Annotated in this window: 111 protein-coding genes, 4 tRNA genes, 3 pseudogenes and 1 other annotated feature (1 of these 119 running past the window's edge); of the genes and pseudogenes, 54 read left to right on the forward strand and 64 right to left on the reverse strand. The window is 54.9% G+C overall.

Translation table 11 applies throughout. The annotated features are described in order from the left end of the window. Positions 1–499: 499 nt before the first annotated feature. The 3 genes from clpB to rluD all read right to left on the reverse strand — a co-directional run bounded on the left by clpB (position 500) and on the right by rluD (position 4,913). The gene (clpB, locus tag OC597_RS11510) at positions 500–3,073 is read right to left on the reverse strand and encodes an ATP-dependent chaperone ClpB (RefSeq protein WP_085120345.1); all 2,574 of its coding nucleotides are present in this window, start codon (positions 3,071–3,073) and stop codon (positions 500–502) included. 131 nt (positions 3,074–3,204) lie between these two features. Continuing rightward, positions 3,205–3,936, reverse strand: a complete 732-nt coding sequence (yfiH, locus tag OC597_RS11515; protein ID WP_262208790.1) for a purine nucleoside phosphorylase YfiH — start codon at positions 3,934–3,936, stop codon at positions 3,205–3,207. Then, positions 3,936–4,913, reverse strand: coding sequence for a 23S rRNA pseudouridine(1911/1915/1917) synthase RluD (gene rluD, locus OC597_RS11520; protein WP_099062829.1), 978 nt, complete (start codon positions 4,911–4,913; stop codon positions 3,936–3,938). Before rluD ends, yfiH begins: the two co-directional genes overlap by 1 nt. A 131-nt stretch (positions 4,914–5,044) precedes the next feature. Between rluD and bamD the strand changes: the two genes are divergently transcribed. The 4 genes from bamD (at position 5,045) to pheA (ending at position 7,879) form a co-directional block, all read left to right on the forward strand. Next, positions 5,045–5,776 (forward strand): outer membrane protein assembly factor BamD, encoded by a 732-nt coding sequence (bamD, locus tag OC597_RS11525; RefSeq protein ID WP_099062828.1) that lies wholly within the window; start codon positions 5,045–5,047, stop codon positions 5,774–5,776. A 312-nt stretch (positions 5,777–6,088) separates the two neighbouring features. Beyond that, a complete protein-coding gene (gene raiA, locus OC597_RS11530; protein ID WP_013811573.1) occupies positions 6,089–6,430 on the forward strand; it encodes a ribosome-associated translation inhibitor RaiA in 342 nt (113 codons plus the stop codon). Positions 6,431–6,552: 122 nt separating this feature from the next. Beyond that, positions 6,553–6,679 (forward strand) — a sequence feature (Phe leader region). Then, positions 6,554–6,601, forward strand: coding sequence for a hypothetical protein (locus tag OC597_RS11535; RefSeq protein WP_197724615.1), 48 nt, complete (start codon positions 6,554–6,556; stop codon positions 6,599–6,601). (Overlaps the previous feature by 48 nt.) A gap of 42 nt (positions 6,680–6,721) precedes the next feature. Next, positions 6,722–7,879 carry a bifunctional chorismate mutase/prephenate dehydratase gene (pheA, locus tag OC597_RS11540; RefSeq protein WP_261424822.1) on the forward strand — a complete coding sequence of 386 codons (1,158 nt, stop codon included), beginning with the start codon at positions 6,722–6,724 and terminating at the stop codon, positions 7,877–7,879. Between the two features lie 43 nt (positions 7,880–7,922). Here the strand turns inward: pheA and tyrA are convergent, their stop codons facing one another. Together tyrA and OC597_RS11550 are read right to left on the reverse strand one after the other, a co-directional pair. Continuing rightward, positions 7,923–9,044 carry a bifunctional chorismate mutase/prephenate dehydrogenase gene (gene tyrA / locus OC597_RS11545; RefSeq protein WP_261424823.1) on the reverse strand — a complete coding sequence of 374 codons (1,122 nt, stop codon included), beginning with the start codon at positions 9,042–9,044 and terminating at the stop codon, positions 7,923–7,925. A 6-nt stretch (positions 9,045–9,050) separates the two neighbouring features. Next, positions 9,051–10,124 (reverse strand): 3-deoxy-7-phosphoheptulonate synthase, encoded by a 1,074-nt coding sequence (locus tag OC597_RS11550; RefSeq protein ID WP_261257482.1) that lies wholly within the window; start codon positions 10,122–10,124, stop codon positions 9,051–9,053. Between the two features lie 583 nt (positions 10,125–10,707). On the opposite strand from OC597_RS11550, the gene OC597_RS11555 reads away from it, so the two are divergent. Further along, a complete protein-coding gene (locus tag OC597_RS11555; RefSeq protein ID WP_261285648.1) occupies positions 10,708–11,472 on the forward strand; it encodes a DUF481 domain-containing protein in 765 nt (254 codons plus the stop codon). Positions 11,473–11,526: 54 nt separating this feature from the next. On the opposite strand, the gene OC597_RS11560 is transcribed toward OC597_RS11555, so the two are convergent. Further along, positions 11,527–12,423, reverse strand: coding sequence for a helix-turn-helix domain-containing protein (locus OC597_RS11560; protein WP_261285647.1), 897 nt, complete (start codon positions 12,421–12,423; stop codon positions 11,527–11,529). Between the two features lie 247 nt (positions 12,424–12,670). On the opposite strand from OC597_RS11560, the gene repB reads away from it, so the two are divergent. The 14 genes from repB (at position 12,671) to OC597_RS11630 (ending at position 21,944) form a co-directional block, all read left to right on the forward strand. Beyond that, positions 12,671–12,976 (forward strand): phage replication protein B, encoded by a 306-nt coding sequence (repB, locus tag OC597_RS11565; protein ID WP_085120336.1) that lies wholly within the window; start codon positions 12,671–12,673, stop codon positions 12,974–12,976. Positions 12,977–13,049: 73 nt separating this feature from the next. Beyond that, on the forward strand, positions 13,050–13,271 hold the full coding sequence (locus tag OC597_RS11570; RefSeq protein WP_085120335.1) for a TraR/DksA C4-type zinc finger protein: 222 nt from the start codon (positions 13,050–13,052) through the stop codon (positions 13,269–13,271). A 3-nt stretch (positions 13,272–13,274) separates the two neighbouring features. After that, entirely contained in the window at positions 13,275–15,338 is a 2,064-nt protein-coding gene (locus OC597_RS11575; protein WP_262208798.1) for a replication endonuclease, read from the forward strand. A 63-nt stretch (positions 15,339–15,401) separates the two neighbouring features. After that, entirely contained in the window at positions 15,402–15,596 is a 195-nt protein-coding gene (locus OC597_RS11580) for a hypothetical protein (RefSeq protein WP_085120333.1), read from the forward strand. A gap of 206 nt (positions 15,597–15,802) precedes the next feature. After that, positions 15,803–16,006 carry a tail protein X gene (locus OC597_RS11585; protein ID WP_085120332.1) on the forward strand — a complete coding sequence of 68 codons (204 nt, stop codon included), beginning with the start codon at positions 15,803–15,805 and terminating at the stop codon, positions 16,004–16,006. A 3-nt stretch (positions 16,007–16,009) separates the two neighbouring features. Then, positions 16,010–16,228, forward strand: coding sequence for an HP1 family phage holin (locus tag OC597_RS11590; protein WP_012005317.1), 219 nt, complete (start codon positions 16,010–16,012; stop codon positions 16,226–16,228). Continuing rightward, positions 16,212–16,724, forward strand: coding sequence for a lysozyme (locus OC597_RS11595; protein ID WP_261257473.1), 513 nt, complete (start codon positions 16,212–16,214; stop codon positions 16,722–16,724). The genes OC597_RS11590 and OC597_RS11595 overlap by 17 nt, the downstream gene beginning before the upstream one ends. A 39-nt stretch (positions 16,725–16,763) precedes the next feature. Beyond that, positions 16,764–17,228, forward strand: a complete 465-nt coding sequence (locus tag OC597_RS11600; RefSeq protein ID WP_262208801.1) for a phage tail protein — start codon at positions 16,764–16,766, stop codon at positions 17,226–17,228. Positions 17,229–17,316: 88 nt separating this feature from the next. Next, positions 17,317–17,952, forward strand: a complete 636-nt coding sequence (locus OC597_RS11605; protein WP_261285642.1) for a phage baseplate assembly protein V — start codon at positions 17,317–17,319, stop codon at positions 17,950–17,952. Then, positions 17,949–18,299, forward strand: a complete 351-nt coding sequence (locus OC597_RS11610) for a GPW/gp25 family protein (RefSeq protein ID WP_262208803.1) — start codon at positions 17,949–17,951, stop codon at positions 18,297–18,299. Before OC597_RS11605 ends, OC597_RS11610 begins: the two co-directional genes overlap by 4 nt. Before the next feature lie 4 nt (positions 18,300–18,303). After that, positions 18,304–19,212, forward strand: a complete 909-nt coding sequence (locus tag OC597_RS11615; protein WP_261285641.1) for a baseplate assembly protein — start codon at positions 18,304–18,306, stop codon at positions 19,210–19,212. After that, the gene (locus OC597_RS11620; RefSeq protein WP_262208805.1) at positions 19,205–19,813 is read left to right on the forward strand and encodes a phage tail protein I; all 609 of its coding nucleotides are present in this window, start codon (positions 19,205–19,207) and stop codon (positions 19,811–19,813) included. Before OC597_RS11615 ends, OC597_RS11620 begins: the two co-directional genes overlap by 8 nt. Beyond that, positions 19,810–21,324: a phage tail-collar fiber domain-containing protein gene (locus tag OC597_RS11625; RefSeq protein ID WP_262208807.1), complete on the forward strand. Its 1,515-nt coding sequence runs from the start codon at positions 19,810–19,812 to the stop codon at positions 21,322–21,324. The genes OC597_RS11620 and OC597_RS11625 overlap by 4 nt, the downstream gene beginning before the upstream one ends. Continuing rightward, positions 21,324–21,944: a tail fiber assembly protein gene (locus OC597_RS11630; RefSeq protein WP_262208809.1), complete on the forward strand. Its 621-nt coding sequence runs from the start codon at positions 21,324–21,326 to the stop codon at positions 21,942–21,944. The genes OC597_RS11625 and OC597_RS11630 overlap by 1 nt, the downstream gene beginning before the upstream one ends. Before the next feature lie 117 nt (positions 21,945–22,061). Here OC597_RS11630 and OC597_RS11635 read toward each other — a convergent pair. Further along, a pseudogene (locus OC597_RS11635) lies at positions 22,062–23,076 on the reverse strand (IS256 family transposase); the annotation flags it as partial. 202 nt (positions 23,077–23,278) lie between these two features. On the opposite strand from OC597_RS11635, the gene OC597_RS11640 reads away from it, so the two are divergent. From OC597_RS11640 to OC597_RS11675, 8 genes are all read left to right on the forward strand, one after another. Then, positions 23,279–24,448 (forward strand): phage tail sheath protein, encoded by a 1,170-nt coding sequence (locus OC597_RS11640; protein ID WP_262208811.1) that lies wholly within the window; start codon positions 23,279–23,281, stop codon positions 24,446–24,448. Positions 24,449–24,461: 13 nt separating this feature from the next. Next, positions 24,462–24,971 carry a phage major tail tube protein gene (locus tag OC597_RS11645; protein ID WP_085120322.1) on the forward strand — a complete coding sequence of 170 codons (510 nt, stop codon included), beginning with the start codon at positions 24,462–24,464 and terminating at the stop codon, positions 24,969–24,971. 63 nt (positions 24,972–25,034) lie between these two features. Continuing rightward, positions 25,035–25,322 carry a phage tail assembly protein gene (locus tag OC597_RS11650; RefSeq protein WP_085120321.1) on the forward strand — a complete coding sequence of 96 codons (288 nt, stop codon included), beginning with the start codon at positions 25,035–25,037 and terminating at the stop codon, positions 25,320–25,322. Between the two features lie 20 nt (positions 25,323–25,342). Further along, complete coding sequence (locus tag OC597_RS11655) at positions 25,343–25,477, forward strand: GpE family phage tail protein (protein ID WP_084797495.1); 135 nt, start codon at positions 25,343–25,345, stop codon at positions 25,475–25,477. Beyond that, positions 25,470–27,575: a phage tail tape measure protein gene (locus tag OC597_RS11660; protein WP_262208814.1), complete on the forward strand. Its 2,106-nt coding sequence runs from the start codon at positions 25,470–25,472 to the stop codon at positions 27,573–27,575. Before OC597_RS11655 ends, OC597_RS11660 begins: the two co-directional genes overlap by 8 nt. A gap of 16 nt (positions 27,576–27,591) precedes the next feature. Then, positions 27,592–28,065 carry a phage tail protein gene (locus OC597_RS11665; RefSeq protein ID WP_262208816.1) on the forward strand — a complete coding sequence of 158 codons (474 nt, stop codon included), beginning with the start codon at positions 27,592–27,594 and terminating at the stop codon, positions 28,063–28,065. Then, a complete protein-coding gene (locus OC597_RS11670; protein WP_262208818.1) occupies positions 28,062–29,153 on the forward strand; it encodes a phage late control D family tail protein in 1,092 nt (363 codons plus the stop codon). The genes OC597_RS11665 and OC597_RS11670 overlap by 4 nt, the downstream gene beginning before the upstream one ends. Positions 29,154–29,241: 88 nt before the next feature. Beyond that, positions 29,242–29,460 (forward strand): ogr/Delta-like zinc finger family protein, encoded by a 219-nt coding sequence (locus tag OC597_RS11675; RefSeq protein ID WP_112348060.1) that lies wholly within the window; start codon positions 29,242–29,244, stop codon positions 29,458–29,460. A 157-nt stretch (positions 29,461–29,617) separates the two neighbouring features. On the opposite strand, the gene rplS is transcribed toward OC597_RS11675, so the two are convergent. The 5 genes and pseudogenes from rplS to ffh form a co-directional block, all read right to left on the reverse strand. After that, entirely contained in the window at positions 29,618–29,974 is a 357-nt protein-coding gene (gene rplS / locus OC597_RS11680) for a 50S ribosomal protein L19 (RefSeq protein WP_012005300.1), read from the reverse strand. A gap of 78 nt (positions 29,975–30,052) precedes the next feature. Next, a pseudogene (gene trmD, locus OC597_RS11685) lies at positions 30,053–30,810 on the reverse strand (tRNA (guanosine(37)-N1)-methyltransferase TrmD). Between the two features lie 38 nt (positions 30,811–30,848). After that, positions 30,849–31,397 carry a ribosome maturation factor RimM gene (rimM, locus tag OC597_RS11690; protein ID WP_099062806.1) on the reverse strand — a complete coding sequence of 183 codons (549 nt, stop codon included), beginning with the start codon at positions 31,395–31,397 and terminating at the stop codon, positions 30,849–30,851. Positions 31,398–31,415: 18 nt separating this feature from the next. Next, entirely contained in the window at positions 31,416–31,664 is a 249-nt protein-coding gene (rpsP, locus tag OC597_RS11695; protein WP_004932501.1) for a 30S ribosomal protein S16, read from the reverse strand. Between the two features lie 216 nt (positions 31,665–31,880). Then, on the reverse strand, positions 31,881–33,242 hold the full coding sequence (ffh, locus tag OC597_RS11700; RefSeq protein WP_207979215.1) for a signal recognition particle protein: 1,362 nt from the start codon (positions 33,240–33,242) through the stop codon (positions 31,881–31,883). A 169-nt stretch (positions 33,243–33,411) separates the two neighbouring features. Between ffh and OC597_RS11705 the strand changes: the two genes are divergently transcribed. Together OC597_RS11705 and OC597_RS11710 are read left to right on the forward strand one after the other, a co-directional pair. After that, positions 33,412–34,203: a cytochrome C assembly family protein gene (locus tag OC597_RS11705; protein WP_017891659.1), complete on the forward strand. Its 792-nt coding sequence runs from the start codon at positions 33,412–33,414 to the stop codon at positions 34,201–34,203. Positions 34,204–34,243: 40 nt separating this feature from the next. Next, positions 34,244–35,533 carry an HlyC/CorC family transporter gene (locus OC597_RS11710; RefSeq protein WP_261257449.1) on the forward strand — a complete coding sequence of 430 codons (1,290 nt, stop codon included), beginning with the start codon at positions 34,244–34,246 and terminating at the stop codon, positions 35,531–35,533. A gap of 67 nt (positions 35,534–35,600) precedes the next feature. Here the strand turns inward: OC597_RS11710 and luxS are convergent, their stop codons facing one another. The 13 genes from luxS to pncC all read right to left on the reverse strand — a co-directional run bounded on the left by luxS (position 35,601) and on the right by pncC (position 45,273). Further along, positions 35,601–36,116 (reverse strand): S-ribosylhomocysteine lyase, encoded by a 516-nt coding sequence (gene luxS, locus OC597_RS11715; protein ID WP_004950350.1) that lies wholly within the window; start codon positions 36,114–36,116, stop codon positions 35,601–35,603. 166 nt (positions 36,117–36,282) lie between these two features. Then, complete coding sequence (gshA, locus tag OC597_RS11720) at positions 36,283–37,845, reverse strand: glutamate--cysteine ligase (protein ID WP_261257446.1); 1,563 nt, start codon at positions 37,843–37,845, stop codon at positions 36,283–36,285. Positions 37,846–37,927: 82 nt separating this feature from the next. After that, complete coding sequence (locus tag OC597_RS11725; RefSeq protein ID WP_012005293.1) at positions 37,928–38,356, reverse strand: YqaA family protein; 429 nt, start codon at positions 38,354–38,356, stop codon at positions 37,928–37,930. Next, entirely contained in the window at positions 38,353–38,919 is a 567-nt protein-coding gene (gene yqaB, locus OC597_RS11730; protein WP_099062803.1) for a fructose-1-phosphate/6-phosphogluconate phosphatase, read from the reverse strand. The genes OC597_RS11725 and yqaB overlap by 4 nt, the downstream gene beginning before the upstream one ends. A 174-nt stretch (positions 38,920–39,093) precedes the next feature. Then, positions 39,094–39,170, reverse strand: a tRNA-Arg gene (locus OC597_RS11735). A gap of 50 nt (positions 39,171–39,220) precedes the next feature. Next, positions 39,221–39,297 (reverse strand) — tRNA-Arg (locus OC597_RS11740). Between the two features lie 61 nt (positions 39,298–39,358). After that, positions 39,359–39,435 (reverse strand) — tRNA-Arg (locus OC597_RS11745). A 3-nt stretch (positions 39,436–39,438) separates the two neighbouring features. After that, positions 39,439–39,531, reverse strand: a tRNA-Ser gene (locus tag OC597_RS11750). A 310-nt stretch (positions 39,532–39,841) separates the two neighbouring features. Continuing rightward, the gene (gene csrA / locus OC597_RS11755; protein WP_004950328.1) at positions 39,842–40,027 is read right to left on the reverse strand and encodes a carbon storage regulator CsrA; all 186 of its coding nucleotides are present in this window, start codon (positions 40,025–40,027) and stop codon (positions 39,842–39,844) included. 252 nt (positions 40,028–40,279) lie between these two features. Further along, entirely contained in the window at positions 40,280–42,907 is a 2,628-nt protein-coding gene (gene alaS / locus OC597_RS11760; RefSeq protein ID WP_207979219.1) for an alanine--tRNA ligase, read from the reverse strand. 133 nt (positions 42,908–43,040) lie between these two features. Then, complete coding sequence (gene recX, locus OC597_RS11765; protein WP_261257442.1) at positions 43,041–43,547, reverse strand: recombination regulator RecX; 507 nt, start codon at positions 43,545–43,547, stop codon at positions 43,041–43,043. A 63-nt stretch (positions 43,548–43,610) separates the two neighbouring features. Continuing rightward, entirely contained in the window at positions 43,611–44,672 is a 1,062-nt protein-coding gene (recA, locus tag OC597_RS11770; protein ID WP_085120306.1) for a recombinase RecA, read from the reverse strand. A gap of 112 nt (positions 44,673–44,784) precedes the next feature. Continuing rightward, positions 44,785–45,273: a nicotinamide-nucleotide amidase gene (gene pncC / locus OC597_RS11775; RefSeq protein WP_262208826.1), complete on the reverse strand. Its 489-nt coding sequence runs from the start codon at positions 45,271–45,273 to the stop codon at positions 44,785–44,787. A gap of 250 nt (positions 45,274–45,523) precedes the next feature. Here pncC and OC597_RS11780 point away from each other — a divergent pair, with 250 nt between their 5' ends. After that, positions 45,524–46,918 (forward strand): MFS transporter, encoded by a 1,395-nt coding sequence (locus OC597_RS11780; RefSeq protein ID WP_262208827.1) that lies wholly within the window; start codon positions 45,524–45,526, stop codon positions 46,916–46,918. A gap of 33 nt (positions 46,919–46,951) precedes the next feature. On the opposite strand, the gene chbG is transcribed toward OC597_RS11780, so the two are convergent. The 6 genes from chbG to OC597_RS11810 all read right to left on the reverse strand — a co-directional run bounded on the left by chbG (position 46,952) and on the right by OC597_RS11810 (position 53,266). Next, positions 46,952–47,713 (reverse strand): chitin disaccharide deacetylase, encoded by a 762-nt coding sequence (gene chbG, locus OC597_RS11785; protein WP_261424836.1) that lies wholly within the window; start codon positions 47,711–47,713, stop codon positions 46,952–46,954. Positions 47,714–47,867: 154 nt separating this feature from the next. Further along, positions 47,868–48,731 carry a transcriptional regulator ChbR gene (gene chbR / locus OC597_RS11790; RefSeq protein ID WP_085120302.1) on the reverse strand — a complete coding sequence of 288 codons (864 nt, stop codon included), beginning with the start codon at positions 48,729–48,731 and terminating at the stop codon, positions 47,868–47,870. Then, the gene (gene gmuD, locus OC597_RS11795) at positions 48,731–50,116 is read right to left on the reverse strand and encodes a 6-phospho-beta-glucosidase GmuD (protein ID WP_262208828.1); all 1,386 of its coding nucleotides are present in this window, start codon (positions 50,114–50,116) and stop codon (positions 48,731–48,733) included. Before gmuD ends, chbR begins: the two co-directional genes overlap by 1 nt. A gap of 48 nt (positions 50,117–50,164) precedes the next feature. Beyond that, positions 50,165–51,526, reverse strand: a complete 1,362-nt coding sequence (gene chbC, locus OC597_RS11800; RefSeq protein ID WP_012005283.1) for a PTS N,N'-diacetylchitobiose transporter subunit IIC — start codon at positions 51,524–51,526, stop codon at positions 50,165–50,167. A gap of 11 nt (positions 51,527–51,537) precedes the next feature. Beyond that, on the reverse strand, positions 51,538–51,855 hold the full coding sequence (locus OC597_RS11805; RefSeq protein WP_020825274.1) for a PTS sugar transporter subunit IIB: 318 nt from the start codon (positions 51,853–51,855) through the stop codon (positions 51,538–51,540). A gap of 493 nt (positions 51,856–52,348) precedes the next feature. Continuing rightward, positions 52,349–53,266, reverse strand: a complete 918-nt coding sequence (locus tag OC597_RS11810; RefSeq protein ID WP_262208830.1) for a LysR family transcriptional regulator — start codon at positions 53,264–53,266, stop codon at positions 52,349–52,351. Between the two features lie 106 nt (positions 53,267–53,372). Between OC597_RS11810 and OC597_RS11815 the strand changes: the two genes are divergently transcribed. From OC597_RS11815 to OC597_RS11825, 3 genes are read left to right on the forward strand one after another with little or no spacing between them, the layout of a single operon-like run. Beyond that, positions 53,373–54,176 carry an SDR family NAD(P)-dependent oxidoreductase gene (locus tag OC597_RS11815; protein WP_262208831.1) on the forward strand — a complete coding sequence of 268 codons (804 nt, stop codon included), beginning with the start codon at positions 53,373–53,375 and terminating at the stop codon, positions 54,174–54,176. Positions 54,177–54,225: 49 nt separating this feature from the next. Then, positions 54,226–55,197: an aldo/keto reductase gene (locus tag OC597_RS11820; protein ID WP_262209075.1), complete on the forward strand. Its 972-nt coding sequence runs from the start codon at positions 54,226–54,228 to the stop codon at positions 55,195–55,197. A gap of 35 nt (positions 55,198–55,232) precedes the next feature. Then, positions 55,233–56,243 carry an NHL repeat-containing protein gene (locus OC597_RS11825; RefSeq protein WP_262208833.1) on the forward strand — a complete coding sequence of 337 codons (1,011 nt, stop codon included), beginning with the start codon at positions 55,233–55,235 and terminating at the stop codon, positions 56,241–56,243. A 156-nt stretch (positions 56,244–56,399) separates the two neighbouring features. Here OC597_RS11825 and OC597_RS11830 read toward each other — a convergent pair whose 3' ends face one another. Together OC597_RS11830 and OC597_RS11835 are read right to left on the reverse strand one after the other, a co-directional pair. Next, positions 56,400–57,317, reverse strand: a complete 918-nt coding sequence (locus OC597_RS11830) for a nucleotidyl transferase AbiEii/AbiGii toxin family protein (RefSeq protein WP_261463152.1) — start codon at positions 57,315–57,317, stop codon at positions 56,400–56,402. Beyond that, positions 57,310–58,083 carry a type IV toxin-antitoxin system AbiEi family antitoxin gene (locus tag OC597_RS11835; RefSeq protein WP_261257427.1) on the reverse strand — a complete coding sequence of 258 codons (774 nt, stop codon included), beginning with the start codon at positions 58,081–58,083 and terminating at the stop codon, positions 57,310–57,312. The genes OC597_RS11830 and OC597_RS11835 overlap by 8 nt, the downstream gene beginning before the upstream one ends. Before the next feature lie 439 nt (positions 58,084–58,522). Between OC597_RS11835 and mutS the strand changes: the two genes are divergently transcribed. Continuing rightward, the gene (mutS, locus tag OC597_RS11840) at positions 58,523–61,078 is read left to right on the forward strand and encodes a DNA mismatch repair protein MutS (RefSeq protein WP_099062790.1); all 2,556 of its coding nucleotides are present in this window, start codon (positions 58,523–58,525) and stop codon (positions 61,076–61,078) included. Positions 61,079–61,158: 80 nt separating this feature from the next. Here mutS and rpoS read toward each other — a convergent pair whose 3' ends face one another. The 8 genes from rpoS to ftsB all read right to left on the reverse strand — a co-directional run bounded on the left by rpoS (position 61,159) and on the right by ftsB (position 67,743). Beyond that, positions 61,159–62,157: an RNA polymerase sigma factor RpoS gene (gene rpoS, locus OC597_RS11845; RefSeq protein WP_012005280.1), complete on the reverse strand. Its 999-nt coding sequence runs from the start codon at positions 62,155–62,157 to the stop codon at positions 61,159–61,161. Positions 62,158–62,210: 53 nt separating this feature from the next. Continuing rightward, positions 62,211–63,197, reverse strand: a complete 987-nt coding sequence (gene nlpD / locus OC597_RS11850) for a murein hydrolase activator NlpD (protein ID WP_261285621.1) — start codon at positions 63,195–63,197, stop codon at positions 62,211–62,213. A gap of 325 nt (positions 63,198–63,522) precedes the next feature. Continuing rightward, positions 63,523–64,149 carry a protein-L-isoaspartate(D-aspartate) O-methyltransferase gene (locus OC597_RS11855; RefSeq protein WP_012005278.1) on the reverse strand — a complete coding sequence of 209 codons (627 nt, stop codon included), beginning with the start codon at positions 64,147–64,149 and terminating at the stop codon, positions 63,523–63,525. After that, positions 64,143–64,904 (reverse strand): 5'/3'-nucleotidase SurE, encoded by a 762-nt coding sequence (gene surE / locus OC597_RS11860; RefSeq protein WP_261257419.1) that lies wholly within the window; start codon positions 64,902–64,904, stop codon positions 64,143–64,145. Before surE ends, OC597_RS11855 begins: the two co-directional genes overlap by 7 nt. A 272-nt stretch (positions 64,905–65,176) precedes the next feature. Beyond that, complete coding sequence (gene truD, locus OC597_RS11865) at positions 65,177–66,223, reverse strand: tRNA pseudouridine(13) synthase TruD (protein ID WP_261257417.1); 1,047 nt, start codon at positions 66,221–66,223, stop codon at positions 65,177–65,179. A gap of 4 nt (positions 66,224–66,227) precedes the next feature. Further along, positions 66,228–66,701, reverse strand: coding sequence for a 2-C-methyl-D-erythritol 2,4-cyclodiphosphate synthase (ispF, locus tag OC597_RS11870; protein ID WP_012005275.1), 474 nt, complete (start codon positions 66,699–66,701; stop codon positions 66,228–66,230). A 10-nt stretch (positions 66,702–66,711) separates the two neighbouring features. Then, complete coding sequence (ispD, locus tag OC597_RS11875) at positions 66,712–67,419, reverse strand: 2-C-methyl-D-erythritol 4-phosphate cytidylyltransferase (protein ID WP_261257413.1); 708 nt, start codon at positions 67,417–67,419, stop codon at positions 66,712–66,714. Between the two features lie 3 nt (positions 67,420–67,422). After that, the gene (gene ftsB / locus OC597_RS11880; RefSeq protein ID WP_085120280.1) at positions 67,423–67,743 is read right to left on the reverse strand and encodes a cell division protein FtsB; all 321 of its coding nucleotides are present in this window, start codon (positions 67,741–67,743) and stop codon (positions 67,423–67,425) included. A 406-nt stretch (positions 67,744–68,149) separates the two neighbouring features. Here ftsB and OC597_RS11885 point away from each other — a divergent pair, with 406 nt between their 5' ends. The 3 genes from OC597_RS11885 to OC597_RS11895 all read left to right on the forward strand — a co-directional run bounded on the left by OC597_RS11885 (position 68,150) and on the right by OC597_RS11895 (position 70,463). After that, a complete protein-coding gene (locus OC597_RS11885; RefSeq protein ID WP_261424842.1) occupies positions 68,150–68,920 on the forward strand; it encodes a basic amino acid ABC transporter substrate-binding protein in 771 nt (256 codons plus the stop codon). 117 nt (positions 68,921–69,037) lie between these two features. Beyond that, on the forward strand, positions 69,038–69,757 hold the full coding sequence (locus OC597_RS11890; RefSeq protein WP_051922616.1) for an amino acid ABC transporter permease: 720 nt from the start codon (positions 69,038–69,040) through the stop codon (positions 69,755–69,757). Further along, positions 69,741–70,463, forward strand: a complete 723-nt coding sequence (locus OC597_RS11895) for an amino acid ABC transporter ATP-binding protein (protein WP_261257409.1) — start codon at positions 69,741–69,743, stop codon at positions 70,461–70,463. The genes OC597_RS11890 and OC597_RS11895 overlap by 17 nt, the downstream gene beginning before the upstream one ends. A 52-nt stretch (positions 70,464–70,515) precedes the next feature. Here the strand turns inward: OC597_RS11895 and OC597_RS11900 are convergent, their stop codons facing one another. The 6 genes from OC597_RS11900 to OC597_RS11925 all read right to left on the reverse strand — a co-directional run bounded on the left by OC597_RS11900 (position 70,516) and on the right by OC597_RS11925 (position 75,797). Beyond that, the gene (locus OC597_RS11900) at positions 70,516–70,833 is read right to left on the reverse strand and encodes a DUF3561 family protein (RefSeq protein WP_012005269.1); all 318 of its coding nucleotides are present in this window, start codon (positions 70,831–70,833) and stop codon (positions 70,516–70,518) included. Positions 70,834–70,918: 85 nt separating this feature from the next. Then, entirely contained in the window at positions 70,919–71,548 is a 630-nt protein-coding gene (gene cysC, locus OC597_RS11905; protein WP_314733052.1) for an adenylyl-sulfate kinase, read from the reverse strand. Position 71,549: 1 nt separating this feature from the next. Then, positions 71,550–72,977, reverse strand: a complete 1,428-nt coding sequence (gene cysN, locus OC597_RS11910) for a sulfate adenylyltransferase subunit CysN (protein WP_262208840.1) — start codon at positions 72,975–72,977, stop codon at positions 71,550–71,552. 11 nt (positions 72,978–72,988) lie between these two features. Then, positions 72,989–73,897 carry a sulfate adenylyltransferase subunit CysD gene (gene cysD, locus OC597_RS11915; RefSeq protein WP_037424720.1) on the reverse strand — a complete coding sequence of 303 codons (909 nt, stop codon included), beginning with the start codon at positions 73,895–73,897 and terminating at the stop codon, positions 72,989–72,991. Between the two features lie 9 nt (positions 73,898–73,906). After that, a complete protein-coding gene (cysG, locus tag OC597_RS11920; protein WP_262208842.1) occupies positions 73,907–75,337 on the reverse strand; it encodes a siroheme synthase CysG in 1,431 nt (476 codons plus the stop codon). 187 nt (positions 75,338–75,524) lie between these two features. Beyond that, a complete protein-coding gene (locus tag OC597_RS11925) occupies positions 75,525–75,797 on the reverse strand; it encodes a hypothetical protein (protein WP_261285617.1) in 273 nt (90 codons plus the stop codon). Between the two features lie 276 nt (positions 75,798–76,073). On the opposite strand from OC597_RS11925, the gene OC597_RS11930 reads away from it, so the two are divergent. From OC597_RS11930 to OC597_RS11940, 3 genes are all read left to right on the forward strand, one after another. Continuing rightward, complete coding sequence (locus OC597_RS11930; protein WP_261257400.1) at positions 76,074–77,147, forward strand: aminopeptidase; 1,074 nt, start codon at positions 76,074–76,076, stop codon at positions 77,145–77,147. A 91-nt stretch (positions 77,148–77,238) separates the two neighbouring features. Then, a complete protein-coding gene (locus tag OC597_RS11935) occupies positions 77,239–77,514 on the forward strand; it encodes a hypothetical protein (RefSeq protein WP_085120271.1) in 276 nt (91 codons plus the stop codon). Between the two features lie 11 nt (positions 77,515–77,525). Next, the gene (locus OC597_RS11940; protein ID WP_261463271.1) at positions 77,526–77,852 is read left to right on the forward strand and encodes a type II toxin-antitoxin system RelE/ParE family toxin; all 327 of its coding nucleotides are present in this window, start codon (positions 77,526–77,528) and stop codon (positions 77,850–77,852) included. 45 nt (positions 77,853–77,897) lie between these two features. On the opposite strand, the gene OC597_RS11945 is transcribed toward OC597_RS11940, so the two are convergent. The 3 genes from OC597_RS11945 to cysJ form a co-directional block, all read right to left on the reverse strand. Further along, on the reverse strand, positions 77,898–78,632 hold the full coding sequence (locus OC597_RS11945) for a phosphoadenylyl-sulfate reductase (RefSeq protein ID WP_017891640.1): 735 nt from the start codon (positions 78,630–78,632) through the stop codon (positions 77,898–77,900). 71 nt (positions 78,633–78,703) lie between these two features. Further along, the gene (cysI, locus tag OC597_RS11950) at positions 78,704–80,419 is read right to left on the reverse strand and encodes an assimilatory sulfite reductase (NADPH) hemoprotein subunit (RefSeq protein WP_262208846.1); all 1,716 of its coding nucleotides are present in this window, start codon (positions 80,417–80,419) and stop codon (positions 78,704–78,706) included. After that, on the reverse strand, positions 80,419–82,218 hold the full coding sequence (gene cysJ, locus OC597_RS11955) for an NADPH-dependent assimilatory sulfite reductase flavoprotein subunit (RefSeq protein WP_262208848.1): 1,800 nt from the start codon (positions 82,216–82,218) through the stop codon (positions 80,419–80,421). Before cysJ ends, cysI begins: the two co-directional genes overlap by 1 nt. A 437-nt stretch (positions 82,219–82,655) precedes the next feature. Here cysJ and queD point away from each other — a divergent pair, with 437 nt between their 5' ends. Further along, the gene (queD, locus tag OC597_RS11960; protein WP_012005257.1) at positions 82,656–83,015 is read left to right on the forward strand and encodes a 6-carboxytetrahydropterin synthase QueD; all 360 of its coding nucleotides are present in this window, start codon (positions 82,656–82,658) and stop codon (positions 83,013–83,015) included. A gap of 41 nt (positions 83,016–83,056) precedes the next feature. On the opposite strand, the gene OC597_RS11965 is transcribed toward queD, so the two are convergent. After that, on the reverse strand, positions 83,057–83,248 hold the full coding sequence (locus OC597_RS11965) for a hypothetical protein (protein ID WP_139815969.1): 192 nt from the start codon (positions 83,246–83,248) through the stop codon (positions 83,057–83,059). A 77-nt stretch (positions 83,249–83,325) separates the two neighbouring features. After that, the gene (gene queE / locus OC597_RS11970; RefSeq protein ID WP_207979235.1) at positions 83,326–83,997 is read right to left on the reverse strand and encodes a 7-carboxy-7-deazaguanine synthase QueE; all 672 of its coding nucleotides are present in this window, start codon (positions 83,995–83,997) and stop codon (positions 83,326–83,328) included. Between the two features lie 323 nt (positions 83,998–84,320). Between queE and OC597_RS11975 the strand changes: the two genes are divergently transcribed. From OC597_RS11975 to OC597_RS12010, 8 genes are all read left to right on the forward strand, one after another. Continuing rightward, positions 84,321–85,658, forward strand: a complete 1,338-nt coding sequence (locus OC597_RS11975) for an MFS transporter (protein ID WP_261285613.1) — start codon at positions 84,321–84,323, stop codon at positions 85,656–85,658. 374 nt (positions 85,659–86,032) lie between these two features. Beyond that, positions 86,033–87,724 (forward strand): urocanate hydratase, encoded by a 1,692-nt coding sequence (hutU, locus tag OC597_RS11980; protein WP_099063052.1) that lies wholly within the window; start codon positions 86,033–86,035, stop codon positions 87,722–87,724. Next, the gene (hutH, locus tag OC597_RS11985) at positions 87,721–89,256 is read left to right on the forward strand and encodes a histidine ammonia-lyase (protein ID WP_261285611.1); all 1,536 of its coding nucleotides are present in this window, start codon (positions 87,721–87,723) and stop codon (positions 89,254–89,256) included. The genes hutU and hutH overlap by 4 nt, the downstream gene beginning before the upstream one ends. 100 nt (positions 89,257–89,356) lie before the next feature. After that, positions 89,357–90,748: an L-histidine transporter HutT gene (gene hutT / locus OC597_RS11990; protein WP_262208851.1), complete on the forward strand. Its 1,392-nt coding sequence runs from the start codon at positions 89,357–89,359 to the stop codon at positions 90,746–90,748. Between the two features lie 52 nt (positions 90,749–90,800). Next, positions 90,801–91,766, forward strand: coding sequence for an ABC transporter substrate-binding protein (locus OC597_RS11995; protein ID WP_261257378.1), 966 nt, complete (start codon positions 90,801–90,803; stop codon positions 91,764–91,766). Between the two features lie 67 nt (positions 91,767–91,833). Beyond that, the gene (locus tag OC597_RS12000) at positions 91,834–92,679 is read left to right on the forward strand and encodes an ABC transporter permease (protein WP_261257375.1); all 846 of its coding nucleotides are present in this window, start codon (positions 91,834–91,836) and stop codon (positions 92,677–92,679) included. A 5-nt stretch (positions 92,680–92,684) separates the two neighbouring features. Then, on the forward strand, positions 92,685–93,542 hold the full coding sequence (locus OC597_RS12005; RefSeq protein ID WP_261257373.1) for a quaternary amine ABC transporter ATP-binding protein: 858 nt from the start codon (positions 92,685–92,687) through the stop codon (positions 93,540–93,542). A 10-nt stretch (positions 93,543–93,552) separates the two neighbouring features. Beyond that, the gene (locus tag OC597_RS12010; RefSeq protein WP_262208854.1) at positions 93,553–95,076 is read left to right on the forward strand and encodes an HAL/PAL/TAL family ammonia-lyase; all 1,524 of its coding nucleotides are present in this window, start codon (positions 93,553–93,555) and stop codon (positions 95,074–95,076) included. 36 nt (positions 95,077–95,112) lie between these two features. Here the strand turns inward: OC597_RS12010 and OC597_RS12015 are convergent, their stop codons facing one another. The 8 genes and pseudogenes from OC597_RS12015 to OC597_RS12050 form a co-directional block, all read right to left on the reverse strand. Next, positions 95,113–96,303: a methionine gamma-lyase gene (locus OC597_RS12015; protein WP_262208856.1), complete on the reverse strand. Its 1,191-nt coding sequence runs from the start codon at positions 96,301–96,303 to the stop codon at positions 95,113–95,115. A gap of 46 nt (positions 96,304–96,349) precedes the next feature. Continuing rightward, positions 96,350–96,730 (reverse strand): hypothetical protein, encoded by a 381-nt coding sequence (locus OC597_RS12020; protein WP_262208857.1) that lies wholly within the window; start codon positions 96,728–96,730, stop codon positions 96,350–96,352. A 10-nt stretch (positions 96,731–96,740) separates the two neighbouring features. Next, a complete protein-coding gene (locus OC597_RS12025) occupies positions 96,741–97,931 on the reverse strand; it encodes an NAD(P)/FAD-dependent oxidoreductase (RefSeq protein WP_262208858.1) in 1,191 nt (396 codons plus the stop codon). A 314-nt stretch (positions 97,932–98,245) separates the two neighbouring features. After that, entirely contained in the window at positions 98,246–99,541 is a 1,296-nt protein-coding gene (gene eno, locus OC597_RS12030) for a phosphopyruvate hydratase (RefSeq protein ID WP_261257366.1), read from the reverse strand. A gap of 81 nt (positions 99,542–99,622) precedes the next feature. Further along, complete coding sequence (gene pyrG, locus OC597_RS12035; protein ID WP_262208859.1) at positions 99,623–101,260, reverse strand: glutamine hydrolyzing CTP synthase; 1,638 nt, start codon at positions 101,258–101,260, stop codon at positions 99,623–99,625. Positions 101,261–101,627: 367 nt separating this feature from the next. Then, complete coding sequence (gene mazG / locus OC597_RS12040; protein WP_261463267.1) at positions 101,628–102,422, reverse strand: nucleoside triphosphate pyrophosphohydrolase; 795 nt, start codon at positions 102,420–102,422, stop codon at positions 101,628–101,630. A 57-nt stretch (positions 102,423–102,479) separates the two neighbouring features. Next, complete coding sequence (relA, locus tag OC597_RS12045) at positions 102,480–104,711, reverse strand: GTP diphosphokinase (protein WP_261257361.1); 2,232 nt, start codon at positions 104,709–104,711, stop codon at positions 102,480–102,482. Between the two features lie 9 nt (positions 104,712–104,720). Next, positions 104,721–105,154, reverse strand: a pseudogene (locus OC597_RS12050) (hypothetical protein); the annotation flags it as partial. Between the two features lie 80 nt (positions 105,155–105,234). On the opposite strand from OC597_RS12050, the gene barA reads away from it, so the two are divergent. Continuing rightward, positions 105,235–107,955 carry a two-component sensor histidine kinase BarA gene (gene barA / locus OC597_RS12055; protein ID WP_261257360.1) on the forward strand — a complete coding sequence of 907 codons (2,721 nt, stop codon included), beginning with the start codon at positions 105,235–105,237 and terminating at the stop codon, positions 107,953–107,955. A gap of 60 nt (positions 107,956–108,015) precedes the next feature. Here the strand turns inward: barA and degP are convergent, their stop codons facing one another. Continuing rightward, positions 108,016–109,446 carry a serine endoprotease DegP gene (gene degP, locus OC597_RS12060; RefSeq protein ID WP_261257358.1) on the reverse strand — a complete coding sequence of 477 codons (1,431 nt, stop codon included), beginning with the start codon at positions 109,444–109,446 and terminating at the stop codon, positions 108,016–108,018. A 191-nt stretch (positions 109,447–109,637) separates the two neighbouring features. Beyond that, the gene (gene dgt / locus OC597_RS12065; RefSeq protein WP_261285604.1) at positions 109,638–111,155 is read right to left on the reverse strand and encodes a dGTPase; all 1,518 of its coding nucleotides are present in this window, start codon (positions 111,153–111,155) and stop codon (positions 109,638–109,640) included. A 129-nt stretch (positions 111,156–111,284) separates the two neighbouring features. On the opposite strand from dgt, the gene mtnN reads away from it, so the two are divergent. From mtnN to OC597_RS12085, 4 genes are all read left to right on the forward strand, one after another. Beyond that, positions 111,285–111,986, forward strand: coding sequence for a 5'-methylthioadenosine/S-adenosylhomocysteine nucleosidase (gene mtnN / locus OC597_RS12070; RefSeq protein WP_099063063.1), 702 nt, complete (start codon positions 111,285–111,287; stop codon positions 111,984–111,986). Between the two features lie 46 nt (positions 111,987–112,032). Then, the gene (gene btuF / locus OC597_RS12075; RefSeq protein ID WP_410071713.1) at positions 112,033–112,794 is read left to right on the forward strand and encodes a vitamin B12 ABC transporter substrate-binding protein BtuF; all 762 of its coding nucleotides are present in this window, start codon (positions 112,033–112,035) and stop codon (positions 112,792–112,794) included. Continuing rightward, positions 112,794–113,408 (forward strand): TRIC cation channel family protein, encoded by a 615-nt coding sequence (locus tag OC597_RS12080; protein ID WP_085120248.1) that lies wholly within the window; start codon positions 112,794–112,796, stop codon positions 113,406–113,408. The genes btuF and OC597_RS12080 overlap by 1 nt, the downstream gene beginning before the upstream one ends. A gap of 230 nt (positions 113,409–113,638) precedes the next feature. Continuing rightward, the gene (locus tag OC597_RS12085; RefSeq protein WP_261257350.1) at positions 113,639–113,884 is read left to right on the forward strand and encodes a hypothetical protein; all 246 of its coding nucleotides are present in this window, start codon (positions 113,639–113,641) and stop codon (positions 113,882–113,884) included. A gap of 58 nt (positions 113,885–113,942) precedes the next feature. Here OC597_RS12085 and erpA read toward each other — a convergent pair whose 3' ends face one another. Beyond that, the gene (gene erpA, locus OC597_RS12090) at positions 113,943–114,287 is read right to left on the reverse strand and encodes an iron-sulfur cluster insertion protein ErpA (protein WP_062791309.1); all 345 of its coding nucleotides are present in this window, start codon (positions 114,285–114,287) and stop codon (positions 113,943–113,945) included. An 89-nt stretch (positions 114,288–114,376) separates the two neighbouring features. Further along, on the reverse strand, positions 114,377–115,343 hold the 3' portion of the coding sequence (gene clcA / locus OC597_RS12095) for a H(+)/Cl(-) exchange transporter ClcA (protein WP_099063066.1). The gene runs 473 nt beyond the window's last position; 967 of the gene's 1,440 nt are visible here — the last part of the coding sequence; the start codon falls outside the window, past its right edge; the stop codon is at positions 114,377–114,379.

Here is a 115,343-nt window from a genome sequence, read left to right on the forward strand (position 1 = left end):
TTCTGTTGGACAAGCCAACGAAACAACTTATTGCTTGGTCACTCTTCAAGACTTGATATTTTTTCGAACCCGAAGGTTCTGGATATCGTCTTGTGGAGTGCCCACACAGATTGTCTGATAAATTGTTAAAGAGCAGTGAGTTAGCCGCCGTAGCTTGCTATCTCGAGGTGGCGTATATTACGCTTTTCACCTGAAGAGTCAAGCGTTTATTTCGCTTTTCTCTTCCTGACCCGGCGACTTAGTTCTCGTTAGAGGAGTCGTTGTTCCCGGTCAGTGGAGGCGCATTATAGGGAGTTCTCAGAAGGCCGCAACCCCTAATTGCAAAAAACTTTTCAAGCGCTCAAATAACCACCAAAAAAGGCGTTTTAGGATATTTATTAGCCAGAAAAGTGGTGTTTTAAGGCCATTGACTCGGTAAATCCTATAAACCCAATGAAAGCAGATAAAGAAAAGGGAGCGGTTTCCCGCTCCCTTTTATCGTAATGACTATAGATAGTCGTTACTGTCTGGCAACGATATGCTCGTTTTCTACATCCAGCGTCACCGGTTTGCCCGGAATCAGCTTGCCGGAAAGAATTTGCTGCGCCAATGGGTTTTCGATCTCCTGCTGGATAGCACGTTTCAACGGACGCGCACCATATACAGGGTCGAAACCGGTTTTGCCCAGCAGCTCCAACGCCGGTTCGGTCATAGTGACTTCGTAACCGCGTTCTTCCAGGCGTTTGTACAGACGTGCCAACTGAATCTTGGCGATCTCGGCAATGTGTTTCTGGCCGAGTGGGTGGAACACCACCACCTCATCTATACGGTTGATGAATTCCGGACGGAAATGATGTGTGACCATTTCCATCACAGATTCTTTCATCTGCGCGTAGTTCATCTGACCAAAGTGTTCCTGGATAAGATCGGACCCCAGGTTAGAAGTCATGATCACCACGGTATTACGGAAATCAACGGTGCGGCCCTGACCATCGGTCAGACGCCCGTCATCCAATACCTGCAGCAGGATGTTGAACACATCCGGGTGCGCCTTCTCAACTTCATCCAGCAGGATGACTGAATAAGGCCGACGACGCACTGCCTCGGTCAGATAACCGCCCTCTTCATACCCGACATAGCCCGGAGGCGCACCCACCAGCCGCGATACCGAATGTTTCTCCATAAACTCGGACATGTCGATACGCACCATGGCGTCGTCACTGTCAAACAGGAACGAAGCCAGCGCCTTACAGAGTTCGGTTTTACCCACCCCGGTCGGGCCGAGGAACAGGAATGAACCGATAGGCCGGTTTGGATCTGAAAGACCGGCACGGCTACGACGAATCGCGTTAGATACCGCGCTCACTGCTTCATCCTGGCCAATGACCCGAGAATGCAGCTCCTGCTCCAGACGCAACAGCTTGTCACGCTCGCCTTCCAGCATTCTGGCAACAGGAATACCGGTGGCACGCGCCAGCACTTCGGCGATTTCTGCGTCAGTCACCCGGTTACGCAACAGCTTCATGGTTTTGCCTTCGGCCAGCGTGGCAGCGGCAAGCTGTTTTTCCAGCTCTGGGATCTTACCGTACTGCAGTTCCGACATCCGCCCCAGATCGCCGACGCGCCGCGCCTGCTCCAGGGTGATCTTGGCCTGCTCAAGATCCGCTTTAATATTCTGCGTGCCGGAGAGTGAAGCTTTTTCCGCTTTCCACTCTTCTTCCAGCTCTGAATATTCGCGTTCTTTCTGCTCCAACTCACCGCTAAGCATTTCCAGACGTTTCTTGCTGGCGTCGTCCGACTCTTTACTCAGCGCCTGCTGCTCCAGCTTGAGCTGAATAATGCGGCGCTCCAGTCGATCGAGCGATTCCGGCTTCGAGTCCATCTGCATACGGATGCTGGACGCCGCCTCATCGATCAGGTCAATAGCCTTATCCGGCAATTGACGATCGGAGATGTAACGGTGTGACAACGTCGCCGCCGCAACAATCGCCGGGTCAGTGATCTGCACATGGTGATGCAGTTCATAACGTTCTTTCAGGCCGCGCAGAATTGCAATGGTGTCTTCAACGCTGGGTTCAGCCACATAGACTTTCTGGAAACGACGTTCGAGCGCCGCGTCCTTCTCTATATACTGGCGGTATTCGTCCAGCGTAGTGGCACCAACGCAGTGCAGTTCCCCACGTGCCAGCGCCGGTTTCAACATATTACCGGCATCCATCGCGCCATCGGCTTTACCCGCGCCGACCATAGTGTGCAATTCATCAATAAACAGAATGACGCTGCCTTCCTGTTTAGACAAATCACTCAGCACCGCTTTCAGACGCTCTTCGAACTCACCGCGGTACTTGGCACCGGCGATCAGCGCGCCCATGTCGAGGGACAACACGCGTTTATGTTTCAGGCCTTCCGGCACTTCACCATTGATGATGCGCTGCGCCAAACCTTCGACGATGGCGGTTTTACCCACGCCAGGTTCACCGATTAATACCGGGTTGTTTTTGGTACGGCGTTGCAACACCTGAATGGTGCGACGGATCTCTTCGTCACGGCCGATAACCGGGTCAAGTTTGCCCTGCTCGGCACGCTCGGTCAGATCAATAGTGTATTTCTTCAATGCCTGACGTTGGTCTTCAGCACCCTGATCTTCCACGCTGTCTCCACCTCGCATTTGTTCGATAGCCTTGCTGATTTTATCGGTCGTTGCACCGGCCGCTTTCAACAGATCGGTCAATGTTCCGCGATCTTCAAGCACCGCCAACACAAAGAGTTCGGAAGAAATGAATTTGTCCGCCCGCTTTTGCGCCAGCTTGTCGCACAGGTTAAGGACTCGCACCAGTTCATGGGACGGTTGAACGTCGCCACCGGTGCCTTCGACTTGAGGCTGACGAGACAGTGCCTGTTCGATTTCAGTGCGCACGCGCCCTGCATCAATACCGGCAGAAGTTAAGAGTGGACGAACCGTGCCCCCTTCCTGATTGAGCAAGGCGCTCATCAGATGTAACGGTTCAATAAACTGGTTGTCGCGCCCAAGGGCTAAAGATTGGGCATCGGCGAGGGCAAGCTGGAATTTGTTAGTAAGACGATCCAGACGCATAACACCTCCAAGATTGGGTCGAAATTGCTACTGGAGATTAAATGAGGTCATCCCTCAAAAATTCAAGGTTATTTCGACTGTATATTTTCGGTACTACATCATGCGTCTTTGGACCGTCCTAATTCAATAGGTTATATCAGCCAGATTAAACTTGCCAGACGTCCGGTTATTCCATCGCGACGATAGGAGAAAAAATGACTGATTTCGCTCACCGTACAGCGATCGCCACCGTAGATAGTGTGAATGCCTGCACGTTGCAAGCGTTGGCGAGCTAATAAATAGATATCGGCCAGGAATTTATCACCCTGGGGGGTAAAAGCCGCCGCTGCGGCGGCATCTACAGCAATAAATGCCGCACGGACCTCAGGCCCGACTTCAAACTGCTGCGGGCCAATCGCCGGCCCCAGCCAGGCGCTGATGCACCCTGGCTGGGCGGTAAAAGCGGCCAGAGTCTGTTCCAGCACGCCATTGCACAACCCACGCCAACCGGCATGGGCTGCGGCAACTTCATCACCGGCCTGCGAGCAAAACAGCACCGGCAAGCAATCTGCCGTCATCACGGCACACACCTGCCCCGGCACATTGCTGTAAACCGCATCCGCTTGCAGATCAGTTGGCGTTCGCCCATCCAGCCGCACTACACGGGTACCATGTACCTGTTCCAGCCAAACTGGCATCTGCGGCAGGCTGGCCCACTCCACCAGCCGTTGGCGGTTATCTGCCACCGCCCGCTCTTCATCACCCACGTGGGTTCCGAGGTTGAGCGAGTCATACGGTGGCAGGCTAATGCCGCCGTGACGGGTGGTGCTGCAGGCCTTTACCCTTGCAGGTAACGGCCAATCGGGCAGGATGAGCGGATCCATTACCAGTTCATCTGATCTTTGAATTCTTCGGTATCAGCTTTCAGCGCGTTAATCAGATCGACCATATCCTGTGGCAGCGGCGCGTGCCACTCCATCTGAATACCGCTGATTGGATGATATAAACGCAGCATGGTGGCGTGCAGTGCCTGGCGATCGAAACCGCGCAGCGCAGCAATAAATGCATCCGACGCACCTTTTGGTGGACGTGGACGGCCACCGTACAACTGATCACCCACCAACGGATGGTTGATGTGTGACATATGCACGCGGATCTGGTGAGTACGCCCGGTTTCCAAGCGCAGACGCAGACGGGTATGCGCACGGAAATGCTCCATAATGCGGTAATGGGTCACCGCAGGTTTGCCCATCGGGTGCACTGCCATATGGGTGCGTTTGGTCGAATGCCGCGAAATCGGCTCTTCGACGGTGCCGCCGGCGGTCATGGTACCAATAGCAACCGCTTCGTATTCACGGGTGATATCACGCGCCTGCAGCGCTTCGACCAGCCGGGTCTGCGCCGGAACGGTTTTTGCCACGACCATCAGACCGGTAGTGTCCTTGTCCAAACGGTGTACGATGCCCGCACGCGGCACATCGGCAATTTCAGGGTAGTAGTGCAGTAACGCATTGAGCACCGTGCCATCCGGGTTACCGGCGCCAGGGTGCACGACCAGGTCGCGTGGCTTGTTGATGACCAGAATGTCACTGTCTTCGTAGACGATATTCAGCGCGATGTCCTGCGGTTCCCAACGGGCGTCTTCTTCTATCTGTGCATCAATGGCGACCGTCTCTCCCCCCAGTACCTTCTCTTTCGGTTTGTTTATCGTTTTGCCATTAACCTGTACCCGATTGTCCAGGATCCAATCTTTTATGCGAGATCGTGAATAATCAGGGAACAATTCGGCCAAAGCCTGATCTAAACGTTGTCCGAGTTGAGATTCGGCCACCGTTGCGGTGAGTTGTACTTGTTGTGCCATATGCAGCTTCTTCGTTAACGTTGGGTTTTCACGGCGATGCCGTTTAATATAATGTGCTATTGTAACTGGTCTTTGTCGGGAGCTTAACGGACAGTCTCCCGGAATAACACCCTGAGGATAATCAAAACGTCATGACGCGTATGAAATATCTGGTGGCGGCAGCCACGTTGAGCCTGGCGCTGGCAGGTTGCTCCACATCCAAGGATGCGGTTCCCGACAACCCACCTTCGGAAATCTATGCTACTGCCCAGCAAAAACTGCAGGACGGTAACTTTAAGGGCGCGATTACGCAACTCGAAGCGTTAGATAACCGCTATCCTTTCGGGCCGTACTCCCAGCAGGTTCAGTTAGACCTGATTTATGCCTACTACAAATCTGCCGATTTACCGCTGGCTCAGGCGTCTATCGATCGTTTCATGCGTCTGAACCCTACGCACCCGAACATCGACTACGTGATGTACATGCGTGGTCTGACCGATATGGCGTTGGATGACAGTGCATTGCAAGGCTTCTTCGGGGTCGATCGTTCAGACCGCGATCCACAGCATGCTCGCGCTGCGTTTCGCGATTTCAGCCAGCTGATTCAGCAATACCCGAACAGCCAGTATGTGACCGATGCCAACAAGCGTCTGGTGTATCTGAAAGACCGCCTGGCCAAGTATGAGCTTTCGGTGGTGGAATACTACACTAAACGCGGTGCCTACGTCGCGGTCGTTAATCGTGCCGAACAGATGCTACGTGAATATCCAGATACTCAAGCGACGCGCGACGCGCTGCCGCTGATGGAAAATGCATATAAGCAGTTGCAACTGAACGGTCAGGCCGACAAAGTGGCCAAAGTGATTACCGCCAACCCGGCATAACCGAATTGGCAACGACAGAAAAACAAAACGGCAGCTTCGGCTGCCGTTTTCATTTGCTGCGAACTTAACCAGAACAGGATAAATACACAAGCAAAAACACGATGTTAGCAAGATTGCGCCACCGCTTATCCTTTCAATAATGCGCGTTCCGCTCACAAGACTCAAGCGTTAGATAGCCATTTCAAATGCTGAATCACAGATTGAACTAACTTTGCAAAAAGTGACAAAAATACGTGATTTTCATCACGCATTTAAGCAAGAAGCGGGGTATGCTGGATCCATCCAAGACGGAAAGACAGAGAGGTAAGTTATATGACATTGAACATTACCAGCAAACAAATGGATATCACTCCCGCAATCCGCAGTCACGTCGAAGACCGTCTCACCAAACTGGAAAAATGGCAGGCCCAACTGATTAACCCGCATATCGTCTTATCCAAAGAGCCGAAAGGGTTTGTTGCCGATGCCACCATTACTACCCCTAACGGCCCGCTGGTCGCCAGCGCAAAACATGAAGACATGTACACCGCCGTTAACGATCTGATCGCCAAGCTGGAGCGCCAGTTAAACAAGGTGCAGCACAAAGGCGAAGCGCGCCGTGCCGCGACCAGCGTGAAGGACATCGTTCCGGAAGTCGAGCCGGAACAGGAATAACCGTTTAGCGGCTGTTTCACATCAAACGCGCCTGAGGGCGCGTTTTTTGTCTGGTTTTTTTATTGACGAGATAAAGGCCTGCGGTTACTTTAAAACCTGTCTCATGCATACTCTGGATAACCCATGTTCCGTAAACCGTTTTTCTTCGCATTCTTTTTTACCTTCCCCTGATTGGGAGGCGTTTCGTCGTGTGATAAAGAATGCGAAGACGAACAGCAAAGCCTCCTGAAACCAGGGGGCTTTTTTTATGGCTATTTTACGACGTATAAAAATACAAGGCAGAAGCTGATTATGACTGACAACCCGTTACTCGTGCTGCGCAAACGCATCAGCGCACTGGATCTGAAACTGCTGTCCTTGCTGGCAGAACGCCGTGAGCTCGCAGTGGAAGTAGGAAAGACCAAGCTGCACTCTCACCGGCCAATCCGTGATAAAGAGCGCGAACGCGACCTGCTGGACGCCCTGATCGCCGCCGCCAAACCCTACGACCTGGACGGTTTTTACGTTACCCGCCTGTTTCAACTGATTATCGAAGACTCGGTATTAACCCAACAGTCGCTACTGCAGAACCAGCTCAATCAAGTTAGCCAGCATTCCGCCCGCATCGCCTTCCTTGGCCCCAAGGGGTCTTATTCACACCTGGCCGCGCGCCAATATGCCGCTCGCCATTTCGATCAGTTGGTCGAGTGCGGTTGCCAGAAATTCCAGGACATTTTTACTCAGGTCGAAACCGGTCAGGCGGATTACGCCATCCTGCCGATCGAAAACACCAGCTCCGGTTCGATTAACGACGTTTACGACCTGCTGCAACACACCAGCCTGTCGATCGTCGGCGAGTTGACCAACCCTATCGATCACTGTGTCCTGGTCGCCAGCGAGACCGATCTCGCCCAGATTGAAACCGTATATAGCCACCCGCAGCCGTTCCAGCAATGCAGCCAATTCATTAACCGTTATCCACACTGGAAAATCGAATACTGTGAAAGCACGGCCGCCGCGATGGAAAAAGTGGCCAAATTGAACTCGCCAAAAGCCGCAGCGCTAGGCAGCGAAGCCGGTGGAGCCCTCTATGGGCTGCAGGTGCTGGAGCATAACCTGGCTAATCAGCAGCAAAATATCACTCGCTTCATCGTGCTGGCACGCAAGGCTATCGAAGTTTCCGAACAGGTACCAGCCAAAACCACGTTGATTATGGCGACCGGCCAGCAGTCAGGCGCATTGGTTGAAGCCCTGCTGGTGCTGCGTGAAAACGGCATCATCATGACCAAACTGGAATCTCGCCCGATTAACGGCAATCCGTGGGAGGAAATGTTTTATATCGATGTGCAGGCTAACCTGCGTTCTGAATCAATGCAGAAAGCATTGAAGGATCTGACACCCATCACCCGCTCGCTAAAAGTACTGGGTTGCTACCCAAGCGACAACGTGGTGCCGGTTAATCCGTCCTGAATGAGATAAAAAAAGGGTTCGGCCATTGCCGAACCCGGATATTTTATTGCCGACTGTCGTTCGCCTGACGTAGCAGCGAACGGCTTTCCACCAGGAAACGCTGTGCGTAGTCGCCAAACCAATGCTCGACCTTCTGGAAGCTCTGGATAAAGGCTTGTTTATCGCCCTGCTCCAGCAGCTTTATCGCTTCACCAAACCGCTGGTAGTAGCGTTTGATTAATGCAATGTTCTCTTCCGACGACATGATGATATCGGCGTACAACTGCGGATCCTGAGCAAACAGCCGCCCAACCATGGCCAGCTCCAGCCGGTAGATGGGCGAGGACAATGCCAGCAACTGTTCTAGCTGTACGTTCTCTTCCGCCAGATGCAGACCGTAGGCAAAGGTCGCAAAATGGCGTAATGCCTGGATGAACGCCATGTTCTGATCGTGCTCAACCGCGCTGATACGGTGCAAACGCGCGCCCCATACCTGCAACTGCTCCAGCAACCATTGATAGGCCTCCGGTTGGCGACCATCACAGTAGACCACCACCTGCTTGGCCACGCTGCCTACGTCCGGACCAAACATCGGATGCAGCCCTACCACAGGCCCTGTATGTGCCGCCAGCATGGCATTCAGTGGGCGATTTTTTACCGAAGCCAGATCGACCAGGATACAGTCCGCCGGCAGTGGCGGTAACCGCTCAATGACCTGTTCTGTCACGTGAATCGGCACGCTGACAATCACCATGCCGGCGTCAGCCAGCAAGGTGTCGGCCTGTGGCCAATCTTGCTGATCCAATACCTTGACCTGATAGCCGGACAGCGTCAGTAGGCGGTTAAACAGCCGCCCCATTTGACCGTTACCGCCGATAATGACAATCGGGCGCAGCTGTGGGTGCAGGGTTTTAAAGCCTTTGTCGTTCTCGCTGACATAAGACTCACGCATGACCCGGCGTAGTACATCCTCGATCAGGTCAGGTGGCACGCCAAGCTTCTCGGCTTCTTGACGCCGTGAGGCTAACATCGCCGCCTCACGTTCAGGAACATACACCGGTAAACCGTGGTGGCTTTTAACCTCACCCACTTCCGCCACCAGCTGCAAGCGTTTTGCCAGCAGCCCCAGCAGAGCCTTATCCACTTCGTCGATTTGATCGCGCAACGCGGTCAGTTCAGCCACCATAACTTACTACTCTCCAGTACGTGCCGTCAGCGCAGTGCCGAGTTCCTGGTGCATATGGCGCAGCAGCGTCTCTGTACTTTCCCAGTTAATGCAGGCGTCAGTAACAGAAACCCCGTAACGCATATCTGCACGAGGTTGTTCAGAAGACTGACTGCCTTCGTGCAGGTGGCTTTCCAGCATGATGCCGGTGATCGAACGGTTACCCGCTTTAATCTGCTCTACCACGGACTCGGCAACCGCCGGCTGACGACGATAATCTTTGTTCGAGTTGCCATGGCTGCAATCTATCATCAAGGACGGGTGGAGTCCCGCCTCCTGCATCTGTTTTTCGCAAGCCGCAACGTCTTCGGCGCTGTAGTTCGGCGTTTTGCCGCCGCGCAGGATCACGTGCCCATCCGGGTTACCCTGCGTTTGCAGCAGGCACACTTGCCCAGCCTGGTTGATGCCGACAAAGCGGTGTGGCATCGCCGCAGCACGCATGGCATTGATTGCCGTACCCAGGCTGCCGTCAGTACCATTTTTGAAGCCTACCGGCATCGACAACCCTGAAGCCATCTCACGGTGAGTTTGTGATTCCGTGGTGCGCGCACCAATCGCTGACCAGCTGAACAGGTCGCCCAGGTATTGCGGGCTGTTCGGATCCAGGGCTTCGGTGGCCAACGGCAGACCCATACCCACCAGATCCAGCAGCAGGCGACGCGCGATGTGCAAACCGGCTTCAACATCAAACGAACCATCCATGTACGGATCGTTAATCAGGCCTTTCCAGCCGACCGTGGTTCGTGGTTTTTCAAAATAGACACGCATAACGATATACAGCTGATCGCTCAATTCAGCCGACAGGGTTTTCAAATGACGGGCGTAATCCAGCGCGGCATCCGGATCATGAATAGAACAAGGTCCGCACACCACCAGCAGGCGATGATCGCGCCCCTGTAAAATATCGGCGATGGTTTTACGCGCGGTAGCGATTTCATTTTCATCGCTGGCGCTGAGCGGGAACTGGTTCTTCAGCTCTTCCGGAGTGATCAGAATTTGTTCTGCACTGATATGAACGTTATTGAGCGCGTCTTTTTGCATGATGCTATTCCTGTCGTTTGCCGTTATGCGTAAGCGTTAATACAACCTTGAGCGTTTCAGGTCCTTACCATATCACGGGATGTAAAGTTTTCAATCCGATATCTGTAAATAAAAAATTACCATCAGATAAAATCCCAGAAAAACAGTTTACACACAGACACGAAAAACAAATTAATCATATGATATATAAATAAAAATACCCATAAAAGCCAAGATGGTTCGTTTACTTTTTTTGACCTTTACTGATCGACGTCATCGCTACAAAATGTAAATATAAGTGTACAGTCACTTTATTCATCCGTATCCCCGACTGCGGTACGCCTCTCCGTTGAACCTGGATTATCCAGCATGCATCTTTGTCGACTGTTGCTACCAGGCGACAACCGCAGCTAAAGCCCAGTCAAACGCTAAGGACACTCAGCATGATATGCCACAGGAAGGGGTTAATTAAGTAGAAGAAAAGTGAATAAGTGATGATGAGAAATTAAAAACTTAAGCTAATCGTAGCTATTTTGGTCACCATGACGAACCGATATAATGTGACTGACATCACTTATAATCACTCTTAACAACTGGATCCAAAATGCTCTCTTTACGCGCTCGCCGCGCTATTCCGCTGTTCATTAGCTGCTTAACGACTTTCACCAGTGTTTCAGCCCTTGCCGACAATACGCTTTTCACCGCGATGGACGATCCGGCCACCGCTAAAAAGCCGTTTGAAGGCAATGTCCAGGCGGGTTACAACTCGCAGTCTGGCAACTCACAAAGCTCAACCCTGTTGGCCAACACCAGCATGACCTGGTTCAACAGCGATGCCGCCTACAGCCTGTGGGGAGCCGCCAACAACACCACGTCCTCCAACGTGCGCTCATCGGAAAAGTATCAGGCCGGCGGCCGTACCCGTTATAACCTGTCCGATCGCAACTACCTGTTCGGTCAGGCAAGCTGGCTGAGCGACCGCTTCAACGGTTATGACTCTCGCTCCACGCTGACCGGCGGTTATGGTCGCCAAATCCTCAACGGCCCACTCAGCGATCTGCGGGTCGAATTTGGTCCAGGTGTGCGTCACGATGAATATAAAGGCGGTGGCCGCTCAACCAAAGCCCTGGCTTACGGTGCAGCCAACTATTCGTACCAGCTGACCGATAATACCAAGTTCTCCGAAGGCGTTTCCGCCCTGGCGAACGAAGAAACCACGCTGAACTCCGAAACCGCGCTGAGCGTTGCGATAAACGACAGGTTCGCCCTGCGTCTGGCTTACACCGTGACTTACAACAGTAAACCGCCGGCGTCAGCGCCGAAGAACACCGACACGACTACTTCAATCAGTTTGGTGTACGGCCTGTAATCCTTCCGTCCCAATACCTATGACGCCGCTAAGCCCATCATCGATGGGCTTTTTTTATGCCTGAGGTGTCAGTGTCAACCAGACCATGCCCAAGGCTTTCAGCGCATCGGTAGAACACTGGAAGTCTGCATTCCCCCCGCTGACCTGTACCTGATTGCCCGGTAAACGCGCAATATCATAGACGTCGATATTGCCGTCAATATCGATCAGCCAACGGCCATTGGCAATGTGAGTCACGGCCAAATCCACCAGCCAGGATAGCCGGCCGCCATCAATGTAAGCTGGCTTCGCGACCCCTGCCGGGATCAGTGAACTGTCCGCCAGCCATTCTCCCGCATCTTTCAACTGTCCGGCGACGAGCCGGTGCTTCGGCAACGCACGTCCTCCCGCAGGTACAGCCTCCGGGCTGTTACCACTCCCCATCTCACCCTGCCCGGTTGCCAGCCACAACAGAGAAACGCCGGTATCCAGAGCACAGGTCACCACAATATCGCCTGGGAAATAGTTACGACGAACCCAGGTACTCATGGTGCCTGACGAAATGCCCAGCAAATCACCGAGTTCCTTCTGCAGACTGAAACCATAAGCATCGAGGATACGGCGTAGCACGCCTTTACCGCCGGAGGCCAGAACCCGATCGTAAAGCGCTTTGCCCTGTGCAGGTTGAATGGACTTGCGTTCATTTTTTGCTTTTGCAAGCTCACCGCTCATCAACCAGGCCAAATCAGCGCCCGTCGCCAGGGCACAGCTGATAATCACATAGCCGGGCACACTGCCGCGTTGTTGCCAACTGCTGATGTTATTAGGGGCTATCCCCAAGATTTCACTCAGCTCTTTTTGCGTGCTAACACCATAAGATGAAAGGATCCTTTCAATCACTGCGCCTACGGAGGCGCTATCGTTCACAGTCTCTTCACGCATATCATCACCGATTAAAATCAAAATTTGCATTTACAAGTCGCATTTTGCGATTTAAAGTACCATCACAACGTTGCACAAACGACTCATATGTCACTTTAGTTAAGATGATGCGACATGATTGATGAAAATGCAAATGCCACGGTAATCCAATAGCGAGTTACACCGACAGTAGCCTGACAGAAAGCAGGTATGCCAGCGATAAAGTGGCCGTGACACGACCAGGAACCCACCTCGCTTTTGCAAGCCTATTCATCAATCCGTCTCCAGGGAGGTTGTCATGCTGCTGGCGAGTGAAGAGCAACGGGCTATCGGCCTACGGCGCATTGGTGAAATCCGCCGCACGCTGTTCGCCCAAAATAAAAATCAGGCCGAGGAGATCTACAACACAGCTCCGCTGCATCTACGTCACACGCTCTGTTTTCATGCAGGCTTGACCGAACGTCACGTGATGCTGCGGTTCCACGAAATGAGCTATCCCCAGCGACAACAAATTGTCGCTGCGCTCAATGCATTCATTGAGTTGGGCAAGTCACTGCCGCGCTATATCAGCGAAGACGATTGCTTGCTGAATCATAAAAAATAGCCGTTCTGCAACTTCTGGCGTGCAACCCGCCGGATGTCGTTCGGCCCAAATTCCCCTAACAGGAAAACGCACCATGGCTGATACCATTGATATGGCGCAAGAGCGCCAGGCACTGATGCTCGAGAAACAAATCGCGCACGCCAGACCCGTCGTCACCCAGGCCTCTGAGCTGTTTTGCGTCGAGTGTGACGCGGCAATCCCAGAGGTACGGCGCCGCGCTATTCCCGGCGTAATCCGCTGCGTGGCCTGCCAAGAGATCGCAGAGGCTCAACAACGTCATTTCATCCGGCGTTAGACAATGTCTGCTCCCCCCGATCGTGTAGGCCGCCAACCCTCGCCCCTGTTTGAAGGCGCCTACTCCTGGAATATCCCGCGACCAGCTATTGGTCGCGAACCCACGCTAAACCGCGATCGGCTACGCCAGTGGCAGGCCGCACTGCAGCGCGTCAATACCCTGCCTTATTATTTGCGCATACAGTTTACCGAGCGCCACCAACATCTGTTGAGTCAGCAGGGCCAGAAAGCGGCCTGGCACTATCTGGTGTTGGTTTTCGAACGTCGTATATGGCCGCGTATTCAACAAGTGAACGACAAATTTGGCCTGAATCGGCAGGCCTCAATGCGCTTTGGCAACGAGGCAGACAGCTATCATGCTCTGCCAACGCTGGGTGACAAAGCGCTGGAACAGTTGGCAAAACGTATTGCCGGCCAGTTACTGGCGCTTTATCAAAGTGAGTGTGACACCCTACTGGTGAAACATGCGGGAGAGACTTCAGCACTGCTATGCAACGAATTTCAATCACGGCTGTATGGCCAAATTGCCGGCATGGCACGCGCTTGCAATATCCAGCCAATGCATTGGCAGTGCTACCGCAAGGGACTGCTGGACAGCCACCGCGCGGTAGCGGCACTGTCGAGACTGACCAGCGATCGCTGGTGGCTCCGACGCCTGAAAATGCAACGCATGCAGTGGCGTGAGGCGTTACTGATTGCCATCGGCAATGTCAGCCGCAACGCTTCACCCTATGCCAGTCGACAGGCCATCCGGGACGTGAAGGCTCGACGCCAGTCAAACCTGGATTATCTGCGCCGCTGCGATTTGGAGAATACCCTTACCGGGGAGCGTATCGATCTGATGGAGAAAGTGCTGGGCAGCATTGCCAACCCAGCCATTCGCCGTATGGAACTAATGAATACTCTGGCGGGGATTGAAGCCTACGCAGCAACCAGCAACCACATCGGTCTGTTTATCACCCTGACGACTCCCGCACGTTTTCATCCCACTCGTACCCTCGCCGGCCACGGCAAGACACGCTTTAATCACCGCTGGGATCGTGAGGATTTCACCCCAAAAGACGGCCAAGGCTACCTGGTGAAACAATGGAGTAAAATGCGCACCGCTTTCAAAGATCACCAGTTGCAAGTCTATGGTGTTCGAGTGGTAGAACCGCACCACGACGGCACACCGCATTGGCACCTGATGCTGTTTACCCCCCAACCCCACCGTCAGCAAGTGATCAATATTCTGCGCCGCTATGCGCTGCAGCAAGATGCAGGGGAACCCGGAGCGCAGGAGAATCGCCTCCACTGTAAGCACCTGAACAGGGGAGGCGCGACCGCTTACATGGCCAAATACATTGCCAAGAACCTCGATGGCTATGCGCTGGAAGGAGAACGGGATCACGAGACGGGCACCCCACTAAGCGAAACTGCCAATGCGGTCAGCGCCTGGGCCAGTACCTGGCGCATTCCGCAGTTTCACCCTTTTGGTCTACCCAGCATAGGCGCCTACCGTGAATGTCGTCGTATTCGTGGGCATAGCCTGTCGCAGCAGTTCGATGAGCGAACCGAAGCCGTACGTGCCGCGGCCGATGCTGGCGATTTTGCCGGTTATATCACCGCTCAGGGTGGTGCCAATGTACCGCGCAGCCAACAGTGGGTGCGTGTAGCTCGTGATGATGCTCCCACATTGAACAGCTATGACGAACGTGTGCAAAAGGTGGTCGGTATTTATGCCTCCCATCTGGGCCCTGATCGGATATACCGAACCCGTACGTTGCAATGGCGCATCGTGGCTAAAAACTCTGAGGCCGCGACACCTTGGAGTTCTGCCAATAACTGTGGATCACTGTCGGTAAACCGCCCAGAACCCGCTCCTTCTGCACGTCTGACGCCAGCACAACAACAGCGTTGTCTGACGATTGCCCGAGATCTTCGACAAATCGGCATCGATCCTCAACGCTGGCAGTTGGAAGTGTTAGTGAGGGGAGGGAAAATCAGCTTCGACGGACGCCTTGTACAATTTCCGCTAATCAATGACTGGGCAAATTTTTACTGCACAAATGATAAATCCAATCATTGACGCCTTTAGCGTTTTGCTTAATACTGTATAAATAAACAGTATACTTAAGAGAGGGCAAGAACAGTGGAAATTATGGATAAACAACAGCTAACACTGTCCCGCATCCAGTTCATCGCCGATGTTTCGCAGGCCGCACAGTGCAATGCCACCGAATTTCTGATCGCCATGTCGCTGATTTCAGATCTGGCCAGCCAGGTGCTGCCAGACAATGATTATCAAGAAATATTTTACCCGGCAGATCGACAGGACTCTCGCTAAATCAGCGTTTGCTTAAGCTACCCCCCCCTTTTCCAACACCCGCTACCGGCGGGTGTTTTCGTTTCTGCCAGCAGCATTTTCTCCCTTCCGTTGTGCCAGCGCATCCACAACCCCATCGCGTTGCCGACGCCTGCCTCGCACGGGAAACTGGGATATATCCAGGGCCTCCGCGCCCATATCACTTTCCCCCAAGCAGGAGCCTAATGATGAAAATTTATGCACAACAAGGTGACACCATCGACGCAATTTGCTGGCGCTATTACGGCAGCACTCAGCGTCTGGTAGAGCAGGTTTATCTCGCCAATCGCGGCCTGGCCGATGCAGGCCCAATCCTCCCCCACGGTCATCCGGTCGAACTGCCGGATCTGCCAGCGGCCGCTCAACGAGAAACCGTCAAACTGTGGGACTAAACGATGGAGAAACTCACCTCAACGCTTGCCTACCTTACGGCGGCCTGCCTGGCCTGGATGGGGCGGCACTCTACACAAGACATTGCCCTTTTGGTCGGTGCTGCGGTCGGTGTTGGTACTTTTGCGGTGAATTGGTACTACCGGCGTAAAAGCTACCAGCTGTTGAAATCGTTAAAAAAAAACGGTCTGAAACGCGGAGTCTACGATGAGCTCACTCGCTAAACGCTGCAGCGTGGCGGCTATTTTGGCCCTCGCCGCCCTGCTGCCACAGTTCAATACCCTGCACACCTCTGAGCAGGGATTGCGTCTGATTGCCGATTTCGAAGGCTGCCGGCTTTCACCTTATCAGTGCAGTGCCGGCGTCTGGACCAACGGTATCGGCCATACCGCTGGGGTGAAATCCGCCACCGTCATCAACGAACGACAGGCGGCCGCCAATCTGATCGACGATGTCCGCACCGTCGAACGCGGTATCGCCCGCTGTATGGCGGTAGAGATGCCGCAGCCGGTTTATGACGCAGTCAGCGCCTTTGCTTTCAACGTAGGAGTTAGCGCGGCCTGCAATTCCACATTAGCCACCTTTATCAAGCGCCAACAATGGCAGGAAGCTTGCGATCAGCTACCCCGCTGGGTCTATGTCAACGGCGTTAAAAACCAAGGGCTTGAACGCCGCCGCACTGCCGAACAGGCGCTGTGCCTGCAGGGTGCCCAGCGCTGATCGCAGCTGCTTCGACTCAACCATCCAAGGAGAGACATCATGTTAAAACCCGAGCAGTTACGTACTGCACTGACCAACGCGCTACCAGACCTACAGACGCATCCCGATAAGCTACACATCAGCCTGGATAACGGTCGTGTGGTCTCTACATTGGGCCCTTCACTGTCTTTCGAATATCAATACCAACTCAACCTGACCCTGAGCGATCGGGCCACTGAAGAAGATCTGGTGATGGTCACCGTCTTGGCCTGGCTACGCAGTCACCAGCCCGACATTCTCGCCAACGCGGAAAAACGAAAAAATGGCTTTGCCTTCAAACGCGATATCAGTGCCGCCGGCCAGCTTGATCTGCAGTTGCAATTGACCGAACGCATTCAGGTGGAACAGTGCGACGGAGCGTTGCATATCACACCCTTGACCGAGCCACCGTTGCCGGAAAACGTCATTCGTTTCACCCAGGTTTATCTGCACGGCGAGCTGATCAGCCAATTTCAGCAACCCTAAACTGACCTGCGGGACGGCTTCGGTTGTGCTGGCGCCAGCTAAACGCCGCCGCGTTGTCGCCCCCCTAACACGGCGGCATTCTTAACAGATGAACACAGACAACTTCGATATTCAGCGCCTGGTGCGCAACCTGATACGCATTGGCACCATCAGCGAGGTCGACCTCGCTCGCGGACGCTGCCGCGTCGCCACCGGTGGCAACCTCACCGACTGGCTTAATTGGCTGACCGGCCGTGCCGGTGATGCTCGTTGCTGGTGGGCGCCCAGCGTAGGCGAACAGGTGCTGGTGCTGTCGCTGGGGGGAGAGCTCGATACCGCATTTGTGCTGCCCGGCATTTTTTCCGATGCCCATCCGGCGCCGTCAGCTTCGGCCCAGGCGGCACACATCACCTTCCCTGACGGCGCGGTGATCGAGTACGAGCCGGCAGAGGGCGCGCTGAAAGTCATGGGCATCAAAAGCGCCACCATTGAAGCCACAGAGCAGGTAAACGTCACCGCACCGGCCATCACCTGTCGTGCAACGAGCAAAATCACGCTGGATGCCCCTGAAGTGGAATGCACCCAGTTATTAACCACCGGCACCATTGCCATCCGACAAGGCGGCTCAATGACCGGCGATCTCAACCACTCCGGCGGTAGCATCAGTTCTAACGGCGTGGTGGTGCATACCCACACCCACGGCGGCGTGCAAAACGGCGGAGGCCAAACGGATAAACCAGCATGAATAACGCGAAATATTTCGGCATGAACCGCGGCTCCGGCCGCGCGATCACCGACCTTGATCATATCCGTCAATCGGTAAGTGACATTTTAATCACCCCGATCGGCTCACGCATCATGCGCCGCAATTACGGTTCGCTGCTGTCCGAGCTGCTGGATCAGCCGCAAAACGACGTACTGCGGCTGCAAATCATGGCCACCTGCTACAGCGCACTGCTGCAGTGGGAGCCACGTATTCAACTAAGCGGCATCACCTTTAACACCACCATCGACGGAAAAATGGTGGTCGACATTACCGGCAACCGTACCGATACGCCGGATACCTTTTCTCTTTCTGTTTCAGTGAGCTGACACCATGGCAACCATTGACCTGAGCTTATTACCCGCCCCCACGGTGGTCGATCCCCTCGACTACGAGTCGCTGCTGGCCGATCGCAAGGCCACGCTGATTTCCCTTTACCCGGAGGAGCAGCGTGAAGCGATTGCACGCACGCTGACGCTGGAATCGGAACCGATCGTCAAACTACTGCAGGAAAATGCTTACCGCGAACTGCTCCTGCGCCAGCGAATTAATGAGGCCGCCCAGGCGGTGATGCTCGGCTATGCCGGTGGCAGCGATCTCGATCAGCTTGGCGCTAACTTCCAGGTTGAACGCCTGGTGGTTCAGCAACCTGACACGACGGTCATTCCACCGGTAGCGGCAATTATGGAGTCCGACAGCGATTTCCGCGTACGCATCCAGCAGGCATTCGAAGGACTGAGCGTTGCCGGCTCCAGCGGCTCCTACGAATACCACGGTCGCTCCGCCGATGGTCGGGTGGCCGATGTTTCTGCCACCAGCCCCAGCCCGGCTAACGTACTGATCTCTGTACTATCCCGTGAGGGTGATGGCACCGCCAGCGCCGAGCTGGTGGCGATTGTCGATAAAGCATTGAACGATGAAGACGTACGCCCGGTGGCGGATCGGGTCATCGTTCGTTCCGCTACTATCGTCAATTACAGTATCGATGCGCTGCTCTATCTTTACCCGGGTCCGGAAGCCGAGCCAATCCGCCGTGCTGCCGAAGCCAAGCTGAAAAGCTACATCAGCGCACAACACCGCCTGGGCCGCGATATCCGTTTGTCGGCAATTTATGCCGCTCTGCATGCCGAAGGGGTACAGCGGGTGGAACTGAAAAGTCCACAGGCCGATATCGTGCTGGATAAAACCCAGGCGTCGTACTGCGCCAGTTATCTTCTGACCGTAGGAGGCTCCGATGAGTAACCGTCTGTTGCCGGTCGGCTCTTCGCCTCTGGAGGTCGCGGCAGCGGCCGCCTGCGCCGAGCTGGCTGCGATGCCGGTACCGCTGCGCGAGTTGTGGAACCCCGCTACCTGCCCGGTCAACCTGCTGCCGTATCTGGCCTGGGCGTTTTCAGTCGATCACTGGGATGAGGGCTGGACAGAAGAAACCAAACGCAGCGTCGTCTCCTCTGCCTTCTTCGTACACCGCCATAAAGGCACCATCGGCGCCATCCGCCGTGTGGTGGAGCCATTGGGCTATCTGATCAAACTGCGTGAATGGTGGGAAACTAATGCCGAACCCGGCACCTTTTCCCTGGATATCGGTGTGCTGGAGAACGGCATCACCGAAGAAATGTACCTGGAAATGGAACGGATGATCGCCGACGCCAAGCCGGTCAGCCGCCACCTTGTAGGTCTTGCGATTAACCTGTCCAGCATTGGCACTGACTATGTGGGGGCAGGCAGTTACAGCGGCGATGCTTTGACCGTTTATCCCTATTTACCCGAAACCATATCTGTCGGCGGCACCGGTTATAGCTGTGCGGCAATTCATCTTATCGATAACCTGAGAGTAAACACATGACAGCAAAATTCTTTGCCATTCTGACTAATCAGGGTGCGGCAGCACTGGCAAATGCGACCGCACTCGGCACTCGAGTTGACCTGACTCATATCGCCGTCGGGGACGGCGGCGGCGTCTTGCCGACGCCTGACCCGGCTCAAACGGCCCTTAAGGGGGAAAAGCGTCGCGCGGCCATCAATATGCTGACCATTGACCCCGGCAACGACAGTCAGATTATCGCCGAGCAAATCATCCCGGAAAATGAGGGCGGTTGGTGGATCCGAGAGATTGGTCTGTTTTCTGCTGACGGCACGCTGATTGCGGTCGCTAACTGCCCGGAAACCTACAAACCGCAGTTGCAGGAAGGCAGCGGCCGCACGCAAACCATTCGCATGGTGCTGATTGTCTCCAGCACGGAGGCCGTAACGCTCAAAATTGACCCGGCGACGGTGCTTGCCACGCGGGACTATGTTGACGGTGAACTGAAGAAACATGCCGGGTCGCGTAACCACCCTGATGCCACCCTGACGGCAAAAGGCTTTGTTCAACTCAGCAGTGCCACCAACAGCACCAGCGAAACGCAGGCCGCGACCCCGAAGGCGGTGAAAGCTGTCAATGATGCCGCGTTAAAAATCGACAAGAATCTCTCAGACCTGACCAACAAGTCCGCCGCACGCGGCAACCTCGCGCTAGGGGCTGCCGCTACGCGTAATGTGGGTACCGACAGCAGTAATCTGATGGAGGTTGGCGCATTTGGCCTTGGGGGCAGTGGCCCTAGGTTGACTGGCGATGCCGTTAGCTCACCGGTCAAATTAATGCAGTATCTGAAAACAATCGGCAGCCAGGTGTTCCGGGTGGGAGGTGGCTATGCGGGTATTGGCTCCGATGTACCCGCAATTTATCTAAAATCGGGGGATGTGCACGCAGTAATCTCTGTTGATTATATTAACGGTATCGTCAAAACACTGGCCTGTAATGATGAGCGTTTGGCAAAAGGTAACGTAGCAACGAACACGCTCTATGGCACCGCTAACCCACCGAACGCGGCGGACATTAATGCACTGGACAGGACAGACTGCCCTGTCGGCATTCCTCAGCCATGGCCCACTGCCACCCCACCGGCTGGCTGGTTAAAATGCAATGGGGCCAATTTTGACAAGGATAAATACCCTTTGCTGGCTGTTGCTTACCCCTCCGGCAAGCTGCCTGACCTGCGCGGTGAGTTTATTCGCGGGGCTGATGATGGCCGTGGTGTAGACAGCAGTCGCGCCGTGCTGTCCGCTCAAGCTGACGCCGTGCAGAAATTTACCGGTAAAACCAATGGCATTCAGCACTTTATCCCCGGATTGTCAACCGAGGGGATTATCGCACAGGGGCAGGCCGTTGCCAGCACAAGTGGCCTGACAGAAACATCAGGCGGCACCGGAAATGGCGTGTTTAGGGTTGAAATTGATGCATCGCGACAAATCCGCACGGCAGCAGAAACCCGCCCACGCAACATCGCATTTAACTACATCGTGAGAGCCGCATAATGAGCAAACACAGCACAGATTTACCCACTGCAACCCTGAATGATGCCGGTCTGGCCGTGACGGCCGGTTGGCTGACGGTTTATAGCATTGAGCCGGTACAGCGTGAGTATCAGCAAACCGCATTAGAGTATCTGCCGGAAGGTGTTGGTCTGCCTGCATTGAGTTTCGTGGATAAGCCGACATTGCCTAAAACTGGACTGGCGCTGGTACGTAACGCTGACGGAACCGCGTGGGAGACACTATCTGATTACCGTGGGCAGACAGCTTACAGCACGGTTACCGGGGAACCGCAGACCGTGGCTGTCATCGGTGATTTACCGCAAGATGTGACGCTGCAAGTGCCATCAACGCCATTTGATAAGTGGAACGGTAAGAAATGGGTAACGGATGCCCGTGAGCAACAGCAAGCGGCAGTTGATGCCGCGCAGCAAGAACTGATGTTACGTCAGCAAAAAGCAGAAAGCGCAATCGCGCCACTGGAGGCGGCCATTAGACTGAATATGGCAACGGAGGCAGAAAAAGCGGCGCTGACGGCATGGGAAACCTACAGCGTACTGTTGAATCGTGTGGATGCGACAACCGCTCCTGATGTGGCGTGGCCGCAATCACCGGATGCCTAAAAATAAATATCCTCCGGCATAGCCGGAGGTTTTTCATACACGGCTCTCATAACCTCAACTTCACTAACCGCCCGGTGCGGCCCTGCATGCCGGGTGCTAATAAGATGGGCGCCCCCATTTAACTGGCATACTCCATTTTTTTGAAGCATCCTTGCTCGCCAGATAAATGGCCTTTCGCACTGAGTCGTCTATCTGGAACACTCTCCGCTTTTTGATGGCTACGCGGATCACGCTGTTCAGCGACCCGATGGCATTCGTCGTGTAGATAGCTTTACGGATATCGCTGGATAGTCGAAGAACATATTGAGATTTTCCAGTGAGCACGCCAACTTTTGCTGATTTGCGGGTATTTATCGTCCCTGACGCCCGCAAACTCATCCAGCGCCATCAGCGCCACGGCTTCGGAGCCTGATACACTCTTTTCGGCCCGCTGGTGACGGCTTTTAGTCCTTCTATGACACGGATTTAAAGCTGTTGCGCACCATGTGGATGATACACAGCTGGATGTGCGTCTGTGGGTAGACGCTGTTTATCGCATCCGGGAAGCCTTTCAGTCAGTCCACGCAGGCGATCAGGATGTCCTGAAGGCCGCGATTTTTCAGCTCTGTCAGCACACTGAGCCAGAACTTCGCACCTTCGTTTTCGGCCAACCACATCCACGCATCGAGAGGACAGTTTTGCCATTCTGCAACCTGCCATTTGACCGCATCGGTGACTTTAGATATCAGAGTGGGTGACACATCAGCATCGTACATCTCTTTGAATATAGAAACAATTCCCCGCGTAATCATGCCTTTGGCGTACAGGAGTAAAATCTGGCTGTCCATCTGTGTAATACGTATCTGATTTTTCTTTATGAGCTGCGGTTCGAAGGTGTTTTCGCGACCACGTGGCGTATTCAGCTCTATTTCACCGTCATCGCACAGCAGCGTTTTGCTGAATAGCCGTTGCGGGTATTCGAGCCTACTTTAGGGGCATTTTTCTCGTGCCCGAGGGGGGCAGTCAGCCCTGCATTGAGCGCTGTTTCGACGGTTAACTTCGTCAGCATACGGGAAAACGCATTGAGGTTGGCTTCGGTTTTAAGGCCTTTAGCCAGTTCAGCCGCAAGGGCCTTAAGTTTCTTCTCGTCCATAATTTGCCTGTCTCCGTTACTGGAGTGAACATATCAAAACAGGTAATTACACAATTTTAATCACAGTCTTCAGGACCTGGCCCCCCTATCCCGATATCTTGATTTTCCTGCTGTTGTACCAGTTCTCATACATACCCAATGAGATGCGCAGCCCCATCGCGAAGGGCATTCTGTTGTTACCAACCACAAACGGAGTAATGCTATGGGTGATTATCACCACGGCGTGCGTGTCCTCGAAATCAATGAAGGCACCCGCGTAATTTCCACCGTCTCGACGGCAATTATTGGCATGGTTTGTACTGCAGAAGATGCAGATGCAAGCCTGTTCCCTCTCAACACTCCGGTGTTGATCACTGACGTTCTGGCCGCCAGCGGCAAGGCCGGCAAAAATGGCACCCTGGCACGCTCGCTGCTGGCGATCGCTGAGCAGGCCAAACCGGTCACCGTCGTGGTACGTGTGGCAGAAGGCAAAGACGAGGCTGAAACCACCTCCAATATCATTGGCGGCGCCGATGAAAACGGTAAATACACCGGCATGAAAGCCTTGCTGGCGGCACAGGCCGAACTGGGCGTGAAGCCACGTATCCTGGGTGTACCGGGCCACGACAATCTGGAGGTGGCAACCGCACTGGCCGGTATCTGCCAACAACTGCGTGCCTTTGGTTATATCAGCGCTTACGGTTGCAAGACCGTCTCCGACGCCATCAAGTACCGCGCAGGCTTCAGCCAACGCGAACTGATGCTGATCTGGCCGGACTTTGTTAACTGGAACACCACCACCAACAGCAGCGACATCGCATACGCCACCGCTCGTGCACTCGGTCTGCGCGCCAAGATTGACCAGGAAACTGGCTGGCATAAGACCTTGTCCAACGTCGGCGTCAACGGCGTCAGCGGTATTTCAGCCAGCGTATTTTGGGATCTGCAAACCGTCGGTACCGATGCTGACCTGCTGAACCAAGCCTGCGTCACCACCCTGATCCGCAAAGATGGCTTCAAGTTCTGGGGCTCACGCACCTGTTCCGACGATCCATTATTCCAGTTCGAAAACTATACCCGCACCGCGCAGGTATTGGCTGACACCATGGCCGAAGCTCATCTGTGGGCAGTTGACCGCCCGGTTACGCCAACGCTGATCCGCGACATGATCGACGGCATTAAAGCCAAATTCCGCGAGCTGAAATCTGCCGGGCTGATCATTGATGGCGACTGCTGGTATGACGAGAGTGCTAACGATAAAGAGACCCTGAAGGCCGGTAAGCTGTTTATCGATTACGACTACACCCCAGTACCGCCGCTGGAAGATTTAACCCTGCGCCAGCGCATCACCGACCGTTACCTGGCGAACTTCGCCGCGTCCGTGAACAACTAAGGAGACCCGAACCATGGCACTGCCAAAAAAACTGAAATACCTGAACCTGTTTAATGACGGCTTCAATTATATGGGCGTGGTCTCGGCCATGACCCTGCCAAAACTGACTCGCAAACTGGAAAAATTCCGTGGCGGTGGCATGAACGGCGCAGCGTCGGTCGACTTCGGCCTGGACGACGATGCGCTGGTGGTCGAATGGACCATGGGCGGCATCGATGAACTGGTGCTGAAACAATGGGGCCGCGTCGATGCGGTACCCCTGCGCTTCACCGGCTCTTTCCAGCGCGATGACACCGGTGAAGTGTCGGCGCTCGAAGTGGTCATGCGCGGTCGCCACAAAGAAATCGACAGCGGCGACTTTAAGCAAGGCGAAGACACCGAGACCAAGGTTTCTACCGACTGTACCTACTTCAAGCTGAGCATCGACGGCAAAGAGCTGATCGAGATCGATACCGTCAACATGATCGAAAAAGTCGACGGCGTGGATCTGCTGGCGGCCCATCGCCGAGCTATCGGCCTGTAATTCATTACTCAATGGCCAGCCGCAGTGCTGGCCCTGTCTCCCCTGACAATCATTGGATATCCCATGGAACTGAATGCCTCCCCAGAAAATACCGTAACGCTGGAAACCCCGATCAAACGCGGCGACAGCGAGATCCGTGAAGTACAGGTTACCAAACCGAATGCCGGCAGCCTACGCGGTATCGGTCTGGCGGCGCTGGCCAACGCTGACGTCGACGCCCTGATCACCATCCTGCCGCGCGTGACCTATCCAAACCTGACCAAAGAAGAGTGCGCACGCCTGGAACTGCCGGACCTGATTGCGCTGGCTGGCCAGGTGATCGGTTTTTTGTCACCGAAATCGGCCGAGTAAACATCGACCCCGTTCTGACCGTGGACGACCTGATGGCGGACATCGCAGTGATTTTTCACTGGCCGCCATCGGAGATGAACGGCATGACGCTGACCGAGCTGATGGACTGGCGCTATAAGGCCCTTCAACGTAGTGGAGTAAATACAGATGAGTAGCAACGGGCAGGAGCTGGAGTCACAAAACGAGATAATCAAAGGGCTTGAAGCGATCGAGAAACAGAGTAACGAGCTGATGAAGCAGTTGCGCCAGCCCCTTGGTAATAAAAATCTATACAACATGCTGGGTAATGATATTCGACGTGCGGAGAAAAGCCTGAAAATCCTGCGTCAGCAGGAAAATGGCATCGAGTCATTCAGGAAAAATAATCAGGAGCTGGTTGAAACCAATAAATTATTGACGGCATCCCGAAAAAAATATTCCGTGCTTGAAATGATGGCAAAAGGTAGCGCACCGGGTCAACATTCCCAACAGATGAATAACGAAGTTGCGCTGGTGGCGGAAACCATCAGCGCTTTGGAGAAAAAGCACAGGCTGCTCAACACCATCGATCGCAACCAGCGCGATAGCCTGACCAGACAAGGCATTAATCTTAAGTCACTCAGCAACGAGCAACGACAGCTTCGCGACAAAAAAATCAATGCCAATACCGCTATTGTTTCGATGAAAAACCAACGGCAGATGATGACCGACCAGAGATTCAGCACTGCACATGCCGCCAATCAGACACGCCGTGAAAACCTCAGCAAAATAAACAACGCTAGCGCCGCAGGCTTCAACATAGCCAAAACGGCCACCGTCGGCGGAGCCAGGCTGCTGGCGCCAGGTGTTAATTTCGAAAAACAGCTTTCTCAATTACAGGCGCAACTAAAGCTGGATAAATCCGATCCGCAACTTGCCGCACTGAGTCAGCAGGCACGCAGTATGGGCCAATCTGGCACGTCACCGGATAAAACAATCCAGGCGCAAACGGCACTGGCTAAAACAGGGTTGGGTGCCAATGAAATCATGGGGGCATCACCTGCCGCGCTCAGGCTGTCGAATGCCACAGACAGCGGCGTCAATGAGACTGTGGAGGCGATGACCGCGGTACAGAGCGCTTTTAATCTGCCCGCCGACCAGTTTGATCGGATTGCCAATGTGCTGGCGCTAGCCAGCAACCAATATGGTATGACGGTACAGTCCGTTGGTGCAGCCTTGAAAAGCAAAGCTGGCTCAGGGGTCGACCTGTTCGCAGCGGCGCAAAAAATTGCCCCAGCAGGCAGGGAAAAACTGCAAGCCAACCAAGTTGGCGGTGCCGCGCAGCATTTGGTCACCGTCAAAGGCGACAATTTGGATGGAGATATCCAAAAGTTGTTTGCCTCCTGGGACAGCCTGCGGATCAATTTGTTCGCCGGTCAAAGCGCTGCCCTGCGGGAGTTGACCCAAACGGCAACGCAATGGGTGGTACAACTGAATGCCTGGGTGACCAGTAACCCCGCGCTGGCCAGCACCTTGTTGCAGGTCGCTGGCGGGCTCACGTTATTACTTGGTGGGCTTAGCGGCGTCAGTCTGGTCGCCACTCAGGTACTCCAGGGGTTCACCATCATTAACGGCGCAATCCTCAAAGCCGGGCAAGCCATGATTTGGCTGGGGCGCATGGCAATGGCCAACCCATTGCTGGCCATTGTCGGCTTGATTGCAATTGCGGCTTTTGCGGTGATCGAAAACTGGGACAAGCTGGCGCCATTCTTTAGCAACCTGTGGGAGAGTATCTCTGCTGGATGCAAAGCAATGGGCAAGTACATTACGGACACCATTGATAGCTGGATAAAAAAATTCATGTCGCTGACTGACTGGCTCCCCGATTGGATGTCATTTGGCAGTAAAAACAGCGCTACAGGCCATACCGAAAATCAAGATGACGACGATGGCTTTTCGTTCGCCGGCAAGTTTGATTCCGGTGGGAGTATTCCTGCCGGGCAATTTGGCCTTGTGGGTGAAAACGGCCCGGAACTGATCGGTGGCCCGGTGCAGGTGACCGGCCGTCGCCATACGGCAGCGATGTCGGCGGCATTGCTGTCGCTCAGTGCCCCGGTGATGGCGGCCTCGCAGGCACCGGTTTCACCCGTAACGCAGATCCAAATCCCGTCCGTCACTATCAATGTCACCGCCAGCCCCGGCCAGAGTGAGCAAGATATCGGTCATGAAGTCGCGCGGCAATTTGAGTTGCTGACGCGACGTCAGGCGGCAGATGCTCGCAGCCGAATGAGTTAATTTAGGAGAAAATACCATGATGCTTACCCTCGGCATGTTTGTTTTTATGCTGAAAACCGTGCCTTACCAAAGCATGCAACACAACACCGGTTTTCGCTGGCCAACCAACGCACGTATCGGCCAACGCCCGGCGGCACAGTTTTTAGGGGCTGACAGCGAAAAGATCACTCTGACGGGCGTATTGATGCCGGAAATCACCGGAGGATCGCTATCACTTATGGCTCTGCAACTGATGGCTGCCCAAGGACGAGCATGGCCACTGATTGAAGGCAGCGGCACCATTTATGGCATGTATGTCATTGAGAGCATCGCTGAAACCAAAACTCAGCTTTTCTCTAACGGCAGCGCCCGGCAGATTGAGTTCACAATCAACCTGATGCGCGTTGATGAATCACTGGTCAGTATGTTTGGCGATTTGCGCCAGCAGGCGCTGGATTTGGCCGACAAAGCGGGGAAAGGCGTGCAACACATTGGAGGGCTGCGGTCGTGATCACCCAAACGCCATTACCTACCGGGGCGCAGGTCTCCCCGGACTATGCCTTGTTTCTACAACAACAGGACGTGACGGAAACCTTCAGGCACCGGTTGCTATCCCTTACCCTGACCGATAACCGGGGTTTCACCGCCGACCAGTTGGTTCTTGAACTTGACGATACCGATGGCCAGGTGGTGATGCCGGCACGTAATCAGGTGATCACCCTAAAGCTAGGCTGGAAAGGCCAAGGGTTAGTCAATAAGGGCAAGTTCACCATTGATGAAGTAGAGCATCAGGGTGCGCCGGACAAACTCACCCTGCGCGCCCGCAGCGTCGACTTTAGAGGTTCGATGAATACCGCTCGCGATCGTTCTTACCATGACAAAACTCTGGGGGAGATCGTCAATGAGATAGCGAATCGCAACCGCATAGGCAATACGCTGGCGGCGGGACTGGCCGAAATAAAGATATCCCACATAGACCAGGCTCAAGAAACAGATGCCGCATTTATGACTCGACTAGCCACCATGAATGGCGCAGTGGCAGTCATCAAAGATGAGCGTCTGCTATTTCTCATCCCTGGCTCAGGGCAAACAGTTTCAGGCAAACCCATAGCACCGCTTATCCTGCAGCGTAACGACGGCGACCAGCACTATTTTAACCTGGCCGATCGCGGAAATTACACCGGCGTTCGCGCCAAATGGCAGGATACCGAGAACGCCCAACCGCAGCAGCTAACGGTACAACGTCAAAATGGTGCCGCCGACGGCGCAGAGAGCTCCAGCTATCTTGAGGGGGACAGCGACAACGTTTTCACCTTGCCCAGGGTCTATGCCAACAAAGAGAGCGCCATGCGGGCAGCCAAGGCAAAGTGGGAACGCATCCAGCAGGGAAGCGTGCAGTTTTCTATTAATCTGGCAATGGGGCGACCCGAACTTTATCCGGAGATGCCCATTCAGGTTCGTGGATTCAAAGAGGCCATCGACCAGCAAAGCTGGATAATCAATACGGTGGTTCACACGTTAAACGGCAGTGGTTATGTCACCAAAATCGCTCTTGATGTGCTGACTCAGCGGGTTGAATTCGCCATTATCGAATCCTGATTTTCATTTGAGTTTTAATCTTGCTTTTGCAAGCTATTGAGCTATTATAAGTCATATAACTTGATGCAGTCGAAAGAGGGATTCAACTATGATGCACTGTCCACTTTGCGGTAGCGTGGCCCATACTCGCTCCAGTCGTTACTTGAGTGAAGCGACCAAAGAGCGCTATCACCAATGCCAGAACATTAACTGTAGCTGCACTTTTGCCACGCATGAGTCCGTCGCACGAGTGATTGTGAAGCCTGGCGATATCATTCCGGCTCAGCCACACCCGGAAAAAAACAAGCCGCGTGCCGCCGCGCTGTAAAGTAAAGAGCCTGCCACCGCAGGCTTTTTTTATGCCCAATGGAACTTACTTTTCCAAAAACTGAATCTTGCAAATGCAATTGGCAGCTTTAAGGCATAAAAAAAGGGGTTGGCATATTGCCAACCCCCTTCATAGTTATTAACTTTTGGATGCAGCGTTAGCCGACGCGGTTCAGACGCTCTTTGATACGAGCAGACTTACCAGTACGCTCACGCAGATAGTACAGTTTGGCTTTACGAACGGCACCACGACGTTTAACAGCAATGCTGTCAATTACTGGTGAGTGAGTCTGGAATACACGCTCAACACCTTCGCCGTTGGAAATCTTACGAACAGTGAATGCAGAGTGCAGACCGCGGTTACGGATAGCGATAACCACGCCCTCGAATGCCTGCAGACGTTTTTTGCTACCTTCAACGACCCATACCTTCACTTCCACGGAATCACCCGGACGGAATGCAGGTACGTCTTGCTTCATCTGCTCTTGTTCAATTTGCTTAATAATGTTGCTCATAATATGTCTCTTACCCTAGGTAAACTGATATATCGGTCCCGTCGAGCCAATGGCTCAGACGTTCCCTTCATAGTCCTGCTACTTGGTCTGATGTTCCCGTTGGAACTCAGCCAGCAACACCGCTTGCTCGTCAGTCAGAGCTAGGCTTTCCAGAAGTTCAGGTCTTCTAAGCCAGGTACGGCCCAGCGACTGCTTTAAGCGCCAGCGACGTATCTCGGCATGGTTGCCCGACAGTAAAACTGGCGGAACCTCCATCCCTTCCAACACCTCAGGACGGGTATAGTGCGGGCAGTCCAGCAATCCATCGGCAAAAGAATCTTCTTCTGCTGAAGCCTGATGGCCCAGCACACCCGGTATAAAGCGGGCGACTGAATCTATCAGGGTCATTGCCGGCAGTTCCCCGCCGCTGAGGACGTAATCGCCGATTGACCATTCTTCATCAATTTCGGTTTGGATTACGCGCTCGTCTACCCCTTCATAACGACCGCACACCAGAATCATCTTCGGGTTGGCCGCCAGTTCGCACACGCCGGTTTGATCGAGCTTGCGCCCCTGAGGTGACAGATAAATCACCTTTGCTCCCTCGCCTGCCGCTGCTTTTGCTGCATGAATGGCTTCCCGCAAGGGTTGCACCATCATCAACATTCCCGGGCCGCCGCCATAAGGGCGATCGTCCACGGTACGATGCCGGTCGTAGGTGAAGTCACGTGGACTCCAACACTGCACGCTCAGCAGGCCATTTTTTACTGCCCGGCCAGTCACCCCGTAATCGGTGATCGCGCGGAACATCTCAGGAAACAGGCTTACAATACCAATGAACACAAGCCAATCCCCATACTGTCATTCCACTTGTTTCGACCGTTTAATTCGGAGGTCAAAAACCAGGATCCCAATCTGCTTCAATCACGCGAGCAGTGAGATCGACTTTCTTGATAACCTGCCCATGAAGAAACGGGACCAACCGCTCCTTCATGCCGAATGCATCTTTCAGGTTAGCTTTAACAACCAACACATCGTTCGAACCGGTTTCCATCATATCGATGACTTTACCCAGTTCGTAGCCGGTGGTTGTGACTACCTGGCAGCCCATAAGGTCTTTCCAGTAGTAATCATCACCCACCAACTCAGGAAGTTGTTCCGAATCCACCAGGATCTCGCGATTGGTCAGTAGATTCGCAGCATCCCGATCGTCAACGCCTTTGACTTTGATGATCAGGTCCTGACTGTGGCGCTTCCAGTCTTCCAACTCGACAAGCTGCCATTGACCCGCCTGCTGGATAAACCACGGCTGATAGTCAAAAATGCTTTCGGCGTTCTCGGTGGATGAAAATACTCTGAGCCAACCACGGATGCCGTAAGTAGACCCCATTTTACCGAGTACAATCGGCTGCTTAGGTGCTACCGGTTTGAGTTGCTTGCTCATTGCCACCACCGCGACAGATTAAGCTGCTTTCTTAGCGTCTTTGATCAGCGCGTGAACGCGATCAGAAACAGTTGCACCCAGACCGACCCAATGTTCGATGCGGTCCAGGTCCAGACGCAGTGCTTCAGCCTGACCAGATGCGATCGGGTTGAAGAAGCCTACACGCTCGATGAAACGACCATCACGAGCATTGCGGCTGTCGGTCACTACTACTTGATAGAACGGACGCTTTTTTGCGCCGCCACGTGCCAAACGAATTGTTACCATAACATCCTCTTTAGTTAATAAAACAGCCGGGCCCCATTGAGGGAACGGGGCCCGGTTGCAATATAAAAAGCCCGAAAATTTTACTCATTTTGGCGCAAAAAGCAATCGAAAGCGTAGATCGTCGTCAACTACTTTTTATAGCCAGTAATATTTCGGGCGGTTTTCACCGCGAACGGCAAATACTTAAACGCGCTCACCCCAGAGGGCAAGCGGCTGTCAGCGGCCTGGGAAGCCCGGCGGCATCATACCTTTCATGCCGCGCATCATCTTCGCCATTCCGCCTTTCTTCATCTTTTTCATCATGCGTTGCATGTCGTCGAACTGCTTTAACAAACGGTTAACATCCTGCACCTGCATGCCGGAACCTACCGCAATACGACGCTTACGCGAGCCTTTGATGATTTCCGGCTTGGCGCGCTCTTTCAGCGTCATCGAATTGATCATCGCCTCCATACGCACCAAAACCTTGTCGTCCATCTGCGATTTCACATTGTCCGGCAGTTGGCCAGCACCGGGCAGTTTGCTCAGCATGTTGGCCATGCCGCCCATGTTACGCATCTGCTTCAGCTGCTCCAGGAAGTCGGTCAGATCGAAACCGTCGCCCTTCTTCAGCTTGTTAGCCAGTTTTTCCGCCTGTTCACGGTCAACTTTGCTTTCGATATCTTCGATCAGCGACAGCACGTCGCCCATGCCGAGAATACGTGATGCCACGCGATCCGGATGGAATGGTTCCAGCGCTTCGGTTTTCTCGCCGACACCGAGGAACTTGATCGGCTTGCCGGTGATGTGACGGATGGACAACGCAGCACCGCCGCGCGCATCACCGTCAACTTTGGTCAGCACCACACCGGTCAGCGGCAGCGCTTCGTTAAAGGCCTTGGCAGTGTTGGCCGCATCCTGGCCGGTCATGGCGTCGACCACAAACAGGGTTTCCACTGGCTTAATCGCCGCGTGCACCTGCTTGATCTCGTCCATCATCGCTTCGTCAACGTGCAAACGGCCAGCGGTATCGACGATCAGAACATCGTAGAATTTCAGCTTGGCCTGTTGCAGCGCACGGTTAACGATATCGATCGGTTTTTCTTTAACATCGGACGGGAAAAAGTCGATGCCAACACTCTCCGCCAACGTTTCCAACTGTTTGATCGCCGCAGGGCGATAAACGTCGGCAGAAACCACCAACACTTTTTTCTTCTGCTTTTCTTTCAGAAACTTGCCGAGCTTGGCGACGCTGGTGGTTTTACCGGCGCCCTGCAGGCCCGCCATCAGCACCACTGCCGGTGGTTGTGCCGCCAGGTTCAGTTCGGTGTTCACTTCGCCCATCGCGGCAATCAGCTCGCCCTTGACGATTTTGACGAACTCTTGCCCCGGCGTCAGGCTTTTGTTGACTTCATGACCTACCGCGCTCTCTTTTACGCGGCTGATAAAGTCCCGCACCACCGGCAGCGCAACGTCCGCTTCCAGCAATGCCATACGCACTTCACGCAGGGTTTCTTTGATATTTTCTTCGGTCAGCCGCCCACGGCCGCTGATATTGCGCAGGGTGCGCGACAAACGATCGGTTAAATTTTCAAACATCGTCTCTTGCTCAACGTGTAATAACAGGCCGCTCTGGCGACATAATTACGGCGATGATAACACGAAGCGAAAAGGATCTCTGCCTCAGCGTTGGAGATCGGTTGGAGTGGGACGCGCTCGACGCTATACTGACAATCCCATTCACCACGCCGAAGCAAAATTAAACGCTATGCCAGTTTTCTCCATTGTGGCTTTGATCGCCTACCTGCTCAGCCTTGGACTGATTATTCCCAGCTTGTTGCGGAAGAATAGCGCATACCGTCGGCTTGCTCTCGTCTCGGCAGTGGTGGCGCTGGTTTGCCACGCCATCGCACTGCAGCAACGTATTTTTGATGTCAGCGCCGGGCAAAACCTCAGCTTGCTGAACATCGGCTCAATAGTCAGCCTGATCATCTGTTCGGTCATGACCTTCGTTGCTTCACGTGACCGCGGCTGGTTCCTGCTGCCCATTGTTTACAGCTTCGCGATGATCAATCTGGCCTTCGCCAGCTTTATGCCAGGTGAATTTATTACCCATCTGGAAGCCAGTCCGGAACTGATGGTGCACATTGGCCTGGCGTTGTTTTCCTACGCCACGCTGATTATTGCAGCGCTGTATGCGCTGCAACTGGCCTGGCTGGACTACCTGCTGAAAAACAAAAAGCTGTCGTTCAGCGCCGACATGCCGCCGCTGATGAGCATCGAACGTAAAATGTTCCACATCACCCAGATCGGTGTCGTGCTGCTCACGCTCACGTTGTGCACCGGCTTGCTGTATATGGATAACCTGTTCAGCAAAGAAAACGTGCACAAAGCCGTCCTGTCGATCATGGCATGGTTTGTCTATATCGTTCTGTTGTGGGGCCATTACCATGAAGGCTGGCGTGGCCGCCGTGTCGTGTGGTTCAGCTTTGCCGGCGCCTTTCTGCTGACGCTGGCCTACTTCGGCAGCCGTCTGATCCAGCAAGTGATGGTTCGCTAAGCCCTCAGGCTATCTTTCTCCATACATAAGGAATACCGCGTTGGAGCACGTTTCGACAGGAACCCTGATCATTGTCCTGGTGGTTATGATCGTGGTTTCCGCTTACTTTTCAGCATCCGAAACCGGCATGATGACGCTAAACCGCTATCGTCTCCGTCATCTCTCCAAGCAGGGCAACCGCTCTGCCCGCCGGGTCGAGAAGCTACTGAAAAAACCGGATCGTTTGATCGGCCTGGTGCTGATCGGCAATAACCTGGTCAACATTTTGGCCTCAGCGCTGGCAACCATCGTCGGTATGCGCCTGTATGGCGATTTCGGCGTAGCCATCGCCACCGGTATCCTGACGTTTGCCGTGCTGTTGTTCGCCGAAGTGCTGCCGAAAACCTTCGCCGCGCTTTATCCAGAGCGCATCGCATTCCCCAGCAGTGTTCTGCTGGCACCGCTGCAGAAGGTAATGTTCCCCTTGGTGTGGCTGCTCAACGGCATCACCACGCTGGTCTTGCGCCTGTTTGGCATCCATACCAACGTGCGCGTCAGCGACGCCGTCAGCAAAGACGAGTTACGCACTATCGTTAATGAATCCCACTCGCAGATTTCTCGTCGCAATCAGGACATGCTGATTTCAGTGCTGGATCTGGAGAAAGTGACGGTCGACGACATCATGGTACCCCGCAACGAGATCGTCGGCATCGATGTAAACGATGACTGGAAGTCGATCATGCGTCAGCTCACCCACTCACCGCACGGCCGCATCGTGCTGTACCGCGGGTCGCTGGATGATGCTATCGGCATGCTGCGGGTACGTGAAGCCTACCGCCTGATGACCGAGAAAAAAGAGTTCAACAAAGAAAACCTGTTGCGCGCCGCCGACGAGATTTACTACGTGCCGGAAGGTACGCCACTGAACGTCCAACTGGTGAAATTCCAGCGCAACAAAGAGAAAGTCAGCATCGTGGTGGACGAATACGGCGATATTCAGGGGCTGGTGACGGTCGAAGATATCCTGGAAGAGATCGTCGGTGACTTCACCACCTCCATGTCGCCAACGCTGGCGGAAGAGGTCAACCCACAGAGCGACGGCTCGGTCCTGATCGACGGTACCGCCAACGTGCGTGAGTTGAACAAGGCATTCAACTGGACACTGCCGGCTACCGATGCACGCACCATTAACGGCATGCTGTTAGAAGAGCTGGAAGAGATCCCTGAGATTGGCACCCGGGTTCGGGTAGGCCATTACGACGTTGATATTCTCGACGTGCAGGACAACATGATCAAACAGGTGCGGGTCACGCCAATAAAGTCGCTGCAATCCAGCGTACAGCAACACTGACCGCCTGCCAGAAAGGAAAAAGACGCGAACATCGCGTCTTTTTTTATCGCTGTAGCCAGATGACGAACTAGATGTGCAGTTCCTGCAACTTCTCTTTCGGCAGCGCCAGTTCTTCGTTGTGGTTCACTACCACGTCGTGATCAAGAATGTGCTTGGCGATTTCCTGTGCTTCTTCCAGTGAGTGCATGTGGTAAGTACCGCACTGGAACTCATTCAGCTCAGGAATTTTGCGTTGATCGGTCACTTTCAGCACGTCACTCATCGCGGCTTTCCAGGCATCGGCAACACGCTGCTCTTCCGGCACGCCAATCAGGCTCATGTAGAAGCCGGTACGGCATCCCATTGGGGAGATATCGATAATCTCAACGCCCTGGCCATTCAGATGGTCACGCATAAAGCCGGCAAACAGGTGTTCCAGCGTATGAATGCCGCGCTCAGGCATCACTTCCAGATTCGGACGGCAGAAGCGCAGATCGAATACGGTGATGGTATCGCCATGAGGAGTTTTCATGGTTTTCGCAACGCGGACAGCCGGGGCTGCCATGCGGGTATGGTCTACGGTGAAGCTATCCAGCAGTGGCATTTCGTTACCTCCTCGTAAAAGTGTATTTATTTCGAAACTTTTTTATCTATCCAGGAAACCTTTTCTAACTCAGCGAGTCTGAATATGTGAAAGACGCGCATTTGTTATCATCATCCCTGTCATCAGAGATGTATATTTGGCCACATTGATGTGGCCTTTTTCTTTTTCAGCTCCCGCCATGTTGCTTCAGGAACTCTTCAAAGCTTAGCGTATCACTGGCTTCTATGTTGCGTTGACGCTGCCATGAGGCTTCCTGCTCCTTCGCCAGTTCGGCTTCGGTCAGGATTTCCAACGGCTCTTCCATCAGCATCTGCCGGTATTGCTCAGCCAGTTGCAGGCCCACACGACCGGTCCCCTCTTCCTTCATCGCTTTCAGGATACGGGCAGAGAACGTCAGTTCCGGATCGTCAAACGCCGCGACCAGCTCGTCACACACCTGCTGATACTGGCGATCGCCGGCTTCGCTATCCAATACTTCCGCCACGCGGCGCAAATCGTCAAACAGCGCTTTACCTACTTTTGCCAACGGCTCACGGCTGTCATCACAACCGATGCCAATGGTCTGACCCGGTTTACGCCCTTCGAGGATCACCCGGTTCCAGTTCTTGCGCGTACACAGCAATTCATCGCTGCTCATCTCCGGCGCATCGGCCAGTACACACCACACCAGGAACAGGTCCAGGAAACGCGCCTGCACCGCATCTACGCCGATTGGCGAGAACGGGTTGATATCCAGCGAGCGAACTTCAATGTACTCGATACCGCCACGTAGCAGTGCATCTGACGGTGTCTCACCGCTTTTAGTTACACGCTTTGGTCGGATCGGTGCATAGAGTTCGTTTTCGATCTGCAGCACGTTACTGTTCAACTGCACGTAACGATCGCCGTCTTTCACGCCTAACTTGGCAAACTCTTCTGAAGGCGTGACAATCGCCCGTTTCAGGCCCTCAACATAGCTTTGAAGATCGTTGAAGGTGATGCCCAGATTGCTTTGCGATTTATTGGTGTAACCCAGATCGCTCAAGCGGAGCGAAGTGGCATACGGCAGATAGCACATACCTTGCTCGGTACGCTCGAACGGCAACGCAGTTTCACGCCCTTTCAGGAACGAGGAACAGATCGCCGGCGATGCGCCGAACAGATACGGGATCACCCAGCCAAAACGGTAATAGTTGCGGATCAGACGGAAATAGCCCGCTGAAATCTGCTCCTTACCGCTTTCGGCATCTTTAACGCCAGCCCATGCTTGCCAGAATTCCAGCGGCAGGGAGAAATTGTAGTGCACGCCGGAAATGGTCTGCATCAGCGCGCCGTAGCGGTTCTTCAACCCCTCACGGTACAACGTCTTCATGCGGCCAATATTCGACGAGCCGAACTGCGCCAGCTCGATGTCCTGCTCGGCTTCAATAAAGCACGGCATACTGAGCGGCCACATGCGCTCCTCACCCAGATTGCGCGCTACGTGACGATGAATATCACGCAAGAACGTCAGCAGGTGATCGAGGTTGTCGTCTACCGGCGTAATAAACTCTAACAGCGCCTCGGCAAAATCTGTGGTTATCCAGTGGTGCGTTAATGCCGCCCCCAACTTCTCCGGATGTCCGGTTGTCGCCAGCTTTCCGTCTTCGGTGACACGCAGCGTTTCACGCTCAATGCCGCGACGAATGCCTTTTAATGCATGGGGATGGGCTTCCAACCAAGAAAGCGCCTGGGATACGTCCGGGATCAAATTGACCTCCCGCTTCTAAAAACAAGAACTCGTAAGCATACTGAATCCGCACCCGAGAGAATATTGAGTTATATTCACGTCGTTAATGCCACCAGGCCATTCCCTGTAACGTTATCATAGTCAAAATGATGTAACGCAGCGCCTTTCCGATACACAGAAACAGCGCGACAGGGCCCCAGGGCATGCGCAGCCAGCCTGCCAACACGCACAACAAATCGCCCACCACCGGTACCCAACTGAGCAACAGCGCAGCCGGGCCAAAACGTTGCATCCACCCCAGTGCTGTATCCAGCCCCCGCTGTGGTTTCAACGCCGGTAACAGGCGCCCGATAATGACATTGGTCAGCCCACCAAGCGTATTGCCCAACGTCGCGGCCAGCACCAGTAATTCCGGTGAGACACGGCTGTTGGTCAGCAAGGCGACCAAAATAATTTCTGAATTTCCCGGCAACAACGTCGCACTGAGAAAGCTGCCGCCGAATAACGACATCACGGCCAGCGTACTACTCACAGCGTGCGGACATCTACCACGGCCATGTTGGCGCTTTTCGCCGCCTGGATGCCGAAATCTGCGTCTTCAAACACCACACATTTCTCCGGCGGTACACCAATCAGTTCGGCACAACGCAGGAAAGTGTCCGGCTCCGGCTTGTGACGCTGCACGTCGTCAGCACCCACGATCGCATCAAAGCAGTGGAACAGGCCCAGATGGCGCAACAGGGTTTCGGCCATACGATGCTCACTGCCGGTACCCACTGCCATCGGGCGGCGGCCATGGTAGGCTTTCACCACCTCGATCAACGGCAAGGGCTGTACGCTGTCCAGTAGCATTGCTTCTACCGCGCGGGTTTTCTCTGCAGCCAAATGGTGAGGATCAAGATCGGCCTGATGGCTGGCAATAATCGCCTGGGCAATGCGCCAGGTCGGAGAACCGCTCAACGCCATCACCGCGGGCTCATCAAACGTCATACCGTAACGGGACAACACTTCACGCCAAGCCTTACGGTGCGTCGGCTCGGTATCGAGAATGGTGCCGTCCATATCGAAAATAAGACCCTGATAGCGGTCGTACATCGTTACTCCATGATCGTTGAGGAAAGAAAACTACTTTAGCGTAAAGCCGGAAGGTTGTCGCTGATCGCGTAATAGCGGAATGTGCTGTGCGAACGAGTAAAGATGGTGGGATTACAGCGGCGTATCGCCGAATGCCAGAAAGCGAAAAACCCGCCAAGGCGGGTTTTTCTTAGATGGTGCATCCAGGAGGATTCGAACCTCCGACCGCTCGGTTCGTAGCCGAGTACTCTATCCAGCTGAGCTATGGATGCATTACTATTTTTGGTTTGTCTGCTTGAAGAAACAAGTTTGACAGAAAGAATGGTGCATCCAGGAGGATTCGAACCTCCGACCGCTCGGTTCGTAGCCGAGTACTCTATCCAGCTGAGCTATGGATGCACAGGAATTCTTTTTTGATACCGTATGGTACGTTGTTACTACCCCACCATACTGCAAAATATGGTGCATCCAGGAGGATTCGAACCTCCGACCGCTCGGTTCGTAGCCGAGTACTCTATCCAGCTGAGCTATGGATGCAAATGGCGGTGAGGCGGGGATTCGAACCCCGGATGCAGCTTTTGACCGCATACTCCCTTAGCAGGGGAGCGCCTTCAGCCTCTCGGCCACCTCACCATACGCTTCTTGCGAATTGTGCCTAACTTGCTTTGGAGAAGCTCATCGGCACTGCGTGGCGCACATATTACTTTCTCCGACTTTTAAGTCAAACAATTTTTCCCATCTCATGCGCGTTTGCACAATTCACGCTCAACATGGGCGTTTTCAAGTCAAAAAGAGTGTTTTATCAACAGGCAATAACAGGGAATTAGCAAACAAAGCAAAGGGAGCGGCAGAAAGGTTTTGCAGGAAAAGTCAGAGAAAGGTCTGTGGCGGGCACAAAAAAGCGCAGTAGCGTCTCGCTGAGCAACGAGACGCTGCTTCGAAATCAGAAAGTCGTCTGTTGAGACTTCTCGGCCTGAATGCGTTGATAGATTTCTTCGCGGTGAACTGACACCTCTTTAGGGGCATTCACACCAATACGAACCTGGTTGCCCTTGACCCCTAACACTGTGACAGTGACCTCATCGCCAATCATGAGGGTTTCACCAACTCGACGAGTCAGAATTAACATTCTTTGCTCCTTGAAAGATTAAAAGAGTCGGGTCTCTCAGTTTCCCCGTCATTATCCATCATATGCTGCGAAAACGTAAGTCATGTAACCCACAATAAATGTAAGCAGACTTGGTCTCACCTCAGATAATGATAAGTTTAGCCGACCTGAAAAACTTTGTTCCCGTAATTGTAACCAAATTGTGTTAGCACAGTTTAAAAACGCCATAATCAGTAATGAGTTATGGCGTTTGTAAGTGCTATTTATTTATATTCACAGTTTCGAGGCCACCCAGGCTTCTACGCTGTCTAATGCCGCTGGCAGGGCGCTGACATCTGTTCCCCCGGCCTGCGCCATATCAGGGCGTCCGCCCCCTTTGCCGCCAACCTGCTGCGCTACGTTACCGATCAGCTCGCCGGCTTTCACCCGGTCGGTCAAATCTTTGGTCACGCCGGCAATCAGGCTCACCTTATCATCGGCCGTGGTGGCCAGCACGATAATTGCAGAACCCAGCTGATTTTTCAGGTCATCAACCATGGTTCGCAGCATTTTGGCCTCAACGTTATCCAACTGGCTGACCAACAGCTGTACGCCGTTAACCATTTTCGCCTTGCTGGACAATGAAGCGCTTTCTTGCGCCGCCTGCTGGTCCTTCAACTGCTGCAGCTCTTTTTCCAATGCGCGTGTACGATCGAGCACTGCGCGCACTTTGTCCGTCAGGTTATTGCTGTCACCCTTAACCAGATGAGCAACGTCCTGTAACAGATCGTTTTGCTGATGCAAGGTAGCAATTGCCCCTTCACCGGTTACCGCTTCAATACGGCGGATGCCGGCGGCGGTGCCAGACTCGCTCAGAATGCGGAACAGACCGATATCGCCGGTACGGCTGGCATGGGTACCGCCACACAGCTCGGTCGAGAAGTCGCCCATGGTCAGTACGCGCACGTTGTCGTCGTACTTCTCACCAAACAGCGCCATAGCGCCCTTCTCTTTGGCATCATCCAACGCCATGACCTCGGTTTGCACCGGCAGGTTACGACGTATCTGTTGGTTGACCAAGTCTTCCACAATACGAATTTGCTCCGGCTTCATCGCTTCAAAATGCGAGAAGTCAAAACGCAGGTATTTATCGTTAACCAACGAGCCTTTCTGTGCCACGTGCTCGCCCAGCGTCTGACGCAGTGCAGCGTGCAGCAGGTGGGTCGCGGAGTGGTTCAGACGAATGCGGTTGCGGCGAACAGTGTCGATCTGCGCATCAACGCGGTCATTCACTTTCAGTGAACCCTGGGACAACTTGCCCTGATGGCCGATAGCCTGACCGTATTTCTGGGTATCGCTCACCACAAAATCAGCGCCGGCGGCTTTCAGCACGCCTTTATCGCCGACCTGGCCACCGGACTCACCGTAGAACGGGGTCTCGTCCAGTACCACCACGGCTTCTTCGCCGGCGTGGATCTCGTCTACAGCCTGGCCATCACGGAACAGAGCGGTCACGGTGGACTGCTGTTGTTCGTGGTCATAACCGCTGAATTGGCTGGCACCATCAACACGGATCATGCTGTTGTAGTCTGCGCCAAAACCGCTGGACTCACGCGCACGACGGCGCTGGGCTTCCATGGCCTGTTCGAAACCGGCTTCATCCACTTTCAGGCCACGTTCACGACACACGTCTGCCGTCAGATCGACCGGGAAACCGTAGGTATCGTACAGACGGAATGCGGTTTCACCATCCAGAGTATCGCCCTGCAAGTTGGCCAGCTCTTCGTCCAACAGCGTCAAACCACGCTCCAGGGTACGGGCAAACTGATCTTCTTCGGTTTTCAGCACTTGCTCAACCAGTGACTGCTGGCGCTTCAGCTCATCGGCTGCAGGCCCCATCACTTCGATCAGCGGAGCGACCAGCTTGTAGAAGAAGGTGTCTTTCGCGCCCAGCATATTGCCATGGCGAACCGCGCGGCGGATGATGCGACGCAGCACATAACCACGGCCTTCGTTTGACGGCGTCACACCGTCTGACACCAGGAAGGCGCAAGAACGGATATGGTCGGCAATAACGCGCAGGGATTTGTTATCCAAATCTGTGGCGCCGGTCACCTTGGCCACTGCGGCAATCAGCTTGCTGAACAGGTCGATTTCATAGTTGGAGTTCACATGCTGCAACACTGCGGCAATACGCTCCAGACCCATACCGGTATCTACCGAAGGTTTTGGCAGTGGCAGCATGGTACCGTCGGATTGACGGTTGAACTGCATGAATACGAGGTTCCAGATCTCAATGTAGCGATCGCCGTCTTCTTCCGGGCTGCCCGGTGGGCCACCCCAGATATGATCGCCGTGATCGTAGAAAATCTCGGTGCACGGGCCGCATGGACCGGTATCGCCCATCTGCCAGAAGTTGTCGGAAGCAAAGGCGCCGCCTTTATTGTCGCCAATGCGGATAATACGCTCTGCCGGTACGCCAATTTGCTTCTGCCAGATGTCGAAGGCTTCGTCATCGGTTTCATAGACGGTCACCCACAGCCGGTCTTTCGGCAGGTTAAACCAGTTTTCACCGGTCAACAGTTCCCACGCGTAGCTGATGGCATCGTGTTTGAAGTAGTCGCCGAAGCTGAAGTTACCCAGCATTTCGAAGAAGGTATGGTGACGTGCGGTATAACCGACGTTTTCCAGATCGTTATGCTTGCCGCCCGCACGTACGCAACGCTGTGAGGTGGTGGCTCGGGAATAGGCACGCTTGTCCAGCCCCAGGAAAACATCTTTAAATTGGTTCATGCCGGCATTGGTAAACAACAATGTCGGATCATTGTCAGGCACCAGGGAGCTGCTTGCTACAACCTGATGGCCCTTACTATGAAAGAAATCGAGAAACGCTTGACGGATCTCAGCGGTGCTCTTGCTCATAATTTTCCCGGAAAGGCTAGAATAACGACACGTGAGCAAGATACGCGACATCCTGACGATGGCATCTAACTCACGAACAAAAAGTGGGGATAAGATAAATTTTCTTCAGAGGGAAGTAAAACCCCGTGTGCGTTCATTGCGCAAAATCACGGAAAATTGACTGAATTTCTTCCTGGAAGAAGCCACGATAGAGCAGATAACGCTGCACTTTGGCTTTCTCTTTCCAGTCCGTAGGCAATGATTCGCCAAATTTACGCTGTGCTACCTGTTTGGCCTGTTCACACCAGTCAATCTCGCAGTCCGCCAACGCTGCCTGCGTCAGCTCTTTATCAACGCCTTTTTGCATCAGCTCAGAGCGGATGCGCTGCGCACCATAGCCTTTACGGCTGCGGCTACCGATGTAGCTGTGGGCAAAGCGCTCATCGTCCAGCCAGTTATGCTGGTAGCAATAGGCAATCACCTGCTCGATAACGGCAGGATCGACGGGTTCTTCAGGGGACGGCGCAGAGGACGAGGGGGTTTTGGTACCAAATCTGGCTTTCGCCATAAATGGCTGCGCCGCAAGTTTGCGGCGCAGTTCAGCTTCACTATGATCGCGTTGCGACAGCAGGCGCATGGCGCGGCTTAGCAAATCATTCATTATTCAAGCCTGATTAATTAACGTTCGTGAACCCTCAATGGTGCTCACGAACGTCAGCAGCGATTAAAACTCTTCGCTGGTTTCAGCTTCATCATCGAAGCCTTCGTTGGTGGCAGCGACCAGTTCGCCGTTGCTGTGCAACAGCAGTTCACGTAGTCGTTTATCCAACTCAGCAGCCACCGCCGGGTTTTCTTTCAGGAAGTTACAGGCGTTTGCCTTACCCTGACCGATTTTATCGCCGTTGTAGCTGTACCAGGCGCCGGCTTTCTCGATCATCTTGTGCTTAACGCCCAGATCGACCAGTTCACCGCGGCTGTTGATGCCTTCACCGTACAGGATTTGGAACTCGGCCTGCTTGAACGGCGCAGCGATTTTGTTTTTCACCACTTTTACGCGGGTTTCGCTGCCGACCACTTCATCGCCTTCTTTTACCGCGCCGATGCGGCGGATATCCAGACGGACAGAAGCGTAGAATTTCAGTGCGTTACCGCCAGTGGTGGTTTCCGGGTTACCGAACATCACACCAATTTTCATACGGATCTGGTTGATGAAGATCAGCAGCGTGTTGGCGTTTTTCAGGTTACCGGCCAGCTTACGCATCGCCTGGCTCATCATACGTGCCGCCAGGCCCATATGTGAGTCACCGATTTCACCTTCGATTTCCGCTTTTGGCGTCAGCGCCGCTACGGAGTCAACGATGATCACGTCAACCGCGCCAGAGCGGGTTAAGGCATCACAGATTTCCAGTGCTTGCTCACCGGTGTCCGGCTGAGAACACAGCAGGTTGTCGATATCAACACCCAGCTTTTTCGCATAAATCGGATCCAGCGCGTGTTCGGCATCGATGAACGCACAGGTTTTACCCTGGCGCTGTGCTGAAGCGATAACCTGCAGAGTCAGGGTAGTTTTACCTGAAGACTCCGGGCCATAAATCTCAACGATACGGCCCATTGGCAGACCGCCCGCACCCAGTGCGATATCCAGTGACAGTGAGCCGGTGGAGATCGTTTCTACGTCCATAGAACGGTCTTCACCCAGACGCATGATGGAGCCTTTGCCGAACTGTTTCTCAATCTGGCCCAGTGCCGCAGCTAGCGCCTTTTGCTTGTTCTCATCAATAGCCATTTTTGCTCCTTCGTTACGCAATGTCGGTGTTACCCCACACTGCCACTGATTGTATGTTGTGCAGGAAATGCCACTAATTATACTGTATGGTCATACAGTATCAAGCCTAATTTTACAAAAAATCATCAAGCGCGGTTTGCAGCGCAAAAATCGTCGCCTGAAGCCGCACTGCATCGCGATCGCCGCTAAATTGCTTCTTGTGCGCCACTACCCGTCCGGAGCCCTCGGCAAAACCAAACCAGACGGTGCCCACCGGTTTTTCCGCACTCCCGCCGTCCGGCCCGGCAATGCCGCTCACCGATAGCGCCAGGCTGGCCCGTGCGGCGTGTAACGCCCCCTGAGCCATTTCGCGCACCACTTCTTCGCTCACTGCACCATGGGCCGTCAGGGTGGCTTCCGCCACGCCCAGCAACTCATGTTTCGCCGTATTGCTGTAGGTGACAAAGCCACGGTCGAAATAGGCAGAACTCCCGGCAATGTCGGTGATGGCTTTGGCAATGCCGCCGCCAGTGCAGGACTCTGCGCAAGTGATCCACAGGCCTTTGGCCTTCAGTTTTTCGCCCACCGCAATGCTGAGTTTACGCAGTTGATTTTCACTCATAACCTCTCCTTAGCGAATCAGGTATATGCGCCCGATAGTAGCATTTATCAAGCTTGCCTGACGGCGTGATGACAGAAATGCGCGGCGCTTCGCAGGCGAGGCGGTGTTAAGCCGCAAACCAAACTGCTAGTATCGAATGTAGCGCTCGGGTTAACGGGCGGTGTTTTGCACGAGGGATCTCACCGGGTTGCCTTTGCCGCCGGCAGAGCCAGCCCCAAGGCAAACCAGGATAAAAGATTAGGATGATAGAGTGAAAAAAACGTTAGGCGTCTTCTTTCCGTTGTATACCACCACCCTGCTGATGCTGCTGGGTTCAGGGTTGCTCACCACCTACATCTCCCTGCGTTTAACCTCTATCCACGTGACTGGTGCGCTGATCGGCGCCATTATCGCCGCCAACTACATCGGCCTGGTGATCGGCGGCAAAGTCGGGCATTTTCTGATTGCCCGCGTCGGCCATATCCGCGCCTACGTTTCCTGCGCCGGCATTATCACTGCGGCGGTGCTGGGGCACGGCCTGACCGAATATATCCCCGTGTGGGTGGTACTGCGGCTGATTATCGGCATGTGCATGATGTGTCAATTCATGGTGCTGGAAAGCTGGCTGAACGATCAGGCGGAATCCAATCAGCGCGGCATGGTTTTCGGCTTTTATATGGCGGCCACCTATCTGGGTATGTCATTGGGTCAGGTGGTGTTAATGCTGCAGAGCAATCTCGGCATCACCACCCTGCTGGTGATCGCCCTGTGCTTTGCACTCTGCCTGGTACCTATCGCCCTCACCACCCGCACCAATGCACGCCATATGTCACCGGCTCCAATGGAGCTACTCTATTTTATCGGGGCCATTCCCAAGGTGCTGGCCACCACGCTGGTGATCGGCATGGTGGTGGGATCTTTCTATGGGCTGGCACCGGTGTACGCGAGCCTGCAATCGCTGACTACTCAGCAAACCGGCTTGTTTATGGCGATAGCCATCTTCGCCGGGCTGGTGGCTCAGTTCCCGCTTAGTTGGCTGTCAGACCGCTACAACCGCACGCTGCTGATGCGCATCAATGCCATTTTACTGATCGTCGCCGCCCTGCCGCTGGCACTGGTGCCGCACATTGATTTTCCGGTGTTGCTGGTGGTGGGCTTTATTGTCAGCATGCTGCAGTTCACGCTGTATCCGCTGGTGGTCGCCCTGGCCAACGATTTGATTGAACCGGAACGGCGCGTATCCCTGGCCGCCTGTTTGCTGATGGCTTTTGGCGTCGGTGCCAGTATCGGCCCATTGGCGGTCGGCTCGCTGATTGAGCCACTGGGCGGCAATATTCTGTATGCCTTCTTCTCGCTTTGCGGCGTACTGCTGGTGGGCTTCAGTCGGACGGTAAAACAGGACGAATCGCAGTTTGTGCAGGATGCGCCCTTGCCGCATATTCCCCTGCCGGACAGCCTGACCAGTTCCCCGCTTTCTCCGGCGCTGAACCCAACCTTTGATGAGCAGATCATCCATGACACCATGCCGCCGCCGGAAGCCGCACCGGATCCGGTCGAGCCACAGGTCAGTGAAACGTCGGGGGAGGAAGAAGCGGAAGCCCCCATCCCGCAGGGCGCCGATCCTGATGAGGATACCGGGCTGAAAAAGGCCCACTCGATGCTTTAAGCGGGCCTTTTTTATGGTGCTACGTCGGGGTCTTCACAGATCCAGGAAGGATCCCAGACGGTAGCCGCGCTCCGCAATCATGTTTTTAATGCCTGGCGATGTCAAAACATCCACTTCGGCCAGGCGCGGGTAGCAATACTTGCTCGCCAATATCGTTTTATCCAAAAACGCCGGGTGACACATCATCTCCACCGACTGGGCACCGCGTTGGTCGGTGCGCTCAAGCACCTTTAAAAACAGCGCCTCGGATATCTCCTCACCATAAAAGCCCGCATCAAACCATTCAGTGCTGCGACCATAGCGCAGTGGAATGTCTTGCCGTGCGACTTCCTCGCGCCCTATACGCAATGGGATGGATTTGGTCTGGGCAAAGGCCTCCACCAGCGGAAAAATCTGCGGCAGCATGTGCACGTGATGGTGGCTGTCGATATGCGTCGGCGCTTTACCAAACACGGCCACGAATTTGTCGTATTGGCTCACCAACTCATCGTGGATTTCGTTCAGGTCCAACAGCGCAGATTCCGCGCGTTCCCATAACCACTTGCCCAGCTCCCCACGCTCGTTGACCAGCGACGGCATGGCGGTCAGGGGATGCCCGTGGGTCAGTACAAAGTGCAGGCCAATCTGCAGCCCGGGATAAAGCTGGCTGAGCCTGGCCGCATGGTGCACATCCGCGCTATTGACCATAGCAGTGGTCGAAGAAACAACCCCGGAGTGAAACGCCTCGATTACGCCGTAGTTCTGGCCCTTGCTCAGGCCAAAATCGTCGGCATTCACTATCAGTAACTTGTCCATTTTGGGCATCCATTTAACAAATTTTTGGCAAGGGAATACCGTCCGTCAGGTACGGCAATTCCCCTTCGCTTAAGCAAAGAAATTTATCGCATCAGGCTATTGGTGGCCTGAAAGGCATTCGGAATATCGGCGTTAATGCTTATCGGGAGCGGCCCTAAATAGGGCCGTAGAACTTTTTTCGGTAATTACCCGGCGTCACTTCAGTGAGTCTTTTAAAGTTTTTAATAAACAGGCTCACGTCACCATAGCCCGAGTCAAAGGCGATATCCGAAACCGAATAGTTGGTGACTTCAAGCTGGGTTTTGGCGAAGTTGATGCGGATTTCATTGATCACCTGCATCGGGGTTTTATGGTAATAACGCCGCATTGCCCGGGTCAGGTACTCCTGCGTTTTCCCCGACAGTTCAACCATATTAAGCAATGCCTTTTCACCAAACATCGCCTTATCATGCATCCCCGCCAGGGTGTTCTTCAGCCACTGAGGAATGTCATCCCCCTCGCCACTTTCTTCCTTATAATGACGAATGCGGCTGATGATATAAAAGGTCAGCGTTTCCAGAAACTCGGCAAAATCATCCTCACGGAACTGCGGCGAACTGACCACCGACTCGATATAAGCCAGGAACTCATTCTTCAGGCTATAGGCCTGAGAGGCGACAAAACAACGGGGCAGCTGCTGCAAATAGTTTTCTTCAAAGAAAACCTTGCCGACCGCCACGTTAAAGATTTTCGCGGCGCCGAATTCATAGAAGCTTTGGTGACGCGAGCCAATGGGGATAAACACAAAGTCCCCCCGCTCCAGCAGCACCCGCTTGCCGTTAATCTCCTGATAGCATTTGCCGCTCAGGACGATGGTGAATTCGTAATAGTCATGCTGATGCAGCCCGGTGGCGCTCTCCACCTTGTTATAGATAAACAGATGGAAATCTTTGCAGTTAAAAAAATCCTGCTCTCGAATCAGCTTAACGTCGTTCGCATTCAGCGAAACCAGGTTCTCAGACACCGCGCGCGCTCCCATTAGTCAAAGCCGTTTTGTCTGGCCGTCTCGGCAAACCAATAGCCGCTCTTTTTGATCGTGCGCCGTTGGCTTTCACGCTCCAGCCGAACCAACCCATAGCGATTCTTGTAAGCATTAAGCCAGGACCAGCAGTCAATGAAGGTCCATAGATGGTAGCCTTTACAGTTAGCCCCCTCGGACAACGCCTGGTGCAGCCACTTCAGGTGATCGCGAATGAAGTCGATACGATAATCATCCTCTACCCGCCCACTGGCACCAATAAAGGCCTCTTCACCCTCTACACCCATGCCGTTTTCTGAAATATAGCAGGGAATATTGCCGTAGTTTTCCTTCAGGTCCATCAGGATGTCATACAGACCTTTTTCATAGATTTCCCAGCCGCGGTGCGGGTTAATCTTGCGGCCCGGCATCTCGTAAAAGCTGAATAAATCTTCCGGCATCGTCACCGGGTCACTGGCCTGATAGCCGGACCTGGCTTTAACTCTGCGCGGTTGATAGTAATTGACGCCCAGAATATCCACCACCCCATCGGCAATCAGCTGCGCGTCTTCCGGTGCTGTCTGCGGCAACAAATCATTGGCCCGCAGTAAATTCACCAGATCTTCCGGATAGCGGCCTTTGGTCACCGGATCGAGGAAGCTTTTATTCAACAGCAGATCCGCATAGTGGGCGGCAATGCCGTCTTCCTGGCTGTCCGAACGCGGATAAGTCGGGCTCAGGTTCAGGATAATCCCTATGCGGCCCTGATTCCCCAGCGTTCTGAATTCGTTCACCGCTTTGGCATGGGCCAAAACGCTGTGGTAAGCCACCGCGATCGCCCTTTTGAAATCAACCACGCAAGGATAATGCAGGTCATTCAGATACCCGGCTTCGACCGGGACAATCGGCTCATTAAAGGTGAACCAATGGCTGACTCTGTCGCCGAACAGGCTGAAACAGGTTTTGGCATAGCTGGCGTAGGCTTCCACCACCGCCCGGCTTTCCCAGCCGCCCTGTTGCTGCATGCGCAGCGGCATATCGAAATGGTAAAGGTTGATAAATGGCGTGATGCCCTGGGCTAGCAGGCTGTCGATCATCGCATTATAGAAAGCGACCGCTTTCGGGTTCACTTCGCCATCACCTTGCGGGATCAACCGCGACCAGGAGATGGAAGTTCTGAAGCTATTATGGCCAAGGGTCTTTAACAGCTGGATATCTTGCTGGAAATGATCATAAAAGGTGGAGGTCTCGGACGGGCCAACCTGATGATGAAAGCGTTCTGGCGCAATCTCATACCAGTAATCGAAGATGTTCTGGCTTTTGCCATCCCGGGCTGCTGCCCCTTCCGACTGCGGCGCAGAGGTGGCGCTTCCCCACCAAAAATCGTCAGCAAATTGATATTTCATCCGAAGGCTCCCTAAAACCGGGGCAGCAAGCGCTGCCCCAGACTGCAGTTAGAATTTCAACGCTTTGGCGATGTCTTCTTCGCTTTCCGTTGCCTGATCAATCTGGCTCTGCGCCTTGTTGGAGATCATCACAAACGGCAGGTAAATCAAGGTCGCGACGCCCAGGTTGAAGAAGCTCAACAACATGGCGACGATACTGCCGTTAGTGTTGAAGAACGCCCCCAGCCCCACCGGCATGGTCCACGGCGCAATATTGGTGATTGGCGGGATCAGCCCGGTGTAATAAGCCACCGTGGTGATGATCGTCAGCACCGGCTGAACCAGGATAAAGGGAATAAACATCACCGGGTTCATAATCACCGGCAGACCGAACAGAATAGGTTCGTTGATCTGGAAGATGCCCGATGGCGTCGCCAGCTTGGCAACCTGACGATAATCTTCGCGGCGTGAAGCGATAAAGATGGCAATAATCAGCCCCAGCGTCGATCCCGTCCCACCCAGATAGATGTAGGAGTCAACGAACGGCTTCGCCCACATGTGGAACTCTTTACCGGCAGCCACCGCGGCTTCGACAGAACCATACTTGTTGTACAGCTCTACGTTCTCCAGCGCGAATGGCGTCATGATGCCGCTGTCCAGCGCGGCCAGTGCCATCGAACCATGCACCCCAAAGAACCACAGCAGTGAGGAGAACATCACATACACCCAGCCCACTACGCTGCCCATTTTCGCCAGCGGTGCCGAGATGCTGTCCATAATGATTTGGTGGAAGTTGGTTCCCCACAGCGTCAGGCAATAGGCCAGTACGCCCATGATCGACAGGATCAGGAAGCCGGGGATCAGGGCCGAGAACGAACGTGACACTGAAGAAGGTACACTGTCCGGCAGGCTGATCACCCAGTTGCGGCGCACCACAAAGGTAAACATCTCCGCCACCACCAGACCGATCACCATGCCTGAAATGATGTTGGCACCGCCCAGCCAGTTAGCGCCTACGGCATAGGCCTCACCGACGCTGAACGGAGTCACCGTCATAAAGGCGGCAACCGCCAGCAGAGCCGCGGCCAGTGGGTCGACCTTGCGCTCTTCCGCTAACGCCATACTGATAAAGAAGGGCGTCATCAGGGACATAATCCCCAGGGTGCCGTTATAAACGCTGCCACCGATGGCCTTCAGGCCATTCAGCGTCTCAATGGTGGACGCATCCAGCCGCACCCCCATTGAAAAGAAGAACGAGCCTTCACCGAAGCTGAGGAACACGTTGTTGATCAGCACGAACATCGCCCCGGTCAACGTCAGCGGCATTAATCGAATGAACCCGTTTTTGATGGCATTAACATGGGGCTGTTTACCAATTTTCACAGCAAAAGGCAGTATGACCTTTTCCAACGAGGCAATTAACGTATTCACGGCAGACCCCTTTATTGGTTAGCTTTTTTTATAGTGGCGACTGCGGCCTTCAATACCCCAAGGCCATCGAGCTTGCCGTATAAAGCGGAGTCGATCACTTCGACGGGCTTATTGGGCAGCTGCTTCTGTACTTCGGCCAGCGTGTAGGCAATCTGTGGTCCCAGCAGGATCAAATCTGCCTCAGCGCCCTTTTCTGCAGCCAGCGCCTCTGGATAAGCGGCAATGATTACCGGCACTTCGTACTTCTCGGCTTGCGCTTTCATTTTGGAAACCAGCAGGGAAGTCGACATACCGGCAGAACAAAACAGATAGATTTTTTTCTTTTCCATACCCAATCCCTCAAGATAATCAAAAAAGCCCCGTGTCATTTGTTTGCCAGATGCAATAGCCATTGCCTCACGCACATTCCTTATGAAAATTTCCGTCACTTTGCCCTGGTTGCAGACAGTATACGGAGGCATGGCAGCGGATCGGTAAGCCATCAGCATAGAGAACCGTCTCTGCTTGACCTGCCTGATTGACCCTCTTCACATTTCACATAAAAAAATAGTGTGATCGACGTCGCAAATAACCTTAAATTACTGAATAAATTCGATAAAAATAACTAAAAAACAATTATAAACAATAAGTTATAAACATGCAGGGTATTTATGGATTATTCGACGCGCGGGGCCAGCCATCGGTCGATAGATGAACAAAAAATCGTTCGCCCTTGATTAGCCGACTTCAACAAGACGGGACGATTCGACAGAGGAAAACCAGCGATGAAATGGCAGGGGTTTTGAGCGGACGGCGTTTGCCGGATGAGGTCTGGACTCGGTGCTATGACTCCGCGGGATTGTTCGCCTGACTGGGATAACGTATGACATTGATCACCGTGGTCAGTGCCACTGGATGGTTTCTGCGGTTTGGGTAATAAAGATAAAAACCAGGGAACGGCGCGCACCAGTCGGCCATCACTCGCTCCAGCCGCCCGGTTGCCAGATGTTCACTCACTTCTTCCTCGATAGCGAATGCAATGCCTGCGTGAGCTAACGCAGCCTGCAACATCAGTCTCGCGTCATCCAGTATCAGCGCACTGTTCACCGAGACGGAAAGCGCCTGAGTCCCTTTTTGGAATGTCCACTTGTAGAGCTCTCCTGAGGCAATCTTTCGCCATCCTATACAGCGATGACTCAACAGATCTTCAGGATGATTCGGCTTGCCGTACTGTTGGAAGTATTCAGGCGTTGCCACAATGGCCAGCCGCAAATCAGGGGTAACGCGCACCGCCCGCATGTCGTTGTGCAGATCCTTTCCGAGCCTGATGCCGGCATCAAAACCTTGTTCAACGATATTGGCAAAGCCCTCTTGCGCCACGATTTCCAGCGTAATTCCTGGGTAATCACGGACCAGTCGCCCCAAATGGGGGACCAGCGCAAGTTCTATTGCCGTTCGCGGCGCATTGATCCGCACCAGCCCCTGGGGTTGTTCGCGGAAGGTATTCAGGCTTTCCAGTGCGGTATCTATATCCGTAAACGCCGGTACCAGCTGCGCCAACAGATGTTCACCGGCTTCGGTCGGCGCTACATTACGGGTAGTCCGATTCAACAGACGAATACCGACCTGCGCCTCCAGCTCACGCATAGTATGACTGAGCGTTGGCGGCGTCACGCCAAGCCGGGCGGCAGCCCGCCTGAAACTGCGTTCCTGAGCAATGGCGACGAAAGCCACCAGCCCTGACAAGTCGGTTTTTTTCATTGGATTGATATAAATAATCTAATAGTGAAGTGAATTTTTAACGGATAGTTATCCTTTTAGCAACAACATAGCATGGTGAGGTGTTCAATTACTGAGTATTAATGCCATGACTCACTACGCCGATGCTGTACAAACTCACTCCCATAAACGTCTGGAGGGCAAAGTCGCTCTGGTTACCGGCGGGGGCACCGGTATCGGGCGCGCCGCCGTACTGGCCTATGCTCGCGAGGGGGCGAAAGTCGTGCTGGCCGGGCGCCGCGCTGCAGAGATAGAAGCCACCGCTCAGGAGGTTGTGCTGGCCGGCGGAGAAGTGCTGGCCGTGGTAGCGGACGTTTCGCAGGAAGAAGATGTTCGCCGTTTGCTCGCCAGAGTCAACGCGCACTACGGACGACTGGATATCGCCTTCAACAACGCCGGTATTCTCGGCAACTTTGTGCCGATTCATCAGCAAACCAGTGCGGATTTCGACTCGGTGATCGCCATCAACCTCAGGGGCGTGTGGCTCTCTATTAAATACCAGGTCGAAACTTTCCTGGCACAAAACTCGGGCGGCGTGATCGTCAACACCTCTTCCTGGCTCGCCAAAGGCGCACTTGCCGGATCATCAAGTTATTCCGCCAGCAAGGGAGCACTTGATTCGCTGATCCGTGCGGTAGCGCTTGAGTATGGCAATCAGGCCATCCGTATCAACAACATCAATCCCGGCATCATCGACACGCCGATGGCCCACAGCAGCATATCCGACGTATCCGCCTTCACGCCTTTCATCACACATACACCCGCCCAACGTCTGGGTCAGCCTGAAGATATCTGTGATGTCGCCGTCTGGCTTTCGACGAATGACGCCCGCTTTATCACCGGACAAAGCATTTTGGTGGACGGCGGCTACACCATCGCCGGTATGCGCTGAGAGATAACCCTGTCGACACCCAGCTCGACAAGTCCCCGGAGGGAAGATGATGAACTATGTGCGCCTTGGAAATAGCGGTCTGAAAGTCTCCCAGCTTTGTCTGGGCTGTATGACCTATGGCGATCCCGGTTGGCGTCCCTGGGTATTGCCAGAGGATCAAGCCCGCCCCTTCATCCGGGAAGCGCTGGAAGCCGGAATTAACTTTTTCGATACCGCCAATATCTATTCTTCAGGCGAGAGTGAACGCATTCTCGGGCGTGCGTTGAAGGATTTTGCCCACCGCGATGACATGGTGATCGCCACCAAGGCGTTCTTCCCGATGGGCGAACAACCCAACAATCGCGGCCTGTCACGCAAACATATCATTCAAAGCGTTGAGGCCTCGCTGCAACGTCTGGGGACCGATTATCTCGATCTGTTCGTCATGCACCGTTTCGATGAGGAAACCCCGATTGAGGAAACGGCCGAAACGCTCGATGCGCTGGTGCGGGCCGGCAAGATCCGCTATCTCGGCGCATCCTCGATGCAGGCCTGGCATTTTATGAAAATGTTGGCGTTTCAACGCCATAACAAATTGGCCGCCTTTATTTCCATGCAAAGCCAATACAATCTGGTCACGCGGGAGGATGAAGAAGATCTCATCCCGCTTTGCCTGGAGGAAGGAGTCAGCCTGACTCCGTGGTCGCCATTGGCGAGGGGGTTACTGGCAGGGGCAAAAGGAGCCGGGACGCTACGCGCCGAAACCGACGAACAAGCACCCCGTTGGTACGGCGGCAGAAAAGAAGTCGAACAATCCATTATAGCCGTTGAAAGCATCGCCGCCGAGAGAGGCGTTCCGGCGGCCCAGGTCTCTCTGGCATGGGTGCTGGCCAAAACGGCGGTTGCCGCACCGATTGTCGGTATGTCCAAGTCACATCACCTCCAGGATGCGCTCAAGGCGCGCTCTCTCACGCTGTCCCATGAGGAAATCGCACAACTTGAAGCACCGATGAAAGAACAGACCCGCCCCCAGCGTTGGTAGGACTTCGCCCCATCATCAATCACAGGAGAGGCTCAATGTTATACGCTATAAAATATCGCCCGGCACAGGCTGCGCTGGTGGCCTTAATGCTCGCCATGACAACGCCTGCGGTTTCCGCTGCCGTCACCGCTGCGCCAAACGTCGCCTGCAACTCATCCACCCTGACATTACCGCCAGGCGCGCTCTACCCTAATGGCATTGCCCGCGCATCCGATGGCACCCTGTATGTTGGCCTGGTGACCAGTGGCCGCATCCTGCGCAAACGCCCGAACGAAGATTGGGAGACCTTCTTTGCCGGCGCCGATACCGTTTTCGCCTCAACCACGCTGCGGCTGGATGAACAACATGGTCTGTTATGGGGAAACTCTCCGGATTTCCTGCCCACAGGAAAAACTCGTCCCCATCGCGTTTTTGCCCTGAATGTCTCCAGTGCCACGATTAACCGCAGTTTGACCTTACCAGAGGGGGGAATGGGCAATGACCTGGTTCTCGCCAAAGACGGCACGGTTTATCTGACGGAGACCAAAGCGGGCAGCATCATGAGGCTGCGCCGGGGTGAAGACAACTTTCAGATCCTCTTCCGCGATAAACGTCTGGCTGGCCCCGAGGGTATCGGTGCCGCAGGCATTGTTCTGCTGAATGACCGGATAATGGCGGTTGCCAACTTTGGCAGCGGAAAGCTCTATACCCTGAGCTATGGGGAGGCGACGCCGCAACTGGCTGAAATCCTGCTGCCTCGCACTATCGAAAACCCGGATGGGATGGGATTGGCACCAGACGGTTCGCTGATCGTGCTCGAAAATGGCATTAAAAGCGGTCAGGGCAGGATCCTGCGAATTACCGATCCCGGTGTTACAGGCATGCATTCTATTGAAGTTATTCGTGAGGGAATGGAGTCGCCGGTCAATCTGGACATCACGCCACAGGGCTGCGCCTTTGTCACTGAAGCACGCATTCGCCACCGCCTGCTGCCCGGCCACGAAGCAGAAGTGCCCGACAGCTTTCGTATTTACCAACTTCCACTGCCTTTATCTGCTGTTGACTGACACTTCAACCGTTCTGGGCTTGCTGGAGAATGAACGCCACAAGTCCAGCGCCCTATTTTTGGGCCTTCTTCATTTTCGCATAACCGTAAAAAACGATGTGGTTTATAAAACACCGCACAGTGACACTCAGAGTGAATGTACAGTTAAAATGATAAACTACCCTATCCACCCGGCAAGAGTCTCCTCAAGCTTCACCAACGCCTGAATGTGTTTCTCTTTTGGCATACGACCAATATTTTGGAGCTTCCACCTCACCGCGGGTAAATACTGAATCTGGTTTTCGGGAGCAAGGCTCCAATCTGGCTCACCGCGCTTGAAAGACATCAGAAAATCACAATCCCGCTGAGTGAATTGTACTTTGAGAGCCGTCACCATTAATTCGGGTATCGCATTGAGTTCTTCCAGAGAAACCATATCGAACGTCATTCCGTTAAATTCATTCGCATACAGTTCAGAGATATTTTTCCAGCGGGGGTTCAGTACCTCTGATAATGGACGTGGATGTCCCAGCAGATAGGTGATAAATCCATTAAAGATTTGGCGATCAATACCCTGTGTTTCGAGTAGCATTTTGACGTCATAGAAATCGCGAGGATGTTGCCTATCCAACGCAGCGCAAAGCTTGCCACCATAGAGATCGGCAAGTGAGACAACCTGAATGGTAGCAAAACCGAACTCGTTTTCGACCGCTTCAACAACATCACGCTCTTCTGAAGGATACAGTGTGCCTCGTGCGACAGGCGAAACCTCAATCTTAATCTGTGCCTGCTGAGAATAAACAACAATGCGCATTTCATCAGGGTTATTCGTTTGTAGCACCGCCGAAATACCCGCCTGTTGTTGCAGTATTTCAGCGATACGTGTCAAGGCCGCCCGAACATTTGGCAATGCCACATCTCTGTTTTCCAGCGGAATGTAAGCCAAATCAATATCAACTGATAAACGTGGAAAATCGCGAACAAACAAGTTAATCGCCGTCCCACCCTTTAGTGCAAAGCAGCGCTCTGATGCTACGACAGGTAATGTACTGAGCAGCAACGCCACTTGGCGATAATAGGGTGAATGCTTATCCATGTGAGATCTCTTCGTTAACAAAACTCTCTGGAACCGTGATCTGATATTTTTGGTCCAGCTTGCCACCCGATACGATCTGTCGCTTTCCTGCCCCTAAATCAATGTTGGTTTTATCTATTCGTTTAACCCATGCATGAGCATAGTGATCGGCCAAAAACAGATAAAGGCGGTTAGTTTGCACTGCTCGACTGGATTGCAACAATGCTTCGACTTTACGTGGACTCAGATTTACCAGGCCCTGAAACAGCTCCGCTGCATGCTCAAATGAAAGCGAACCTGGAACCGCGTTAACAACCTCGTAAGCCGCCAACTCAGGCACACTCGCCTTCAACCGCTCGCCCTTAATTTCTACCTCGGTCAGATATTTTCCATCATGTATATTGAGCTTCTGATTTGAAAGTAAAAGCCACTCAACATTGGGAAATTCTTTGAACCACTTTGGCAACGAAGCTTTATTTTCAACACAGAGCCAAATCACCTGGCGCGTTAGCTGAAGATAATGAGAGCGTCCTTGATAGGTCAGACTAGTAAGCCCTGCCAGATGTACAGAAACCCCAAGTTGATGTTGCAGACATAGAACTGCATCACTCCACTGAGGCTCACGCCCACTCCTCACGTATACTCCAGCACGTAGTTTTTGCAACCAGTCGCTGTGCATATACTTATTGGCTAAAGAAGGACTGATGCCATTTTTCGTCAGCCAGGACTGCAAAACCAAGGATCCCGGTGCCGTATTCTGCAAAAGCCAGTTTAACTTTGATGACATAGATTCACCTTTAGTTTAACAATAATGAAAATAGTAAACTCCCGAGTGAGTATCATGTCAATGTTGGACATAATTAATACAACGACCACAGGATATGAATGTACGGGCATTGGGTCTGCGGTAATCATCAGATCGCTAAATAGCCAAACGAAGATCTGCGGATTCCTCATGCGGAGTTTTAACCGAGGTTCCGATCGGTATAGGTCCTTGCAACCTCATCCCCGTCTTACAAACCGACTTTGCGTAAAGCTTCCCATTTTTACCTGTGACAGCCGATTGCCCACTGGGCTAGTATAGCGACAGTATTAAGGGCTTATTGATCCTTAACGCCGTTAACCACAGCCTATTGAGTGGTTTTTTTATGCCGCGGCGTAACCCTGATGATGACAATCAAAATCGCAATCAACTTTAAATTCAATGGATTGGAAACAGTAATCTTATGAATAGTACCGATAAGCTCGATTCACATACGCCGATGATGCAGCAGTACCTGCGCCTCAAGGCTCAGCATCCCGAGATCCTGCTGTTCTACCGCATGGGCGACTTCTACGAGCTGTTCTATGACGACGCTAAACGCGCTTCCCAACTGCTGGATATCTCGCTGACCAAACGCGGTGCCTCAGCGGGGGAACCTATCCCGATGGCCGGCGTCCCCCACCACGCGGTGGAGAACTACCTGGCCAAGCTGGTGCAGCTCGGTGAATCTGTCGCCCTGTGTGAACAAATCGGCGATCCGGCCACCAGTAAAGGCCCGGTGGAGCGCAAAGTGGTGCGTATCGTCACACCAGGCACCATCACCGACGAAGCGCTGTTGCAAGAACGTCAGGACAACCTGTTAGCGGCCATCTGGCAGGACGCGCGCGGCTTCGGCTACGCCACGCTGGACATCAGCTCCGGTCGTTTCCGCGTGGCCGAGCCAGCAGATATCGAAACCATGGCGGCAGAGTTGCAGCGCACCAACCCCGCCGAGTTGCTGTACCCCGAAACCTTTGAACAGATGTCGCTGATTGAACAGCGCCATGGCCTGCGCCGTCGTCCACTGTGGGAATTTGAACCTGAAACGGCACGCCAGCAGCTTAATCTGCAGTTCGGCACCCGCGATCTCACCGGTTTCGGCGTTGAACAGGCTCATCAGGCGCTGCGCGCTGCCGGCTGTCTGTTGCAGTACGTTAAAGATACCCAACGCACCTCATTACCGCATATCCGCGGGATCACCATGGAACGCCAACAAGACGGCATTATCATGGATGCCGCCACGCGGCGTAACCTTGAGCTGACCCAGAACCTGTCCGGCGGCAGCGAAAATACCCTGGCGGCGATCCTCGACTGTAGCGTAACGGCGATGGGCAGCCGCATGCTTAAGCGCTGGCTGCACATGCCCACCCGTGACATCAAGGTGCTGAATAACCGCCAGCAGGCAATTGGTTCCCTGCAGGATCTGTATGCCGATTTGCAGCCTTCGCTGCGCCAGGTCGGCGACCTGGAACGCATACTGGCTCGTTTGGCGTTGCGCAGTGCCCGTCCACGCGATTTGGCGCGCATGCGCCATGCTTTCCAACAATTGCCGGATATCCATGCGTTGCTGAAAGGGGTAGAAACCCCCTATGTGCAGCAGTTGCTGTCACAGGTCGGTCAGTTTGATGAGCTGCAGGATTTGCTGGAACGCGCAGTGGTTGAAGCCCCACCGGTACTGGTACGTGACGGCGGCGTGATCGCTCCCGGCTACAACAGCGAACTGGATGAATGGCGCGCGCTGGCCGATGGTGCCACCGACTATCTCGACCGTCTTGAGATCCGCGAGCGTGAAAAGCTGGGGCTGGATACGCTGAAGGTGGGCTTCAATGGCGTGCATGGTTATTACATTCAGGTCAGCCGCGGACAAAGCCATCTGGTCCCGATCCATTACGTGCGCCGCCAGACGCTGAAAAATGCCGAACGCTACATCATTCCAGAACTGAAAGAATATGAAGATAAGGTGCTGACCTCGAAAGGGAAAGCGCTGGCGATCGAGAAAGGGCTGTACGAAGAGCTGTTCGACCTGTTGCTGCCGCACCTGGGTGAATTGCAACAAAGCGCCGGTGCACTGGCCGAACTGGACGTGCTGGCCAACCTGTCTGAACGTGCGGAGACGCTGAACTACGCCTGCCCGACCATGAGCGAGCAACCCGGCGTGCGCATCACCGAAGGCCGCCACCCGGTCGTCGAGCAGGTGCTGAGCGAGCCGTTTATTTCCAACCCGCTGTCGCTGTCACCTCAGCGTCGGATGTTGATCATTACCGGTCCAAATATGGGCGGTAAAAGTACCTATATGCGCCAAACGGCGCTGATCGTACTGATGGCACATATCGGCAGTTATGTGCCGGCGAGCAAGGCGGTCATCGGCCCGGTAGACCGCATTTTCACCCGCGTGGGTGCGGCGGACGATCTGGCCTCCGGGCGTTCTACCTTTATGGTGGAGATGACCGAAACCGCTAATATCCTGCATAACGCCACCGAAAACAGCCTGGTGCTGATGGATGAGATTGGCCGCGGTACCTCAACTTATGACGGTTTATCCCTGGCCTGGGCCTGCGCCGAGAACCTGGCCAGCCGCATTAAAGCCATGACGCTGTTCGCCACCCATTACTTTGAGCTCACCACCCTGCCGGAAAAAATGGAAGGCGTAGTCAACGTGCATCTGGATGCGCTGGAACACGGCGACACTATCGCCTTTATGCACAGCGTGCAGGACGGCGCGGCCAGCAAGAGTTATGGTCTGGCGGTTGCTGCACTGGCCGGCGTACCGCGTGAGGTGATCAAGCGCGCGCGTCAGAAACTGCGTGAACTGGAGGCTATTTCCAGCCATACCGCTACCGGTACCGTTGATGCCACCCAGATGACGCTGCTGAATGAGGAAACCTCACCGGCGGTTGAAGCACTCGAAGCATTGGATCCGGATTCACTGTCGCCACGTCAGGCGCTGGAGTGGATTTACCGTCTGAAGAATATGGTCTGACCCTGCACAAGCTGCAGGCATAAAAAAACGGTGAGCATGATGCTCACCGTTTTTATTTTGATGCGACTCAACTGTCGACGTTACTCGCGGAACAGTGCCTCAATGCTCAGGCCCTGCATTTGCAGAATTTCACGCAAACGGCGTAAACCTTCAACCTGGATCTGACGAACTCGCTCGCGAGTCAGGCCAATTTCACGGCCCACATCTTCAAGCGTTGCCGCTTCGTAGCCCAACAGGCCAAAGCGACGCGCCAGCACTTCACGCTGTTTGGCGTTCAGTTCGAACAGCCATTTAACGATGCTCTGTTTCATGTCATCGTCTTGCGTGGTGTCTTCCGGTCCGTTGTCTTTCTCGTCTGCCAGAATGTCCAGCAAAGCTTTCTCTGAATCCCCGCCCAACGGCGTATCGACAGAAGTGATACGTTCGTTCAGACGCAGCATACGACTGACGTCATCGACCGGCTTGTCGAGTTGCTCTGCAATCTCTTCAGCGCTCGGTTCATGATCCAGTTTATGAGAAAGCTCGCGCGCAGTGCGCAAATAGACATTCAGTTCTTTAACAATGTGGATAGGCAAGCGGATGGTACGGGTTTGGTTCATGATCGCCCGTTCAATCGTCTGCCGGATCCACCAGGTTGCGTAAGTCGAGAAACGGAAACCGCGTTCTGGGTCAAACTTTTCCACTGCCCGGATCAGACCGAGGTTACCCTCTTCAATCAGATCCAGCAGCGCCAGGCCGCGATTGCTGTAGCGGCGGGCGATTTTCACCACCAACCGCAGGTTACTTTCAATCATTCGGCGGCGGGACGGCACGTCACCGCGCAGTGCACGCCGCGCAAAATAAACTTCTTCCTCTGCGGTCAGCAGCGGAGAATAACCGATTTCGCCAAGATAGAGCTGCGTCGCATCCAATACGCGTTGGGTCACGCCTTGTGACAACAACTCTTCTTCCGCTAGATCACTCTCACTGGCCTCTTCTTCAACCAGTGCTTTTTCGTCGAATGATTCCGCTTCCGTTGCGTTCTCGTCGAAATCCGCATCGTCATGTAACTCGTTAACTTTCAGCGTATTTTGGCTCATATGCTGCTCCTACCCGTGATACCGCGAGCAGAATACAGCGTATTCTGCCCAATCTATCGCTGCGGAAGATAACGCAGCGGGTTTACGGATTTCCCCTTGTAACGAATTTCAAAATGCAAACGTACTGAACTGGTTCCGGTGCTACCCATGGTGGCTATTTTTTGACCCGCCTTCACTTCTTGTTGTTCCCGGACCAGCATTGTGTCGTTGTGAGCGTAGGCGCTCAGGTAATCATCATTGTGTTTGATGATGATTAGATTACCGTAACCCCGTAAAGCGTTGCCTGCGTACACTACACGACCATCGGCGGTAGCGAAAATTGGCTGCCCACGAGTCCCGGCGATATCGACACCTTTATTCCCACCTTCTGATGAGGAAAAGTTATCAATAATCTTACCGTCAGTCGGCCATCTCCAGGTACTTACTGGGGCGCTGTTGCTGACGGTGCTGCTCACTGGTGGAGCAACTACCGGTGCGGTAACAGGGGCTGTTGCGGTAGTTGCCGCCACTGCGCCTGCTGTAGGTAACATCTTACCTACATTCTGTTTACCCGAATTATCAGAATACGCGTTAGTTGATGGAGAATCAACCGTTGCAGTTTGTATCTGAGAGGTCGATGGCGGCTTCGGAACACCGCCGCTGGTTGCGTCTGTTGCCGCCAGCATGCCGCCGTTTCCGTTGGCAGAACCATTACCAAGCTGAATGCTTTGGCCCACATTCAGGCTGTATGGCTCAGGAATATTATTGCGCTGGGCCAGGTCACGGTAATCGTTTCCGGTGATCCAGGCGATGTAAAACAGCGTGTCTCCGCGCTTAACCGTATAGCTATTACCGCTGTAGCTCCCTTTGGGGATCGAAGTGTAACTGCGGTTGTAAACAATGTGCCCTTCAGCGTTAGCCGGTGCTCCAGCATTGCCGGATGCAGCGGCCCCGCCACCGTCCACACTACTAATAGGGGCCGATGTCGACGCAGTGTTCGTACAACCTGCCAACCACAAACTTACCATCGTACACACCGCAACCCGGCGTAATGTAATCATTGGGCTTCCCGTGCTCATGCTTCCCCCATGACAGCAATATCAGCGATATATCCAAATACCCTTTACATGGTAGCTGAGCTTTTAACATTCTCTCGATTTCTACCCTGAAAGGTGCCCACGGCCGATCCCTGAACGTCAGGAAATCCTCATGCCGGAGCCTCAAAACAGCGCGCCAATGCTAACCACATTAGCGCCGCTGCACCATAAGACAACTACGCAGAAAGGCAATTGTATTGAAAATTAGTTTTATTGAAACGTTAAAACATTAACCGGAGGTGATGAAAGTGCAACAGATTTCGTTTCCTGTCGAAAATTCAGACAATCGCTAGGCTAACTCACCCTTCACCAGGGGAACAAAACGCACCGCTTCGACCGTATCGATAACAAATTCGCTTCCCTGGCGCCGAATGTACTTCAGCGTTTGGGCCTGCTCACCGACCGGCAACACCAGAATACCTCCGTCGTCCAACTGCTCCATCAGCGCCGGCGGGATCTCCGGTGGCGCCGCCGTGACAATGATGGCATCAAACGGCCCGCGCGATGCCCAGCCCTGCCAGCCATCGCCGTGACGGGTGGAAACATTGTGAAGATCGAGTTGCTTCAAGCGACGCTTGGCCTGCCATTGCAGCCCTTTGATGCGTTCAACAGAGCAAACATGTTGCACCAGATGCGCCAGGATGGCGGTTTGATAGCCGGAACCGGTGCCGATCTCCAATACCCTGGAGGTTGGTGTCAGGTTCAGCAGTTCGGTCATGCGTGCAACCATATAAGGCTGGGAGATCGTTTGGCCGGAGCCAATGGGTAATGCGGTATTCTCATAGGCCTTGTGTTCAAGCGCTTCATCAACAAAACGTTCCCGCGGCACCGCTTCGATCGCCTGCAGCAACCGCTCGTCCCGGATCCCCTGTTGACGCAGCTGCGTCAGCAATGTTTGCATACGCTTGTTCACCATTCCCCGCCGACCCCTGCTTTGGTTAACCACGTTTTTACCACGTCCTGAGCCGCATAGGCGGTTAAATCCACCTGCAGTGGCGTGATGGCCACATAACCCTGTTCTACCGCAGCGAAATCCGTGTCTGGCCCGGCATCAAACTTATCACCCGGCGGCCCGATCCAATAGAGATTTTGCCCGCGTGGATCTTGTTGGCAGAACACCTTGTCGGCCGGATGGCGACTGCCGCAGCGGGTCACACGAATGCCCTTAATCTGGTCCAGCGGCAAATCCGGCACGTTGATATTCAGAATTTTACCGGTTCGCAACGGTTCCCGCAGTAACGCACGCAGTATCCGACAGGTGATCGCCGCAGCGGTCGCATAATGCTGGTGGCCGTTCAGCGACACGGCCAGCGCAGGCAACCCCAAATGACGCCCTTCCATAGCTGCCGCTACGGTGCCGGAATAGATAACGTCATCCCCCAGATTAGGCCCGGCATTAATACCGGAAACCACGATATCCGGCGCAGGTTGCATCAGGGCATTCACGCCAAGATACACACAGTCGGTCGGCGTTCCCTGCTGTACGGCGATATCGCCATTGGGCATTGTCAGGGTGCGCAATGGGGATTCCAGCGTCAGCGCATTGGATGAACCACTGCGGTTACGATCCGGTGCCACAACTTGAACTTCGGCGAACTCTCGCAATGCCGCCGCCAGCACCTGGATGCCCGGGGCGGTCACGCCGTCGTCATTACTCAGCAATATCCGCATAAGAGGTTGTCTTCTTTTTTATCTCTCAACCAAGCCCTTTTTAACCGGGCCGGGCATTTAACTACTCGGAATGAACGCCCAAAAGGAGGGGCTTAACCAGCAGATATTATGTTTACTCCCCCCGACATGTCCAGTCACCAAGGGAAAAGACGATTTTTCGACCTGCCTTCGAGCCTCGTGTTAGCACCGAAAACCGCAGGCTGGGCAAACACACCTCATTATTACGTCGTCATGCTCCAGACGAAAAAAAACCTGCCTAAGCAGGTTTTCTATTACTCGCTAATATCCGCATCACTGCTGTCTTGTCGCATAATTTCGCGCACCACGCTGGTGGCGAAACTGCCGGCCGGTAGCCAAAAACGCAGTTCAACGGTGGCATCATCCCACCAGTCCCACTGCATATTTTTTGGCTGTAACAACAGCGCACGGCGGGCCGGATCAACACGTTCGCGCTTTAAAAGCGCCATCAGTTCCGGTTGCTCCAGCAAACACTGCTGTTCAAAACTTAGCGCTTCACCGGCGGTACCGGGTTCGCCGTCACCCGGCAAGGGGACGGTAATCATCAGTTCGCCGGCATCCAGCCGCTGTTGCAGCGCATCCAACTCTTCAGGCTGGGCAACAAACCAACTGCCACGACCACTGAGCTGCAAGGCATCTCCTTCCAGCACGGTATGTTGCTGCTGATTGGCCAGACGTCGGCTGGCAATCAGATTAAACAGCGCACTGCGGCTGGCAGAAAGATAAAAACTGCGCTTGCTACGCTCTTTAACCCGGATCTCATCATTTGCCCAGCGGCGTGCCATCACCAGGTTATTGCCGCCGCGACCAAAGCGCTGGCTGCCAAAATAGTTCGGTACACCGCCGGCGGCAATCGCCTGCAGACGCGGTTCGACATCCTGACGATCGGAGATATGACGCAGTACCAGCGTGAAGGCATTGCCTTTCAGCGTGCCAATACGCATTTTGCGCAAGTGGCGGGCGCTGGCCAGCACTTCGCAGCCCTCCAGTGAGAACTGAGTAAAATCGGGTGTTTCTTTACCCGGCAAATGCAGGCAGAACCACTGCTCGGTCACCGCATGACGATCTTTCAGACCGGCATAGCTGACAGAGCGGGCGTGAATACCGGCAAAGCGCGCCAGATAATCGGCGACAAACTGGGTGTTACAGCCATTTTTGCGGATGTTCACCAGCACATGTTCGCCTTCGCCGTCCGGCTCAAAACCCAGGTCTTCCACCACCACGAAATCTTCCGGGTTGGCTTTTAACACGCCGGTGCTCTGCGGCTGGCCATGCAGCCAGGTCAGGTTAGCCATATCCATGCGCTTATTCCTTGATCAACAAGGCAACCGCTTCGCAGGCAATGCCTTCGCCGCGCCCGGTGAATCCGAGCTGTTCGGTGGTGGTAGCCTTAACGTTAACGTCATCCATATGGCATTGCAGGTCTTCCGCCAGGAAAACGCGCATTTGCGGGATGTGCGGCGCCATTTTAGGGGCCTGGGCAATAATGGTGATATCCAGATTCCCCAGACGATAGCCTTTGGCGCGGATACGCTTCCAGGCCTCACGCAGCAGCACGCGGCTGTCGGCGCCTTTGAAAGCGGGGTCTGTGTCCGGGAACAGCTTGCCAATATCCCCCAACGCCGCCGCACCCAGCAGGGCATCGGTCGCCGCGTGCAGCGCCACATCACCGTCGGAGTGGGCCAGCAAACCTTTTTCATAAGGGATACGAACACCACCGATCACCAGCGGCCCTTCGCCACCAAATTTATGTACGTCAAAACCGTGACCGATACGCATGATGCGCTCCTTAATTGTCCAACTGAGTTAAATAGAAGGCCGCCAGCGCCAAATCTTCCGGGCGCGTGACTTTAATATTGTCCGAGCGTCCGCTGACCAGCAACGGATGATAGCCGCAATGCTCCAGCGCAGAGGCCTCATCGGTGACCGTCGCGCCGTCGTCCAACGCGCGCTGCAGGCAAAGTTTAAGCAAGGCCAGCGGGAATAGCTGCGGCGTTAAGGCATGCCACAGGTCCTGACGCTCAACGGTATGGGAGATTGCACTGTGACCCGGCTCGGCACGCTTCATGGTGTCACGCACCGGTGCTGCCAAAATCCCCCCCACCTCGCTGTGTTCGGTGATCGCCAGCAGACGCTCCAGATCATCGGCATGCAGGCAGGGCCGCGCAGCGTCGTGTACCAGCACCCATTTTGCCTCGCCGGCCAGTTGCAGCCCGGCCATCACCGAATCGGCGCGTTGCTGACCGCCGACGGTGACCCGCACGCGGGGATCCCTGGCAATCGGTAACTGGTGGAACTGCTGGTCATCGGGGCCGATCGCCACAATCACCTGCTGAATACGCGGATGGCGCAATAGCGCGTGGATCGCATGCTCAAGAATGGTTTGGTGGCCGATGGTTAAATACTGCTTCGGGCAATCCGTCTGCATACGGCTGCCGATACCGGCAGCGGGCAGGACGGCAATCACCGGTGGAAAGGTTCCTGCGGAGTGATTCATGCGTTACTTTTGTAGGTTATTTTGCGAGGAGGACGCCGCGTTGCGTCTGGATTGATCAGGAACCAGACGATAGAAAGTTTCACCGGGCTTAATCATGCTCAGTTCATTGCGCGCACGCTCTTCGATCGCTTCCTGACCGCCGTTCAAATCGTCGATTTCGGCGAACAGCTGATCGTTACGCGCTTTCAATTTCGCATTGCTGCCCTGTTGGACTGCAACGTCATCATTGACCCGCACGTAATCGTGAACACCATTTTTGCCCAGCCACAGTGAATACTGTAACCAACCGAGCAATACCAGCAATAACAGCGTAAGTTTTCCCATCTCCGCCCCCTGAAAAACCGCCTAATCATCCCACAACTTTTCGTTGGACTCCACACTGAGAACGGCATTTCACCGCCAAATTCAGAGTGGGATGAGAATTTCTTGAGTTTATAACCTAAATTCGCGCCGAAAGCGGCAAAAAAAACCACTTTCACCCGATAAGACACCGATCGACAGCGCCGCCCTCCCTCAATCAGAGTTTTTCTCGGTTATGCAGCAAGAAAAACTGGCTGCCCCGCCGTTTTGCCAACGCTTCCGCCGACCACGAACGAAAAGTGCATATTTAACACCATTGAAAATTCCATCATCAGGTAGGAGTTGTGTTTTTATTCATTAAGGATTATTTTTATGCACTCATAGTGCATAAATAAATCCAATGGATAACTTTTAATTACCGGGGATAGTGATGTTAAAACGCTTAGTTCTGATTGGCGCCTGCCTGGCCGCCACCCTGTCGGCCTCGGCCCTGGCAGCCGAACCTACTTACGTCGTCGGCTCCGGCGGCACCTATCGTCCGTTCGAATTCGAAAACAGCAACAAACAGCTGGAAGGCTTTGATATTGATATCATCAAGGCCGTGGCCAAGGCCGAAGGTTTCCAGGTCAAGCTGGTGAATACGCCGTGGGAAGGGATCTTCGCCACGCTGAATTCCGGCGATCGCGACATCATTATCTCCGGCATCACCATCACCGATAAACGCAAGCAAATGGTTGATTTCTCTGCGCCTTACTTCCCGGCAGAGCAGACTATCGTGGTGCCTAAAGACTCTACCGTGAACTCCATTGCCGCGCTTAAAGCGCTGAAGGTCGGTGTGGTGAATTCCAGCACCGGCGACATCGTGGTATCCGACGTGCTGGGTAAAAACAGCACCGCCATCAAACGCTTCGACAACACCCCGCTGCTGCTGCAGGAGCTGTACGAAGATGGCATCGGCGCCGCCGTGGGCGACGTTGGCGTGGCCAAGTTCTACATCAAAACTCACCCGGAAAAAGAATTCAAGCTGGTGTCCGACGCCAAATTCGAACGCCAGTATTTCGGCATTGCCGTTGCCAAGGGTAACGATGAACTACGCGGCAAGATCAACGCCGGCCTGAAGAAAATCATCGCCGACGGCACCTACGCCAAAATTTACCAGACCTGGTTTGACAGCAACGTGCCGACTCTGCCTGCCGAGTAAGCCTTAAATGACCGGAGCTCGCCCGAGCTCCGGTGCAACAATCGCTTTGAGTACACCGAGAAGGAACACCCATTGAATTTCCGTTGGGAGATTATCCAGGAATACGCCCCGCTGTTTATGGAAGGCGCCTGGATGACCATCAAATGCACCATTATCTGCGTGATATTGGGCACCACCTGGGGGCTGCTCCTGGGATTAGGCCGTCTGGCGCAAGCGCCTCACGGCATCTGGAAACCGATACTGCATTACGGCGTACAGTGGCCGGTGCGCATTTATATCAGTGCCTTCCGCGGCACGCCGTTGTTTGTGCAGATCATGGTGGTGCACTTCGCGCTGGTACCGCTGTTTATCAACCCGCGCGACGGTCTGCTGGTCACCAACGGCCTGATGAGCAGTGACTTCGCCCGTGCGCTGCGCTCCGACTACGGTGCGTTTCTCTCCTGCGTCGTGGCGATTACGCTCAACGCCGGTGCCTACGTCTCGGAAATCTTCCGTGCCGGCATTCAGTCAATCGATCGCGGCCAGATGGAGGCTTCACGCTCACTGGGCATGAGCTACGGCAAAACCATGCGCAAGGTGATCCTGCCACAGGCATTCCGTCGCATGCTGCCACCGCTGGGCAACAACGCCATTGCCATCGTCAAGGATTCCTCACTGGCCTCCGCCATCGGCCTGGCCGATCTGGCCTATGCCGCCCGGACGGTTTCCGGTGCCTATGCCACCTATTGGGAGCCCTACCTGACCATTTCGCTGGTCTACTGGGTCCTCACCTTCCTGCTTTCGCTGATGGTGCAACACATGGAAAAGAGGTTCGGGAAAAGTGATTCGCGTACATAATCTGCAAAAACAATTCGGCGAAAGCCACGTACTGCGTGGCATCTCCTGCGAAATCGCGACCAACGAAGTGGTCTGCGTCATCGGCCCGTCTGGCTCTGGTAAAAGTACCTTCCTGCGCTGTATCAACGCGCTGGAAACGCTTTCTGGCGGCGAGGTTCTGGTTAATGGTTTTGCCATACACAGCCAGAAAACCGATCTCAATAAAATGCGTGAGAGCGTGGGGATGGTGTTCCAGCGCTTTAACCTGTTCCCACATATGACGGTGCTGGAAAACATCATTATGGCGCCGATGGGGGTGAAAAAGCTGTCGCGCGCCGATGCCATCCTGCGCGCAGAAGCGCTGTTACGTAAGGTGGGTCTGTTGGACAAGATTGACGCCTATCCCAGCAGCCTGTCCGGCGGCCAACAACAGCGGGTGGCGATTGCCCGGGCGCTGGCGATGGAACCGAAAATCATGCTGTTCGACGAACCCACCTCAGCGCTTGATCCTGAGTTGGTCGGCGAAGTGCTGGCGGTCATGAAGTCGTTGGCACACGAAGGTATGACCATGGTGGTGGTCACCCATGAGATGGGCTTTGCCCGCGAAGTGGCCGATAGGGTGTTGTTTATCGATCAGGGGATCATTCAGGAAGAAGGCACGCCGCAGCAAATTTTCAGCAACCCTGCCAACCCGCGAACTCAGGCTTTTCTAAGCAAAGTTTTGTAACCTTCGGCACGGCTTTGCAATGCTTCGGGCGCAGACGACTGCGCCCGCTCTCTCACCAACCGGTCAGAAAACTGAATACCAGCCAGAACAGGCACAGCACGATAGCACCAGTCAGCAGCAGCGTCAGGATCAGACGGCCACGCAGCAGCATGCTGAGCGTGATGCCAATCAGCACCGAAACCGGCATCAGGGCCAGGAAGAACGGCCAGGTGTAGAGCAGGAAGAAGAGGGTGTTGGAGCCATAGACCACAAACGGCACTGCGAACGCCAGCCAGTAGAAAACAAAGCCACAGACGCCGCCCAGGAAAGAATAAGAGGGTTCCTCTTTCTCCTGGTTTGAGTCAATCAAGATAGGCGAGACATTTTGCATAGTGATCCCTGGTTATTCGGCACGCTCTTCGGCGGGCTTAGCGTAAAAAGCGTATGACGCAAAAACGCCACACGCTTTTCTGAATTCAGGGTTTGATAATAGCCCGACCACGCAGCACGTCTAACAATTGCGCAATCAAATTTGTTACCAATTGTTGGCCATCAAGATGAATATCCGGCCGTTGCGGTGCCTCGTAAACCGAGTCGATTCCGGTGAAATTACGCAGTTCGCCGGCGCGGGCTTTTTTGTACAATCCCTTCGGATCACGCTCCTCACAAATCGCCAACGGCGTGTCGACAAACACCTCGATAAAGCGATCTTCATCAAGCAGTTCGCGCACCATCTGCCGTTCTGCGCGGTGCGGTGAAATAAACGCAGTCAGCACCACCAGCCCGGCGTCCACCATCAGTTTGGACACTTCACCCACGCGGCGAATGTTCTCGCGCCGATCGTCGTCGGAAAAACCCAGATCGCGACACAGGCCATGGCGAACGTTATCGCCATCCAACAGATAGGTGCTGACGCCAAGGGCGTGCAGCGCCTGCTCCAGTGCTCCGGCGACGGTAGATTTACCCGAGCCGGAAAGCCCGGTAAACCACAGCACCACGCCTTTATGGCCATTACGGGCTTCGCGATCCGCACGCGCTACCGCGTGCGGGTGCCAGACCACGTTATCGTCCTCCGGCCCGGTTGGCCGTTGCTCTGCATCGGCCACGTTATTTGCCCCCGATCAGGTCACGCGCGCCCCAATGCGGGAAGTGTTTGCGCACCAGAGCATTCAGTTCCAGCTCGAACGCGCTGAACTCCCCTGCCGCCACCGGAGCGTCCTGCAAGGTTTCGCGGATCAATCCGGCGCCGACCGTGACGTTACTCAGGCGATCAATAATGATCAGCCCGCCGGTGTCATGGTTACGCTGATAGCTGTCCAGCACCAGCGGCTCGTCGAAGGTCAGCTCCACCAGGCCAATACCGTTCAGCGGCAAGGTGTCGGCCTGATGTTGGGCCAGCGAGTTAATTTCTACCTGGTGGCGAATACCTTCCACCCGGGTGCGGGTCTTTTTACCGGCGACCTTGATGTCGTAGCTCTGCCCTGGCAACAGCGGCTTCTCAGCCATCCACACCACGTCGACCAGCGCGCTTTGCGCCGCCTGCAGGGTTTCCCCGGCATCGACCAGCAAATCACCACGGCTGATGTCCACTTCATCCTTCAGCACCAGTGTGATCGCCTCACCCGGCACCGCTTCCTGCAAATCGCCATCAAAGGTAACAATGCGTGCAACGGTAGATTCCACACCGGAAGGCAACACCTTCACGCGTTGGCCCACGCGCACCACACCGGCCGACAGGGTGCCGGCATAGCCACGAAAATCCAGGTTCGGACGGTTAACATATTGCACCGGGAAACGCAGCGGCTGCGTTTCGCGCTCGCTGATCACATCTACGCTTTCCAGCACCTGCAGCAGCGTTGGCCCGTTATACCAAGGCATCTGGGTGCTTTCGCTGGCCACGTTATCGCCGTCCAGCGCCGACAGTGGGACAAACTTGATGTCCAGATCGTTCGGCAACTGCTGGGCGAAGGTCAGATAATCCTGTTTGAACTGCTCGAATACCGACTCTTGATAATCGACCAGGTCCATTTTATTGACCGCGACCACCAGATGGCGGATCCCCAGCAATGTAGCGATAAAGCTGTGTCGGCGAGTTTGATCCAGCACCCCTTTGCGTGCGTCGATCAGCAGGATCGCCAAATCACAGGTAGAGGCACCGGTCGCCATATTACGGGTGTACTGCTCATGCCCTGGCGTATCGGCGATAATAAATTTGCGCTTTTCAGTCGAGAAATAACGATAGGCCACATCGATAGTGATGCCCTGCTCGCGCTCGGCCTGCAGACCGTCGACCAGCAATGCCAGATCGAGCTTTTCGCCCTGGGTACCGATACGCTTGCTGTCACTGTGCAGCGTTGACAGCTGATCTTCGTAGATCTGGCGGGTATCGTGCAGCAGGCGGCCAATCAGGGTGCTTTTACCGTCGTCGACGCTGCCGCAGGTCAGGAACCGTAACAGACTTTTATGTTGCTGCGCGTGCAGGTAAGACTCGACCCCGCCCTGTTCAGCGATTTGTTGTGCAATTGCGTTGTTCATCCGGCGGCTCCTTAGAAATACCCTTGACGCTTTTTCAGCTCCATCGAGCCGGACTGATCGCGATCGATCATCCGTCCCTGGCGCTCACTGGTGGTGGACACCAACATCTCTTCGATGATTTCCGGCAGCGTTTCGGCCTCGGACTCCACCGCACCGGTCAGCGGCCAGCAACCCAGCGTGCGGAAACGCACCATGCGCTGGCTGATCACTTCACCCGGCTGCAGATCGATGCGATCGTCATCCACCATCAACAGCATGCCGTCGCGCTCTACCACCGGGCGTGGTTTCGCCAGATACAACGGGATAATGTCGATCTTTTCCAGGAAGATGTATTGCCAGATATCCAGCTCGGTCCAGTTCGACAGCGGGAACACACGAATGCTCTCACCCTTGTTGATCTGGCCGTTGTAGTTGTGCCACAGCTCCGGACGCTGGTTCTTCGGATCCCAGCGGTGGAAACGGTCGCGGAAAGAATAGATACGCTCTTTGGCGCGTGACTTCTCTTCGTCACGGCGAGCACCACCAAAGGCGGCATCAAAACCGTATTTGTTCAGCGCCTGCTTCAGGCCTTCGGTTTTCATGATATCGGTGTGCTTGGCACTGCCGTGAACGAACGGGTTGATGCCCATCGCCACGCCTTCCGGGTTTTTGTGGATCAGCAGTTCAAAACCGTATTCCTTCGCGGTGCGATCACGGAATTGGTACATTTCGCTGAATTTCCAGCCGGTATCCACGTGCAGCAGAGGGAACGGCAGCGTGCCTGGGTAAAAGGCCTTACGCGCCAGGTGCAGCATCACGGAAGAGTCTTTACCGATGGAATAGAGCATCACCGGGTTGCCGAATTCAGCGGCGACTTCACGGATGATATGGATACTCTCCGCCTCCAATTGCCGCAAATGAGTGAGTCGTTTTTCGTCCATAACAGATCCTTAAGCCAAATTCACGACGGCTGGGCGTGATACCCCTTCCGTCTGCGGTTGATGCCCAAACCAGGCGATTTGGTGATGTAATTCCACCACTTCGCCGATCACCAGCAGCGCCGGTAACGGTGCCTGTTGAGCCAATTGTTCGAGTTGTTCCAGCGTGCCGGTTTGCACCAGTTGGTCCGCACGCGTACCGCGGCTGATGACCGCTACTGGCGTAGTGGCCGCACGGCCGTGAGCTATCAGGCGCTGGCTGATATCCGCCGCCTTCATGGTGCCCATATAGATAGCCAGAGTCTGGCGCGCACGCGCCAAATCGGCCCAGTCCAGTCCATCACCGTCGGGACGACAGTGACCGGTAATAAAGGTGACACTCTGTGCGTGATCGCGGTGCGTCAGCGGGATGCCTGCATAGGCGGTTGCCCCGGCTGCTGCCGTAACACCCGGCACCACCTGGAACGGAATGCCTGCAGCAGCAGCCACCTGTAATTCTTCGCCACCCCGGCCAAAGATAAAGGGATCGCCCCCCTTTAACCGCACCACGCGCTTGCCCTGTTGCGCCAGTTCCACCAGCAGACGGTTGGTTTCTTCCTGGATCACCAAATGCGCGCCAGCGCGTTTGCCCACACAGATACGTTCGGCATCGCGACGAACCAAATCGAGGATTTCATCACTGACCAGATGGTCGTACAGCACCACGTCGGCTTGCTGCATCACCTGCAGCCCGCGCAGAGTCAGTAACCCCACGTCACCCGGCCCAGCGCCCACCAGCGAGATTTCGCCCTGAGAGCCCTCGCTGCCCTGGGCAAACTGCTGTAAGTCCTGCTCCAGTTGCCGTTCCGCCTCGGCGGTTTGGCCATTGGCCACCAGCGTTGCGAAGCGGCCACCAAAGGTTTTTTCCCAAAAACGACGGCGTTCACCCATCGTATTCAGCCGTTGTTTCACCTGCCCGCGCCAGCGTCCGGCCACTTCGGCCATCTGCCCCAGGCTGGCGGGCAACAAGGCTTCGAGTTTTTCACGCAGCATACGTACCAACACCGGCGCCTGGCCGCTGGAAGAGACGGCCACCACCAAGGGTGAACGGTCGATTATCGACGGGAAGATGAATGAGCAGCGCGGCTGATCGTCCACCACGTTGGCCAGCACCCGGCGTTTATCCGCTTCGGCAAACACCTCGGCGTTCAGCGTACTGTCATCGGTGGCGGCAATCACCAGGAAAACCTCGTCCAGTTGCTGAGCAGCAAAAGCCTGACCCAGCCAGTGGACTTGCCCCTGCTGATGCAAATGTTCGAGTATCGGTGAGAGTGACTGCGCAACTATCCGTATTTCAGCCCCGGCGCGCAGGAGAAGATCAACTTTGCGCGCAGCCACTTCACCGCCGCCAACGACCAGCACCGGACGTTGTTTTAGGTCGGCAAATATAGGTAGATAGTCCACAACAGCCTTTTCATCTATGCAGGAAGATAGTGTGACTATACGGGCTGAGATTTAGCCTCTGAAATGACGAAAAGGAATGACTAGTGCAATAATGGAATAAGGCACGCCACGTCAGGGTTTGCGGCGGTTTCACGCCCGGTAAGGCTGCCGCGATGAGCCAGCCCAGGCAGGCGCAAGGAGGCGGAAGTTAAAACCAAAACTTCGCGGCGGTCATGCACAATCCGGCTACAACCAATATGGTGCTAACCATCCATTTGGTTTGATTAGCCATCTCTTTATGAACCAAACCGATCTCCCGGTGCAGCAATCCCACTTCCTTATGCAAATCGCCTTTGGTAACAAACTCGACTGAACGCATGGTCAGCGTCGCCAAATCGGTTTTAACCTGAGTGAGAGTATGTTCCACATACTCAGCTTTCTTCTCTATCAGGCCAAACCTGTTATCACAGTTGTCCAACATCAGGGTTTCTCCTTCAGTCCGTATGAACCTTATAGCTGAATAATAAACCACACTCCGGTCAGGGTTAAATACCGATTCCCGTAATATGCCCAGCATTTCGCAAAATGCGTTGCACGAACCCGGGATCGATATCAATAGTTGCGCACAGCGCCGAAATTTTGCCTGTGCAGAGTAAATTTCAGAGCGGAGGAAATTGTTTAATCTGCCGTCGAGTCTCATACTGAGAGCCGCAAAAAGAATCGGTATTACCGACATTAAAAAGAAGGATTTTTCGGTATGTTTTCCCGCTCTTATCTGAAGACCGGTCTGCTGGTGGCAGTGCTCGGCAGTATTTTCAGCGTTTCGGCCGCCACTCAGCCCGCGAAAGAGGCCCCGATGGGCAAATTCGCCGCAGAGCAAATTCGTCATATTGCCACCTATTTCCCCGGCCGTATGGCAGGCAGCCCAGCCGAATTACTCACCGCCGACTATCTGAACCAGCAGTTCAGCAAGATGGGGTATCAGAGCGATATCCGCAGTTTCAATACCCGTTATATCTACACCAGCAAAGACGGCAAGAAGAACTGGAATAACGTCACCGCCAGCTCGGTGATCGCCGCCAAAAATGGCAGCAATCCGCAGCAAATCCTGATCGTGGCGCATTTTGATACCTACACGCCGAAGAGCGACGCCGATCTGGACAATAATCTCGGTGGCTTGACGCTACAGGGCGTCGACGACAATGCCTCTGGCGTTGGTGTGATGTTGGAATTGGCGGAACGCCTGAAGAATATCCCCACGAATTACGGCCTGCGCTTTGTCGCCACCAGCGCCGAAGAGATCGGTTCGCTGGGCGCACAGAACTATTTGCAGCGCATGAGCGCGGAAGAGAAACGCAATACGCTGCTGGTGATTAACCTCGACAGCCTGATTACCGGCGATCGCCTGTACTTCAACGCCGGTCTCAACACACCGCCGAAACTGGCGAAACAGAGCCGCGATCGCGCGCTGGATATTGCCCATCGCTACGGTATCGCCGCCGCCACTAACCCGGGCACTAAAGCGCACCCAAAAGGCACCGGCTGCTGCTCCGATCAGGAAGTGTTTGATAAAGCCGGTCTTCCGGTACTGGCCGTCGAAGCCACCAATTGGTCACTGGGTGATAAAGACGGCTATCAACAACGCGCCGTCAGCCCGCATTTCCCGCAGGGCATCAGTTGGCACCGCCCGCAGTACGATAACCTGCAATACCTGGAGCGTAATCTGCCAGGGCGGATCGACAAACGCAGCCGCGAGAGCGTGCAGATCCTGTTGCCGCTGATCAAAGAGCTGGCACAGGCACACCCGGTGAAAGCACCCAAGAAGAAGTAGTCGTATCGGGGGCAAAATTCAGTACAAATTTTGTACCCCAGTGCTCGACTGAGTATACTGTTGCCAGGAATACGCAGCAGGAGCCCCACTGATGAGCACGCAAAAGACCCTGTCGCAGAAAGCGACGCGGGAAAGCCTCGGCTCTCCCGAAAATTTCGAGGGAGGTGTTTGGGTGACGAGAAATGGAACCGCTGAATTATTCGTTCAAACTGCAGCCGAGCGCCAGGAAGAGCTCGCCGCTTGGGAACGAGAACGGCAAACGCATGCGTTGCTGAAACTGACCTTGAAGGCAAAACAGGATGTCACCGAAGGCAGAACACTTTCTGCTGAAGAGGCATTACAAAGGTTACGCGCATCACGGGGGTAAGGATCACCACCATGTATGATGTTCACCTTACGAATACAGCATTGCAGTGCCTCAGCGATATTGAATCCTTTAAGGCCTCCACTCTTGGCCCACAAGGCTCAGCAAGATTCGTTGACTCACTGTTTGCCGATACTCTCCAACATTTACGCCTTAATCCGCTACGCTGCCGGTATAACGTTCAGTTAGCTGAATTTGGGCTGGCGGTGCGTGAGCGACTGGATCGTCACGACTACCGAACGCTGTATGAAGTGACAGAAAATCGCGTAGATATTCTACTTATTTTGCATACCCGCCAAGATATCGGTGCGGCGCTTTGGCGGCACATGCTGCTGAATTAACAAGGGCCCAGCAAATGCTGAGCCCCTGGCCGGTTTAATAGGGTATTAGCCTTCGTGCAGGCCGCACTCGCGTTTCAGACCGAAGAAGCGGGTTTCTTCTTCGCTCATGCCCGGTTCCCATTTCTGCGTGGTATGGGTATCCCCTACCGACAGATAGCCTTGCTCCCACAGCGGGTGGTAACTCAGGCCGTGCTCGGTCAGGTATTGATAAATCTTGCGGTTGTCCCAGTCGATAATCGGCAGGATCTTGAACACCCCACGTTGTACCGCCAACACCGGTAAATGAGCACGACTGCCGGATTGCTCGCGACGCAGGCCGGCGAACCAGGTCTGTCCGCCCAGGGTTTCCAGCGCGCGGTTCATCGGTTCAACCTTGTTAATTTGGTTGTACTTCTCGATGCCCTCAACGCCCTGCTCCCACAGTTTGCCATAGCGCGCCTCCTGCCAGGCAGGCGACTGCTCGGCGCGGAACACCTGCAGGTTCAGCTTCAATTTGTCAGCCAACTGATCGATAAACTGATAGGTTTCCGGGAACAGATAACCGGTATCGGTGAGGATCACCGGGATATCCGGCTTGATCCTGGTGACCAGATGCAGGCACACCGCCGCCTGAATGCCAAAGCTTGAAGAGAGCACAAACTCACCCGGCAGATGTTCCAGCGCCCATTCCACACGTTGCTCGGCGGAAAGGGTTTCCAACTGACCATTAACCACTGCCAGTGCCAACGCCTGCCCAGACTTGGGCAGCGCATTCAGCTCTGCCAGATTGAATTCAGCCATGTTGCCTGCCTCCTGATACTTGAATCATACCGCGCAGATCCAGCCCCCTATGGCAGCGGGGCCAAAAGGCGTCAGTCCCAGAAATCCTGTGCCGGATCAACCACCGGCCTGACCACACCGGCGCGGATGGTGAAATCACCAAAGCCTTCGCCTGCCGTGCGCTCTGTGGCCCAACGGCCCACCAGTTGGTCAATCTCTCGCAGAATTTCTTCTTCGTTAATATTTTCGCGATACATGCGCGGAATACGCGTGCCTTCCCGGTTACCGCCAAGATGCAGGTTATAGCGGCCAACCGCTTTACCTACTAGGCCAATCTCCGCCAGCAGCGCGCGACCACAGCCGTTCGGGCAACCGGTGATACGCAGCACAATGTGCTCGTCGCCTACCCCGTGCCGGTGCAGGATCCCTTCCACCTTGGTGACAAACTCCGGCAGAAAACGCTCGGCCTCCGCCATTGCCAATGGGCAGGTTGGGAAAGATACGCAGGCCATCGAGTTTTGACGCTGTACGCTGACACCGTCGTCGATCAAACCATGATCCCGTGCCAGAGCTTCGATCTTCGCCTTCTCGCTTTCCGACACGCCGGCGACGATCAGGTTCTGGTTGGCGGTCAGGCGGAAATCCCCTTTGTGGATCCGCGCGATCTCGGCAACGCCGGTTTTCAGCGGACGCCCTGGGTAATCCAACAACCGGCCATTCTCGATAAACAGCGTCAGGTGCCATTGATCATCAATGCCTTTCACCCAACCGATACGATCGCCACGACCGGTGAATTCATACGGGCGGATTGGCTCGAAAGTGATGCCTGCCCGTTTTTCCACTTCAGCACGGAAGGTGTCCACCCCAACGCGCTCCAGCGTATATTTGGTTTTGGCGTTCTTGCGATCGGTACGATTGCCCCAGTCACGTTGAATGGTCACTACCGCTTCCGCGACGGCCAACGTGTGTTCCAGCGGGATATAGCCGAATTCACTGGCCTGGCGGGCATAAGTTTTCTTGTTGCCGTGCTCAATCGACAAACCACCGCCCACCAGCAGGTTGAAGCCCACCAGCTTGCCGTTTTTGGCAATCGCAACGAAGTTCATGTCGTTAGCGTGCAGATCAACGTCATTCTGCGGCGGGATCACCACCGTGGTTTTAAACTTGCGCGGCAGATAGGTAGCACCGAGGATTGGCTCTTCGTCGGTGGTCGCCACTTTTTCCTGATCCAGCCACACTTCTGCATAAGCGCGGGTACGCGGCAACAGATGTTCAGAAATCTTCTTCGCCCACTCGTAGGCTTCCTGATGCAGCTCGGACTCTACCGGGTTGGAGGTACAAAGCACGTTGCGGTTGACGTCGTTGGCGGTAGCCAGCGCGTCCAGCCCCAGTCGGCCCAGCAGTTGGTGAACCGGCTTCACGTTGCCCTTCAAAATGCCATGGAACTGGAAGGTCTGACGGTTGGTGATACGAATGCTGCCGTAAAGCGTGCTTTCCTGCGCAAACTTATCAATGCCCAACCACTGCTGAGGAGAGATAATCCCCCCCGGCAGACGGCAACGCAGCATCATCGCGTGACGCGGCTCCAGCTTCTGCTCGGCGCGTTCGGCACGGATATCACGGTCGTCCTGCTGGTACATGCCGTGAAAACGGATCAGCAGGAAGTTGTCACCGGTAAAACCGCCGGTCAGGCCGTCCTTCAAATCTTCAGCGATGGTGCCGCGCAGGAAGTTACTTTCTTTCTTCAAACGCTCGGCATCGGCCAATTTGCCTTCAACCACCAGAGGCCCCGGGTGTTTATCACTCATCAGTAAACATCTCGCTGATAACGGCGCTCAAGGCGCAGCTCACTTAAAAATTCATCCGCCAGCTCGGCATCCATACCACCGTGCTCGGCCACCAGTTCCAGTAATGTGTTTTCCACGTCCTTGGCCATGCGGTTTGCATCGCCACAGACATAAATATGCGCGCCTTCCTGGATCCAACGCCACACTTCCGCGCCCTGTTCGCGCAGTTTGTCTTGCACGTAGACTTTATGTTGCTGGTCGCGTGACCAGGCCAGATCGATGCGGGTCAACAGACCATCCTTCACATAACGCTGCCATTCGACCTGATACAGGAAATCTTCGGTAAAGTGTGGGTTGCCGAAGAACAGCCAGTTCTTGCCACCGGCACCGTCAGCATCACGCTGCTGCATAAAGGCACGGAACGGCGCAATGCCGGTACCCGGACCAATCATGATCACCGGCGTTTCCGGGTTGGCCGGCAAACGGAAGTTGTCGTTATGTTCGATGAAGACCCGCAGGTCGCCGTCCTCTTCCAGGCGATCGGCCAGGAAACTGGAGGCGCCACCGGCACGATCGCGGCCGTCGATGTCGTAGCGCACCACACCGACGGTAACGTGCACTTCGTTTTCGTTCTCAGCCTGCGAGGAAGCGATGGAATACAGACGCGGCGTCAGCGGACGCAGCAAAGCAATCAACTGTTCGGCGTTGAGATCGGCCGGGGCCTGACGCACCATGTCGACAATCGGCGTGTTGTGCGCGTAATGCTGCAGCGCCGCTTTATCCGCCAGCAGGCCGATCAACTTCTCATCACGCGACAGGGCCGCGTATTGGTCGACAATCAGCGTGGTGTTCTGCGTCAGCTCAAAATGGCTGCGCAACGCTTGCGCCAGCGGCAAGGTTTTGCCTTCCACTTCCACCGACTCGTCGCCTTTCAGCCACAGCAGTTGCACCAGCTCATCCACCAGCGCAGGATCGTTATCGAACCATACGCCCAGCGCGTCACCCGGTCGGTAACGCAAGCCAGAATCGCCCAGGTCGATCTCGATGTGGCGCACGTCTTTGTCTGACGCACGGCCGGTAATTTTTTGCTTCACCGCCAGTTGCGCGGTCAGCGGCTGTTCTTTGCTGTATGGGCTGCTGTCGAGCAGGTCAACCGCGCCGCTGGCAAGCTGGCCTGGTGCAGCGTTTTCAGCCGGTGCCCGTGCTTTCAGCACTTCCACAACCTGTTTACGCCAGGCCTTGGCCAGTTCCTGGTATTCCACGTCGGCGTCAACCCGCTCGACCAGGCGCTCGGCACCCAGTTCGGCCAGTTTGCCGTCGAAGTCTTTCCCCGACTGACAGAAGTTTTCGTAGGATGTATCCCCCAACCCGAATACCGCAAACGCGGTCTCATTGAGTTTGGGTGCTTTCTTCGAGAACAGGAATTTATGCAGCGCAACCGCTTCTTCCGCCGGGTCACCTTCCCCCTGCGTGGAGGCGACGATCACCAGCAAACGTTCCTGGGCAATTTGCTTGAACTTGTAGTCGCCGGCGTTCACCAGGGTGACGCTCAATTGGGCGGCCAACAGATCGTCACGCAGCTGTTCTGCCAGACGGCGTGCATTACCGGTTTGCGACGCGGAGATCAGCGTAATGCTGGCGGCGGCAGAGGCCACTGGCGCAATGGCTACGGCGCCAGGCTGTTGATTAACCATTCCCCAGAAATAACCTGACAGCCACGCCAGCTGCGTTGGTGAATATTCACCAATCGCCGCCTGCAGGCGTGCCAGCTGTTCGGGCGTCAGTGGGAGCAAAGATGTTGGAGGTGCCTGAGTCGTCATTGCAGTACTTATTTCCTATACTTGGCACCTATCCAGCCAGGTGCTCGCCAATGTCAGTCGCTGTCTTTTCCTTCAGTTCGCGGTGCTGAAAAGATCAGGATAGTTTGTAAGGTTACCGAGCAGATTAGCAACGATTAAATAAGGGATAGCCATAAATAATAACTAAAATGACTAAGCGGTTTTTCTGGTAAGGGTTAGCAGTTAAATCGTTAAATCGTGTTTTTTATCCCTATGAAAATAAACCTGTTTTTTTGACGTTTATTGAATGACTCGCATTTACCACTCATTACCCCAACCGATAGGTCTATCAATGACCAAGCAAAAAAAGTGTTAAGACCGCTTTGCGGCGGCTGGCGGTAGACCAAAGCGGTATAAATGGCAAGCAGGCTCTATTTCCGGTAAACTTCGGCGGTTTTTGAGTCAATGAGGCCGTAATAATGGCAACCACGCTGTTTAAAGATTTTCAGTTTGAAGCCGCACACCGCTTGCCGAACGTCGCGGAGGGCCATAAATGTGGTCGTCTACACGGGCATTCGTTTATGGTGCGTCTGGAAGTGACCGGTGAAGTGGATGCACACACCGGTTGGGTGATGGATTTCGCCGAGCTTAAAGCCGTGTTCTCCCCTATCTGGGAGCGTCTGGATCACAATTATCTAAACGATATTCCAGGATTGGAAAATCCCACCAGCGAAGTTCTTGCCGCCTGGATTTGGCAGCAGCTCAAACCCCAGTTGCCGGAACTGACTGCGGTGATGGTGAAAGAAACCTGTACCGCGGGATGCGTGTATAAAGGTTAAAGAAAGGGCGCCGATGGCGCCCTTCTACAAAATATCTTGCTTCAAACCTCAACAGCAGTTTTTTTGCTGTGCTTGCGATCAACCGCAACGATGCGGCCATTGATCATTTCATATTCACCGGTTTGTAGCTTTTTCTTCATGATATCGCTGGCCACGGCATGAAGTTTAGAACCTAGATCTAAAGACAAGCGCTCCAGAGTGGCAGCATCAGTAACTTTCTGTAGTGACGACATATCCTCTCCCTCCCTCACCCAGATTGCCATAACATTTCATATTAGGCAGTGCATCTTAACCATCCTTGGTTAAATTTTTAGGCAATATTCAGATACTTATGGGTCTGCATCGACAGGCGCCAGTTGCGCGCAATGCAGGTTTCAATACACAGACGGGTCGCCTCTTCCTTTTGACTGATCGGCTGCAACGCGATAATCCGCGGTTTCTCATCATGCAGCGTCGCCAGCAGCGCATCCAGCGCTTCAATATCACGCTCGCGTCCGACCGGATGCTTCACCTCATCAGCACGTTGCAAAGCCTGACTCAACACCTTCATGCCGCCGCGCATATTCACCTTGGGTGAAACCGTCACCCAGGTTTTCGCCGAGCATTGAATTTCGTGAGTACCACTGGTTTCAATCTGGCAGCCGTAGCCGTGATCTTCCAGTAACTCGGTCAGCGGGGTCAGATCGTAAATGCAGGGCTCACCGCCGGTGATCACCACGTGGCGCGCGGTATAACCTTGCTGGCGCATGACGGCCAACAACTGCTCGGCACTGGCGCTGCCCCAGGCATCGCTCTCTTCGGTTTTAACCAGAATCCGTTGCATATCAACTTCCCGATTGGCTTCCTTTTCCCAGGTATGTTTGGTATCGCACCAGCTGCATCCTACCGGGCAGCCCTGCAGGCGGATAAAAATGGCCGGAACGCCGGTAAAAAAGCCTTCGCCCTGCAAGGTTTGGAACATTTCATTAATCGGGTACTGCATCGGTTTCTCAATCTGGAAAGGTAAAAAGGGATTATCGCAGATTCCGGCCCGGTGACCAAACAGGCGAAATTGTATTAAATTTTATCCTCCGCGCTACCAGCAGCTTATCTCACCGGCTATCGGCTTCATTTAATTCGCTTACTGTGTCATCCCCTTGCATTGACGGTGTAATCTGCTTCGCAAAAACAACATTTAATTAACGTATAAGATAAATATATTTGACATAAACCGCCCACGCGCAGATGTATATACAGGCAAATACAAGCCGGACGTCAGTTCCGGCGGTTCATTCACCACAATCATATCTGCGTTTAGAGGGTGCCATGGCTCATTCCACCGAGTTGAATATTCAGCAGGCCATCGACGACAGCAAATTCTCGCTGTTTCACTGGACCTTGATCATTTTGGGATTCCTGATCCTGGCCATTGATGGCTTTGACACTGCGGCAATGGGGTATATCGCCCCTTCGGTCGCCAAAGACTGGGGCATCGTGAAACAGGATCTCGGCCCGGTACTGAGCGCCGCCCTGTTGGGGCTGTCCCTCGGTGCGCTGGTTGCCGGGCCGATCTCCGACCGCATCGGCCGCAAACGAGTACTGGTATTTTCGTGCCTGTTCTTCGGCCTGTCGAGCCTGGCCACCGCCTATGCCGGATCGCTCAACAGTCTGACGCTATGGCGTTTTCTCACCGGCCTGGGGCTGGGAGCGGCAATGCCGAACGCCATCACGCTGATTTCCGAATATGCACCGCAACGCTGCCGCTCAATGGCAATTAACACCATGTACTGCGGTTTCCCATTGGGTGCGGCCGGCGGCGGTGCCATTTCGTCGTGGTTGATCCCGGCCTATGGCTGGCACAGTGTGCTGTTGCTGGGGGCGATCGCTCCGCTGGTGCTGACGGTCTTGTTGATCCTGTTCCTGCCGGAGTCGGTGAAGTACATGGTTAACCGCGGCAAAGAGACGATAAAAATCAAACGCATCGCCCAGCGCTTTGTCAGCCAGGAGCTCGATAACGTCTCGCGGTTTTATCTATATGAAGAGCCACTGGCGAAGTCAAAAACCAGCGTCGGCTTGTTGTTCACCCGGCCTTATCTGACCGGCACGCTGATGCTGTGGCTGACCTACTTTATGGGTCTGGTGATTTATTACGTCTTGCTGAGCTGGATGCCGATCCTGATGCAGGGTCTGGGTTATCAGTTGGAGCAATCGGCGATCCTGACCTCGTTGTTCACCTTTGGCGGGACCCTCGGCATTCTGGTGGCCGGCTGGCTGATGGACCGCTGGAACGCCCATAAGGTGGTGTCGAGCGGCTTTGTCATTACCGCGCTGCTGATTGTGGCGATGGCGACCGAAGACAGCCATATCGTGCTGCTGGGCACCTTTATCTTCCTGATGGGGATCACCATGAACGGGGCGCAGTCCGGCCTGCAAACGCTGGCAGCGACCTTTTACCCGACCCACAGTCGTGCAACCGGCATTGCCTGGATGCAGGGCATCGGCCGCTTTGGCGGCGTGGCGGGTACCATGATGGGGGCGCAGTTGCTGGCCATGCAGTGGGAAGTGCAGAGTATTTTGATGTTCCTGTGCGTACCGGCGTTGATCGCCGCTATCGCCACGGTATTCAAAATGACCCGCCGAGCGGTGTTACAGCCTGCGGCATAACGAAAAATGCCCGCCCTCTGGCGGGCGTTTTGCTTCCAGCGATAGGACTTTTTTATCACAGCGCCTAACTTGTAATGGGTATGTAAAATTATTGTGATTGGACGCTCAAAATTGACCCATTTTTAATTCATTTTTGTTGAATAGCTCACTGTTCTCCCCTGTCTGGCTTATGGGTATAACGCCAAATAAAACACTATAAGATTGATTAATAACAAAAATAACTTTCTCTTATGCCATTTTTGGCATCCACTGGTCGGTGTTGCATATGCTTGTACATACAAGTATATGTTAATAAACCCTACGCATTGTTATGGCGTGGTGATTCACCCCACCGCGTTATGGGATCTGCTCCAATACTGTTTGAGGAAAATGCTGTGACTGCAAATAACAAAGTTCGCAATGTCGAAGTACGCGCGCCACGCGGCACAAAATTAAATGCAAAAAGCTGGCTGACCGAAGCGCCGTTGCGCATGCTGATGAACAACCTCGATCCTGAAGTGGCGGAGAACCCGCACGAGCTGGTGGTGTACGGTGGTATCGGCCGCGCTGCGCGTGACTGGGATTGCTACGACAAAATTGTCGCCACCCTGAAAACCCTGGAAGACGACGAAACGCTGCTGGTGCAGTCCGGCAAGCCAGTTGGGGTATTCAAAACCCACAGCAACGCGCCACGCGTACTGATCGCCAACTCCAACCTGGTGCCTCACTGGGCAACCTGGGAACACTTTAACGAACTGGACGCCAAAGGCCTGGCCATGTACGGCCAGATGACCGCCGGCAGCTGGATCTACATCGGCAGCCAGGGCATCGTCCAGGGCACCTACGAGACCTTCGTGGAAGCGGGTCGCCAGCATTATGACGGCAGCCTGCAGGGCCGCTGGGTACTGACCGCCGGTCTGGGTGGCATGGGTGGCGCACAGCCGCTGGCCGCGACATTGGCAGGCGCTTGCTCGCTGAACATCGAATGCCAGCAGAGCCGCATCGATTTTCGTCTGAAAACCCGCTATGTCGATGAACAAGCAGTGGATCTGGACGACGCACTGGCCCGCATCAAGAAATACACCGCCGAAGGCAAAGCCATCTCCATTGCCCTGTGCGGTAACGCGGCGGATGTTCTGCCGGAACTGGTACGCCGCGGCGTGCGCCCGGATATGGTCACCGACCAGACCAGCGCCCACGATCCGCTGAACGGCTACCTGCCTAAAGGCTGGAGCTGGGAAGAATACCGTCAGCGTGCGCTGAGCGAACCGGCTCAGGTGGTGATCGCCGCCAAGCAGTCGATGGCTGAACACGTCGAAGCCATGCTGGCGTTCCAGAAAATGGGCGTACCGACCTTCGACTACGGCAACAACATTCGTCAGATGGCGAAAGAAATGGGCGTCAGCAACGCCTTTGATTTCCCGGGCTTCGTACCGGCTTACATCCGCCCGCTGTTCTGCCGCGGTGTTGGCCCGTTCCGCTGGGCCGCGCTGTCCGGCGATCCGCAAGACATCTACAAAACCGACGCCATGGTTAAAGAGCTGATCCCGGATGACGAGCATCTGCACCGCTGGCTGGATATGGCGCGCGAGCGCATCAGCTTCCAGGGCCTGCCGGCACGTATCTGCTGGGTGGGTCTGGGCCAGCGCGCCAAGCTGGGTCTGGCGTTCAACGAAATGGTCCGCAGCGGCGAACTGTCCGCACCTATCGTCATCGGCCGTGACCATCTGGACTCCGGCTCCGTTGCCAGCCCGAACCGTGAAACCGAATCGATGAAAGACGGTTCTGACGCTGTCTCCGACTGGCCACTGCTGAACGCCCTGCTCAATACCGCCAGTGGCGCGACTTGGGTTTCTCTGCACCACGGTGGTGGCGTCGGCATGGGCTTCTCCCAGCATTCCGGGATGGTTATCGTTTGTGACGGCACCGATGAAGCCGCAGAACGCATCGCCCGCGTATTGCATAATGACCCGGCCACCGGCGTGATGCGTCATGCCGATGCCGGTTACGACATCGCCATTGAATGCGCCCGCGAGCAAGGGTTGAACCTGCCGATGGTGGCTGCGACTCAAGGAGACAAAGCATGAAAGCGCTGACTATTCGCCCTGGCCACCTGACGCTGGCGCAACTGCGTGAAGTTTACCTACACCCGGTCACCCTGACACTGGACGATAACGCCTACGCCGACATCCAGCAGAGCGTCGCCCTGGTTGAGCGTATCGTTGAGGAAGATCGCACCACTTACGGTATCAACACCGGTTTCGGCCTGTTGGCATCCACCCGCATCGCCCGTGAAGATCTGGAAAATCTGCAGCGTTCGATCGTGCTGTCCCACGCTGCCGGTGTCGGTGCACCCACCGACGACAGTCTGGTACGTCTGATTATGGTGTTGAAGATCAATAGCCTGTCGCGCGGTTTCTCCGGCATCCGTCTGGAAGTGATCCAGGCGCTGATGGCGCTGGTCAACGCCGAAGTCTACCCGCATATCCCACTGAAAGGCTCCGTCGGCGCCTCCGGCGACCTGGCACCGCTGGCGCACATGAGCCTGGTGCTGCTGGGTGAAGGCAAGGCCCGTTATCAGGGTGAATGGCTGCCTGCCACCGAAGCACTGGCCAAAGCGGGCCTGAAACCGCTGACGCTGGCGGCCAAAGAAGGCCTGGCGCTGCTGAACGGCACCCAGGTTTCTGCCGCCTTCGCCCTGCGTGGCCTGTTTGATGTGGAAGATCTGTACGCCGCAGCAACGGTCACCGGTAGCCTGACGGTGGAAGCCGCGCTGGGCTCACGCAGCCCGTTTGATGAGCGTATTCATGCCGTGCGCGGCCAGCGCGGCCAGATTGACGCCGCCGCCGCTTACCGCCACCTGCTGGGTGAGCGCAGCGAAGTCTCTGATTCACACCGCAACTGCGACAAGGTGCAGGATCCGTATTCCCTGCGCTGCCAACCGCAGGTGATGGGTGCCTGCCTGACCCAAATCCGCCAGGCCGCCGAAGTGCTGGAAATCGAAGCCAACGCCGTCTCCGACAACCCACTGGTGTTCGCAGAGCAGGGTGACGTGCTGTCCGGCGGTAACTTCCACGCCGAGCCGGTCGCGATGGCTGCCGACAACCTGGCGCTGGCATTTGCCGAAATTGGCTCGCTGTCCGAACGTCGCATCTCGCTGATGATGGATAAGCACATGTCGCAGTTGCCGCCGTTCCTGGTGGACAACGGCGGGGTGAACTCCGGCTTTATGATTGCTCAGGTTACCGCCGCGGCGCTGACCAGCGAAAACAAAGCACTGGCGCACCCGGCCAGCGTCGACAGCATCCCAACTTCCGCCAACCAGGAAGACCATGTTTCCATGGCACCAGCCGCCGGTCGTCGCCTGTGGGAAATGGCAGATAACGTACGCGGCATTCTGGCCGTTGAGTGGCTGGCTGCCTGCCAGGGGCTGGATCTGCGTAAAGGGCTGAAAACCACCGAAAGTCTGGAGCAGGCCCGCCGCGTACTGCGCGAGCAAGTCAGCTACTACGACAAGGATCGTTTCTTCGCCCCCGACATTGAAGCCGCCAGCCTGCTGTTGGCGGCCGGTCATCTGACCTCGTTGATGCCTGCAGCGCTGCTGCCTAGCCAGGCATAAATAAACCCTACCACGCAGTTTGTTCTGTCCCACCGGGCGTGTTCCGCCCGGTGCGGATAGCGCGTGCCTGTTCTGCCGTAAAAACTCGACGGGAAGCAACATGCATAACGAAACAACACAACTCAGACGCGGATTAAACGCGCGACATATTCGCTTTATGGCGCTCGGCTCCGCTATCGGCACCGGCCTGTTCTATGGCTCCGCCGGGGCGATCCAACTGGCCGGCCCTGCGGTGCTGCTGGCCTATCTGGTGGGCGGCGCGGCGGTATTCATGGTGATGCGCGCGCTGGGTGAAATGGCCGTACATCAGCCGGTCTCCGGCTCGTTCGGTCACTACGCCAACCACTATCTCGGTCCACTGGCCGGTTTCCTCACCGGCTGGACCTATACCTTCGAAATGGTGATCGTCGCCCTGGCTGACGTGACCGCTTTCGGCATCTATATGGGGTTGTGGTTCCCGGACGTCGCCCAATGGGTGTGGGTACTCAGCATCATTATGTTTATCGGCGCGCTCAATCTGTGCAGCGTGAAAGTGTTCGGCGAAATGGAGTTTTGGCTGTCGCTGATCAAGGTTGCGGCCATTGTGGCGATGATCATCGGCGGTGCAGCGGTGATGCTATTTGGTTTCGGCCAGGCTCAGCACGCCACCGGTATCAGCAACCTGTGGGAACACGGCGGCTTTATGCCTAACGGCTTCAGCGGCGTGGTCGCTTCATTGGCGGTCGTGATGTTCGCCTTTGGCGGCATTGAGATCATCGGTATCACCGCCAGCGAGGCAAAAGACCCCGCAAAAGTCCTGCCGAAGGCGATCAATGCGGTTCCGATTCGTATCCTGCTGTTCTATGTGCTGACGCTGCTGGTACTGATGGCTATCTATCCGTGGAACAGTATCGGTCAGAACGGCAGCCCCTTTGTTGAGATCTTCAGCAATCTGGGGATCAGCTCCGCCGCCAACGTGTTGAACGTGGTGGTGATCACCGCCGCGATTTCTGCCATCAACAGCGATATTTTCGGTGCGGGCCGCATGATGTACGGCATGGCGCAGGATGGCCAGGCACCAAAAAGCTTTACCCGGTTGACCAACAACGGCGTGCCCTGGATGACGGTGCTGGTGATGTCTGTAGCCCTGCTGCTGGGCGTGGTGCTCAACTACCTGATGCCTAAACAGGTGTTTATGATCATCGCCTCCATTGCCACCTTCGCCACCGTCTGGGTATGGCTGATGATCTTGCTGTCGCAGATCGCCATGCGCCGCACGCTGACGCCGCAAGAGGTCAGCAAACTGAGTTTCCCGGTGCCGTGGTGGCCGGTCGCACCAGCGTTGGCAACCCTATTTATGCTGTTCGTTATCGGCCTGCTCGGTTACTTCGAAGACAGCCGCATCGCCCTGTACGTTGGGCTGGTGTGGGTGGCCTTCCTTACCCTGGCTTACTGGTTGTGGGTACGTAAAAAAGGCGGGGGTTCACCCGTCACGTCCTCACCCCAGTATTAACCTCACGAGCCCGCCGTTCCCGGGCTCTTCGTCATTACAGTGGAGTATCACTATGCAAACACGACACAAACTATGGATACCGCTCATTGCGCTCGGGTTGATGACAGGCAGCCTGTCCGCGCGCGCAGCGGGCTGGTGCGAATCCGGTAAGCCGGTCAAGTTCGCCGGACTGAACTGGGAAAGCGGCATGTTGCTGACTGACGTCATGCAATACGTGCTGCAAAAGGGTTACGACTGCAAAACCGACGCGCTGCCGGGTAACTCCATCACCATGGAGCAGGCGGTCGGCACCAATGATATTCAGGTGTTCGCCGAAGAGTGGATTGGGCGTAGCGAAGTCTGGAACAAGGCCGAAAAAGCCGGTAAAGCGGTCAGCGTCGGCGCGCCGATTGTCGGGGCGGTTGAAGGCTGGTACGTACCACGCTACGTGATTGAAGGCGATGCCAAACGCAACCTGAAACCGCTGGCGCCGGATCTGAAAAGCATCCCGGATCTGGTCAAATATGCCCAGGTGTTCCGCGATCAGGAGGAGCCGGACAAAGGCCGTTTCTACAACTGCCCGGCCGGCTGGACCTGCGAGTTGGACAACACCGCAATCCTGAAGAAATTCAAGTTGGACGACAAATTCACCAACTTCCGCCCAGGCACCGGTCCGGCGCTGGATACCGCGATCCTCTCCAGCTACCGTCGTGGCGAACCTATCCTGTTCTACTACTGGTCACCGACCCCGATCATGGGCCAGCTCGATCTGGTGAAACTGGACGAACCGGGTGTGAACAAGAACATTCACATCAAGGTCGGTCTTTCCAGCGTGTTTAACCAGCAGGCACCTGAACTGGTGCAGGTGCTGTCAAAAGTCAACCTGCCGCTCGACCTGGTTAACCAGAATCTGGCGCGCATGAGCAAGGAACGCATCAGCTCACAGAAGCTGGCGCTGGAGTTCTTCAAGCAGCACCCGGATATCTGGAAACAGTGGGTTAGCGAAGACGCAGCGAAAAAAATTCAGGCCTCCTTGTAATCGCTTTGGCATTCAGTAAACACCAACCCGAAGCCTGCGCGCTTCGGGCCTGACAGGGGTAATACTTATGTTTCCAGATCGCTTTACCTTCTCCATCGCCGATTGGATCAATCGCTGGGTCGATGTCCTGGTCAACAACTATGGCGATATGTTCCGCAAGATTTCCGACACCCTGCTGTGGGCGGTGATCCACCTCGAAAGCCTGCTGCGTGCTACGCCCTGGTGGCTGATGTTGGCAGTAGTTGGCCTCCTGGCCTGGCATGCTACCCGCCGCTGGCTGCCGACGGTGGTGATCGTCGGCCTGCTGCTGCTGGTCGGTACCGCCGGTATGTGGGACAAATTAATGCAGACCCTGGCACTGGTGCTGGTCGCCACGCTGCTGGCGGTGATTATCGGTATTCCGCAGGGCGTGCTGGCGGCGCGTAACGATCGGGTGCGGGCAGTGATGATGCCGTTGATGGACGTGATGCAAACCATGCCAAGCTTCGTGTATCTGATCCCGGTATTAATGCTGTTCGGCCTGGGCAAGGTGCCGGCGATCCTGGCGACGGTGATCTACGCCACGCCACCGCTGATCCGCCTGACCGATTTGGGTATCCGCCAGGTAGACAAAGAAGTGATGGAGTCCGTCACCGCCTTTGGTGCCAACCGCTGGCAGAAACTGTTCGGCGTGCAGTTACCGCTGGCGCTGCCAAGCATTATGGCCGGGATCAACCAGACCACCATGATGTCGCTGTCGATGGTGGTTGTGGCCTCGATGATCGGCGCACGTGGGCTGGGCGAAGACGTGCTGATAGGTATTCAGACGCTGAACGTCGGTCTGGGACTGGAGGCGGGTCTGGCGATCGTTATCCTGGCCGTGGTCATTGACCGTATCACTCAGGCTTATGGCCGCTCCGCCGTTGCGAGGTAACCCCGATGAACAAAATCGAAATCAAGAACGTCTACAAGATTTTCGGCCACAAAACTGCGGCGGCGCTGGCTATGAGCCAGCAGGGCAAAACCAAGCAGGAGGTCCAGTCTGCGACCGACTGCGTGATCGGCGTGCACGATCTGTCGATGTCGATCGAGGCCGGTGAGATCTTTGTGATCATGGGCCTGTCAGGATCGGGTAAATCTACGCTGGTGCGCCACTTCAACCGGCTGATCGATCCCACCAGCGGCCAGATCCTGGTGGATGGTGAAGATATTCTGCGTTACGACGAAAAGCAGCTCGAGCACTTCCGCCGTCATAAGATCAGTATGGTGTTCCAGAGCTTTGGCCTGCTGCCGCACAAAACGGTGCTGGACAACGTGGCCTACGGTCTGAAAGTTCGCGGTGAGACAAAAGAAGTCTATCAGGAGCGCGCACTGCACTGGATCAACACCGTCGGGCTGAAGGGCTATGAGAAATCGTACCCGCATCAGCTCTCTGGCGGCATGCGTCAACGTGTCGGGCTGGCGCGAGCGCTGGCCACCGATACCGATATCATTTTGCTGGATGAGGCCTTCAGCGCGCTCGATCCGTTGATCCGCGCCGAGATGCAGGATCAACTGCTGGCACTGCAAAAAGAGCTGCACAAGACGCTGGTGTTTATCACCCACGATCTGGATGAAGCCGTGCGTATCGGTAACCGGATCGCGATCCTCAAAGACGGCAAACTGATCCAGGTCGGTACGCCACAAGAAATTCTTAACAACCCGGCCGATGAGTATGTTAACCGCTTCGTGCAACGCCGTCTGGCGCTGGATGAAAACGTACAGAAACCACGCCCGATGATCGCAGCCCGCGCCTGAGGAGAGCCACATGCACTATCCTTCTTCGGTCACCCTCGATACCCTGCCGTTACGCTGGCAAGACGTGGTGGCGGTGGCTCGGTATCAGGCCCCGCTCAGCCTGTCTGATGCCGCCTGGGCGCGTATCGACAATGCGCAAGCTATCGTCCAGAAAATTGTCGTCAGTGAACAACGCGCCTATGGCGTCAACACCGGTCTGGGGGCGTTATGCAACCAGGCGCTGCACGGCGAACAGCTGTCGCAGTTGTCACGCAACACGTTGATGAGTCACGCCTGCGGCGTGGGTACACCACTGAGTGATGAACAGACCCGTGCCATTATCTGTTGTGCCATCGTCAACTATTGCCACGGCAAATCCGGTATTCAACGCCCGGTAGTCGAAACCCTGTTGGCACTGCTTAACCGGGGGATAACCCCACAGGTGCCGTCGCAGGGTTCCGTCGGCTACCTGACCCATATGGCGCACGTCGGCGTCGCGCTGCTTGGGCTGGGCAAAGTCAGCTACCGCGGTCAACTCGTCACCGCAGCCCAGGCTTTAGCGGAGGAAGGCATTGTGCCACCGCAGTTGGGTGCCAAAGATGGCCTGTGCCTGGTCAACGGCACGCCGTGCATGACCGGCTTAAGCTGTCTGGCGCTGGCCGATGTCTGGCGGTTGACCCGCTGGGCGGACGTGCTCGCGGCGATGAGCTTTGAAGCCCTTGGTGGGCAGATCGCCGCCTTTGACAGCGAAATTTTGGCGCTGAAACCGCACCCGGGAATGCAACGGGTGGGCAGTAATTTGCGGATGCTATTGAACGGCAGTGAGATGATAGCCACCAGCGAGGGCATTCGTACCCAGGATGCGCTGAGTATCCGTTCGATCCCACAGGTGCACGGTGCCTGCCGCGATCAAATTGCTCATGCTGAACGACAGATTGAAACCGAGCTGAACGGCACTACGGATAATCCCCTGTTGCTCGGCACGCCGGACAACTATCGCGTGATGTCGCAGGCCAATCCACACGGAGAATCTGTGGCCATGGCCGCCGATCTGCTGGCGATCGCCATCGCCGAACTCGGCGGTATCGCAGAGCGGCGTATCGATCGGCTGATTAACCCGCTGGTCAGTGGCTTGCCGGCATTTCTGGTCAGCGAGCCTGGGGTAAACTCGGGCATGATGATTGCTCAATACGTGGCGGCGTCGCTGTGTGCGGAGAACCGCCAACTGGCGCAGCCTTGCGTGGTGGATAACTATGTGACTTCGGCCCTGCAGGAAGATCACCTCAGCCTGGGCACCGGGGCGGCGCTAAGGCTGCATAAAGCGCTGGCCAACGTGAACCAGATCCTGGCGATTGAATACCTGTTGGCGGCGCAGGCCTTCGAGTTCCTGCAGCAGCACCGTTTCGGTGACGGCACCCAGCGTGCCTGGCAGCGGCTGCGGCAAGTGGTGGCACCCTATCATCAGGACCGCTGGCTGGCACCGGACATCGCCAGCAGCGCCGCGCTGTTGCAAGATGAGCAGGCGCTGGCGGAGATTGCCCCGGCATTACTGTAACCCCCCGTCCCTGCCCGCCGGGCGGGGGCACCAAGGTTAGCGCTGAGCCAGAGCCTGACGGATATCTGCCTGTAGATCGCTCAGGTCTTCCAGCCCGGCAGACAGCCGCACCAAACCGTCGCTGATATGGTGACGCTGTCGCTCCTCGGCGCTGTAGGCCGAGTGCGTCATGCTGGCCGGGTGTTGGGCCAGAGATTCACAATCCCCCAGACTGACCGCGCGCAAGATGAGGCCTAGCCCATTGAGGAAACGGATCCCCGCGGCCATACCGCCTTTCAGTTCAAATGCCAGCATGCCGCCCGGCCGCGCCATTTGCCGCTGCGCCAATGCATACTGCGGGAAATCCTCCAGACCGGGATAATAAACCCGTTCCACCGCCGAATGCTGCGCCAGCATTTCCGCCAGGCGCTGAGCGTTATCGCAGTGGCGCTCCATACGCAGCGGCAAGGTTTTCAGCCCACGCAGCAACAGCGCAGCATCCTGTGCCGACAGTACCGCACCGTTCATGTCTTTCAGCCCGACCAAACGGATATCCTGCGCCAGATCCTGACGCGTCACCGCCAGTCCCGCCAGTAAGTCACCGTGCCCTCCGATGTATTTGGTGGCGGAATGCACCACAATATCCGCCCCCAACTCCAGCGGCCGTTGCAGATAAGGCGTGCAGTAGGTGTTGTCCACCAGCAACAGCGCCCCCTGACGGTGAGCAATTTCAGCGACCGCAGCAATATCGACCAGGCGCATATTCGGGTTAGCCGGCGTTTCGCAATACACCAGCCGGGTACGCGGCCCTATCGCCGCCGCCAACCGCTCTGGCCGGGTCAGGTCAACGTGGGTGACTTTCACACCGTAACGTGCCAGTCCATGATGGAAGTAGCTGAAAGTGCAACCATAAATAGTTTCATCGACGATCAGCTCATCCCCCGGGCTGAGCAGCGTCCAGCAGCAGGCGGTAATCGCCCCCATGCCGGAGGCAAAAGCCACCGCCGCCTCCCCGCCTTCCAGATCGGCAATTCGCTGTTCCAGCAGGTTGACCGTTGGGTTGGCAATGCGTGAATAAAAATAACCCGGCTCAGTGCCGGCAAAACAGGCACCGCCGTATTCCGCCGTCGGGAAGGTAAAGGTCGAACTCATAAACACCGGCGGGCAGAGCGCCCCAAGATATTCCTGGGGGTTATAGCCGTGGTGGATCGCACGCGTGGCAAAGCCGTGCCTGAGGATGGCAGACATAACAACTCCTTTCCTGAGTGAGTGAAAGCAATTCCAATGTTTCCGATTAAACCTCTGGGGGCAGTGCCCCGCTGCGCACCCGCTGGCCGATGATTTGCAGGGTACGTAGTACCAGCATCAGCCCCAGCAAGGTATCCGACTGACGTAACAAGGCATACAGCGAGCGAAAATTGGCGGGTGAGGGATCTGACTGCAGCTCGGTATGCGCCATCTTTAACGCCATTCCCCCTTCCCACCCTGCAGCCACCAGGCCTTCAAACACGCCGGACAATTTTTCCACCAGCGCGTTATCGGCAATATCCACCAGATCCGACAGCAGCGACAGCAGCGACAGCAGATCGACCACGTTATCGAGCCGCCCACCGGCCAGCAGTGGCTGTAACTTCTCCAGCAAGGGTGCCAGGGATTGTTGTTCAGATGCGTTCATAGGCCCTCCGTTAGATCAGCCCGCGTACCGTTGCCCAATAGAGCCCGCGATTAAAGCCGTTGCGCAGCATGCCGCCCACTTTGGTTGACGGTGTCGGCAGCACATCGTGGCGATAGTCATAGACCAGCGGCATACCGGCTTGCAGCCCCATTTGGGCGATCGCCTGTACTTTGCCGTCGTAGTGGCTGACAGTCTGGCCCAGTCGCAGTTCAGCCACGATATTGTCAGCGATCACCGGAGCCTGATTGTGGCAAGAGCCACCGGCCTTGCTGACCGGCAGATCCACCGTATCGCCGATAACATAAACCCCCTGCTGACCATAAACCTGTAACGTCTGGTGGTCGGTCGGCAGCCAGCCTTCGCCGCTGTTACCCTCACTGAGATCGGTATTGCGCACCGCCTCCACCGCGCGGATCGGCGGCGTGGCCATCAGGATATCGAACGGCTGCTCCTCACCCTCGGCGGAATAAGCGATTTTCTGCTGTGCATCTACCCGGCTGAGAGTAAACCCACGCTGATGGCGGATATCACGCGCCGCGAAGATGCCGGGCAAGGCCTCGGCGGTCGGGCGTTGTAAAAACAGACAGTTACGCAGCAGCTGCGAGACGCTGGGGTAGGTATAAACAATTTCGACCGCCTTACGCACCCCACGCCGACGCAGGTAATCATCGAGCATCAGCGTGGTTTCTATCGGTGCAATACCGCACTGATGCGGCACGTTAGGCGTTTCGGGGAAGGAGACGGTAATAAAAATTCGGCCTTTTTCAATTGTCGCCAGCTTTTGCGCCAGCTGCCGGGCAGCCTGATATTGGTAGAAGTGATCGCCCGCCTGCGCCAGCCCGTCGATACGTTCCGGCCAGGGCACACAGCCAGTAGCAAACACCAAAAAATCATAGGGGTACTGTTTACCGCTGTGGCAATGGATCACCCGTTGAGATAAATCGAACCGCTCTGCCTTATCGACAATAAACTTTATTTCCGGGCGTAACAGGCTTTGTTGAGAACGGGTTAACTCCTGCTTGAAGAAGGCGTTAAAAGCCACATACATAAATGCCGGTTTATAATAGTGAAACGGGGAGTCCGATATCATTAATAACTCAACTTTATTATTCAATATCTCCCGGTGTAATTTCGCGGCCAGTAAATTAGCCAATATAGTCCCGCCAGTGCCACCACCGACAATCACAATCCTGTTTCGCATCAAGCCCTCGCCCAGCCGGCCTGCGGGTCGGCAAATTGATAGGGGAACGAATTGAGGCAGGTTTACTGCTATCCGAGTTCTGCCTTACTGGCAGTCTAGTAACTAAAAATTATAAAGCAATTAAAAAGGGTATTTATAAATAGGAATTTTATTATTATAATTAAATTATAGAGTTAAAAAACACCAAAAAAAAACAATTAATAATATACTAATGAATAACAAACTATAAATTACTGGAATTATAAATCGCTGGATAACACCTATAAAAAAACCCGCCGTAGCGGGTTTTTATTTAGCAACGAACCAAGCCGTTATTACTGACCTTTAACTTCTTTCAGGCCGTTGAACGGTGCGCGTGAACCCAGCGCTTCTTCGATACGGATCAGTTGGTTGTATTTAGCAACGCGGTCAGAACGGCTCATGGAACCGGTTTTGATCTGGCCAGCCGCAGTCCCTACCGCGAGATCGGCGATAGTTGCGTCTTCGGTTTCACCTGAACGGTGAGAGATCACCGCGGTGTAGCCTGCGTCTTTCGCCATCTTGATAGCAGCCAGAGTTTCGGTCAGAGAACCGATCTGGTTGAATTTGATCAGGATGGAGTTAGCGATGCCTTTATCGATACCTTCTTTCAGGATCTTGGTGTTGGTGACGAACAGGTCGTCGCCCACCAGCTGGATTTTGTCGCCCAGCACTTTGGTCTGGTATGCGAAACCATCCCAGTCAGATTCGTCCAGGCCGTCTTCGATAGACACGATTGGGTACTGTTTGGTCAGGTCTTCCAGGAAGTGAGTGAACTCTTCGGAAGTGAAGGCTTTGTTACCTTCGCCGGCCAGTACGTATTTACCGTCTTTGTAGAACTCGGAAGCCGCACAGTCCATAGCCAGGGTCACATCTTTGCCCAGCTCGTAGCCTGCTGCTTTTACCGCTTCAGCGATAACTGCCAGCGCTTCAGCGTTGGAACCCAGGTTTGGTGCGTAGCCGCCTTCGTCACCGACAGCCGTGCTCATGCCTTTGGCTTTCAGCACTTTTGCCAGGTGATGGAATACTTCAGAACCGATGCGAACGGCTTCTTTCAGGGATTTAGCGCCAACCGGCTGAATCATAAATTCCTGAATATCGACGTTGTTGTCAGCGTGCTCGCCGCCGTTGATGATGTTCATCATAGGCAGTGGCATAGAGAATTTGCCTGGGGTGCCGTTCAGCTCAGCGATGTGCTCATACAGCGGCATACCTTTGGAAGCCGCAGCCGCTTTGGCAGCAGCCAGGGAAACCGCCAGAATGGCGTTAGCGCCGAATTGGGATTTGTTTTCGGTGCCGTCCAGGTCGATCATGATCTTGTCGATGTTAGCCTGGTCTTTCGCATCTTTACCCAGTACTGCCTGAGCAATCGGGCCGTTTACAGCAGCAACGGCTTTCAGTACGCCCTTACCCAGGAAACGAGACTTGTCACCGTCACGCAGTTCCAGTGCTTCACGGGAACCGGTAGAAGCACCTGACGGCGCAGCAGCCAGACCTACGAAACCGCCTTCCAGATGCACTTCGGCTTCAACAGTCGGGTTACCGCGGGAGTCGATGATTTCACGACCGATGACTTTAACGATTTTGGACATTAGGTTTTCCTCAGTACAAGTTAAACTAAAACTCCAGACAAACAGCGCGCGGTTCTCACCGCGCGCCGCCTACCAAATATTTTATTTCACCTGGCGCTTCTGATACTCACCAGCGGCCTTCACAAAGCCGGCGAACAACGGATGACCATCACGCGGCGTCGAAGTAAATTCCGGGTGGAACTGACAAGCTACAAACCACGGATGATTCGGCAGTTCAATAATCTCAACCAGCTTGTTGTCTGCAGAACGGCCGGCAACACGCAGCCCGGCGGCTTCGATCTGCTTCAACAGCATGTTGTTAACTTCATAGCGGTGACGATGACGTTCAACAATGGTCGGTTCGCCGTACATCTGGCGCACCAGGCTGTTGTCGGTCAGGTGGCATTGCTGGCCACCGACACGCATCGTGCCACCCAAATCGCTTTCTTCAGTACGCACTTCGACGTTGCCGTCTTCGTCACGCCACTCGGTGATCAACGCCACCACCGGGTACTTACAGTCTGGCACAAACTCGGTAGAGTTGGCGTTCTCCATACCCACCACGTTGCGGGCGAACTCCATCAGTGCCACCTGCATACCCAGACAGATGCCCAGGTAAGGGATGTTATTTTCACGCGCAAAACGCGCGGTCATCACCTTGCCTTCCACACCACGGTAGCCGAAGCCGCCTGGGATCAGGATCGCATCCAGACCTTTCAGCACTTCTACGCCGCGGGTTTCCACATCCTGCGAGTCGATCAGCTTGATGTTCACGGTCAGACGATTTTTCAGGCCGCCGTGTTTCAAGGCTTCAATCACTGACTTATAGGCATCCGGCAATTCGACATATTTGCCGACCATGCCAATAGTCACTTCGCCGCCCGGATTGGCTTCTTCGTAAATCACCTGCTCCCATTCGGCCAGGTTGGCTTCCGGCGCGTTGAGGCTGAATCGTTTACAAATATAATCATCAAGGCCCTGAGATTTCAAGAGGCCTGGGATTTTATAAATAGAATCAACGTCTTTCAGGGAGATAACCGCTTTTTCCGGCACGTTACAGAAAAGTGCGATTTTCGCACGTTCGTTAGCAGGAACGGCGCGATCGGAACGGCAAATCAGCACATCTGGCTGAATACCGATAGAAAGCAGCTCTTTTACGGAATGCTGAGTCGGTTTGGTTTTCACTTCACCGGCAGCGGCCAGGTACGGCACCAGCGTCAGATGCATGTACAGGGTGTGCTCACGGCCCACTTCCACAGCCATCTGACGAATGGCTTCCAGGAACGGCAGCGATTCGATATCGCCCACGGTACCGCCGACTTCCACCAATACCACGTCGTGACCTTCGCCACCTTCGAGGATACGCTCTTTGATCGCGTTGGTGATGTGCGGGATAACCTGTACGGTTGCGCCCAGATAGTCGCCACGGCGTTCTTTACGCAGAACGTCGGAGTAGATACGGCCAGTGGTGAAGTTATTGCGGCGCGACATTTTGGTACGGATGTAGCGCTCGTAGTGACCCAAATCCAGATCGGTTTCTGCGCCGTCTTCGGTGACGAAAACTTCCCCATGCTGAATCGGGCTCATGGTGCCCGGATCCACGTTGATGTACGGGTCCAGTTTCATGATGGTAACGTTGAGGCCACGGGCTTCAAGAATAGCCGCCAGAGAGGCTGCGGCAATGCCTTTACCCAGAGAGGATACGACCCCGCCGGTCACAAAAATATAATTAGTTGTCATGCTGAACCTGAGAGTTTAGGTTTAAAGACGATGGAAGAACCAAGACGGGAAAGTAGTATACCCGAACCTCTTCAGACCTACAAACGATCGTTTTACTGTCCATCATCTCTGTCACCCTCAGGAGTTCATCCGGGTTTACCTTATCGGCACACCCTCGGTGGTCTTTTTAAAACAATGAGTTAGCACGGAAAATCTCAATTTACCGCCCTTTCACAACAATAAAACGCCTTAGATTTCAGTTTGTTGGCGTTTTACTGTCGGGACGTCGCGGTTCAGCAAACCATGCCCCAAAGCTTAACCGTTTCAGCTTGAGTAAATCTTGTCGCCGATCAACATTGCGACATTCATAGGACAGCACCGCAGCGGATTAGTTTTCCTGGCGTTTAACCTGCTGCCACGCCTCTTCCATCTGCTCCAGCGTGGCTTCGCCCATCTGCAGTCCACGCTGTTTGACGATCTCTTCCACCTGACGGAAGCGACGCTCGAACTTGCGATTGGCGGCCTGCAGCGCGTTTTCTGCCTTGTGGCCAAGATGACGGGATAAATTCACCGTGGCGAACAGCAGATCGCCGATTTCTTCTTCCAGCTTCTGCTCATCGACCACCGCCTGCCGCGCTTCGTGCATCACTTCTTCGATCTCTTCGTACACTTTGTCCAGCACCGGGCCCAGGGTGTGCCAGTCAAAACCGACCGAGGCACAACGTTTCTGAATTTTATGCGCCTTCATCAGTGCCGGCAACGCCTGAGGAATGTCATCCAGCGCCGAATGCAGCTCTTTCTCGGCGCGTTCACCGGCCTTCAGTTGCTCCCAGCGCGCCGCAACGACTTCACTGTCCGCAGCATCGGCTTCGCCAAAGATATGCGGGTGACGGCGCTCCAGCTTGTCGCTGATGGCATTGCACACCTCGTCGAAGTCAAACAGCCCCTGCTCCTGGCCCATTTGGGCGTAAAACACCACCTGGAACAGCAAATCACCCAGTTCGTCACGCAGATCGCCATAGTCCTGGCGCTCAATGGCATCCAGCACCTCATAGGTTTCTTCCAGCGTGTAAGGCGCGATAGTGGCGAAAGTTTGCTTGCGATCCCACGGGCAACCGGCCTGCGGATCGCGCAGCGTTCTCATGATGTTCAGCAAGCGTTGCAGCGGAGAAGATTGGGTCATGACAGAGTCTCTGAAAGGTGTGGGGCCCAACATATGGGCCCCGATAAAAATGTAAGGTTAGCTGCCGTGCAGTCGTTTGGCATCTATCACATCCGGCAGTTGATTTAGCTTGGCCAATACCCGGCCCAGCACCTGCTGGTTATAGATTTCAATGTCCATATCGATGGTTGCCAACTGCTTTTTGGTGTCGCTGCGGCTGGCCACGCCCAGCACGTTGACCTTTTCGTTGGCCAAAATAGTGGTGATGTCGCGCAGCAGACCGCTGCGATCGTTGGCCATCACGCGCACCACCAGCGAATAGCCGCTGGAGTAGCTCTCGCCCCACACCGCGTCCACGATGCGTTCCGGCGCGTGCGACTGCAGATCCACCAGTTGGTCACAGTCTGCCCGGTGGATCGAGATACCGCGTCCCTGGGTGATAAAGCCGACAATGTCGTCGCCCGGGATCGGCTGGCAGCAACGGGCAATGTGGTGCATCAGGTTGCCTACCCCTTCCACCACCACCCGGCCGTTGTCCTTGCTGCGGGTTGCCGCCGGCGCCTTGTGCTGAACCAGTTGGCGCAGCGCTTCGCGATCCTGCTCTTCGGCGCTCGGTTTGTTGAACTTGCCCTGCAGGAAGTTCACCATCTGATTCAGGCGAATATCCCCGCCGCCAATCGCCGCCAGGATTTCATCCAGCGAATTCATGTTGTAACGCGGGATCAACAGCTTCTCGGCCTCTTTCAGGCTGATGCCGAGGTGTTCCAGCTCGCTGTCCAGCATTTGGCGGCCGGCCAGGATGTTCTTGTCACGATCCTGCTTACGGAACCAGTTGTGGATCTTGGAGCGTCCGCGGCTGGTGGTGACATAGCCCAGGTTCGGGTTCAGCCAGTCGCGGCTCGGGTTCGGCTGCTTCTGGGTGATGATTTCAATCTGATCGCCCATCCGCAGCTGGTAGGTAAAGGGCACGATGCGGCCGCCAATTTTGGCGCCGATGCAGCGGTGGCCGACGTCGCTGTGAATATGGTAGGCAAAGTCGAGCGGCGTAGAGCCGGCCGGCAGATCCACCACATCGCCTTTCGGGGTAAACACATAAACCCGATCGTCGAACACCTGGCTGCGAACCTCGTCGAGCATCTCGCCGGAGTCCGCCATCTCTTCCTGCCAGGCAATCAGTTTGCGTAGCCAGGCAATGCGTTCTTCATAACCGGAGCGCACCGTCGCAACCGCACCTTCTTTGTATTTCCAGTGCGCCGCTACGCCCAGTTCGGCGTCTTCATGCATCTGGCGGGTACGGATCTGGATCTCCAGCGTTTTTCCACGCGGCCCCAGCACCACGGTGTGGATCGACTGATAACCGTTGGGTTTCGGGTTGGCGACATAGTCGTCGAACTCATCCGGCAGATGGCGGAAGTGGGTATGCACAATCCCCAGCGCCGCATAGCAGTCCTGCAAGCGCTCGACCACCACGCGCACCGCACGCACGTCAAACAGCTCGTCAAATGCCAGCGCCTTCTTCTGCATCTTGCGCCAGATGCTGTAAATATGTTTCGGGCGGCCGTAAATATCCGCCTTGATGCCCTCGTCGCCCATAGCACCGCGCAGCGAAGCGACGAAGTCATCAATAAATTGCTCGCGATCGATGCGGCGCTCATGCAGCAGCTTGGCGATGCGCTTGTATTCGTCCGGATGCAGGTAGCGGAAGCAGAAATCTTCCAACTCCCATTTCAGTTGCCCGATACCGAGGCGGTTGGCCAGCGGTGCATAGATATTCGAACACTCTTTGGCTGCCAGTACGCGTTCGTCTTCCGGCGCATCTTTCACTTCACGCAGGTGAGCGATACGCTCCGCCAGCTTGATCACCACGCAGCGGAAATCCTCCACCATCGCCAACAGCATGCGGCGCACGTTGTCGACCTGCTCGGAGGCCATCGAATCATTTTGAGTGGCTTTCAGTTGGCGGATGGCGTCCATATCGCGCACGCCATGTACCAGGTAGGTGATGCCCTTGCCGAAGGCTTCGGTCAGGGTTTCTTCATCCACGATACCGGCATCCACCAGCGGGAACAGCAGCGCGGCGCGCATGCTGTCGTTGTCCATGCTCAGGGTCGAGAGGATTTCAACCATTTCCAGCCCGCGCCACAGTAACAGCGACGCGTTGGGATGGTTCTGAGTCTGTTGCTCACAGTAGCGCCAGGTTGCGGCTAATCGCTCACATGACTGCGGGTTAGGTAGCCCCAAGCTGGCTATCCACTCGTCGAGAGCAAATTCACCAGCTGTGTTCAGATGTGCACTTCTTACCGCAACCATAACCTCTCCCTACTTTGCAGCGACCTCTGGCGCAAACCGTTAATCAACAGCGCCATTGACTCAAGATGCCCCGTATGCGGAAACATTTCCAACACCCACACACGCGCAAGACGATAAGAAGCTGGCGTGACTCAGCCTATTCTTATGTGCATTATATTGCCCATTCGCTCCCGGTGTGGCAACACCTTCTATGCCTGCCACCGCAGCGGCGCGTTACGCCAACGGCAGGGTAAAAAGCCCAGGCCGCAGAACAGATCCAATACCCGATCATTGGGTTGAATAGCCTGCCATTCAAGGGCAGGCCCCATCATTAACTGATTTAATAAGCTATTTATCTGAATAAAGTCACACCAACCAAAGTCTAAGCGTAGCCCGTCGCTCTGATAACACGGCGTTTCAGCGCACAGTTTTTCGAGGCTCTCACTGACCGGTACCGAATAAAGAAGTGCGCCATAGTTTGTCGATCGAGTGCCGGTTCATTTAAAGTAGAGCCTGTCCGGCAATTTTCCCACATTGGAATCCCATGACCAAATACAGCCTGCGGGCGCGCATGATGATCCTGATTCTGGCCCCAACGCTGTTGATTGGTCTGTTGCTCAGCACTTTCTTCGTAGTGCATCGCTACAATGAATTGCAGGAACAGCTGGTTGACGCTGGCGCCAGCATTATCGAACCGCTGGCGGTGGCCAGCGAGTACGGCATGACGTTCCGCAGCCGTGAATCGGTCAGGCAATTGGTCAGCCTGTTGCACCGCCGTCATTCAGACATCGTGCGATCCATTACGGTGTTCGACGCGCAGAATAATCTGTTTGTCACCTCCAATTATCATCACAACTTTACCCAATTGCAGCTGCCAAAAGGGGTGCCTATCCCCACAGATCTGATGCTGACACGGCGTGGCGACTCGCTGATCCTGCGCACCCCGATCCTGGCAGAGAGCCAATATCCGGACCAGGCCGTCAGCAGCGATCCCCAGCAGGATAACCGCCTGGGCTATGTGGCGATCGAGCTGGATCTGCAGTCGGTCCGGTTGCAGCAATACAAAGAGGTGTTTGTCTCCACCCTGCTGCTGCTGTTGTGCATGTGTATCGCCATTCTGTTTGCTTACCGCCTGATGCGTGACGTTACCGGCCCGATCCGCAATATGGTGAACACCGTTGACCGCATCCGCCGTGGCCAGCTCGACAGCCGCGTCGAAGGCTTTATGCTCGGCGAACTGCACATGCTGAAGAACGGCATCAACTCGATGGCAATGTCACTGACCGCCTACCACGAAGAGATGCAGCAGAATATCGATCAGGCCACCTCCGACCTGCGCGAAACGCTGGAGCAGATGGAGATCCAGAACGTTGAGCTGGATCTGGCAAAAAAACGCGCCCAGGAAGCGGCGCGTATCAAATCCGAATTCCTGGCGAACATGTCGCACGAGCTGCGTACCCCGCTCAACGGCGTGATCGGCTTTACCCGCCAGATGCTGAAAACCGAGATGAGCGTCACCCAGACCGACTATCTGCAAACCATCGAGCGTTCAGCCAACAACCTGCTGACCATCATCAACGACGTGCTGGACTTCTCCAAGCTGGAGGCCGGCAAGCTGGTGCTGGAGCATATTCCGTTCTCGCTGCGTGAAACACTGGACGAAGTGATAGTGCTGCTGGCCCCCAGCGCCCATGAGAAAGGGCTGGAACTGACGCTGGATGTGCACAACGACGTGCCGGAACAGGTGATTGGCGATTCATTGCGACTGCAGCAGATCATTACCAACCTGTTGGGCAACGCGATCAAATTTACCGAGACCGGCAACATCGATATCCGCGTCGAGCTACGTGGCCAGCAGGATCGCCAGATGGAGCTGGAAGTGCAAATTCATGATACCGGCATTGGTATCTCCGAACGGCAGCAGTCGCAGCTGTTCCAGGCGTTTCGTCAGGCGGATGCCAGTATTTCACGCCGTCACGGCGGTACCGGCCTGGGGTTGGTGATCACCCAGAAGCTGGTGAAAGAGATGGGGGGCGATATCTGCTTCCACAGCCAGTTAAATCGCGGCTCGACCTTCTGGTTCCATATCACTCTTGATCTGCATGAGGGCATGCTGTCGCTGCCGTCAAACCTGCCGGATCTGCAAGGCAAGACCCTGGGCTATATCGAAGCCAACCCGATGGCGGCACAGGCGACGCTGAACATGCTGAGCGTCACCCATTTGGTGATCACCCATTCGCCAACGCTGGCCCAGTTGCCGAAGAAAAATTACGACTTCCTGCTAGTAGGAGTACCGATCCCGTTCCGCGAGAATATGGCACAGCACGAAAGCAAGCTGTTGGCGGCATTGAAGATCGCCGACCGGGTAATTCTGGCGCTGCCCTGCCAGTCGCAAATCAATGCCGAACAGCTTAAACAGCAGGGTGCGGCCGGCTGCCTGATCAAGCCGATCACCAGCAACCGCCTGTTCCCGCTGCTGCGCATGGAAACACCGCCGCGCCTCGCCGCCCTGCCGGAACATAAACGCCTGCCGCTGACGGTGATGGCGGTCGACGATAACCCGGCCAACCTGAAGCTGATTGGCACTCTGCTGGCCGAACAGGTGGAAAAGACCCTGCTGTGTGAAAGCGGGGAAGAAGCGCTGCTGCTGGCGCGCGACAACGTGCTGGATCTGATCCTGATGGATATCCAGATGCCCAATATTGACGGCATTCGTACCAGCGAGCTGATCCGTCAACTGCCGCACCACAATTCGACGCCAATCGTCGCCGTCACCGCCCATGCGGTCAGTGGCGAGCGCGAACATTTGTTACAGGCCGGTATGGATGACTATCTGGCCAAGCCGATTGACGAAGCGATGCTGACCCGGGTACTGGCGCGTTATTACAGTGGCGAACCGGAGCCGGAAGCGCCGCTTAATCAACCGCTGCTGTCGCTCGACTGGCCGTTGGCGCTACGTCAGGCCGCGAACAAGCCCGATCTGGCGCATGACCTGCTACAGATGCTGCTCGATTTCCTGCCGCAGGTCAGCGGACGGGTGCAAGCGATGTTGGACGGTACGCCGGATGACGGCATTCTCGATTTGATCCACAAACTGCACGGCAGTTGCAGCTACAGCGGCGTACCCCGCCTGAAACAGCTGTGTTTCTACCTTGAGCAGCAGTTGCGTCAGGGGGTCAGCAACGATGAGCTGGAGCCGGAGTGGCTGGAGCTGTTGGATGAGATTGAGCTGGTCAGCCAGGCGGCTCGCGCGCATCTGGCCTGATGCCGTACGCAGTAAAAAAGGCACGCCGAAGCGTGCCTTTTTATTGGGACGATGGAGCTATTACTGCATCAGCAGATAAAGCGTGGTGTCGCCACGCAGAATATTCAGCGCCAGTACCGACGGTTTGCTGTCGAGGATTTTACGCAGTTCGCCCAAATTCTGGATCGGCTGCTGGTTAACCCCCAGGATAAAGTCGCCTTTTTTCAGGCCGATACGTGCAGCCGCGCTGCCGGCCTTGACGTTATCCACCTTAACGCCTTTCTGGCTGCCTGTCTGGCCATTGCTCAGTTCGGCGCCTTCGATACCGGTGTAGATATTGCCGGATTCAACCTGAGTCTGTGAGCTTTGCTCCAACGTGACGTCCACGGTAATCGGTTTGCCGTCGCGGATAATGCCCAGCGACATTTTGCTGCCAACCGGCAAAGTACCGATTTCCGCACGGAACGACGCGAAGCTGGAGATGGCTTTACCGTTCATGGTGACAATCACGTCACCGGCCTTGATGCCCGCCTTGGCGGCAGAAGATTTCGGCATCACCTGGCTGACAAATGCCCCGCGCTGTGCGTCAACTTTCATCGCTTTCGCCAGCTCAGAGTTCAGCTCGGTGCCCATAATGCCCAATTCGCCGCGTTTCACCTGGCCGAACTCGACCATTTGCGCCGTCAGGTTTTTCACCATGTTGCTCGGGATAGCGAAGCCGATACCGATGTTGCCGCCGTCCGGTGCCAAAATGGCGGTGTTAATACCGATCAGTTCGCCGTTCAGGTTAACCAACGCACCGCCGGAGTTACCGCGGTTAATCGCCGCATCCGTCTGGATAAAGTTCTCGTAATTCTCGATATTCAAGCCGCTGCGGCCCAGCGCAGAAACAATGCCGGAAGTGGCAGTCTCACCCAACCCATACGGGTTGCCGATCGCCACGGTGTAATCACCCACACGCAGTTGCTCGGAGTCCGCCATTTTGATCGCCGTCAGATTTTTAAAGTCTTTCAGCTGGATCAGCGCGATATCGGAACGTGGATCCTTGCCGATCACCTTGGCGTCAAATTTACGGCCGTCGTTCAGTTGGACCTGAATTTTATTGGCGTTCTCTACCACGTGGTTGTTGGTCACCACATAGCCTTTAGCGGCATCAATCACCACCCCAGCGCCCAGCGCCTGGAATTTCTGCTGAGTCCCCTGGCCAGGTGCACCCTGCCCACCGCCCTGACACATCGGCGATGCCTGGAACGGTGAACCGTCCTGGCAGAACGGTGAATCTTCACCGAAGAACTGTTGGAACTGCGGCGGCATCTTCGCCGTGTTGACGGTGGTGCTGCCTTCAACATTAATGCTCACCACGGAAGGCATCACTTTTTCCAGCATCGGTGCCAGGCTTGGCAATTGCTGAGTGCTGGAAGAAGCGGTTTCTGCGGCGCTGGCCGTCATCGGGCCCATCGCCATACCAATACTGAAAGCCAATGCGCTCAGAACTAATGCGGTTTTTTTCATCTGTGTGTCTCTTATAAAGTCGTTCAGAAAGTATTACGGTCTTTGTGCATAGTCAGAACGTATTAATACCCCTAAGTTCCGGCGCAGGTTATTGGTAATAGTAAACAAATATTGTCCGCCTTTACAAAACTCGAAATAGATGACGCGCCGTCCAGCAAAGTGCTTAAAATAATATTTATTAGCTGAATGAATTATTCAGCAGCCATTAATCGCCGGTATTCGTCATAGGCATAAAGATCGGTCATACCGCTGATATAATCCTGCAGCAAACGCGCACGGAAATAATACTCGCGGATCGCCAACTGCTCGGACGACAGGTGTTGCAGGCCTTCAATCGCTTCTATGTAAGCCAGTCGATGTTTGGTAGACAGCTTATGAAACAGACGCGTTTCGATCGGATAGGCGCGATGGCTGTCTTCCTGCACCAACAGGGTAAAATCCGCCAGCGGCATCGCCAACAGCGGGCTGTAAATATCCAGCAGGCCGCTGATCACCCGGTATCCCTGCAGTTCAAGCTGCTCGACTTCCGGGTGATTGAACACGTGCTTGAACGCGACATTTTTGAATATTTTCAGCAATTGGTAAGCCGGGCTGGAGTCCTCCAGCAGCGCCTGATTAAAGTTCCCCTGATAGACCGCCTCCAGGTTATCAATAAACCGCTGCGCCGCATGCGGGACCAACCGCGCTACGGTGAATACCCGTAAATACATGAAGAACTGGTCTTCGCTGCTGCGTCGCGCGCCACCGCGATCGATCTTGCGAAAAGCGCTGGCCACGGTTTTATCAAACAAATCGCCCGGCGACACCGCCCCCCATTCCTGGGTTAAGTGCTGATAAAGCTGCTCGACGGTGAAAATGTTTTTTTCTACCGCATCTTCAAGATCGGCCACGCAGTAGGAAATATCGTCAGCGGCTTCCATTATATAGGTCAATGGGAAACGGTCGAACTCACCCATATTCAGCTCACGCCGCAGCCGATCGACAAATGCCTCTTCCGCCAGATAGAAGCCCGGTTTTTTCATCAGGTAGTTATGGCTGGTGGGAATGTCGCTGGCCCAATAAGCCGGGCGGGTATATTTCAGGATACAACCCACCTGCGCATAGGTCAGGTTAAGCTTCAGCAGGCTGTGCACCAGCCGGATCGCCTGGGCATTGCCTTCGAAATGACTGAGATCGTGACGGATGCGGCTGCGCAGGCGGTTAAGATCGCTCTCGCCTTCGTGCAGGCGTAGCGCGCTGACCTGACAACGATCGTTACTGGCCGGCTCACTGCCGCAGCTGGCGGGATCGAGCCGCTGGGAAAACCAGTTGTTAATCGCCGACTCACCAAAGTGTCCAAAGGGCGGGTTGCCGATGTCGTGCATCAGACAGGCCATTTCAACAATGCTTTCAAAGGGATCCAGCAGTTTCGTCAGGCCGAGTTCATCGATTCGCCCGTCCTGTTTAAAACGATTGAGGATCTCTTTGGCAATATGCCTTCCAACCTGCTGCACCTCCATCGAGTGCGTCAGGCGACTGCGAACCGCCGCGTTACGCTCGAGAGGAAACACCTGGGTTTTTTGCTGCAAACGGCGAATGGCGGCGGAATTGACTATGCGCCCGCGATCGCTCTCGAACTGTCGGACAATGTCGTATTCTTCCTCGGCTTCAATTGGCTTGCTGAATGGCCGTTGGAAGCTGATTTTCTGCTTAAAGTCGATCCCGGACATCTGTTTCTCCGCCGTTGTACCCTGCCCCCGTGATAACAATTCCCGACGGCATATGCAACGGATTATCTCTCTATGAGAGCCATGATAGACTATGGCGAAATTCCCACACCCAATCAGTGAGTGTTATTTATGAAAGTAGGCATCATCGGCGCAATGGAGCAGGAAGTCACCCTGCTGCGCGATCAAATCGAAAACCGTCAGACCCTTCAACGCGCGGGCTGTGAAATCTATACCGGCCAGATCGGCGGCGTTGACGTGGCGCTGTTGAAGTCTGGCATCGGCAAGGTTTCTGCCGCCATGGGCACCACTCTGCTGCTGGAACACTGCAAGCCGGATCTGGTGATCAATACCGGTTCCGCCGGTGGCCTGGCCAGCACGCTGAAGGTCGGTGATATCGTGGTGTCCGAAGAAGTGCGCTACCACGATGCCGACGTGACCGCTTTTGGCTATGAGCCAGGCCAGATGGCCGGCTGCCCGGCAGCGTTCGTGGCAGACGACGCGCTGATTGCGCTGGCGGAAGATTGCATCAAACAGCTGAACCTGAATGCCGTACGCGGCCTGATCTGCAGCGGTGATGCTTTCATTAACGGCGCCGAGCCGCTGGCCCGCATCCGCGCCACCTTCCCAACCGTGGCCGCGGTAGAAATGGAAGCGGCGGCCGTCGGGCACGTTTGCCACCTGTTCGCTACGCCGTTTGTCGTCGTGCGCGCTATCTCTGACGTGGCCGACAGTGAATCGCACATGAGTTTTGACGAGTTCCTTACCGTGGCTGCCAAGCAATCTACGCTGATGGTCAACGCCATGCTGCAAACCCTGGCTAAGCGCGGTTGATGTGACACGACGCTTTTCAGCCCTGCTGTGGCTGCTGGCCTTATGGATGGCGCTGCCTGCCGGCGCCGCCCAACGGGTGATCAGCCTGGCTCCCAACACCACTGAACTTGCCTATGCTGCCGGCATGGGCGAGACCTTGCTGGCAGTCAGTGCTTATTCCGACTACCCACCAGAGGCCAGGAGGCTGGAACAAGTCGCCTCCTGGCAAGGGATCAATCTGGAGCGAGTGCTGGCGCTGAAGCCGGATCTGATCCTGGCCTGGCGCGGCGGCAACCCGCAGCGGGTGCTGGATCAGCTCGCCGCTTTTGGTATCCCGATCTTTTATGCCGATGCCACCACCATTGATGACATCGCCCAGCGGCTGGATGACCTGGCTCAATACAGCCCGCACCCTGAGCAAGCGCATCGGGCGGCAGACGCGATCCGTCAGCAAATTGCTGCGCTGAAAGCAAAATATCCGCACAGTCAGCCACGACGGGTGATGCTGCAATTCGGTACCCAGCCGCTGTTCACCAGCTCCGGCGCCACCTTGCAAAGCCAGGTGCTGTCGTTGTGTGGCGCAGAGAATATCTTTGCCGACAGCCGTATGCCGTGGCCGCAAATCAGCCGCGAACAGGTACTGGCTCGCCAACCGCAGGCCATCGTCATTACCGGCGACCAAAAAGAAATCGCCAGCGTGAAAGCCTTCTGGGCACCGCAATTACAGGTACCGGTGCTTGCGGTGAATGGCGACTGGTTCAACCGCGCCGGCCCACGCATCATGCTCGCGGCGCAGCAACTGTGCAGCCAACTGGCGGAGATCCATTAATGCTGGTGTTCTGGCTGGATATTCTCGGCACCGCGGTTTTCGCCATCTCCGGCGTCTTGCTGGCGGGCAAGCTGCGGATGGATCCGTTCGGCGTGCTGGTACTGGGCGTGGTCACGGCAGTCGGTGGCGGCACCATTCGCGACATGGCATTGGCCAACGGGCCGGTATTCTGGGTGAAAGACCCGACCGACCTGGTGGTCGCCATGATCACCTGCGTACTGACGCTGCTACTGGTACGCCAGCCGCGCCGTCTGCCCAAATGGATCCTGCCGGTGCTCGATGCCGTCGGGCTGGCCGTATTCGTCGGTATCGGGGTCAATAAAGCCTTCGCCGCCGGCGCCAGTCCGCTGGTGGCGATCTGCATGGGCGTGATCACCGGGGTTGGCGGCGGCATTATCCGTGATGTGCTGGCGCGGGAAATCCCGATGATCCTGCGAACTGAAATTTACGCCACCGCCTGCATCATCGGCGGCATTGTGCATGCTACGGCCTATGCCACCTTCGGTATGCCGCTGCAGCAGGCGATGATGCTCGGTATGGGCATCACGCTAGCGATACGCCTGGCGGCCATTCGCTGGCACCTGAAACTGCCCGCCTTTATCCTCGAACGCTAATCCCTCCGCCCGATCTACGGGCGGAGCCTTATCAGGCAGTCACATTTTAAAACAGAATTTTCGACTAAAAAACAAGCAAAGTGTTATTATCAACGCCTGAAAAATGCAGGGAAAACAATGTAATAAACTATTTAACGTCAGGTTAATTATTTTCCCACCCTGTTAAATCTTATTAACTTTTTGCCGATAAGCCATTATGTGATTGCTTACGGATGGCTATTCCCCAAATTATGAAAAATATTCTCTTTTTATTCAGTGTGCTGCTGTGCAGCCCGCTCGTTTACGCCGGTGCCACCAGCGGACAAATCGGCGTCAGCCTGACCATCGTCCCAAAGTGCAGCGTGCATATCGACGATTCCGTACCCCAGGTAAAATGCGGCGGTACGGCCGATACCCAGCCTAAAATCACCCGTAGCCCGTTGCAGGCCGAGAGTGAAAACGAGTCTCACCAGGAACTGGTGACCGTAGAATGGTAGCGACAAAAAAACCCGCAAACCGGTGAGGTTGGCGGGTTTTATACTGCTGCTGGCACGATCAGACGCTGAACGAGGAGCCGCAGCCGCAGGTAGTTTTGGCGTTCGGGTTGGTCACCACGAAGCGTGAGCCTTCCAGCCCTTCGGTATAATCGACCGAACCGCCGACCAGATATTGCAGGCTCATCGGGTCAACCACCAGCGCAACGCCCTGCTTCTCGATGGTCATGTCACCATCGTTGACCTTGTCGTCAAAAGTGAAGCCGTACTGGAATCCGCTGCAACCGCCACCGGTAATGTAAACCCGCAACTTCAGATTCGGGTTTTCTTCGTCAGAAATCAGGACTTTAACCTTGCTTGCTGCTGCCTCGGTAAATTGCAGTGGCAGTGCTGTTTCATCACTCATACTCTTTACTCCCAACATTGTTCTGCATCAGGTCGCTACAATGGCGGCCGGATTAATGTTAATGATTATCCAATACCTGAGTGTTCCGTTCAAGTATTCACCGCATTTGTTGTATTTTCTTTACCTGTTTTATCTGCCGCTTCGCGCGTCTGCAACGCTTCCTGACGCTGTAAGGTACGGGCCAATATTGAGGAATACAACGGCTTACCCCCGAGGAACTGCGCTACCAGCGTAGCACCAAGGCAGGTAATGATCATTGGCAGTATGAGCTGGTAGTTATCGGTCATTTCCAGCACCAGCACGATCCCGGTCAGGGGCGCACGTACCGTGGCAGCAAACAGGGCGCCCATCCCGGCAATGGCAAAGGTACCGGCCTCAATGCCGTACGCCGGGAACAGGTGGGCACCGGCCAGGCCAAAGGCAGTACCAAACAACGTGCCCAATGCCAGCATAGGGGCAAAAATCCCACCCGGCGCACCGGAGCCGAAACATAACAGCGTGGTGATCACCCGGGTGATAAAAATAAACATCAGCATGCCGACGCTGTAATTACCTGCCGCTGCGATCGGGATCAACCCAAAGCCCCCGCCTGCCGCTTCTGGCTGAATCAACCCCAGAATGCCGCAGATGCCGCCAAGCAAGCCGCCCATCAGCAAAACCTTGCGCATTTTGCCGCCGTGCAGACGAGCGAACATGTCCTGAGTGCGGAAAATCAACGCATTGAACATAACGCCCACCGCGCCAAAGATCGCCCCGAGCACCAGATACAACCAAAGGGTGTTAATCGGCGCCGAGGAGAGCTTGCCCACCGCAATCACCGAGCCTTCACCGTTAAACAACTGGAATACCACGCTCGACATGATAACGCCGATAAACACCGCTTTAATCGAGATCAGGTTATAGCGGAACTGCGGACGCATCTCTTCAATGATAAACAGAATACCGGCCAGCGGCGCGTTGAAGGCAGCAGAAAGCCCAGCCGCCGCCCCCGTGGCCAATAACGAATGACGCGCTTCGGCGCCACGCATGCGGAAGATATCCAGCACCATGCGCCCG

Source organism: Serratia proteamaculans (assembly GCF_946227095.1).
GTDB classification, from domain to species: Bacteria; Pseudomonadota; Gammaproteobacteria; order Enterobacterales; family Enterobacteriaceae; genus Serratia; species Serratia proteamaculans_E.

Excerpts from the sequence above, each read along its gene's own strand:
- clpB (WP_085120345.1), bottom strand. The coding sequence starts at position 3,073 with ATGCGTCTGGATCGTCTTACTAACAAATTCCAGCTTGCCCTCGCCGAT.
- yfiH (WP_262208790.1), bottom strand. The coding sequence starts at position 3,936 with ATGGATCCGCTCATCCTGCCCGATTGGCCGTTACCTGCAAGGGTAAAG.
- rluD (WP_099062829.1), bottom strand. The coding sequence starts at position 4,913 with ATGGCACAACAAGTACAACTCACCGCAACGGTGGCCGAATCTCAACTC.
- bamD (WP_099062828.1), top strand. The coding sequence starts at position 5,045 with ATGACGCGTATGAAATATCTGGTGGCGGCAGCCACGTTGAGCCTGGCG.
- raiA (WP_013811573.1), top strand. The coding sequence starts at position 6,089 with ATGACATTGAACATTACCAGCAAACAAATGGATATCACTCCCGCAATC.
- pheA (WP_261424822.1), top strand. The coding sequence starts at position 6,722 with ATGACTGACAACCCGTTACTCGTGCTGCGCAAACGCATCAGCGCACTG.
- tyrA (WP_261424823.1), bottom strand. The coding sequence starts at position 9,044 with ATGGTGGCTGAACTGACCGCGTTGCGCGATCAAATCGACGAAGTGGAT.
- OC597_RS11550 (WP_261257482.1), bottom strand. The coding sequence starts at position 10,124 with ATGCAAAAAGACGCGCTCAATAACGTTCATATCAGTGCAGAACAAATT.
- OC597_RS11555 (WP_261285648.1), top strand. The coding sequence starts at position 10,708 with ATGCTCTCTTTACGCGCTCGCCGCGCTATTCCGCTGTTCATTAGCTGC.
- OC597_RS11560 (WP_261285647.1), bottom strand. The coding sequence starts at position 12,423 with ATGCAAATTTTGATTTTAATCGGTGATGATATGCGTGAAGAGACTGTG.
- repB (WP_085120336.1), top strand. The coding sequence starts at position 12,671 with ATGCTGCTGGCGAGTGAAGAGCAACGGGCTATCGGCCTACGGCGCATT.
- OC597_RS11570 (WP_085120335.1), top strand. The coding sequence starts at position 13,050 with ATGGCTGATACCATTGATATGGCGCAAGAGCGCCAGGCACTGATGCTC.
- OC597_RS11575 (WP_262208798.1), top strand. The coding sequence starts at position 13,275 with ATGTCTGCTCCCCCCGATCGTGTAGGCCGCCAACCCTCGCCCCTGTTT.
- OC597_RS11585 (WP_085120332.1), top strand. The coding sequence starts at position 15,803 with ATGAAAATTTATGCACAACAAGGTGACACCATCGACGCAATTTGCTGG.
- OC597_RS11590 (WP_012005317.1), top strand. The coding sequence starts at position 16,010 with ATGGAGAAACTCACCTCAACGCTTGCCTACCTTACGGCGGCCTGCCTG.
- OC597_RS11595 (WP_261257473.1), top strand. The coding sequence starts at position 16,212 with ATGAGCTCACTCGCTAAACGCTGCAGCGTGGCGGCTATTTTGGCCCTC.
- OC597_RS11600 (WP_262208801.1), top strand. The coding sequence starts at position 16,764 with ATGTTAAAACCCGAGCAGTTACGTACTGCACTGACCAACGCGCTACCA.
- OC597_RS11605 (WP_261285642.1), top strand. The coding sequence starts at position 17,317 with ATGAACACAGACAACTTCGATATTCAGCGCCTGGTGCGCAACCTGATA.
- OC597_RS11610 (WP_262208803.1), top strand. The coding sequence starts at position 17,949 with ATGAATAACGCGAAATATTTCGGCATGAACCGCGGCTCCGGCCGCGCG.
- OC597_RS11615 (WP_261285641.1), top strand. The coding sequence starts at position 18,304 with ATGGCAACCATTGACCTGAGCTTATTACCCGCCCCCACGGTGGTCGAT.
- OC597_RS11620 (WP_262208805.1), top strand. The coding sequence starts at position 19,205 with ATGAGTAACCGTCTGTTGCCGGTCGGCTCTTCGCCTCTGGAGGTCGCG.
- OC597_RS11625 (WP_262208807.1), top strand. The coding sequence starts at position 19,810 with ATGACAGCAAAATTCTTTGCCATTCTGACTAATCAGGGTGCGGCAGCA.
- OC597_RS11630 (WP_262208809.1), top strand. The coding sequence starts at position 21,324 with ATGAGCAAACACAGCACAGATTTACCCACTGCAACCCTGAATGATGCC.
- OC597_RS11640 (WP_262208811.1), top strand. The coding sequence starts at position 23,279 with ATGGGTGATTATCACCACGGCGTGCGTGTCCTCGAAATCAATGAAGGC.
- OC597_RS11645 (WP_085120322.1), top strand. The coding sequence starts at position 24,462 with ATGGCACTGCCAAAAAAACTGAAATACCTGAACCTGTTTAATGACGGC.
- OC597_RS11650 (WP_085120321.1), top strand. The coding sequence starts at position 25,035 with ATGGAACTGAATGCCTCCCCAGAAAATACCGTAACGCTGGAAACCCCG.
- OC597_RS11660 (WP_262208814.1), top strand. The coding sequence starts at position 25,470 with ATGAGTAGCAACGGGCAGGAGCTGGAGTCACAAAACGAGATAATCAAA.
- OC597_RS11665 (WP_262208816.1), top strand. The coding sequence starts at position 27,592 with ATGATGCTTACCCTCGGCATGTTTGTTTTTATGCTGAAAACCGTGCCT.
- OC597_RS11675 (WP_112348060.1), top strand. The coding sequence starts at position 29,242 with ATGATGCACTGTCCACTTTGCGGTAGCGTGGCCCATACTCGCTCCAGT.
- rplS (WP_012005300.1), bottom strand. The coding sequence starts at position 29,974 with ATGAGCAACATTATTAAGCAAATTGAACAAGAGCAGATGAAGCAAGAC.
- rimM (WP_099062806.1), bottom strand. The coding sequence starts at position 31,397 with ATGAGCAAGCAACTCAAACCGGTAGCACCTAAGCAGCCGATTGTACTC.
- rpsP (WP_004932501.1), bottom strand. The coding sequence starts at position 31,664 with ATGGTAACAATTCGTTTGGCACGTGGCGGCGCAAAAAAGCGTCCGTTC.
- ffh (WP_207979215.1), bottom strand. The coding sequence starts at position 33,242 with ATGTTTGAAAATTTAACCGATCGTTTGTCGCGCACCCTGCGCAATATC.
- OC597_RS11705 (WP_017891659.1), top strand. The coding sequence starts at position 33,412 with ATGCCAGTTTTCTCCATTGTGGCTTTGATCGCCTACCTGCTCAGCCTT.
- luxS (WP_004950350.1), bottom strand. The coding sequence starts at position 36,116 with ATGCCACTGCTGGATAGCTTCACCGTAGACCATACCCGCATGGCAGCC.
- yqaB (WP_099062803.1), bottom strand. The coding sequence starts at position 38,919 with ATGTACGACCGCTATCAGGGTCTTATTTTCGATATGGACGGCACCATT.
- csrA (WP_004950328.1), bottom strand. The coding sequence starts at position 40,027 with ATGTTAATTCTGACTCGTCGAGTTGGTGAAACCCTCATGATTGGCGAT.
- alaS (WP_207979219.1), bottom strand. The coding sequence starts at position 42,907 with ATGAGCAAGAGCACCGCTGAGATCCGTCAAGCGTTTCTCGATTTCTTT.
- recX (WP_261257442.1), bottom strand. The coding sequence starts at position 43,547 with ATGAATGATTTGCTAAGCCGCGCCATGCGCCTGCTGTCGCAACGCGAT.
- recA (WP_085120306.1), bottom strand. The coding sequence starts at position 44,672 with ATGGCTATTGATGAGAACAAGCAAAAGGCGCTAGCTGCGGCACTGGGC.
- pncC (WP_262208826.1), bottom strand. The coding sequence starts at position 45,273 with ATGAGTGAAAATCAACTGCGTAAACTCAGCATTGCGGTGGGCGAAAAA.
- chbG (WP_261424836.1), bottom strand. The coding sequence starts at position 47,713 with ATGGACAAGTTACTGATAGTGAATGCCGACGATTTTGGCCTGAGCAAG.
- chbR (WP_085120302.1), bottom strand. The coding sequence starts at position 48,731 with ATGGGAGCGCGCGCGGTGTCTGAGAACCTGGTTTCGCTGAATGCGAAC.
- gmuD (WP_262208828.1), bottom strand. The coding sequence starts at position 50,116 with ATGAAATATCAATTTGCTGACGATTTTTGGTGGGGAAGCGCCACCTCT.
- OC597_RS11805 (WP_020825274.1), bottom strand. The coding sequence starts at position 51,855 with ATGGAAAAGAAAAAAATCTATCTGTTTTGTTCTGCCGGTATGTCGACT.
- OC597_RS11810 (WP_262208830.1), bottom strand. The coding sequence starts at position 53,266 with ATGAAAAAAACCGACTTGTCAGGGCTGGTGGCTTTCGTCGCCATTGCT.
- OC597_RS11815 (WP_262208831.1), top strand. The coding sequence starts at position 53,373 with ATGACTCACTACGCCGATGCTGTACAAACTCACTCCCATAAACGTCTG.
- OC597_RS11820 (WP_262209075.1), top strand. The coding sequence starts at position 54,226 with ATGAACTATGTGCGCCTTGGAAATAGCGGTCTGAAAGTCTCCCAGCTT.
- OC597_RS11825 (WP_262208833.1), top strand. The coding sequence starts at position 55,233 with ATGTTATACGCTATAAAATATCGCCCGGCACAGGCTGCGCTGGTGGCC.
- OC597_RS11830 (WP_261463152.1), bottom strand. The coding sequence starts at position 57,317 with ATGGATAAGCATTCACCCTATTATCGCCAAGTGGCGTTGCTGCTCAGT.
- OC597_RS11835 (WP_261257427.1), bottom strand. The coding sequence starts at position 58,083 with ATGTCATCAAAGTTAAACTGGCTTTTGCAGAATACGGCACCGGGATCC.
- mutS (WP_099062790.1), top strand. The coding sequence starts at position 58,523 with ATGAATAGTACCGATAAGCTCGATTCACATACGCCGATGATGCAGCAG.
- rpoS (WP_012005280.1), bottom strand. The coding sequence starts at position 62,157 with ATGAGCCAAAATACGCTGAAAGTTAACGAGTTACATGACGATGCGGAT.
- nlpD (WP_261285621.1), bottom strand. The coding sequence starts at position 63,197 with ATGATTACATTACGCCGGGTTGCGGTGTGTACGATGGTAAGTTTGTGG.
- OC597_RS11855 (WP_012005278.1), bottom strand. The coding sequence starts at position 64,149 with ATGGTGAACAAGCGTATGCAAACATTGCTGACGCAGCTGCGTCAACAG.
- surE (WP_261257419.1), bottom strand. The coding sequence starts at position 64,904 with ATGCGGATATTGCTGAGTAATGACGACGGCGTGACCGCCCCGGGCATC.
- truD (WP_261257417.1), bottom strand. The coding sequence starts at position 66,223 with ATGGATATGGCTAACCTGACCTGGCTGCATGGCCAGCCGCAGAGCACC.
- ispF (WP_012005275.1), bottom strand. The coding sequence starts at position 66,701 with ATGCGTATCGGTCACGGTTTTGACGTACATAAATTTGGTGGCGAAGGG.
- ispD (WP_261257413.1), bottom strand. The coding sequence starts at position 67,419 with ATGAATCACTCCGCAGGAACCTTTCCACCGGTGATTGCCGTCCTGCCC.
- ftsB (WP_085120280.1), bottom strand. The coding sequence starts at position 67,743 with ATGGGAAAACTTACGCTGTTATTGCTGGTATTGCTCGGTTGGTTACAG.
- OC597_RS11885 (WP_261424842.1), top strand. The coding sequence starts at position 68,150 with ATGTTAAAACGCTTAGTTCTGATTGGCGCCTGCCTGGCCGCCACCCTG.
- OC597_RS11890 (WP_051922616.1), top strand. The coding sequence starts at position 69,038 with ATGGAAGGCGCCTGGATGACCATCAAATGCACCATTATCTGCGTGATA.
- OC597_RS11900 (WP_012005269.1), bottom strand. The coding sequence starts at position 70,833 with ATGCAAAATGTCTCGCCTATCTTGATTGACTCAAACCAGGAGAAAGAG.
- cysN (WP_262208840.1), bottom strand. The coding sequence starts at position 72,977 with ATGAACAACGCAATTGCACAACAAATCGCTGAACAGGGCGGGGTCGAG.
- cysD (WP_037424720.1), bottom strand. The coding sequence starts at position 73,897 with ATGGACGAAAAACGACTCACTCATTTGCGGCAATTGGAGGCGGAGAGT.
- OC597_RS11925 (WP_261285617.1), bottom strand. The coding sequence starts at position 75,797 with ATGTTGGACAACTGTGATAACAGGTTTGGCCTGATAGAGAAGAAAGCT.
- OC597_RS11930 (WP_261257400.1), top strand. The coding sequence starts at position 76,074 with ATGTTTTCCCGCTCTTATCTGAAGACCGGTCTGCTGGTGGCAGTGCTC.
- OC597_RS11935 (WP_085120271.1), top strand. The coding sequence starts at position 77,239 with ATGAGCACGCAAAAGACCCTGTCGCAGAAAGCGACGCGGGAAAGCCTC.
- OC597_RS11940 (WP_261463271.1), top strand. The coding sequence starts at position 77,526 with ATGTATGATGTTCACCTTACGAATACAGCATTGCAGTGCCTCAGCGAT.
- OC597_RS11945 (WP_017891640.1), bottom strand. The coding sequence starts at position 78,632 with ATGGCTGAATTCAATCTGGCAGAGCTGAATGCGCTGCCCAAGTCTGGG.
- cysI (WP_262208846.1), bottom strand. The coding sequence starts at position 80,419 with ATGAGTGATAAACACCCGGGGCCTCTGGTGGTTGAAGGCAAATTGGCC.
- cysJ (WP_262208848.1), bottom strand. The coding sequence starts at position 82,218 with ATGACGACTCAGGCACCTCCAACATCTTTGCTCCCACTGACGCCCGAA.
- queD (WP_012005257.1), top strand. The coding sequence starts at position 82,656 with ATGGCAACCACGCTGTTTAAAGATTTTCAGTTTGAAGCCGCACACCGC.
- OC597_RS11965 (WP_139815969.1), bottom strand. The coding sequence starts at position 83,248 with ATGTCGTCACTACAGAAAGTTACTGATGCTGCCACTCTGGAGCGCTTG.
- queE (WP_207979235.1), bottom strand. The coding sequence starts at position 83,997 with ATGCAGTACCCGATTAATGAAATGTTCCAAACCTTGCAGGGCGAAGGC.
- OC597_RS11975 (WP_261285613.1), top strand. The coding sequence starts at position 84,321 with ATGGCTCATTCCACCGAGTTGAATATTCAGCAGGCCATCGACGACAGC.
- hutH (WP_261285611.1), top strand. The coding sequence starts at position 87,721 with ATGAAAGCGCTGACTATTCGCCCTGGCCACCTGACGCTGGCGCAACTG.
- hutT (WP_262208851.1), top strand. The coding sequence starts at position 89,357 with ATGCATAACGAAACAACACAACTCAGACGCGGATTAAACGCGCGACAT.
- OC597_RS11995 (WP_261257378.1), top strand. The coding sequence starts at position 90,801 with ATGCAAACACGACACAAACTATGGATACCGCTCATTGCGCTCGGGTTG.
- OC597_RS12000 (WP_261257375.1), top strand. The coding sequence starts at position 91,834 with ATGTTTCCAGATCGCTTTACCTTCTCCATCGCCGATTGGATCAATCGC.
- OC597_RS12005 (WP_261257373.1), top strand. The coding sequence starts at position 92,685 with ATGAACAAAATCGAAATCAAGAACGTCTACAAGATTTTCGGCCACAAA.
- OC597_RS12010 (WP_262208854.1), top strand. The coding sequence starts at position 93,553 with ATGCACTATCCTTCTTCGGTCACCCTCGATACCCTGCCGTTACGCTGG.
- OC597_RS12015 (WP_262208856.1), bottom strand. The coding sequence starts at position 96,303 with ATGTCTGCCATCCTCAGGCACGGCTTTGCCACGCGTGCGATCCACCAC.
- OC597_RS12020 (WP_262208857.1), bottom strand. The coding sequence starts at position 96,730 with ATGAACGCATCTGAACAACAATCCCTGGCACCCTTGCTGGAGAAGTTA.
- OC597_RS12025 (WP_262208858.1), bottom strand. The coding sequence starts at position 97,931 with ATGCGAAACAGGATTGTGATTGTCGGTGGTGGCACTGGCGGGACTATA.
- eno (WP_261257366.1), bottom strand. The coding sequence starts at position 99,541 with ATGTCCAAAATCGTTAAAGTCATCGGTCGTGAAATCATCGACTCCCGC.
- pyrG (WP_262208859.1), bottom strand. The coding sequence starts at position 101,260 with ATGACAACTAATTATATTTTTGTGACCGGCGGGGTCGTATCCTCTCTG.
- mazG (WP_261463267.1), bottom strand. The coding sequence starts at position 102,422 with ATGACCCAATCTTCTCCGCTGCAACGCTTGCTGAACATCATGAGAACG.
- relA (WP_261257361.1), bottom strand. The coding sequence starts at position 104,711 with ATGGTTGCGGTAAGAAGTGCACATCTGAACACAGCTGGTGAATTTGCT.
- barA (WP_261257360.1), top strand. The coding sequence starts at position 105,235 with ATGACCAAATACAGCCTGCGGGCGCGCATGATGATCCTGATTCTGGCC.
- degP (WP_261257358.1), bottom strand. The coding sequence starts at position 109,446 with ATGAAAAAAACCGCATTAGTTCTGAGCGCATTGGCTTTCAGTATTGGT.
- dgt (WP_261285604.1), bottom strand. The coding sequence starts at position 111,155 with ATGTCCGGGATCGACTTTAAGCAGAAAATCAGCTTCCAACGGCCATTC.
- mtnN (WP_099063063.1), top strand. The coding sequence starts at position 111,285 with ATGAAAGTAGGCATCATCGGCGCAATGGAGCAGGAAGTCACCCTGCTG.
- btuF (WP_410071713.1), top strand. The coding sequence starts at position 112,033 with ATGGCGCTGCCTGCCGGCGCCGCCCAACGGGTGATCAGCCTGGCTCCC.
- OC597_RS12080 (WP_085120248.1), top strand. The coding sequence starts at position 112,794 with ATGCTGGTGTTCTGGCTGGATATTCTCGGCACCGCGGTTTTCGCCATC.
- OC597_RS12085 (WP_261257350.1), top strand. The coding sequence starts at position 113,639 with ATGAAAAATATTCTCTTTTTATTCAGTGTGCTGCTGTGCAGCCCGCTC.
- erpA (WP_062791309.1), bottom strand. The coding sequence starts at position 114,287 with ATGAGTGATGAAACAGCACTGCCACTGCAATTTACCGAGGCAGCAGCA.